The organism is Mycolicibacterium xanthum (assembly GCF_019710635.1).
GTDB lineage: Bacteria > Actinomycetota > Actinomycetes > Mycobacteriales > Mycobacteriaceae > Mycobacterium > Mycobacterium xanthum.
In genome coordinates this window covers 55,366-144,724 of record NZ_JAIFZS010000038.1, presented here as the reverse complement: position 1 = coordinate 144,724, position 89,359 = coordinate 55,366, and the positions used below count along the sequence as shown (strand labels likewise).

96 protein-coding genes and 2 pseudogenes are annotated in these 89,359 nt (G+C 68.2%); 46 read left to right on the top strand and 52 right to left on the bottom strand.

The window, feature by feature from the left end; all coding sequences use genetic code 11:
• Nucleotides 1-248: 248 nt before the first annotated feature.
• Both JDV09_RS15720 and JDV09_RS15715 read right to left on the bottom strand, forming a co-directional pair.
• Complete coding sequence (locus tag JDV09_RS15720; protein WP_221370063.1) at nucleotides 249-956, bottom strand: response regulator; 708 nt, start codon at nucleotides 954-956, stop codon at nucleotides 249-251.
• Entirely contained in the window at nucleotides 953-2,545 is a 1,593-nt protein-coding gene (locus tag JDV09_RS15715; RefSeq protein ID WP_221370062.1) for a sensor histidine kinase, read from the bottom strand. Before JDV09_RS15715 ends, JDV09_RS15720 begins: the two co-directional genes overlap by 4 nt.
• Before the next feature lie 121 nt (nucleotides 2,546-2,666).
• Between JDV09_RS15715 and JDV09_RS15710 the strand changes: the two genes are divergently transcribed.
• Nucleotides 2,667-4,055, top strand: coding sequence for a cation:dicarboxylate symporter family transporter (locus JDV09_RS15710; protein ID WP_221370061.1), 1,389 nt, complete (start codon nucleotides 2,667-2,669; stop codon nucleotides 4,053-4,055).
• A 63-nt stretch (nucleotides 4,056-4,118) separates the two neighbouring features.
• On the opposite strand, the gene JDV09_RS15705 is transcribed toward JDV09_RS15710, so the two are convergent.
• The 3 genes from JDV09_RS15705 to JDV09_RS15695 form a co-directional block, all read right to left on the bottom strand.
• Nucleotides 4,119-4,475: a hypothetical protein gene (locus JDV09_RS15705; protein ID WP_221370060.1), complete on the bottom strand. Its 357-nt coding sequence runs from the start codon at nucleotides 4,473-4,475 to the stop codon at nucleotides 4,119-4,121.
• A gap of 90 nt (nucleotides 4,476-4,565) precedes the next feature.
• Nucleotides 4,566-5,852: a lipid-transfer protein gene (locus JDV09_RS15700; protein WP_221370059.1), complete on the bottom strand. Its 1,287-nt coding sequence runs from the start codon at nucleotides 5,850-5,852 to the stop codon at nucleotides 4,566-4,568.
• A 49-nt stretch (nucleotides 5,853-5,901) separates the two neighbouring features.
• Nucleotides 5,902-7,752: a serine/threonine-protein kinase gene (locus tag JDV09_RS15695; protein ID WP_221370058.1), complete on the bottom strand. Its 1,851-nt coding sequence runs from the start codon at nucleotides 7,750-7,752 to the stop codon at nucleotides 5,902-5,904.
• Nucleotides 7,753-7,911: 159 nt separating this feature from the next.
• Between JDV09_RS15695 and JDV09_RS15690 the strand changes: the two genes are divergently transcribed.
• The 5 genes from JDV09_RS15690 to JDV09_RS15670 are packed head-to-tail and all read left to right on the top strand — an operon-like array spanning nucleotide 7,912 to nucleotide 11,935.
• Nucleotides 7,912-8,973 carry an NAD(P)H-dependent amine dehydrogenase family protein gene (locus JDV09_RS15690; protein ID WP_221370057.1) on the top strand — a complete coding sequence of 354 codons (1,062 nt, stop codon included), beginning with the start codon at nucleotides 7,912-7,914 and terminating at the stop codon, nucleotides 8,971-8,973.
• A gap of 18 nt (nucleotides 8,974-8,991) precedes the next feature.
• Nucleotides 8,992-9,465 carry an SRPBCC family protein gene (locus JDV09_RS15685; protein WP_221370056.1) on the top strand — a complete coding sequence of 158 codons (474 nt, stop codon included), beginning with the start codon at nucleotides 8,992-8,994 and terminating at the stop codon, nucleotides 9,463-9,465.
• Entirely contained in the window at nucleotides 9,465-10,325 is an 861-nt protein-coding gene (locus tag JDV09_RS15680; RefSeq protein WP_221370055.1) for a class II glutamine amidotransferase, read from the top strand. The genes JDV09_RS15685 and JDV09_RS15680 overlap by 1 nt, the downstream gene beginning before the upstream one ends.
• A gap of 33 nt (nucleotides 10,326-10,358) precedes the next feature.
• Entirely contained in the window at nucleotides 10,359-11,072 is a 714-nt protein-coding gene (locus JDV09_RS15675) for a dienelactone hydrolase family protein (protein ID WP_308124141.1), read from the top strand.
• An 8-nt stretch (nucleotides 11,073-11,080) separates the two neighbouring features.
• Entirely contained in the window at nucleotides 11,081-11,935 is an 855-nt protein-coding gene (locus tag JDV09_RS15670; protein ID WP_221370078.1) for a patatin-like phospholipase family protein, read from the top strand.
• An 11-nt stretch (nucleotides 11,936-11,946) separates the two neighbouring features.
• Here the strand turns inward: JDV09_RS15670 and JDV09_RS15665 are convergent, their stop codons facing one another.
• The 5 genes from JDV09_RS15665 to JDV09_RS15645 form a co-directional block, all read right to left on the bottom strand.
• Complete coding sequence (locus JDV09_RS15665; protein ID WP_221370054.1) at nucleotides 11,947-12,909, bottom strand: patatin-like phospholipase family protein; 963 nt, start codon at nucleotides 12,907-12,909, stop codon at nucleotides 11,947-11,949.
• A gap of 52 nt (nucleotides 12,910-12,961) precedes the next feature.
• Nucleotides 12,962-13,396 carry a lipoprotein LpqV gene (lpqV, locus tag JDV09_RS15660; RefSeq protein WP_221370053.1) on the bottom strand — a complete coding sequence of 145 codons (435 nt, stop codon included), beginning with the start codon at nucleotides 13,394-13,396 and terminating at the stop codon, nucleotides 12,962-12,964.
• Nucleotides 13,397-13,463: 67 nt separating this feature from the next.
• Nucleotides 13,464-15,197, bottom strand: a complete 1,734-nt coding sequence (locus JDV09_RS15655; protein WP_221370052.1) for an alpha/beta hydrolase — start codon at nucleotides 15,195-15,197, stop codon at nucleotides 13,464-13,466.
• 9 nt (nucleotides 15,198-15,206) lie between these two features.
• Nucleotides 15,207-15,983 (bottom strand): enoyl-CoA hydratase, encoded by a 777-nt coding sequence (locus tag JDV09_RS15650; RefSeq protein WP_221370051.1) that lies wholly within the window; start codon nucleotides 15,981-15,983, stop codon nucleotides 15,207-15,209.
• 110 nt (nucleotides 15,984-16,093) lie between these two features.
• Nucleotides 16,094-17,131, bottom strand: coding sequence for an enoyl-CoA hydratase/isomerase family protein (locus JDV09_RS15645; RefSeq protein ID WP_221370050.1), 1,038 nt, complete (start codon nucleotides 17,129-17,131; stop codon nucleotides 16,094-16,096).
• A 158-nt stretch (nucleotides 17,132-17,289) separates the two neighbouring features.
• On the opposite strand from JDV09_RS15645, the gene JDV09_RS15640 reads away from it, so the two are divergent.
• Nucleotides 17,290-18,147 carry a Bax inhibitor-1/YccA family protein gene (locus JDV09_RS15640; protein WP_221370049.1) on the top strand — a complete coding sequence of 286 codons (858 nt, stop codon included), beginning with the start codon at nucleotides 17,290-17,292 and terminating at the stop codon, nucleotides 18,145-18,147.
• Between the two features lie 137 nt (nucleotides 18,148-18,284).
• On the opposite strand, the gene JDV09_RS15635 is transcribed toward JDV09_RS15640, so the two are convergent.
• Together JDV09_RS15635 and JDV09_RS15630 are read right to left on the bottom strand one after the other, a co-directional pair.
• Nucleotides 18,285-19,502: an acetyl-CoA C-acetyltransferase gene (locus JDV09_RS15635; protein ID WP_221370048.1), complete on the bottom strand. Its 1,218-nt coding sequence runs from the start codon at nucleotides 19,500-19,502 to the stop codon at nucleotides 18,285-18,287.
• A gap of 40 nt (nucleotides 19,503-19,542) precedes the next feature.
• On the bottom strand, nucleotides 19,543-20,556 hold the full coding sequence (locus JDV09_RS15630; protein ID WP_221370077.1) for an SGNH/GDSL hydrolase family protein: 1,014 nt from the start codon (nucleotides 20,554-20,556) through the stop codon (nucleotides 19,543-19,545).
• Nucleotides 20,557-20,759: 203 nt separating this feature from the next.
• On the opposite strand from JDV09_RS15630, the gene JDV09_RS15625 reads away from it, so the two are divergent.
• From JDV09_RS15625 to JDV09_RS15605, 5 genes are all read left to right on the top strand, one after another.
• On the top strand, nucleotides 20,760-21,830 hold the full coding sequence (locus JDV09_RS15625) for an alpha/beta hydrolase fold domain-containing protein (protein ID WP_221370047.1): 1,071 nt from the start codon (nucleotides 20,760-20,762) through the stop codon (nucleotides 21,828-21,830).
• 29 nt (nucleotides 21,831-21,859) lie between these two features.
• Nucleotides 21,860-23,254, top strand: a complete 1,395-nt coding sequence (locus tag JDV09_RS15620; RefSeq protein WP_221370046.1) for a cystathionine beta-synthase — start codon at nucleotides 21,860-21,862, stop codon at nucleotides 23,252-23,254.
• 131 nt (nucleotides 23,255-23,385) lie between these two features.
• Nucleotides 23,386-23,985 carry an Rv1078 family RDD domain-containing protein gene (locus tag JDV09_RS15615; protein WP_221370045.1) on the top strand — a complete coding sequence of 200 codons (600 nt, stop codon included), beginning with the start codon at nucleotides 23,386-23,388 and terminating at the stop codon, nucleotides 23,983-23,985.
• 27 nt (nucleotides 23,986-24,012) lie between these two features.
• The gene (locus JDV09_RS15610; RefSeq protein WP_221370044.1) at nucleotides 24,013-24,738 is read left to right on the top strand and encodes an Rv1078 family RDD domain-containing protein; all 726 of its coding nucleotides are present in this window, start codon (nucleotides 24,013-24,015) and stop codon (nucleotides 24,736-24,738) included.
• A 76-nt stretch (nucleotides 24,739-24,814) separates the two neighbouring features.
• A complete protein-coding gene (locus tag JDV09_RS15605) occupies nucleotides 24,815-26,005 on the top strand; it encodes a cystathionine gamma-synthase (RefSeq protein ID WP_221370043.1) in 1,191 nt (396 codons plus the stop codon).
• Here the strand turns inward: JDV09_RS15605 and JDV09_RS15600 are convergent.
• From JDV09_RS15600 to JDV09_RS15590, 3 genes are all read right to left on the bottom strand, one after another.
• The gene (locus JDV09_RS15600) at nucleotides 25,993-26,664 is read right to left on the bottom strand and encodes a GOLPH3/VPS74 family protein (RefSeq protein WP_221370042.1); all 672 of its coding nucleotides are present in this window, start codon (nucleotides 26,662-26,664) and stop codon (nucleotides 25,993-25,995) included. The two genes, JDV09_RS15605 and JDV09_RS15600, sit on opposite strands and share 13 nt — an antisense overlap.
• Before the next feature lie 53 nt (nucleotides 26,665-26,717).
• On the bottom strand, nucleotides 26,718-27,212 hold the full coding sequence (greA, locus tag JDV09_RS15595) for a transcription elongation factor GreA (RefSeq protein WP_221370041.1): 495 nt from the start codon (nucleotides 27,210-27,212) through the stop codon (nucleotides 26,718-26,720).
• A gap of 230 nt (nucleotides 27,213-27,442) precedes the next feature.
• Entirely contained in the window at nucleotides 27,443-27,865 is a 423-nt protein-coding gene (locus tag JDV09_RS15590; RefSeq protein ID WP_221370040.1) for a DUF4307 domain-containing protein, read from the bottom strand.
• A 119-nt stretch (nucleotides 27,866-27,984) separates the two neighbouring features.
• Between JDV09_RS15590 and mca the strand changes: the two genes are divergently transcribed.
• The 3 genes from mca to JDV09_RS15575 all read left to right on the top strand — a co-directional run bounded on the left by mca (nucleotide 27,985) and on the right by JDV09_RS15575 (nucleotide 29,558).
• Complete coding sequence (mca, locus tag JDV09_RS15585) at nucleotides 27,985-28,857, top strand: mycothiol conjugate amidase Mca (RefSeq protein WP_221370039.1); 873 nt, start codon at nucleotides 27,985-27,987, stop codon at nucleotides 28,855-28,857.
• Complete coding sequence (locus JDV09_RS15580; protein ID WP_221370038.1) at nucleotides 28,854-29,126, top strand: hypothetical protein; 273 nt, start codon at nucleotides 28,854-28,856, stop codon at nucleotides 29,124-29,126. Before mca ends, JDV09_RS15580 begins: the two co-directional genes overlap by 4 nt.
• A gap of 63 nt (nucleotides 29,127-29,189) precedes the next feature.
• Complete coding sequence (locus JDV09_RS15575; protein ID WP_221370037.1) at nucleotides 29,190-29,558, top strand: nuclear transport factor 2 family protein; 369 nt, start codon at nucleotides 29,190-29,192, stop codon at nucleotides 29,556-29,558.
• 51 nt (nucleotides 29,559-29,609) lie between these two features.
• Here the strand turns inward: JDV09_RS15575 and trhA are convergent, their stop codons facing one another.
• On the bottom strand, nucleotides 29,610-30,335 hold the full coding sequence (gene trhA / locus JDV09_RS15570) for a PAQR family membrane homeostasis protein TrhA (protein ID WP_221370036.1): 726 nt from the start codon (nucleotides 30,333-30,335) through the stop codon (nucleotides 29,610-29,612).
• A 55-nt stretch (nucleotides 30,336-30,390) separates the two neighbouring features.
• Between trhA and JDV09_RS15565 the strand changes: the two genes are divergently transcribed.
• Entirely contained in the window at nucleotides 30,391-31,182 is a 792-nt protein-coding gene (locus JDV09_RS15565; protein ID WP_221370035.1) for a (2Z,6E)-farnesyl diphosphate synthase, read from the top strand.
• A gap of 74 nt (nucleotides 31,183-31,256) precedes the next feature.
• On the top strand, nucleotides 31,257-32,714 hold the full coding sequence (locus JDV09_RS15560) for an FAD-dependent oxidoreductase (RefSeq protein WP_221370034.1): 1,458 nt from the start codon (nucleotides 31,257-31,259) through the stop codon (nucleotides 32,712-32,714).
• On the opposite strand, the gene coaA is transcribed toward JDV09_RS15560, so the two are convergent.
• Nucleotides 32,686-33,624, bottom strand: a complete 939-nt coding sequence (coaA, locus tag JDV09_RS15555) for a type I pantothenate kinase (RefSeq protein WP_221370033.1) — start codon at nucleotides 33,622-33,624, stop codon at nucleotides 32,686-32,688. The genes JDV09_RS15560 and coaA overlap by 29 nt on opposite strands.
• A gap of 31 nt (nucleotides 33,625-33,655) precedes the next feature.
• Here coaA and JDV09_RS15550 point away from each other — a divergent pair, with 31 nt between their 5' ends.
• The 5 genes from JDV09_RS15550 to JDV09_RS15530 all read left to right on the top strand — a co-directional run bounded on the left by JDV09_RS15550 (nucleotide 33,656) and on the right by JDV09_RS15530 (nucleotide 39,780).
• Nucleotides 33,656-34,855 carry a DUF885 domain-containing protein gene (locus tag JDV09_RS15550; RefSeq protein WP_221370032.1) on the top strand — a complete coding sequence of 400 codons (1,200 nt, stop codon included), beginning with the start codon at nucleotides 33,656-33,658 and terminating at the stop codon, nucleotides 34,853-34,855.
• Between the two features lie 220 nt (nucleotides 34,856-35,075).
• Complete coding sequence (locus JDV09_RS15545; RefSeq protein ID WP_221370031.1) at nucleotides 35,076-36,542, top strand: glycine hydroxymethyltransferase; 1,467 nt, start codon at nucleotides 35,076-35,078, stop codon at nucleotides 36,540-36,542.
• Between the two features lie 138 nt (nucleotides 36,543-36,680).
• A complete protein-coding gene (locus JDV09_RS15540; RefSeq protein ID WP_221370030.1) occupies nucleotides 36,681-37,508 on the top strand; it encodes an acyl-ACP desaturase in 828 nt (275 codons plus the stop codon).
• A 212-nt stretch (nucleotides 37,509-37,720) separates the two neighbouring features.
• Entirely contained in the window at nucleotides 37,721-39,061 is a 1,341-nt protein-coding gene (gene phoH2, locus JDV09_RS15535) for an RNA 5'-3' helicase PhoH2 (RefSeq protein ID WP_221370029.1), read from the top strand.
• Nucleotides 39,058-39,780, top strand: a complete 723-nt coding sequence (locus JDV09_RS15530) for a polysaccharide deacetylase family protein (protein ID WP_372452935.1) — start codon at nucleotides 39,058-39,060, stop codon at nucleotides 39,778-39,780. Before phoH2 ends, JDV09_RS15530 begins: the two co-directional genes overlap by 4 nt.
• Nucleotides 39,781-39,810: 30 nt before the next feature.
• Here the strand turns inward: JDV09_RS15530 and JDV09_RS15525 are convergent, their stop codons facing one another.
• The 3 genes from JDV09_RS15525 to glpX form a co-directional block, all read right to left on the bottom strand.
• Nucleotides 39,811-40,026 (bottom strand): hypothetical protein, encoded by a 216-nt coding sequence (locus tag JDV09_RS15525; protein ID WP_221370028.1) that lies wholly within the window; start codon nucleotides 40,024-40,026, stop codon nucleotides 39,811-39,813.
• A gap of 147 nt (nucleotides 40,027-40,173) precedes the next feature.
• A complete protein-coding gene (locus JDV09_RS15520; protein WP_221370027.1) occupies nucleotides 40,174-41,595 on the bottom strand; it encodes a class II fumarate hydratase in 1,422 nt (473 codons plus the stop codon).
• A 22-nt stretch (nucleotides 41,596-41,617) separates the two neighbouring features.
• Nucleotides 41,618-42,646 (bottom strand): class II fructose-bisphosphatase, encoded by a 1,029-nt coding sequence (gene glpX, locus JDV09_RS15515; protein WP_221370026.1) that lies wholly within the window; start codon nucleotides 42,644-42,646, stop codon nucleotides 41,618-41,620.
• Nucleotides 42,647-42,700: 54 nt separating this feature from the next.
• Here glpX and JDV09_RS15510 point away from each other — a divergent pair, with 54 nt between their 5' ends.
• Together JDV09_RS15510 and JDV09_RS15505 are read left to right on the top strand one after the other, a co-directional pair.
• Nucleotides 42,701-43,447, top strand: a complete 747-nt coding sequence (locus JDV09_RS15510; RefSeq protein WP_221370025.1) for a DUF4245 domain-containing protein — start codon at nucleotides 42,701-42,703, stop codon at nucleotides 43,445-43,447.
• 26 nt (nucleotides 43,448-43,473) lie between these two features.
• Entirely contained in the window at nucleotides 43,474-44,301 is an 828-nt protein-coding gene (locus JDV09_RS15505; RefSeq protein ID WP_221370024.1) for a dienelactone hydrolase family protein, read from the top strand.
• Here JDV09_RS15505 and JDV09_RS15500 read toward each other — a convergent pair.
• From JDV09_RS15500 to JDV09_RS15490, 3 genes are all read right to left on the bottom strand, one after another.
• Nucleotides 44,282-45,505: an AI-2E family transporter gene (locus tag JDV09_RS15500; protein ID WP_221370023.1), complete on the bottom strand. Its 1,224-nt coding sequence runs from the start codon at nucleotides 45,503-45,505 to the stop codon at nucleotides 44,282-44,284. The two genes, JDV09_RS15505 and JDV09_RS15500, sit on opposite strands and share 20 nt — an antisense overlap.
• Nucleotides 45,506-45,572: 67 nt before the next feature.
• A complete protein-coding gene (locus tag JDV09_RS15495) occupies nucleotides 45,573-46,361 on the bottom strand; it encodes an SDR family NAD(P)-dependent oxidoreductase (protein WP_221370075.1) in 789 nt (262 codons plus the stop codon).
• Nucleotides 46,362-46,633: 272 nt separating this feature from the next.
• Entirely contained in the window at nucleotides 46,634-47,407 is a 774-nt protein-coding gene (locus tag JDV09_RS15490; protein WP_221370022.1) for an SDR family NAD(P)-dependent oxidoreductase, read from the bottom strand.
• Between the two features lie 117 nt (nucleotides 47,408-47,524).
• On the opposite strand from JDV09_RS15490, the gene JDV09_RS15485 reads away from it, so the two are divergent.
• From JDV09_RS15485 to JDV09_RS15475, 3 genes are all read left to right on the top strand, one after another.
• Complete coding sequence (locus JDV09_RS15485; RefSeq protein WP_221370074.1) at nucleotides 47,525-47,974, top strand: SRPBCC family protein; 450 nt, start codon at nucleotides 47,525-47,527, stop codon at nucleotides 47,972-47,974.
• 95 nt (nucleotides 47,975-48,069) lie between these two features.
• Entirely contained in the window at nucleotides 48,070-50,430 is a 2,361-nt protein-coding gene (locus JDV09_RS15480) for an arylsulfatase (RefSeq protein ID WP_221370021.1), read from the top strand.
• 32 nt (nucleotides 50,431-50,462) lie between these two features.
• On the top strand, nucleotides 50,463-52,133 hold the full coding sequence (locus JDV09_RS15475) for a SulP family inorganic anion transporter (RefSeq protein ID WP_221370020.1): 1,671 nt from the start codon (nucleotides 50,463-50,465) through the stop codon (nucleotides 52,131-52,133).
• Here the strand turns inward: JDV09_RS15475 and JDV09_RS15470 are convergent.
• From JDV09_RS15470 to JDV09_RS15460, 3 genes are read right to left on the bottom strand one after another with little or no spacing between them, the layout of a single operon-like run.
• A complete protein-coding gene (locus tag JDV09_RS15470; RefSeq protein ID WP_221370019.1) occupies nucleotides 52,123-53,013 on the bottom strand; it encodes a formylglycine-generating enzyme family protein in 891 nt (296 codons plus the stop codon). The genes JDV09_RS15475 and JDV09_RS15470 overlap by 11 nt on opposite strands.
• On the bottom strand, nucleotides 53,010-53,942 hold the full coding sequence (locus JDV09_RS15465) for an HAD family hydrolase (RefSeq protein WP_221370018.1): 933 nt from the start codon (nucleotides 53,940-53,942) through the stop codon (nucleotides 53,010-53,012). The genes JDV09_RS15470 and JDV09_RS15465 overlap by 4 nt, the downstream gene beginning before the upstream one ends.
• Before the next feature lie 26 nt (nucleotides 53,943-53,968).
• Nucleotides 53,969-55,513 carry an arylsulfatase gene (locus tag JDV09_RS15460; RefSeq protein ID WP_221370017.1) on the bottom strand — a complete coding sequence of 515 codons (1,545 nt, stop codon included), beginning with the start codon at nucleotides 55,511-55,513 and terminating at the stop codon, nucleotides 53,969-53,971.
• A 258-nt stretch (nucleotides 55,514-55,771) separates the two neighbouring features.
• Between JDV09_RS15460 and JDV09_RS15455 the strand changes: the two genes are divergently transcribed.
• Both JDV09_RS15455 and JDV09_RS15450 read left to right on the top strand, forming a co-directional pair.
• The gene (locus tag JDV09_RS15455) at nucleotides 55,772-56,050 is read left to right on the top strand and encodes a DUF1876 domain-containing protein (protein WP_221370016.1); all 279 of its coding nucleotides are present in this window, start codon (nucleotides 55,772-55,774) and stop codon (nucleotides 56,048-56,050) included.
• A gap of 7 nt (nucleotides 56,051-56,057) precedes the next feature.
• Entirely contained in the window at nucleotides 56,058-56,582 is a 525-nt protein-coding gene (locus JDV09_RS15450; RefSeq protein ID WP_221370015.1) for a 2'-5' RNA ligase family protein, read from the top strand.
• A gap of 31 nt (nucleotides 56,583-56,613) precedes the next feature.
• Here the strand turns inward: JDV09_RS15450 and JDV09_RS15445 are convergent, their stop codons facing one another.
• The 5 genes from JDV09_RS15445 to JDV09_RS15425 form a co-directional block, all read right to left on the bottom strand.
• A complete protein-coding gene (locus JDV09_RS15445) occupies nucleotides 56,614-58,941 on the bottom strand; it encodes a sulfatase-like hydrolase/transferase (RefSeq protein WP_221370014.1) in 2,328 nt (775 codons plus the stop codon).
• 305 nt (nucleotides 58,942-59,246) lie between these two features.
• Nucleotides 59,247-60,359, bottom strand: coding sequence for a 3-beta-hydroxysteroid dehydrogenase (locus JDV09_RS15440; RefSeq protein WP_221370013.1), 1,113 nt, complete (start codon nucleotides 60,357-60,359; stop codon nucleotides 59,247-59,249).
• Nucleotides 60,360-60,420: 61 nt separating this feature from the next.
• Nucleotides 60,421-60,633, bottom strand: coding sequence for an exodeoxyribonuclease VII small subunit (locus JDV09_RS15435; RefSeq protein ID WP_221370012.1), 213 nt, complete (start codon nucleotides 60,631-60,633; stop codon nucleotides 60,421-60,423).
• Nucleotides 60,630-61,865 carry an exodeoxyribonuclease VII large subunit gene (gene xseA / locus JDV09_RS15430; RefSeq protein WP_221370011.1) on the bottom strand — a complete coding sequence of 412 codons (1,236 nt, stop codon included), beginning with the start codon at nucleotides 61,863-61,865 and terminating at the stop codon, nucleotides 60,630-60,632. The genes JDV09_RS15435 and xseA overlap by 4 nt, the downstream gene beginning before the upstream one ends.
• On the bottom strand, nucleotides 61,862-62,437 hold the full coding sequence (locus tag JDV09_RS15425) for a lipid droplet-associated protein (RefSeq protein WP_221370010.1): 576 nt from the start codon (nucleotides 62,435-62,437) through the stop codon (nucleotides 61,862-61,864). Before JDV09_RS15425 ends, xseA begins: the two co-directional genes overlap by 4 nt.
• A 53-nt stretch (nucleotides 62,438-62,490) precedes the next feature.
• Here JDV09_RS15425 and JDV09_RS15420 point away from each other — a divergent pair, with 53 nt between their 5' ends.
• Together JDV09_RS15420 and JDV09_RS15415 are read left to right on the top strand one after the other, a co-directional pair.
• Complete coding sequence (locus JDV09_RS15420; RefSeq protein WP_221370009.1) at nucleotides 62,491-63,504, top strand: 4-hydroxy-3-methylbut-2-enyl diphosphate reductase; 1,014 nt, start codon at nucleotides 62,491-62,493, stop codon at nucleotides 63,502-63,504.
• Nucleotides 63,505-63,533: 29 nt separating this feature from the next.
• Complete coding sequence (locus JDV09_RS15415; protein WP_308124140.1) at nucleotides 63,534-65,309, top strand: penicillin-binding transpeptidase domain-containing protein; 1,776 nt, start codon at nucleotides 63,534-63,536, stop codon at nucleotides 65,307-65,309.
• Here the strand turns inward: JDV09_RS15415 and JDV09_RS15410 are convergent.
• Nucleotides 65,306-66,415 (bottom strand): DUF6542 domain-containing protein, encoded by a 1,110-nt coding sequence (locus JDV09_RS15410; protein WP_221370008.1) that lies wholly within the window; start codon nucleotides 66,413-66,415, stop codon nucleotides 65,306-65,308. The two genes, JDV09_RS15415 and JDV09_RS15410, sit on opposite strands and share 4 nt — an antisense overlap.
• An 82-nt stretch (nucleotides 66,416-66,497) precedes the next feature.
• On the opposite strand from JDV09_RS15410, the gene ychF reads away from it, so the two are divergent.
• The 3 genes from ychF (at nucleotide 66,498) to JDV09_RS15395 (ending at nucleotide 68,302) form a co-directional block, all read left to right on the top strand.
• A complete protein-coding gene (ychF, locus tag JDV09_RS15405; protein WP_221370007.1) occupies nucleotides 66,498-67,589 on the top strand; it encodes a redox-regulated ATPase YchF in 1,092 nt (363 codons plus the stop codon).
• Nucleotides 67,590-67,652: 63 nt separating this feature from the next.
• Nucleotides 67,653-68,033: a hypothetical protein gene (locus JDV09_RS15400; RefSeq protein ID WP_221370006.1), complete on the top strand. Its 381-nt coding sequence runs from the start codon at nucleotides 67,653-67,655 to the stop codon at nucleotides 68,031-68,033.
• Nucleotides 68,030-68,302, top strand: coding sequence for a hypothetical protein (locus tag JDV09_RS15395; RefSeq protein WP_221370005.1), 273 nt, complete (start codon nucleotides 68,030-68,032; stop codon nucleotides 68,300-68,302). The genes JDV09_RS15400 and JDV09_RS15395 overlap by 4 nt, the downstream gene beginning before the upstream one ends.
• Nucleotides 68,303-69,581: 1,279 nt before the next feature.
• On the opposite strand, the gene JDV09_RS15385 is transcribed toward JDV09_RS15395, so the two are convergent.
• The 13 genes from JDV09_RS15385 to JDV09_RS15325 all read right to left on the bottom strand — a co-directional run bounded on the left by JDV09_RS15385 (nucleotide 69,582) and on the right by JDV09_RS15325 (nucleotide 78,565).
• A complete protein-coding gene (locus JDV09_RS15385) occupies nucleotides 69,582-70,190 on the bottom strand; it encodes a DUF7341 domain-containing protein (RefSeq protein WP_221370003.1) in 609 nt (202 codons plus the stop codon).
• 169 nt (nucleotides 70,191-70,359) lie between these two features.
• On the bottom strand, nucleotides 70,360-71,802 hold the full coding sequence (locus JDV09_RS15380; protein WP_221370002.1) for a terminase large subunit domain-containing protein: 1,443 nt from the start codon (nucleotides 71,800-71,802) through the stop codon (nucleotides 70,360-70,362).
• The gene (locus tag JDV09_RS15375) at nucleotides 71,726-71,989 is read right to left on the bottom strand and encodes a DUF4349 domain-containing protein (RefSeq protein WP_255605415.1); all 264 of its coding nucleotides are present in this window, start codon (nucleotides 71,987-71,989) and stop codon (nucleotides 71,726-71,728) included. Before JDV09_RS15375 ends, JDV09_RS15380 begins: the two co-directional genes overlap by 77 nt.
• A gap of 103 nt (nucleotides 71,990-72,092) precedes the next feature.
• Nucleotides 72,093-72,836 (bottom strand): hypothetical protein, encoded by a 744-nt coding sequence (locus JDV09_RS15370; RefSeq protein WP_221370001.1) that lies wholly within the window; start codon nucleotides 72,834-72,836, stop codon nucleotides 72,093-72,095.
• On the bottom strand, nucleotides 72,836-73,090 hold the full coding sequence (locus JDV09_RS15365) for a hypothetical protein (RefSeq protein WP_221370000.1): 255 nt from the start codon (nucleotides 73,088-73,090) through the stop codon (nucleotides 72,836-72,838). The genes JDV09_RS15370 and JDV09_RS15365 overlap by 1 nt, the downstream gene beginning before the upstream one ends.
• Before the next feature lie 2 nt (nucleotides 73,091-73,092).
• Entirely contained in the window at nucleotides 73,093-73,398 is a 306-nt protein-coding gene (locus JDV09_RS15360; protein ID WP_221369999.1) for a helix-turn-helix domain-containing protein, read from the bottom strand.
• The gene (locus JDV09_RS15355) at nucleotides 73,399-73,557 is read right to left on the bottom strand and encodes a DUF4326 domain-containing protein (protein WP_308124139.1); all 159 of its coding nucleotides are present in this window, start codon (nucleotides 73,555-73,557) and stop codon (nucleotides 73,399-73,401) included. It lies immediately after the preceding gene.
• Nucleotides 73,554-74,933 carry a P-loop NTPase family protein gene (locus JDV09_RS15350; RefSeq protein ID WP_221369998.1) on the bottom strand — a complete coding sequence of 460 codons (1,380 nt, stop codon included), beginning with the start codon at nucleotides 74,931-74,933 and terminating at the stop codon, nucleotides 73,554-73,556. Before JDV09_RS15350 ends, JDV09_RS15355 begins: the two co-directional genes overlap by 4 nt.
• Before the next feature lie 451 nt (nucleotides 74,934-75,384).
• Nucleotides 75,385-76,143: a hypothetical protein gene (locus JDV09_RS15345; RefSeq protein ID WP_221369997.1), complete on the bottom strand. Its 759-nt coding sequence runs from the start codon at nucleotides 76,141-76,143 to the stop codon at nucleotides 75,385-75,387.
• Nucleotides 76,140-76,538: a hypothetical protein gene (locus tag JDV09_RS26850; protein ID WP_255605414.1), complete on the bottom strand. Its 399-nt coding sequence runs from the start codon at nucleotides 76,536-76,538 to the stop codon at nucleotides 76,140-76,142. The genes JDV09_RS15345 and JDV09_RS26850 overlap by 4 nt, the downstream gene beginning before the upstream one ends.
• Entirely contained in the window at nucleotides 76,539-76,772 is a 234-nt protein-coding gene (locus JDV09_RS15335; RefSeq protein WP_221369996.1) for a hypothetical protein, read from the bottom strand.
• A gap of 99 nt (nucleotides 76,773-76,871) precedes the next feature.
• Nucleotides 76,872-77,207 (bottom strand): hypothetical protein, encoded by a 336-nt coding sequence (locus JDV09_RS15330; RefSeq protein WP_221369995.1) that lies wholly within the window; start codon nucleotides 77,205-77,207, stop codon nucleotides 76,872-76,874.
• Nucleotides 77,204-78,565, bottom strand: coding sequence for a recombinase family protein (locus JDV09_RS15325; RefSeq protein WP_221369994.1), 1,362 nt, complete (start codon nucleotides 78,563-78,565; stop codon nucleotides 77,204-77,206). Before JDV09_RS15325 ends, JDV09_RS15330 begins: the two co-directional genes overlap by 4 nt.
• 112 nt (nucleotides 78,566-78,677) lie before the next feature.
• On the opposite strand from JDV09_RS15325, the gene JDV09_RS15320 reads away from it, so the two are divergent.
• From JDV09_RS15320 to JDV09_RS15305, 5 genes and pseudogenes are all read left to right on the top strand, one after another.
• Nucleotides 78,678-78,962: a type II toxin-antitoxin system Phd/YefM family antitoxin gene (locus JDV09_RS15320; RefSeq protein ID WP_221369993.1), complete on the top strand. Its 285-nt coding sequence runs from the start codon at nucleotides 78,678-78,680 to the stop codon at nucleotides 78,960-78,962.
• Complete coding sequence (locus tag JDV09_RS15315; RefSeq protein WP_221369992.1) at nucleotides 78,959-79,222, top strand: type II toxin-antitoxin system RelE family toxin; 264 nt, start codon at nucleotides 78,959-78,961, stop codon at nucleotides 79,220-79,222. Before JDV09_RS15320 ends, JDV09_RS15315 begins: the two co-directional genes overlap by 4 nt.
• A 113-nt stretch (nucleotides 79,223-79,335) precedes the next feature.
• A complete protein-coding gene (locus tag JDV09_RS15310) occupies nucleotides 79,336-79,569 on the top strand; it encodes a DUF433 domain-containing protein (RefSeq protein WP_221369991.1) in 234 nt (77 codons plus the stop codon).
• 5 nt (nucleotides 79,570-79,574) lie between these two features.
• A pseudogene (locus JDV09_RS27500) lies at nucleotides 79,575-79,703 on the top strand (DUF5615 family PIN-like protein); the annotation flags it as partial.
• 135 nt (nucleotides 79,704-79,838) lie between these two features.
• Nucleotides 79,839-80,077 (top strand): annotated as a pseudogene (locus tag JDV09_RS15305) (SDR family oxidoreductase); the annotation flags it as partial.
• Nucleotides 80,078-80,134: 57 nt separating this feature from the next.
• On the opposite strand, the gene JDV09_RS15300 reads toward JDV09_RS15305, so the two are convergent.
• Nucleotides 80,135-80,635, bottom strand: coding sequence for a nitroreductase/quinone reductase family protein (locus tag JDV09_RS15300; RefSeq protein ID WP_221369989.1), 501 nt, complete (start codon nucleotides 80,633-80,635; stop codon nucleotides 80,135-80,137).
• Between the two features lie 172 nt (nucleotides 80,636-80,807).
• Between JDV09_RS15300 and JDV09_RS15295 the strand changes: the two genes are divergently transcribed.
• The 4 genes from JDV09_RS15295 (at nucleotide 80,808) to JDV09_RS15280 (ending at nucleotide 84,031) form a co-directional block, all read left to right on the top strand.
• Nucleotides 80,808-81,554 carry a class I SAM-dependent methyltransferase gene (locus JDV09_RS15295; protein ID WP_221369988.1) on the top strand — a complete coding sequence of 249 codons (747 nt, stop codon included), beginning with the start codon at nucleotides 80,808-80,810 and terminating at the stop codon, nucleotides 81,552-81,554.
• Nucleotides 81,555-81,635: 81 nt separating this feature from the next.
• A complete protein-coding gene (locus JDV09_RS15290; protein WP_221369987.1) occupies nucleotides 81,636-81,926 on the top strand; it encodes a hypothetical protein in 291 nt (96 codons plus the stop codon).
• Between the two features lie 99 nt (nucleotides 81,927-82,025).
• The gene (locus JDV09_RS15285) at nucleotides 82,026-83,273 is read left to right on the top strand and encodes a serine hydrolase domain-containing protein (protein WP_221369986.1); all 1,248 of its coding nucleotides are present in this window, start codon (nucleotides 82,026-82,028) and stop codon (nucleotides 83,271-83,273) included.
• Nucleotides 83,274-83,281: 8 nt separating this feature from the next.
• Nucleotides 83,282-84,031 (top strand): nitroreductase/quinone reductase family protein, encoded by a 750-nt coding sequence (locus JDV09_RS15280; RefSeq protein ID WP_221369985.1) that lies wholly within the window; start codon nucleotides 83,282-83,284, stop codon nucleotides 84,029-84,031.
• Here the strand turns inward: JDV09_RS15280 and JDV09_RS15275 are convergent.
• Together JDV09_RS15275 and JDV09_RS15270 are read right to left on the bottom strand one after the other, a co-directional pair.
• Entirely contained in the window at nucleotides 83,993-84,253 is a 261-nt protein-coding gene (locus tag JDV09_RS15275; RefSeq protein ID WP_221369984.1) for a hypothetical protein, read from the bottom strand. The two genes, JDV09_RS15280 and JDV09_RS15275, sit on opposite strands and share 39 nt — an antisense overlap.
• Nucleotides 84,254-84,319: 66 nt before the next feature.
• Entirely contained in the window at nucleotides 84,320-85,261 is a 942-nt protein-coding gene (locus JDV09_RS15270) for a Vgb family protein (protein WP_221369983.1), read from the bottom strand.
• A 97-nt stretch (nucleotides 85,262-85,358) separates the two neighbouring features.
• Here JDV09_RS15270 and JDV09_RS15265 point away from each other — a divergent pair, with 97 nt between their 5' ends.
• Nucleotides 85,359-85,589 carry a hypothetical protein gene (locus JDV09_RS15265; protein ID WP_221369982.1) on the top strand — a complete coding sequence of 77 codons (231 nt, stop codon included), beginning with the start codon at nucleotides 85,359-85,361 and terminating at the stop codon, nucleotides 85,587-85,589.
• Nucleotides 85,590-85,594: 5 nt separating this feature from the next.
• On the opposite strand, the gene JDV09_RS15260 is transcribed toward JDV09_RS15265, so the two are convergent.
• Nucleotides 85,595-86,164: a hypothetical protein gene (locus tag JDV09_RS15260; RefSeq protein ID WP_221369981.1), complete on the bottom strand. Its 570-nt coding sequence runs from the start codon at nucleotides 86,162-86,164 to the stop codon at nucleotides 85,595-85,597.
• 92 nt (nucleotides 86,165-86,256) lie between these two features.
• Nucleotides 86,257-86,934 (bottom strand): guanylate cyclase, encoded by a 678-nt coding sequence (locus JDV09_RS15255; RefSeq protein WP_221370069.1) that lies wholly within the window; start codon nucleotides 86,932-86,934, stop codon nucleotides 86,257-86,259.
• Between the two features lie 42 nt (nucleotides 86,935-86,976).
• Between JDV09_RS15255 and JDV09_RS15250 the strand changes: the two genes are divergently transcribed.
• The gene (locus JDV09_RS15250; protein WP_221369980.1) at nucleotides 86,977-87,144 is read left to right on the top strand and encodes a hypothetical protein; all 168 of its coding nucleotides are present in this window, start codon (nucleotides 86,977-86,979) and stop codon (nucleotides 87,142-87,144) included.
• 1 nt (nucleotide 87,145) lies between these two features.
• Here the strand turns inward: JDV09_RS15250 and JDV09_RS15245 are convergent, their stop codons facing one another.
• Nucleotides 87,146-87,937: an adenylate/guanylate cyclase domain-containing protein gene (locus JDV09_RS15245; protein WP_221369979.1), complete on the bottom strand. Its 792-nt coding sequence runs from the start codon at nucleotides 87,935-87,937 to the stop codon at nucleotides 87,146-87,148.
• Nucleotides 87,938-87,965: 28 nt separating this feature from the next.
• Between JDV09_RS15245 and JDV09_RS15240 the strand changes: the two genes are divergently transcribed.
• Nucleotides 87,966-88,901: a hypothetical protein gene (locus tag JDV09_RS15240; protein WP_221369978.1), complete on the top strand. Its 936-nt coding sequence runs from the start codon at nucleotides 87,966-87,968 to the stop codon at nucleotides 88,899-88,901.
• A gap of 18 nt (nucleotides 88,902-88,919) precedes the next feature.
• On the opposite strand, the gene JDV09_RS15235 is transcribed toward JDV09_RS15240, so the two are convergent.
• Nucleotides 88,920-89,294 carry a limonene-1,2-epoxide hydrolase family protein gene (locus JDV09_RS15235; RefSeq protein WP_221369977.1) on the bottom strand — a complete coding sequence of 125 codons (375 nt, stop codon included), beginning with the start codon at nucleotides 89,292-89,294 and terminating at the stop codon, nucleotides 88,920-88,922.
• Nucleotides 89,295-89,359 lie beyond the last annotated feature (65 nt).

Genomic DNA, 89,359 nt, shown 5'->3' with positions numbered 1-89,359 from the left:
CTCCGGCACGACATCCCTTCAGCACTTACGGTGAACCCACAACCGGCCGGGGCACGATCTCGCCATAGGACTCGAGGTCCAGCGCGCGCAAGTACTCACCGGCCAGCCGCTCACAATCAGCGTCGCGCGACAAGGCCTCCAAACCCGGCAACGAAACACCGATCAAGACCCATTAGCGCGCGTGTCGGCACACCCGCGCACGGCGCGTCGTGTGCATTCCCGCGCGCTCGCGGCCGGTGACGTCGACTTCACCTCCACACGTAGCGGGTTTTCGGTCTGCCGGCCCTGCCGTAATCGGTGGCCCGACGGACCGTTCCCTCGTCGGCGAGCCGTTCCAGATAGCGCCACGCGGTTACCCGCGACACCCCGACCTGCCGGGCCGCCTCGTCGGCCGTGATGCCGTCCGGGTGATCGGTGCCCGCCGTGGCATCGCGAACCACCCTGGCGATCTCGTCGTTGGTCTGCGCGGCGGCACCCTTGGGGGCCGTCGTGCGGTCCGCGCCCACCCGTAGTTCGGCCAGCGCCCGGTCGACCTCCACCTGGCTGGCCGCGTCGGTGCCCGCGGGCAGTGCCGCACGGAACCGCCGGTAGCGCTCGAGGCGGTCCCGGAACGCGGCGAAGGTGAAGGGTTTCAACAAGTACGCCAGCGCGCCGTGGCCCACCGCCGCACGCACCATCTCCAGGTCGCGTTCGGACGTGATGGCGATGATGTCCGGGGTCGGACGCAGGCCGGACAATGCCGAGGCCAGCGCGATGCCGTTGGCGTCGGGCAGCCCGATATCGAGCAACACCAGGTCGATCGGCGTCTCGGTGGCGGCGGCCTCCGAGGCGGCGCGCATCGCATCGCGGGCGGTGTGGACCACCGCTGCCACCGAAAAGCCTTGCAGACGAGCAAGATAAGCCTGGTGGGCCTCGGCGATCAGCGGTTCGTCCTCGACGACGAGAACGGTGATCATGGTCCGGCCACCGTGACCGTCACCACCGAGCCGTAGGTCAGGTCGGTGCTCAGCGAACCATGGTGGCGCTTGACGACCTGGGCCACCAGTGCCAGGCCGAGCCCGTGCTGTGCGGCGTCGGCGCCGGTCTTGGTCGAGTAGCCCCGCCGCATCGCCTTCTCGAAGGTGCCGGTGTCCATGCCCGCCCCGCTGTCGGCGACTTGGATCAGCAGCCGTTGGTCGTCCTGGTTCACGGTCACCTCCACCCATGGGTCGGCCCGGTCGCAGGCGTCCATCGCGTTGTCGATCAGGTTGCCCAGCACCGTGACCATCTCCTGACCGGTCAGCAGCAGTTCGTCGGAGTCGGCGGGCAGGCTGGTGTCCTCGGTCACCGTCAGCTCGATGCCACGCTCGTCGGCCTGGGCGGTCTTGCCCAGCAACAGCGCCACCAGCGCGGGCTCGACGACCGCGCCCGAAAGCCGGTCCACCAGCCGTTGGGACAGCTCGAGTTCGTGGGTGGCGAAGCCGACCGCCTCGTCGGCGCGTCCCATCTCCACCATCGTCACGATGGTGTGCAGCTTGTTGGCGGCCTCGTGGGCCTGCGCCCGCAGCGAGTCGGTGAGCACCTTCAGCGAGTTGAGTTCGCCCAGCGCGCCCTGCAATTCGGTGCGGTCGCGGATGGTGACCACCTCGGTGGCGTGGGTGCGTGCGTCGTGGGGGTCGTGCACCGGGGAACGGTTGACGACGAGGACCCGGTCGTCGGTCAGGTGGATCTCGTCGCGGGCGCCCGGGTTGAACGTGCGGAGGAACTCCGGGAGGTCCGCGCGCGTCACCTCGCCCGCCGGCAACGCCAGCAGCCGACGGGCCTCGTCGTTTACCAGGGCCACCCCGTCGGTGTCGAGCACGATCAACCCCTCGGACACCGAATGCAGGATCGCATCGTGGTGCTCGTACATCACCCGCAGCTCGTCGGGCCGCAGGCCGCGCGTCTGGCGCAGCAGCCGGCGCCGGATTGCCCACACCCCGACGGACGAAACGGCAAGGGCGGCAAGGCTCACCGCGGCGATGGCCGGCCACTGGGCGCGCCACTGCTCGGCCAGGCTCTGCTGCAGGATGCCCGCCGACACCAGGCCGACGATGTCGCCCGACGAGTTGCGCACCGGGGCGACCGCGCGGATCGACGGGCCCAGCGTCCCGGTGTAGACCTCGGTGAACGTCTCGCCGCGCAGCGCAGGCTCGATGGTGCCGATGTAGGGGGCACCGATCTGCGCCGGGTCGGTGTGGGTGAACCGGGTCCGGTCGGGCGCCATGATCGTGATGAACGCGATGTCGGTGTGCGTGCGCACCGCCTCGGTCACCGGCTGCAGGACCTCGGTGGCCCGGCCCGATTCGATCGCCTGGGCGGTCGACGGTGCATCGGCCAGGGCCGTGGCGATGCCCAGCACCTGCTGGCGCGCCGCGGCATCGCCGTCGCGGCGCGCGTCCAGGACCGCCAGGGCACTGCCCGCGACGACGATCAGCGTGATCACCAGGATCTGCAGCGCGATCGCCTGGCCGGCCAGCGAGCGCGGCCACGCGCCGAGGCCGCCCTGGGGTCGCGCGCGTCGCATCTGTCGTGCACCTCCGCCTGACCGGTCCTGAACGAAATGAACTAAAGCGTGACCTGGCTCACGCCCTGGTCGACCATCCTTTCAGACCACTTCGCCACCCCGAGTCGGAAGGACAGTCACCATGACGATCAAGATGGACAGGCCGGCGCCGCAGCCGCCCGAAGCGCCCAAGCGGCGCGACCGCACCCACTGGCTCTACATCGCCGTCATCGTGGCGGTCGTCGCCGGCGTCGGCGTCGGGATCCTCGCCCCCGAGGTGGGCAAGAGCATCGGTGTGCTGGGCACCATGTTCGTCGCGCTGATCAAGATGATGATCGCGCCGGTCATCTTCTGCACGATCGTGTTGGGCATCGGGTCGGTCCGCAAGGCCGCCACCGTCGGCAAGGTCGGCGGGCTGGCATTCGTGTACTTCCTGGCGATGTCGACGTTCGCGCTGGCGATCGGTCTGCTGGTCGGCAATCTGCTGCACCCCGGCACCGGCATACATCTGTCGGAGAGCGCGGCGGGTAAGGGTGCCGAACTGGCCGATACGGCGCACGAGGCCGGCGGTCTGCTCGACTTCGTGCAGGGCATCATCCCGACGTCGCTGTTCTCGGCGCTCACCGCGGGCAGCGTGCTGCAGGCCCTGTTCGTCGCGCTGCTGGTCGGCTTCGCGCTGCAGGGGCTGGGATCGGCCGGTCAGCCGATCCTGCGTGGTGTCGAGCATCTGCAGAAGCTGGTGTTCAAGGTGCTGGTGATGATCCTGTGGCTGGCGCCGATCGGCGCGTTCGGCGCGATCGCCAACGTGGTCGGCCAGACCGGCTGGGCGGCGGTCGGCCAGCTGCTGACCCTGATGCTGGGCTTCTATCTGACCTGCACGATCTTCGTGTTCGGTGTGCTGGGGTCGCTGCTCCGGGTGGTGTCGGGCGTGTCGATCTTCAAGTTGGTCCGCTACCTGGCCCGCGAGTACCTGCTGATCGTGTCGACGTCGTCGTCGGAGTCCGCGCTGCCGAGGCTGATCGCCAAGATGGAACATCTCGGCGTGGACCGCTCGACGGTCGGCGTCGTGGTTCCCACCGGCTACTCGTTCAACCTGGACGGGACCGCCATCTATCTGACGATGGCGTCGCTGTTCATCGCCGGGGCGCTCGGCGATCCGCTGTCCCTCGGCGAGCAGATCGGCCTGCTGGTGTTCATGATCGTGGCCTCCAAGGGCGCTGCGGGTGTGACCGGCGCGGGCCTGGCCACGCTGGCCGGCGGGCTGCAGGCGCATCGGCCCGACCTGCTCGACGGGGTCGGCCTGATCGTGGGGATCGACCGGTTCATGTCGGAGGCTCGCGCGCTGACCAACTTCTCCGGGAATGCGGTGGCCACCCTGCTGGTCGGGTCGTGGACCAAGACCGTCGACCGGGAGAAGGTCAATTCGGTTCTGGCGGGCAAGGATCCGTTCGACGAGCTGACGATGCTCGATGACGGGCACGGCTCCCGCGTCGAAGAGCCGGTGCAGGAGAAAGTCCCTGCGGCGGTGTAGGGCGCGGACAGGAAGACCCGGCCGGATGATCCCCGGCCGGGTCTTTCCGTGTGCCGGGGAAAGTCAGCGCGTGCAGTCCAGCGAGACCGAGATCGACTGGTGCACCACCACCTCCACGACATCCAGATCGCCGCGCCGGTCGAAGGGGCCGTCGTGATGGCCGCCGCCGTGATGGCCGCCGCGGTGGCCGGGGCCGTCGACGATGAGCACGGGGGCGGTCACCTGCTGCGGGTTCCGCACCCCGGTCACCACGCACTCCTGGATGGGCGCGCTACCGATCCGGTCGATGTTGACGGTGTAGCCCGCCAGCTCGAGCTGCTCGATGACCTCCAGCGGGTTGGGTGGATCGGCGGCGGCGGGGACCGCCGTTCCGCACACCAGCGCTGACGCCGCCGCAGCGGCCATTCCGATCGTCCGCATCGCCGAACCTCCTGGATAGCCCGACCTGCCCTTGATATCGCCGCCGGGGGTCCTGACGTTTCCCGGCTCGGCAGGGGAGGCGGCCCGCGGTCAGCGCTCGGCGCGCCGGTAGGCGGTGACGACCGCGGCGCCGCCCAGCCCGATGTTGTGCTGCAGGGCGGCGGTGACACCGTCAACCTGCCGTTTGTCCGCGGTGCCGCGCAGCTGCCAGGTCAGCTCGCTGCACTGCGCCAGGCCGGTGGCGCCGAGCGGGTGCCCCTTCGAGATCAGGCCACCCGACGGGTTGACCACCCAGCGTCCGCCGTAGGTGGTCTCGTCGTCGTCGATCAGCTTGGGAGCTTCGCCGGGCCCGCACAGGCCGAGGGCTTCGTAGAGGAGTAGCTCGTTGGCCGAGAAGCAGTCGTGCAGCTCGATCACCTGGAAGTCCTCCGGGCCGAGCCCGGACTGGTGGTAAACCTTCTGCGCCGCCTGCACGTTCATGTCATGGCCGATGATGTTGGCGGCGCTGCCGTCGAAGGTCGACGCGAAGTCGGTGGTCATCGCCTGCCCGACGATCTCGACGGCCTGCCCGGCCAGATCATGGCGCGCGACGAAGTCCTCGCTGGCGAGCACCACCGCCGCCGACCCGTCGGAGGTCGGTGAGCACTGCAGCTTGGTCAGCGGCTCGGAGATCATCTTGGCGGCCAGGATGTCGTCGAGGGTGTACTCGTCCTGGAACTGGGCATAGGGATTGTTCACCGAATGCCTGTGGTTCTTGTAGCCGATCTTTGCGAAATGCTCGGCAGTCGTGCCGTACTTGCGCATGTGCTCGCGGCCCGCGGCGCCGAACATCCACGGTGCGACCGGAAACTGCATCTCGTCGATCTCGTTGAGCGCCAGGATGTGCCGCTTCATCGGCGACTCCCGGTCGTCGGCGCCGCCGGCGAGTGAGCCGGGCTGCATCTTCTCGAAGCCCAGGGCCAGCACGCAGTCGGCCAGCCCGCCGCGGATGGCCTGCGCGCCCAGATACAGCGCGGTCGATCCGGTCGAGCAGTTGTTGTTGACGTTGACGATCGGGATGCCGGTCATGCCCAGCTCGTAGAGGGCGCGCTGACCGCAGGTGGAGTCGCCGGCCACGTACCCGACGTAGCCCTGCTCGATCTGGCGGTAGTCGATGCCCGCGTCGGCCAGCGCCTTGGTGCCGGACTCGTTGGCCATCTCGGGGTAGTCCCAGGTTTCCCGTCCTGCCCCATGGTCCGCTCCGCGAGCTGCGCGTCCCGCCCCATGGTCCGCTCCGCGAGCTGCGCGTCCCGCCCCATGGTCCGCTCCGCGAGCTGCGCGTCCGCCCGGCTTCTCGAACTTCGTCATGCCTACGCCGATCACGAACACCCGGCCCATGGATCCATCCCTTCGCTGCGGTGCGGTCACCAGCAACGTACCGCGCCGGTCAGCCGAACTGCAGCCACCAATCGTGTATCGATGCGAGGTCGGGTCCCTGCGCGTCGGCGAGTATCAGCGCGTCGTTGTTGGTCCACACCAGATCGGCTCGGCCCTCGTAGGTGCCACAGGCGATCTGGCCGGCCACCTGATCGGGTGTCTCGGTGTAGTGCCAGGTTGTCGGTGACTCGATGCCGCTGCCGGGGCATTCCAGCAGTTCGTCGTTCACTTCGATTGCGCCGTCGAAGTTCTCGTCCAGCGTCTGCTGGTCGCCGAACAACGAGTAGCGGGTGTTCGCCGGCCCACCGGGCATCGTGGTCTGGTCGCAGTCCACCGTCGCCAGAGCGGCTCCGGCAGGCGGGTTGACCGGCGCGCAGTTGGAGCTGTCGTGGCCGATCGACAACGAGCCCATCAGTTGGTCGTTGAAGGATTCGTCCGGCGGCGGGGTCGTGGTGGTGGTCCGGGTCCGGCGGGTGGGCTCCGGCTCGCGCGACGTGGTCGTCGTCGTGCTGGTGGCACTGCTGGTCACCGGTCCGGACGCGGTGTTGTCGGGCTTGACCAGCCACCACACGCCCAGGCCGCCCAGCACCACCACGAACACCGCCGCGGCGGCCAACAGGGCGATCAGCAGGCCCCGGTTGCCGCCTCCGCCGCCGGGGGGTTGGCCCTGCGGCGGCCATCCGGGTGGCGGGCCACCCGGTGGCGGCTGGACGGGGTAGCCCGGCTGGGTGGCGGGCGGTGGCGGGGGATAGTTCCCGCCGGGTGGCGGTGGTGGCGGGGGATAGTTCCCGCCGGGTGGCGGTGGTGGCGGGTTGGTCCCGAACGGAGGCGGGGTCGGCCCTGACGGGGGCGGCGGGTTGGCCCCGAACGGTGGCGGGCCCGAGCCCGACGGTGGCGGGGTCGCCGCCCCGAACGGCGGCGGGGTCGCCGCGAAGGCATGTGCCGCAAGCGGCGCCATCGCCATGGCCGGCACCGTGGCGGACTCGCTGCGTGCCAGGATCGTCGCGGCCTGGTCCTGTTCCGGGCGAGACAGCGCCTGTGTCGCGGCGTCGGCCAACTCGCCTGCGGTCGCGTAGCGATCCTCCGGGCGCTTGGCCATGCCACGCGCCACGACCTCGTCGAGCGCGCCGGGCACGCTCGCGCGCATCTGGCTGGGCCGCGGCGGGGGCTTGGTGAGGTGCGAGGTGATGACGACGCTGACGCTGTCCCCGGGGAACGGCTGGGACCCGGTCAGGCACTCGTGCAGCACACAGGTCAGCGCGTAGACGTCGGCCCGTTGATCGACCTCGTCGGAGCCGAACCGCTCGGGGGCCATGTAGGCGTAGGTCCCCACCGCGGTGCCCAATTGGGTGAGCTTCTCGTCGGTGACCGCGTTGGCGATGCCGAAATCCACCAGGTAGGCGAAGTCGTCGCCGGTGATGAGGATGTTCTCCGGCTTGACGTCGCGGTGCATGATGCCGTCGGCATGGGCGGCGTCGAGTGCCGAAGCGACCTGCCGGACGATGGCCACCGCGCGGGCCGGGCCCAGCGGGCCCTGTTCCCGCAGCATTTTGCGCAGATCGGTGCCGTCGATCATCCGCATGTCGACGAACAGCAGCCCGTCCATCTCGCCGTAGTCGTGGATCGGCACCACGTGCGGCTCCTGAAGCCGGCCCGCCGAATGCGCCTCGCGCTGCAGCCGCTTGCGGAACACGGGATCGTGGGAGACGGCCTCGGGCAACAATTTCAGTGCCACGATGCGGTCCTTGGCGGTGTCTTCGGCCTCGTAGACCTCACCCATGCCTCCTTTGCCCAGTAGTCGGCGCAACCGGTAGGGGCCGATCTGAGAGCCGACGCGGGACTCCCGGTTGGGGTTGCTCATCGGTGCTCCTCAGGTGTGTTTTCTACCGCGAACACACCCTAATGGGGCGCGCGCCTTCGTACACCACCAACCGGTTGACGGTTTTGACGTCGCACCGGCCCGACGCTGGTGTACATGTGGGTAGAACATGTTCCAGTTCGGCCCCGGGAGGATGAGGACATGACGTTGCGGGTCGTGCAGTGGGCGACCGGAGGCGTGGGCGTGGCCGCCGTCAAAGGGCTGCTGGAGCATCCGGACCTCGAACTGGTCGGCTGCTGGGTGCACTCCCCGGCCAAGGCCGGCCGCGACGTGGGAGAACTCGTCGGCACCGAACCGCTGGGTGTGGCCGCCACCGGCAGCGTGGACGAGATTCTGGCGCTGGAGGCGGACGCGGTGATCTACACGCCGCTGATGGGTGTTCAAGACGAGGTGGTGGCGCTGCTGCGGTCGGGCAAGAACGTCGTGACCCCGGTGGGGTGGCTCTACCCCAGCGAGCGCAGTGGCGCCCCGTTGCGGGAGGCGGCGCTGGCGGGCAACGCCACACTGCACGGCACCGGTATCGCGCCCGGCGGGATCAGTGAGAAGTTCCCGCTGATGCTCTCGGCGATGTCGACCGGGGTCACGTTCGTGCGCGCCGAGGAGTTCTCCGATCTGCGCACCTACCACGCGCCCGACGTGCTGCGCCATGTGATGGGGTTCGGTGAGACGCCGGACAGGGCGTTGACCGGGCCGATGCAGAAGATGCTCGACGCCGGGTTCATCCAGGCCGTGCGGATGTGCGTCGACCAGTTGGGGTTCGCCGCCGACCCTAAGGTGCGTGCGACGCAGGAGGTGGCCGTCGCCACCGCGGTCATCGATTCGCCGATGGGCCCCATCGAGCCCGGGCAGGTGGCCGGTCGCAAGTTCCACTGGGAGGCGCTGGTCGACGGCGAGCCGGTGGTGCGGGTGACGGTGAACTGGTTGATGGGCGAGGACGGTCTCGACCCCGCGTGGTCGTTCGGTCCGGCGGGGCAGCGCTACGAGATGGAGGTCCGCGGCAACCCGGATTTCACCGTGTCGGTCAAGGGATTCCAGTCCGAGGTGGGTGGGGAGGGGCCGGAGTCCGGCGTGGTCGGCACCGCCGCGCACTGCGTCAACTCGGTGCCCGCGGTGTGTGCGGCGGCGCCCGGCATCGCCACCTATCTGGACCTGCCGCTGATCAGCGGGAAGGCAGCGCCGGGCAAGGGACGGGCCGGCGGCTGACGAAGCTACCATCGCCTTATGCCCCGACCCCGTGTCATGGAGCAGTCCCGCGCGATCCCGGTCGACGTCGACACCGCCTTCGCGCGCACCCTGCCGATACCGCTGCCGACGATCTTCTGCCGCTGGTATGGGCCCATCGCCCCGGTGAGGGCGGTGCGTGATCAGACCGGCGACTGGGCGGCGGTGGGGCAGACCCGCACCGTCGAGCAGGTCGGCGCCGGCAGCATGCGGGAGGAGCTGACCGTGGTGGATCCGCCGAACTCCTTCGGCTACACCCTCACCGACATCGCCGGCCCGCTAGCCCCGTTGGTCGATCACATCGACGGCCGCTGGCTGTTCGAGCCGGTCGGAACCGGCACGTCGGTGACCTGGCGCTGGACCGTCCATCCGAGGTCGGGTCTCGCGTCGGCCGCGCTGCCGGTGTTCGAGGCGTTGTGGCGCGGTTATGCCCGGCAGGGCCTCGAGCAACTGTCCGTCGAGCTGCTGCGCTGATGTGCCGGCTGTTCGGCCTGCATGCCGGTACCGCGGTTTCGGCGACCTTCTGGTTGCTCGACGCGCCGGACAGCCTTGCCGAGCAGAGTCGCCGCAATCCCGACGGCACCGGCGTCGGGGTTTTCGACCCGCAGGGTCGTCCGGTGGTGGACAAGCAGCCGATCGCGGCGTGGGAAGATGCCGCGTTCGCCCGGGAGGCCAGGGAGCTGACGGGCACGACGTTCCTCGCCCACGTCCGCTACGCGTCGACCGGCGCGCCGAGCGCCACCAACACCCATCCGTTCCTGCAGGACGGCCGGTTGTTCGCGCACAACGGAGTGGTGACGGGCCTCGACCTCCTCGACGCCCGACTGTCCGACCTCGGCGCACGGGGTCTGGTTGCCGGACAGACGGATTCGGAGCGGGTCTTCGCGCTGATCACCACATCGGTGCGCACCAGGGGCGGCGACGTCGACGCCGGACTACGCGACGCGATCGGCTGGATCGCCGAGAACATCCCGGTGTTCGCGCTGAACATCCTGTTGTGCACCGCGACCGATATGTGGGCGCTCCGCTATCCCGACACGCACGATCTGTTCGTCCTCGATCGTCGCCGACCATCCCGGCATGCCCGATTCGAACTGCACAGCAACAGGATCGGTGCCCGATCCACGAATCTGACCGGCGCTCCGTCGGTGGTGCTGGCGACCGAACGGATGGACGACGATCCGGCGTGGCGGGCGCTCGGCGACGGCGAACTGGTACACATCGGGCCGGACCTGGCCATCGATTCGTCCACCGACGAATTGCCGCCGCCGCGGCATCGCCTGACGATGGCCGACCTGGGTGAAACGGCGGCGGCCAGTCAGAGGGTGGGGTAGCCGGTGCGGGATGTCCGACGAAGGGAGGCGGCTGTGCCGCAGAGCAGGGTGACGACGATCGAGGTCCCGACACCGACCGGGACGATCTCCGCGGCGCTGGCCGTGCCCGACGACTCGGGTCCGTGGCCGGGTGTCGTGGTGGTCCATGACGGCTTCGGCCTCAGTGACGACATCCGGCGCAACACCGCCCGCTTCGCCGACAACGGCTATCTGGCACTGGCCCCCGACCTGTTCTCGCGCGGTTCCTACGTGCGGTGTGTGCGCGCGGTATTGCGATCGATGGCCCGCCGCTCGGGCCAGGCCGTCGACGATCTCGATGCTGCGCGTCGCGTGCTGGCCGGCCGGGCCGACTGCACCGGCCGGGTGGGCATCGCCGGGTTCTGCATGGGTGGAGGGTTCGCTCTCGTCATGGGCGCCAAGGGATTCGATGTCTCAGCTCCGTTCTACCCGTCGATAATGCGGGATTACACGTTCCTCGAGGGCGAGTCCTGCCCGGTGGTCGCCAGCTATGGCCGCCGGGATCCGCTGAACATCGGCAACGCCCCGCGGCTGCAGCGCACGTTGGATCGGGCGGGGATCGCCAATGATGTCAAGGTCTATCCGAAGGCCGGCCATTCCTTCGCCAACGACCCTCCTGCGCAACCGATTCTGCGTATCGCCGGATTCGGGCAGGACGCGGACGCCACCGATGACGCATACCGGCGAGTGTTCGCATTCTTCGGAACCCACCTGGGTGACGGCCGGTGAAGCCCACCATGCGGGCCCTGGTCCTCGGGGGTGGGGGGTTGGCCGGGATCGCCTGGGAGACCGGTGTCCTGACGGGAATCGGTGACGAGGCGCCCGAAGCCCTGCGCGTGTTGGTCGATTCGGAGGTATTGCTCGGGACGTCGGCGGGATCGACGGTCGCTGCCCAGATCAGCAGCGGGCTGCCGATCGACGAGCTGTTCGCCCGGCAGCTCTCTGCGGCAGAGGGTGCTCATGAGATGAACCCCGGGGTGTCCATCGATGAGATCGCCGGGAAGTTCCTCGAAGCGATGTTGCCCCCGGAGGCGACCAGGGAACAGAAGCTGCAGAAGATCGGGGTGGTAGCCGTCGCAGCGGCCACCGTGTCCGAACCGGCGCGTCGCGCGGTGATCGAGCACCGGTTGCCGTCGCATGAGTGGCCGCGCCGCGAGCTGCGGGTCACCGGGGTCGACATCGCCACCGGCGAGCTGGTGGTGTTCCACAACGCGTCGGGTGTCGCGCTGGTCGACGCGGTGGCCGCCAGCTGCGCCGTGCCGGGGGTGTGGCCGCCGGTGACGATCGGCGAGCACCGGTTCATCGACGGTGGGGTGATCAGCACGGTGAACATGGCGGCGGTCACCGACTGCGGTGCGGCCGTCGTGTTGGTGCCCGCCGGGGTGCACACCGCGTCGCCGTGGGGGACCGGTGTGGCGGCCGAGATCGACGCCTTCCCGGGCAGCACGCTGGCGGTGTTCGCCGACGCCGAATCGCTGGCGGCGTTCGGCCCCGATCTGCTGGACCCGGCCTGCCGCGGGCCCGCGGCGCGCGCGGGCCGAGATCAGGGCCGCCGCGAGTCCGCCCGGGTGGCCGACTTCCTCGGGCTCTGATCGAAGCCCGCTCAGGCTTCGGCCTCGGCGCGTTCCAGCGTGTCCAGTGCGGCGCTGGCGAGTTCCTGGCCGATCTCGATGACCTCCTCGGCCCGGTGGAAGTCCAGGCTGCGGCACACCGTGCGCGGAACGTGGATCAGCAGGTCCGGCGGGTAGGCGGCCAGGGTGTGACGCGCCAGCGCGCTCTGGGCGATGTCGATGACACGGTTCATCACCTCGAACCCGCCCAGCTTCGGCACCGCGGGTGTACTCGGTTCTTCGGCGGGTTCGTCGTCGGCGGCGACGAAGCGGCCCAGCACCGAACGGCCGGTCGGGTTGTCGAGCAGGGACTTCGCGGTCTTGGTGTCGAGCAGCGCCGACGTGCTGCGCCACATCCGGTTCAGCCATTCGGCGGTGGGCCTGGCCTCGCGCTCGCCGCGGTGGGCCTCGGGGTCGTCACCGGACAGACTCACCGCGATGGTCGCGTCGGCGTTGACCGCGGCGATGGGCGCCATCGGGACCGGATCGAGGATGCCGCCGTCGGCCAGTAGGCGGCCGTCGAGCACGTGCGGGGTGATCACGCCGGGGATGGCGATGGATGCCCGGATCGCGTCATCGACCGGACCGCACTGCATCCACACCGACTTCCCGGTGATCAGATCGGTGGCCACCGATGTGTACGGCATCGGCAGTTCCTCGATGGTCACCTCGCCGAGGATCTCGCGCACCGCCTCGAGGATCTTCTCCGCGCGCAGCACGCCGGCCGCCGCGATGGACGGGTCGAGCAGTCGCAGTACCGCCCGCTGGGTCAAAGAGCTTGCCCACAGCGTGTATTCATCGAGCTTGCCGGCCGCCTCCAGGCCGCCCACCAAGGCGCCCATCGACGATCCGGCGATACCGACGATCTCGTGGCCGCGCTCGTGCAACTCGTTGATCACGCCGATGTGCGCGTAGCCACGCGCTCCGCCACTGCCCAGTGCCAGTGCGACCCGCATGGCTCTCATTCTGCGCCCTGGCCGGTGTCGCGGCGCCCGCAAGACCGGGACGCTAACCGCAGAGCGCGTCGGCGGCCGCCCGGACCGCGACGATGACCGCGGACTGCTCACCGGCCGACAGGCCCGACCACGGTCTGCCGAACGTGCCGAGGCCGGCGTTCTGACTGTCCTGCAGCATCTTCAGATACGGCTCGACCTGGCGGGCCAGGTCACCACCCTGCTGCTCCATCCAGGTTCTCGCAGCCAGGCAGGCTTGGAAGTAGTCATCCTCGGTGGATTCCGCCGGCGCGCCGACCGCGGTCGTGACCCCTCCGGGGGAGACACCGACGCCGTCCGGGGGGAGCGACGTCGACGTCGCCATCGTCGGGGCGGGTGCCGACGCGGAGCGTTGGGGTGCCGGTTCCGGCGCGGTGCCCGATCCGCACCCGGACAGGATCACCGATCCTGCGGCCAGCGCGCTCACGGCGCCAAGCGGGTACCTGCGCATGCGGCCAATCTATGCAACACCGGTCCGCCGTGAACGACGTGACCCGGTCGTGGAGTACGGGCCCGGATCACCCGTCGGCGTGCATCAGCGGACGCAGGCGCTCCGTCTTCTCCGGCGTCCAGCCCGGCGGCTGCAGCACCGCGGCCCAACCGTTCACGACGTCCTGGACGTAGCGGTGGCCGTGCCCGTCGGGCACGCCCACCGCGACGGCCATGTCGGCCGACACCTGCAGGAACGTCACCACCGGCATCCAGCCCATCCGCGGCGAGACGTCGTAGCCGCGCGGCTCCCTGAGCCAATCCGGTTCGCGGAACAGCAGATCGGGAGCCCACCAGGCGATCGGATCGGAGGCGTGCTGCAGGTAGACCACCCGCGGTGTGCCCCACGACTCGTCGGGCCGGTTCAGGTCTTCGGGGCGTGCGACGAAGCGCACGTTCTCGCCCTTGTCGTAGATCGGCAGCCACATCGGCGAACCCGGATCGCGGCTGGCGGTCAGGTCGGTCCAGATGGTGTTGTTGAACGTGGGCCCGGAGAACAGCGCGCCGTCGGTCCTGGCCACCAGGTTGTTCAGGCTCAGGAACGGCGCCTCACCGCCGAACGAGCCGAGGCTCTCCCCGAACACCACCAGCTTCGGCCGCTGCGCCTCCGGCATCTCCTTGACCAGCGCGTCGACCGCCTCGAAAAGCGCCTGGCCCGCCTGGCGTGCGTTCTCCTTGTCGACGATGAACGAGATCCAGCTCGGCAGGAACGAGTACTGCATCGACACGATCGCGGTGTCGCCGTTGTACATGTACTCCAGCGCCGACGCCTCGGCCTCGTTGATCCAGCCGGTGCCGGTGGTGGTGGCGACGGCCACCACCTCACGGTCCAGCCCGCCGGTGCGCAACAACTCCTGGGCGGCGATCTCCGCGGTCTCCCGGATGTCGTTGCCGGTGTCCTTGCCCGCGTACACCCGGATCGGCTCGACCGCGGGTTTGCCGTTGAACTCGGTCAGGTCGTCCACGGTGGGCCCGCCGGCGACGAAGATCCTGCCCTGGTGGCCCAGCGACGCCCACGACACCAGGGACTCGGGCCCTCCGGAGCGCAGCTTCGTCGTCGGCATCGGCGAGTCCGGGGAATCCTCGTTGTTGACCGCGGCGAACGTGCTGTTGAGCCAGTCCATCGTGACCCGGGCCACCACGCCGTTGAGCAGCGCGACCGACAGTGCCAGCACCACGCCGACCGCGACCACACCGGAGACCCGTCGCGGTGCCACCCGCTCCAGCTGGCGGACCAGGAACAGCACCAGCCTGCGGACCAGCTGCCCGATCTCGACGAGGATGAATCCCACGATCAGCGCCAGCACCGCGGCCTGCGGGTAGTTGAACCACCGCAGGTGCGGGACCCCCATCAGATCCCGGACGTCGTTCTGCCAGTCCTGAAAGAAGAACTGCATGCCGACCAGGCTCACGAGGCCGGCCGCCAGCAATACCAGCCATGCCCATCTCGGTGCCCGGGGGCTGGAGTCCTTGCCACGCATGTAGCGCACCAGCCACACCCCGAGCACGCCGAGCATGTAACCCGCTGCGCCTGCGCCGCCGCTGACCAGGCCCTGGAACAGCGGACCACGCGGCAGCAGGGACGGTGTCAGCGACAACCAGACGAACACCAGACCGACGACGCTGCCGAAGAAGGTGTAGTGGCGTTCCCACCACGGCGGCCGTGCCGGTGGGGCCTTGGTGTCTTCGGTCGTTGCCGGGGGAGCCGGTGTGTCCTCGGTCGCGGCGGGGGCTTCGTCGGTCTTGGCGTCCGTCTCGGTCACCCAAGTACCCTATCGGTGCGTGAAGTTCGGGGCCCGCTTCTCGGTGAACGCCGCCATGCCCTCGGTCTGGTCGTCGGTCGCGAACGCCGAATGGAACAGCCGGCGCTCGTAGAGCAGGCCCTCGGCCAGCGTGGTCTCGAACGCCCGGTCGACGGCCTCCTTGGCCATCCGTGACGCCGACAGCGACATGCCCGCGATGGTGGTCGCGACCGCGTTGGCCTCGTCGAGCAGCGTCTCGGCGGGAACCACCCGCGACACCAGCCCGGCGCGCTCGGCCTCCTCGGCGCCCATGTTGCGCCCGGTCAGGATCAGGTCCATCGCCTTGGCCTTGCCGATCGCGCGGGTCAGTCGCTGCGAACCGCCCATGCCGGGCAGCACCCCCAGCTTGATCTCGGGCTGGCCGAACTTCGCGGTGTCCGCGGCGATCAGGATGTCGCACATCATCGCCAGCTCGCAGCCGCCGCCCAGCGCGTAGCCGGCGACCGCCGCGATCGTCGGCGTGCGGGTCGCGGCGAACCTGCCCCAGGCGGCGAAGAAGTCGGCGGCGAACACGTCGGCGAACGACAGGCCGGCCATCTCCTTGATGTCGGCGCCCGCCGCGAACGCCTTCTCGTTGCCGGTGACGATGATCGCGCCGATGCCCGGGTCGCTGTCGAGTTCGGCTGCCGCGGTGGTCATTTCGGTCATCACCTGGCTGTTGAGCGCGTTGAGTGCCTTGGGCCGGTTCAACGTGATGGTCGCGACCCGTCCGTCGCGGGTCACCAGGATCGTCTCGAAGGTCGTCATGACTTCTCCTTTTTGGTCCTATTGGTCCTATTGGTCCTATTGGTCCTATTGGTCCTATTGGTCCTATTGGTCCTATTGGTCCTATTGGTCCTTTTGGTCCTTGTCGATCGTCATCCGAACGTCAGATCGGGATCGGCCGGGGCGAAGTACGCTTCGACGTCGGCCTCGGTGACCGCCGCAAGTGACGCCGGCGACCATTGCGGGTTGCGATCCTTGTCGACGAGCTGTGCCCGGATGCCCTCGACGAAGTCGTGGGAGCGCACCGACGCACACGACGTGCGGTACTCCTGGCGCAGCACGTCTTCCAGCGTGGCGAGCCGGCCGGCCCTGCGGACCGCCTCCAGCGCCACTGCCAGCGCCACCGGTGAGCGCGAACCGATGAGGTCGGCCGCATCCTGGGCCGGCCCGGCACCGTGGCCGCGCAGCGCCACGAGGATGTCGGCGACGGTCTCGTGTGCATAGCAGTCGTCGATCCATTCCCGCTCGGCCATCAGCGCACTCGGCGGGGGTTCCTGCGCGTGGGCGGCCAGTGCCGCATCGACCCCGTCGGCGATGACCGCCGCGGTGAATGCGCCCAGGCGGTCGTGCGGTACGTAGTGGTCGGCGAAACCCATCGCGATGGCGTCGGCGCCGGTGAAGGAGGCACCGCTCAGCGCTGCGTGCACGCCGATCAGGCCTGGGGCGCGGGACAGGATGAAGGTGCCGCCGACGTCGGGGATGAAGCCGATACCGACCTCGGGCATCGCCATCTTGGTGGTGTCGGTGGCCACGCGGACGCTGCCGTGCGCGCTTATTCCGACGCCGCCGCCCATCGTGATGCCGTCCATCAGCGCGACATACGGCTTCCCATAGCGCCCGATGTGGGCATTGAGGAGGTATTCGTCGTACCAGAACCGCCGTGCTTCGGCACCGCCGGCCTTGGCGCTGTGGTACAGCGCCACCACGTCACCGCCCGCGCACAGCCCGCGCTCGCCGGCGCCGCGCACCAACACGGTCGAGATCGCCTCGTCGTTCTCCCACGCCGTCAGGGCCGCGGCGAGGCGCCCGACCATGGGATGGGTCAGCGAGTTGATGGCCTTGGGGCGGTTGAGTGTGAGCAGGCCGACCGAACCGTCGACGGTTACTAGGACATCCTCGTTTTCGTCCACGAGTGCAATGTAGATCGTCCGCCCGGCTGCGGGCCCGCCGGGTAAGGTTTCCTGTGAAGTGCCTGGGACATCGAACATCGAGACGGGGAACTGACCGGGCAACCCATTCGTTGAGTGGGTGTTCGTCATCGGACCAACAGCACAGGAAGGAACCGACGGTGCGCGAAAGCAGCAACCCGGTATTTCGTTCGCTGCCCAAGGGGCAGCAGGGCGGATACGCGCAGTTCGGTACCGGAGCCGCCGCCGGCTACGGTGCACAAGCGGTACACGCCGACCCCTACGCCGGGGCGCAGTACCCGGATCAGCGTCAGGTGGGCGTCTCGCGGCCCATGACCATCGATGACGTGGTCACCAAGACCGGCATCACGCTGGTCGTGCTGACCGCCGTCGCCGTCGTCTCCTACTTCCTGGTCGATCAGAACCTCGCCCTGGCCACCCCGTTCACGTTCGTGGGCGCCTTCGGTGGTCTGGCGCTCGTGCTCGTCGCGACCTTCGGCCGCAAGCAGGACAACCCGGCCATCGTCTTGAGCTACGCGGCGCTCGAGGGTCTGTTCCTCGGCGCGGCGTCTTTCATCTTCGCCAACCTGATCTCCAACGGTGGTCCGGGAATGATCGCCCAGGCGATCGTCGGCACCATCGGTGTCTTCTTCGGAATGCTGGTGGTCTACAAGACCGGCGCCATCCGGGTGACCCCGAAGTTCACCCGGTTCATCATCGCCGCCATGTTCGGCGCACTCGCGCTGATGTTGCTGAACCTGGTGCTGGCGCTGTTCGGAGTCGGCGGCGGCGAGGGCTTCGGCCTGCGTAGCGGTGGCCCGCTGGCCATCGTGTTCTCGCTGGTGGTCATCGGCATCGCGGCGTTCTCGTTCCTGATCGACTTCGACGCCGCCGATCAGATGGTCCGTGCCGGGGCTCCGGAGAAGGCGGCCTGGGGCATCGCGCTGGGCCTGACCGTGACCCTGGTCTGGCTCTACATCGAGATCCTGCGCCTGCTGAGCTACTTCAACAGCGACTAGCAGCGACACGAGGAAGGGGCGTCCACACGGCGTGGACGCCCTTTTTTCGTGTTTTTCGTGCCTCCGTACGCGTTGAGACTGCGCCAGCGGCGGCGGCTCCTCGCACTTCCTCGCCGCTGGCGCAGTCTCAACGAGGATCAGGAGAGCCGCTCCAGCACCATCGCCATGCCCTGGCCGCCGCCGACGCACATGGTCTCGATGCCGAACGTCTTGTCGTGGGTGGTGAGGTTGTTGAGCAGCGTGGCGGTGATCCGCGCGCCGGTCATGCCGAACGGGTGGCCCAGCGCGATGGCCCCGCCGGAGACGTTGAGCTTGTCCTCGTCCATCCCCAGCTCGCGGGCCGAGCCAATCACCTGCACCGCGAACGCCTCGTTGATCTCGTACAGATCGATGTCGCCGATCGACATGTTGGCGTTCGCCAGCGCCTTCTTGACGGCCTCGATCGGGCCCAGTCCCATGATCTCCGGCGACAGGCCGCTGACCCCGGTCGACACGATGCGCGCCAGCGGTGTCAGGCCCAGCTCCGCGGCCTTCGTGTCGCTCATGATGACCACCGCCGCGGCGCCGTCGTTGAGCGGGCACGCGTTGCCGGCCGTGATCGTGCCGTTCGGCCGGAACACCGGCTTGAGCTGGCTGATCTTCTCGTAGGTGGTTCCGGCGCGCGGTCCGTCGTCGGTCGAGACGACCGTGCCGTCCGGCAGCGTCACCGGGACGATCTCGCGCTCGAAGAAACCGCTCTTGATGGCCTCCTCGGCGCGGTTCTGCGAGCGCACACCCCAGTGGTCCTGGTCCTCTCGGCTGATGCCGGTGAACGCCGCCACGTTCTCGGCGGTCTGTCCCATCGCCATGTAGACGTCGGGAATCAGCCCGTCCTCGCGCGGGTCGTGCCACTCGGTCGCCCCGGCGGCGGCCTGCTCGGTGCGCGCCTGCGCGTCGGCGAAGACCGGGTTCTTCGAATCCGGTGCCCCGTCGGCAGCACCCTTGCCGAATCGCGACACCGTCTCCACGCCCGCGGAGATGAACGCGCTGCCCTCGCCGGCCTTGATCGCGTGAAACGCCATCCGGGTGGTCTGCAGCGACGACGAGCAGTACCGGTTCACCGTGGTTCCGGGCAGGAAGTCGTAGCCCAACTCCACTGCGACCGCGCGGGCGATGTTGTAGCCGGCCTCGCCGGCAGGCTGCGCGCAGCCCATCATCAGGTCGTCGATCTCGCGGGGAGCCAGGGCGGGCACCTTGTCCAGTGCGGCCTTGACCATCTGCGTGGCGAGGTCGTCGGGGCGCATCGACACCAGTGATCCCTTGCCGGCGCGGCCGATCGGGGAGCGGGCGGTGGCGACGATGACGGCTTCGGGCATGACGGCTCCTTGAATCGGCGGGACGAATCCAAGATCGAACCTAGCCCGCGGGCACCACGTCCGGGTCGGGGACCCCACCGTGCACCAGTCCGGGGACCCCACCGAGCACAGGTGCGGGCACCCCGGTCGAGCGGCGCCACAGCCGGCTGACCCCACCGATCCAGGACAGCAGCGATGCGCTGTCGGCCGTCCGGGACTTCAGGGCCGCCTCCGGCGGTGTGCCGGCGACCGAGTCGCCCAGCGCGGTGTACAGCGCGGGCAGCAACTGCTTGGCGGCCAACTCGTAGCCCGCCGCGGACGGGTGGAACATGTCCGGGGAGAACAGTAGCTCGGGGGCCTGGTAGAAGTGCGGTGCCAGCAGGTCGGAGAACGGCACCGGGACACCGCCGGCGGCCCGCACGGCGGACGCCTGAGCCCGTGCCAGCCGCAAACCACGACTACGCGCCACCCACCGCAGCGGCTGCGGGATGGCGGTGATCACGCCGAAATCCGGGCAGGTGCCGACGACCACGGCGGCGCCGCTGGCGCGCAGCCGGTCCACGGCACGGCCCACCCGGCGCGCCGACGGGCCGATGCCGTTGGGTTTGGTGATGTCGTTGGCGCCGATCATGATGACCGCGGCGTCCGGGGGCGGCCCGGCGACGAACATCGCGTCGATCTGCCCGGACAGCCCCTTGGACGTCGCGCCCACGATCGCCTTGGTGCTCAGCCGGATCCGCTTGCCGGATTCCTCGGCCAATCCCCTGGCCACCAGAACGCCGGGTACCTCGTCGGCGCTGGTGCACCCGTAGCCCGTTGCGGTGGAATCCCCGAAGATCATCAGGTGGACGTCGAACGGCACACCACGTGACCAGCGTTCGACCGGACCGCCGCCGGGTGAGTAGACGCCGTCGGCGCGGGGCGGGACGTCCCAGGACTTCGGGATGACCTGACGTGCCTGGTCAGCCTGCCCGCTGAGCAGGTTGCGCGCCCCGAGGTAGGCCGATCCCGTGGATGCGAGCGTGGCGGCCGCCGCAAACGCGAGAGTCGACCGACGCGGTGCACGCATACCGATGATGCCCACGGGTCGAGTTTAGAGCGCGACGGAGGCATTGGTCTGAACGCGATGCAGATCGGCGATCACGTTGCGGTATCAACTCCGGTATCAAAAGCGTTTTATCGATTGTGATAATGGTTACAGGTGACAAGCTAAGTCACGAGCTCGTCTGTGTAACCCGGCTTATCCATGGCGCTACAACGGTGTAGGAAGTGGTGGCGATGACGGCACCGAGTAAGGTTCCCAGCTCTGCACGGGCGGGCATCGGGGCAGCTAGGGCGCATAAGTCGCGCCGGTTCCCGGTCAGCGACGGGGCACCCGTAGAAGTCGTCGAGGACGGGCCGAGCGTCGCGGGCCGGCTGATGGGTCTGGCCGCCATGCTGACGATCAAGCCGACTCTGACCATCGGCAGCTACGCTCCCCGGCTCCCGTGGCCCTGGGGTCTTGTCGATTTCGCCGCGCGGATCATGCGACCGCCACCCGGCACCGTGCGCGCCACCATCGGGTTGCCGCACTGCACCGCCCAGCTGGTCCGCGCCGCCGGGGTGCTGCCCGCCGACGGCAACCGCAGTGTGGTCCTCTACCTGCACGGCGGAGCCTTCCTGACCTGCGGGGTGAATACCCACGGTCGGCTGGTGGCCGCCCTGAGCAAGAGCGCCGACAGTCCGGTTCTGGTGGTGAACTACCGGATGGTTCCGGGGCATTCGGTCGGCACCGCGCTCGACGACTGTTTCGACGCCTACAGGTGGCTGCGGGAGACCGGTTACGAGCCCGACCAGATCGTGCTGGCCGGCGACTCGGCCGGCGGATATCTTGCGCTGGCGCTGGCCGAACGCCTGGTCGCCGAGGGCATCGACGGGTACGAGGGGGAAACTCCGGCGGCCATCGTCACGATGTCTCCGCTGTTCGAGATCGACAACGAGGCGCGTGCGGATCACCCCAACGCCCGCACCGACGCGATGTTCCCGCCCAGGGCCTTCCACGCACTGGTCGAGCTGATCCGGGAGGCGGCCGAGCGGCACATCGTCGACGGTGAGCCCGAAGAGATCTACGAGCCGATCGACCACATCGAGCCCGGTCTGCCGCGCACGCTGATCCACGTTTCGGGATCGGAGGTGCTGCTCAGCGACGCACGCAAGGCCGCCCGCCGGCTGGCCGCGGCCGGGGTGCCCGTCGAGGTGCGGATCTGGCCTGGTCAGATGCATGTCTTCCAGCTGGGGGCGCCGGCGGTCTCGGAAGCGAATCGGTCGATCAAGCAGATCGGCGAGTACATCCGCGAGGCCACCTGGTAGCCGCCGGCCGGGCCTGAGACGATGGACCCATGCGGATTGCCCGGCACGTCAGTGAGCTCATCGGCAACACCCCACTGGTGCAGCTGAACTCGGTCGTCCCCCCGGGCGCCGGGGTGGTCGCGGCCAAGATCGAATACCTCAACCCGGGCGCCAGCGCCAAGGACCGTATCGCGGTCAAGATGATCGACGCCGCCGAGGCCGGCGGGCAACTGCGTCCGGGCGGCACCATCGTCGAACCGACCTCGGGCAACACCGGGGTGGGGCTGGCGCTGGTCGCCCAGCAGCGTGGCTACAAGTGCATCTTCGTGTGCCCGGACAAGGTCAGCGAGGACAAACAGAACGTGCTGCGGGCGTACGGCGCCGACGTGGTGGTCTGCCCGACCGCGGTGCCGCCGGATCATCCGGACAGCTATTACAGCGTGTCCAACCGGCTCGTCGAGGAGATCGACGGCGCCTGGAAACCCGACCAGTACTCCAACCCGATGGGCCCGGCCAGCCACTACGAGACGACCGGACCGGAGATCTGGGCCGACACCGACGGCAAGATCACCCACTTCGTCGCCGGCGTGGGCACCGGAGGAACCATCACCGGAACCGGCCGCTACCTCAAGGAGGTCTCCGGCGGACGGGTTCAGGTCGTCGGCGTGGACCCCGAGGGCTCGGTGTACTCGGGTGGGACCGGCCGGCCCTACCTGGTGGAGGGGGTCGGTGAGGACTTCTGGCCGTCGGCCTACGACCCGTCGGTGCCCGACGAGATCATCGCGGTCTCGGATGCGGACTCGTTCGACATGACCCGGCGACTGGCCCGCGAAGAGGCGCTGCTGGTCGGCGGTTCCTGCGGGATGGCCACCGTCGCGGCGATCCAGGTGGCCGAGCGGGCCGGCCCCGACGCGCTGGTCGTCGTGCTGCTGCCCGACGGCGGGCGGGGCTACCTCTCGAAGATCTTCAACGATTCGTGGATGTCGTCGTACGGCTTCCTGCGCAGCCGGCTGGATGGCAGCGTGGAGGAGTCGACCGTCGGCGACGTACTGCGCGGCAAGTCCGGTGAGTTGCCCGACCTGGTGCACACCCATCCGTCCGAGACGGTGCGCGATGCGATCGGCATCCTGCGGGAATACGGGGTGTCGCAGATGCCGGTCGTCGGCGCCGAGCCACCGGTGATGGCGGGCGAGGTGGCGGGCAGCGTGTCCGAACGCGACCTGCTCTCGGCGGTGTTCGAGGGCCGGGCCAAGCTCGCCGACGCCGTGGCCGACCATATGGGCCCGCCGCTGCCGCTGATCGGCGCGGGTGAACTGGTCAGCGCCGCCGCCAAGACACTGCGCGACAGCGACGCGGTGATGGTGGTCGAGGAGGGCAAGCCGGTGGGTGTCATCACCCGCCACGACCTGCTGGGATTCCTGTCCGAGGGCAGCGGCAGGCGGTGACGTCGGGCGGGTTTCCCGGGCCGCCGCCCGGACACCCTGCCGTCATGATCGACTCGACCGCGGAAACCGCTGTTCTCAGCCTCATCTCAGGTAGGGTTTAGCACGCTCGTCCATGTCACCGGAAGGCGTAGATGACCGATCAGCCGCCACCGTCGGGGTACTTCCCCCCGCCGCCGGGTGGTTATCCGCCTCCGCCGTCGTTGGGCGGCTATCCGGCCCCGCCGCCGGGACCGCCGGCGCTTCCGTCCGAGGCCTACACGCCGTGGCTGAGCCGGGTGTTCGCCTGGCTGATCGACTACGTCCCGTTCTATCTGATCGTCGGGATCGGGTTGGCGGTGCTGTGGGCCACCCGCGAGACAGCTTGTGTCACCGACATCTCCGAGTACGACCTCGGTGAGTTCTGCGCCACCGGCTCGTCGACGATCGGGCAGGTCTCGGCGCTGTTCATCTTCCCGGTGCTGGCGCTGGTATACCTGGTGTGGAACCTCGGGTATCGCCAGGGCGTGACCGGATGCAGCGTCGGAAAGTCGATCATGAAGTTCCGGCTCATCAGCGAAAAGACCGGTAAGCCAATCGGTTTCGGCATGTCGCTGGTACGCGAGCTGATCTATCTGGTGTTCAACGGCGCCTGCGGGTTGCCGTGGCTCATCGCTGTGCTGTTCCCACTGTGGGACGCCAAGCGTCAGACCCTCGTCGACAAGATCCTGTCGACGGTTTGTGTTCCGCTCTGAAACGCCTACCGATTCCAAGGAGATTCGATGACCGAGAACCCGCCGCCTCCCGAGGGATACCCGCCTCCCGGGGGATACCCGCCGCCGGGCGGATACCCGCCGCCGCAGGGCGGCTACCCGCCGCCCCCGCCGGGGGGCTACCCTCCGCCCCCGCCGCCCGGTGGCTATCCGCCCCCGCCTTCGCAGTCGGGCGGCTTCCCACCCCAGCAGTCGGGCGGCTTCCCGCCTTCGGGGCCGGGGCCCGCACTGCCCAAGGAGGCCTACACGTCGTGGTTCACTCGCGTCCTGGCCTGGATCATCGATTCCATCCCGGTGATGGTGATCGTCGGCATCGCGCAGGGCATCGGGGTGGCCACCGGTGACAACGACTGCGTCACCTACGGCGGCGGGGTGTCGTGCACGTCGAGCTACTCGGCGATCGGCGCGATCATCTCGTTCCTGGGTTCGGTGCTGGCCTTGGCCTTCGTCATCTGGAACTACGGCTACCGGCAGGGCACCACGGGCTCGAGCATCGGCAAGTCGGTGATGAAGTTCAAGGTCGTCAGCGAGAAGACCTGGCAGCCGATCGGTTTCGGGATGTCGGTGGTGCGACAGATCGCGCACTTCGTGGACGCGATCATCTGCTACATCGGCTACCTGTTCCCGCTGTGGGACGCCAAGCGTCAGACCCTGGCCGACAAGATCATGACCACGGTGTGCGTGCCGCTGAACCCGCAGCCGCTGCCGCCGGTCCCGCCCCCGACGCAGTACTGACAGCAGGTCTACGGACGAGAGGCGCCGGCACCCCGTCGGCGCCTCTCTTCTCGTCGCAGGGCTACCCTGATCGACCATGAGTGAGAAGCGCAGCGCGGCCGACCACTACCGGACGTATGGTCCAGCCACCAGGGCCATCCACGCCGGCTTTCGGCCCGATCCCGCCACCGGCGTGGTCAACGCCCCGATCTATGCCAGCTCGACATTCGCCCAGGACGGGGTGGGCGGGCTGCGTGGCGGGTTCGAGTACGCGCGCACCGGCAACCCGACCCGCTCGGCGCTGGAATCCTCGCTGGCCGCGGTGGAGTTCGCGTCCTTCGCCCGGGCGTTCAGCTCCGGGATGGCCGCGACCGACTGTGCGCTGCGGGCCGTGCTGCGCCCGGGTGATCACCTGGTGATCCCCGACGACGCCTACGGTGGCACTTTCCGGCTGATCGACAAGGTGTTCACCCAGTGGGGGATCGGCTACACCGCGGTGGCGCTGTCGGACCTCGACGCGGTGCGCGCCGCGGTCACCGACCGCACCAAGCTGATCTGGGTGGAGACGCCGACCAACCCGATGCTGTCGATCGCCGACATCCCGGCCATCTGCGAGCTCGCCGCCGAGACGAAGGTGAAGGTGTTGGTGGACAACACGTTCGCCTCGCCGGCGCTGCAACAGCCGCTGCTGCTGGGCGCCGACATCGTGCTGCATTCGACCACCAAGTACATCGGCGGGCACTCCGATGTGGTCGGCGGTGCCCTGCTGACCAACCACGAGGAACTCGACGACGCGTTCGCGTTCCTGCAGAACGGCGCGGGTGCGGTGCCGGGGCCGTTCGACGCCTACCTGACCATGCGCGGGCTCAAGACGCTGCCGCTGCGGATGCAGCGGCACAGCGACAACGCCGCGGTGATCGCGGAGTTCCTCGAGGGGCATCCCGCGATCGCGTCGGTGCGGTATCCGGGCCTGCCCGGCCACCCGAACCACGAGGTGGCCGCGCGGCAGATGAGTGGGTTCGGCGGGATGGTGTCGGCCCGGCTGCGCGGCGGGCCCAAGGCGGCCTACGACTTCTGCGCTCGCACAGAAGTTTTCATCTTGGCCGAGTCGCTGGGCGGGGTGGAGTCGCTGATCGAGTACCCGGGTGCGATGACGCACGCGTCCACCGCGGGATCACAACTGGAGGTACCCGACGACCTGGTCCGGCTGTCGGTCGGTATCGAGGATGTCGGGGACCTGCTCGGAGACGTCGAGCAGGCGCTGGCCGCGGTGGATCACGCCAGCTGAGCCAGTGCCCGACGGATGGCCGAGGCGGTGACGGCCAGGTTCACCTCGGCCAGGCCGGTGGGCGATTCGTCCACCCAGCTTCCCGCGGCGATCTCACCGGCCCGGCCGTGTACCCACCGCCAGCCGCGATCGTTGAGGCTGAGCAGCGCGCCCAGGCCGTCCACCGCGTGCAGCAGGGTGATGGCCGCCGCCGTCGCGGGCGCGGGCGGAGTGCGGTCGAACAACGCGGACAGCAGCATGGCCCGGGCCGGCCCCACTCGGTCGCGGGTGGTCAACGGGTAGCGGTACGTCTTCCGAAATCCCTTGGGCCGCAATGAGATCCGTTGAATCTGCCCGGTCAGCGCGAGCTGCTCGACGAGGCGGTCCTCGGCGTGCCGACTGAGCCGCTTGATCGCGGACCGCGGACGCAGTGCGCTGTGCTGCACCAGCTCGAAGGCGGGACCGGTGACGGGATCCAGCGGTGCCGGCGCGGCCAGCGCGATCAGCCGGCCCGCGGGCACCGGCTCGCCGTCGACCGCCGGGCGGATCCGCTGGGCGTGTGCCAGATCGAGCAGCGTGGCCGCCGCGAGAACGTGACCGCGCCGGGGGTTGTCCAGCCCCGGTTGCCCGGAGGCGTTGTCCAGCAGCAGTAGAAACAAGTCCTCGGCGATCTGCGCCATGCGCTGGAGGGTAACCGGGGGGCTGCCGGTGAGCTCGACCGGTTCGGCCCAGCTCAGCTGTGGTAAGGCTCCGCGCTGACCAGGGTCACCGTGACGGTGCCGCCGCTGGGCACGGTGTAGGACCGCGACTCGCCGACCTTGGCGTCGATCAGGGCGCCGCCCAGCGGAGAGTTCGGCGAATACACCTCGAGCTTGCCGTCGCTGACCCCCTCCTGGCGGGTGGCGATCAGGAACGTCTCGGTGTCGTCCTTGTCGTCGTCGTAGTAGACCTTGACGACCGAGCCGGGCAGTGCCACACCGGACTGCTTGGGGGCCTCGCCGACCTTGGCGTTGTTGAGCAGCTCCTGCAGCTGACGGATACGGGCCTCCTGCTGGCCCTGCTCCTCGCGGGCGGCGTGATAGCCGCCGTTCTCGCGCAGGTCGCCTTCTTCGCGGCGGTCGTTGATCTCGGCGGCGATGACCGGCCGGTTGGAGATCAGGTGGTCAAGTTCGGCCTTGAGCCGGTCATAGGCCTCTTCCGTCAGCCAGGTCACCTGGGTGTCGGTCATGTCGTCGCGCTCCTGTCGTCGTTACTTCCGCGCTTGTCGCTTTAGCAGGTCACTGGACACGGAGCCGGGAGCTGTCGTTCGTGTATTGCCGCTCTCGCACACGCTCGATCCGAGCACCAAATGCAGCAATACACGGCTCCAGCAGGAACCGTGTATCGATCCATGATAGCACCGGGGGGATACCGGATTTTCACGGTTTGGCTCTTTGGTGTTTGTTGCGGATCCTGCTGTTATGCGGGTACCAGGTAGCCGGGCACGTCGTTTCCGCAACCGTACACGTCTCCCATGACGGCTGGCCGGCTGGTCTTGACGATGGCTGTGACCTGCACGGTCGTCGCCGCCGACGGCGGTACCAACACCTCGCGGCGCCCGGTCTCGCTACCGTCGTAGGACCGGGCCCGGACGATGCAGACCGCGGGCTGCGACGGGTCGTCGCGGGTGACGCTGACGGTCACCTCGACGGTGTGGTCGTCGATCAGCCGGTATCCGCCCAGTTCCCCGGACACCCCGGCCGAGTTCAACCGGGTGAAGGCCACGGCGGCGATCGCCACCCCCGCCGTCAGCACGAGCGCCGCCAACCCGACGACGATCCAGCGGCGATTGCGCCGGTTGAGCCGCTGCCGGCCGTAACGGTCGGCGGGACGCTGGATCATCTCGTTTTGCATGCCCGTCGGTCGGATGGGTGTACTAGGACTGGAACTATAAGGCCAGTCGCCCTGGTTGAACTCAGGTGAGACTGTTCGTGCAGGTGATCAGCTGAAGAGGGAACACGTTGACCGAACTGCGGTTGATGGCAGTGCACGCGCACCCGGACGACGAGTCCAGCAAGGGCGCGGCCACCATGGCGCGCTACGTCGACCAGGGTGTGCGTGTGCTGGTCGTGACGCTGACCGGCGGCGAGCGCGGGGACATCCTGAATCCGGCCATGGACCTGCCCGACGTACACGGCCGGATGGCCGAGGTCCGGCGGGACGAGATGGCCAGGGCCGCGGAGATCCTCGGCGTCGAGCATCACTGGCTCGGGTTCGTCGACTCGGGGTTGCCGGAGGGCGACCCGCTGCCGCCGCTGCCGGACGGCTGCCTCGGTGTGGTTCCACTCGAGCAGCCCGTCGAGGCCCTGGTGCGCGTGGTGCGCGACTTCAGGCCGCACGTGATGACCACCTACGACGAGAACGGCGGCTACCCCCATCCCGACCACATCCGGTGCCACCAGGTGTCCGTCGCGGCCTACGAGGCGGCCGCCGATCACCGGCTCTACCCGGATGCCGGCAACCCCTGGGACGTAGCCAAGCTCTACTACAACCACGGCTTCCTGCGGCAGCGGATGCAGGTGTTGCAGGACGAGTTCGCCAAGCACGGTCAGGAGGGCCCGTTCGCCAAGTGGCTGGAGCAGTGGGATCCCGACGAGGATCTGCTGGCCCGACGGGTGACGACCAGGGTCGAGTGCGCGAACTACTTCTCCCGGCGTGACAAGGCGCTGCTCGCGCACGCCACCCAGATCGATCCGAACAGCTTTTTCTTCAGCACCCCCATCGAGTGGCAACATCGGCTGTGGCCGACCGAGGAGTTCGAGCTGGCCCGGTCCCGGGTGCCGGTGGAGTTGCCCGAGACGGATCTGTTCACGGGAATAGGGGACGCCAGATGAGTGACGCGGTGACACTGGGCCTCGAGCTGGCGACCGCCGTGCTGGCCCAGGACGGCCCGCAGCAGACGGGGCCGGACTTCGGCAAGGCCAGCCCGTTCGGGCTGATCATCGTCGTGCTGCTGCTGATCGCGGTGTTCGGGCTGGTGTGGTCGATGAACGGGCACCTCAAGCGCCTGCCCAAGTCGTTCGACGCGGACGACGACCAGTCCGGCGGCGCCTCGGGCACCGACGCGCAGCCGGACAGCGAGTCGCCGCGCGAGTCAGGCTGAGCGCCGTCGCGGTGGTCGATGATCTCGCCACCCCGCCTCGGGCGCCCGTGTAGCGTGCCGCACATGAGCTTTGAGCCGGATGTCATGCAAGGCTTCGTCCAGCGCTACCTCGATACCGTCGCCAACGGCACCGCTGAGGACATCGCCGCGCTGTACGCCGAGGACGCCACGCTGGAGGACCCGGTCGGCGGTGGCGAGGTGCACATCGGACGACAGGCCATCGCCGGTTTCTACAAGTTGGCGGACGGCGCCGACATCAAGACCGAGCTGTTGACGTTCCGCGCGGGTGGTCATGAGGCGGCCTTCGTGTTCGCCATCACCGTCGGCGGCACGATGCGCATCGAGCCCATCGAGGTGATGTCGTTCAACGGTGACGGGCAGATCGCCTCGATGAAGGCCTACTGGGGCCCGCAGAACATCACCCAGCTCTAGCGGATTCGGTGTAGTTCGTCACGCCTGCGCTGACGAACTACACCCGATTCGCTAGAAAACGGCGAACCACATCGCGATGTAGTGGCAGATCGCCGCCACCGCGGTGCACGCATGGAAGAACTCATGGTGGCCGAACGTGCTCGGCCACGGATTCGGCCATTTCAGCGCATAGAGCACGCCGCCGATGCTGTAGAGCGCTCCGCCGACGATCAGCAACACGACGGCCGCCACCCCGGCGCCGTGCATGATCGGGCCGATGAACCACACCGCCACCCAGCCGAGCAGGATGTAGAGCGGCACCCCGAGCCAGCGCGGCGACGACGGCCACAGCATCTTGAGCGCCACGCCCGCCATCGCACCGCCCCAGACGATCCAGAACAACACCATGCCGTCGCGCTCGGGCAGTGCCAGCAGGGCGAACGGGGTGTAGCTGCCCGCGATGAACACGAAGATCATCGAGTGGTCGGCGCGCTTCATCCACTTACGCGCCGTGGCGGACTTCCAGTCCACCCGGTGGTAGGTGCCGCTGACGGTGAACATCGCCACGATTGTCAGTGTGTAGATCAGCGTGGCGATCCCGGCGCGGGTGGACTGGACCGACCACGACACGGCGACCAGCGTGGCGCCGCAGATGACGGCGATGACCGCCGCGTACACGTGGATCCAGCCCCGCAACCGCGGCTTGCCCAGAAACTGGGCGACTCCCTCGGCGACCGCCTCGGGCAGATCTTCCGGCCCGACTTCGGCGGTATCCCGGGGATCGACAGATGTCGGCACGTCACCTCCGCTGACTGGCATGGAGCACTCTCGCGCCACAGTAGTCTGGAACATCGTGGACCTCATACCGCGGCGACTCAAAGAGCCGGTGTACCGGCTTTACGAAATGCGCCTGCGTCAGGGTCTGTCGTCGTCTCGATCGGACCTGCCCCGCCACATCGCCGTGCTGTGCGACGGCAACCGGCGCTGGGCCCGCGAACTCGGGCACAACGACGTCAGCTACGGGTACCGGATGGGTGCCCGCAAGATCGCCGAGATGCTGCGCTGGTGCCACGAGGCCGGTGTCGAGATGGCCACGGTGTACCTGCTGTCCACCGAGAACCTGCAGCGCGACCCCGAGGAGCTGTCGTCGCTGATCGAGATCATCACCGACGTGGTCGAGGAGATCTGTGCGCCCGAGAACCACTGGAGCGTGCGCACCGTCGGCGATCTGGAGCTCATCGGCGAGGAGCCGGCCCGCAGGTTGCGCGACGCGGTGTCGTCGACCAACGGCAACGGCGGGGATTTCCACGTCAACGTCGCGGTCGGTTACGGCGGCCGCCAGGAGATCGTCGACGCGGTCCGTGCCCTGCTGGGCAAGGAGCTGGCCAACGGCGCCACCGGGGACCAGCTGATCGAGGCCGTGACGGCGGACGCGATCTCGGAGAACCTCTACACCTCGGGTCAGCCCGATCCCGATCTGGTGATCCGTACCTCTGGGGAGCAGCGACTGTCCGGATTCCTGCTGTGGCAGAGCGCCTACTCGGAGATGTGGTTCACCGAGGCGTACTGGCCGGAGTTCCGCCGGGTCGACTTCCTGCGTGCGCTGCGCGACTACAGCGCCAGACACCGGCGCTACGGGCTCTGAGCGCACCGGCTTCGCGCGAAATTAGGTAGTCCACTACTGGTGCCGCCGGAGCCGCCCGGGCCCACGCTCAGGCGATGGATGACAAGTGTGATGTCTGCATCGTGGGCGCCGGCCTGGCCGGCCTCAACGCGTTGTTCGTCGCGAGCAGGTACCTGGGTCGCGACCAGAAGGTGGTGCTGATCGACCGCAGGCCGGCCCCCGGCGGCATGTGGGTCGACACCTACCCGTATGTGCGACTGCACCAACCCCACCCGATGTTCACCGCGGGCGATATCGAGTGGACGCTGAACAAGGAACCGTCCCATCTCGCCACCAGGGACGAGGTGCTCGGCCACTTCGCACACTGCCTCGACGAGATCGGGAATCGGATCAGCGTCGACGAGCGGTACGGGTGGACCCTGGAAGCCGACGAGGAAACCACCGACGGGGTGCGGATCACGTGCCGCACCCCGTCCGGCGAGGTCCGCGTCATCGAGGCGGCCAAGCTGATCAAGGCCTACGGCTTCCGCGTGACACCCAACGATCCGCTGCCGCTCACCAGCACCCGGGTGAATTCGGTGTCGCCCGACTCCTGCGATGTGCGCGGTGGCGAGATCGGCCGCAGCGACACCCCGGTGTGGGTGGTCGGGGGCGGCAAGACCGCGATGGACACCGCCCACGCGCTCATCACCCGGTATCCGGGCCGTGAAGTGAACCTGGTGGCCGGGTCCGGCACCATGTTTTCCAGCCGGGAGCACTTCTTCCCCGATGGCGCACATCGCTGGTGGGGCGGCACGACGGTGAGTCGGCTCGCGCGTGAGATCAGTCAGCGGTTCGACGGGACCAACGAGGACGACGTCGCCGCCTGGTTCCGCGTCAACCACGGGATATCGCTGACTCCCGACTGCCGGAACTTCCTGCTCGGTGTCCTGTCGGAGTCCGAACGGCGGACCATCGCCGCCGGTCTCAACCACGTGATCATGGACCACGTCGTCGACGCGGTCGACCGCAACGGGTCGACCGACCTCGTGCTCCGCAGCGGTGCCACCAGATCGGTCCAGCCGGGTAGCTGGATCGTCAACTGCACCGGCTACATCACGCAGGGCGAGCATCCCGACGAGCCCTACATGTCGGCCTCGGGCAGCACGGTGTCGATCAACCTGCGTTCGGCCACTCTGCACTTCTCGTCCTACGGTGGCTACTTCCTGACCCATCTGCTGTTTCTCGGCAGGCTGCGCGACGTCCCGCTGTACGCGCTCGACCTGCAGGACCTGTGGAGCAAATCCAAGCCGGTGCTGCCGTATGCGATGTTCATGCTGGCGCAGCACAACCTCGGCCTGATCGCCGACGCGGTGCCCGCCCGGGTGTTCGGGGAGTGCGGCCTCGACTTCGACCGGTGGTATCCGTGGCATCGCCGGATGGCCGGGACCGCGCGGTTCATGGTGACACACCGCCGCGAACGGGCTCGTCAGCGCAGGGCGCTGGACACCATCCGGGACCGTTTCGAGGTGCGGTGCGGCCCTCTCACAGCTTGCGCAGGCGTAGCCGGTTGATCGAGTGGTCGGCGTCCTTGCGCAGCACCAGCGTGGCACGTGGCCGGGTCGGCAGGATGTTCTCGATCAGGTTGGGGCGGTTGATCGAATGCCAGATGTCGCGTGCGGCGAACACCGCCTGATCGTCGGTCAGCGTGGAGTAGTGGTGGAAGTGTGACGCGGGGTTGGCGAATGCCCCGGCCCGCATCGACAGGAACCGTGAGATGTACCACTGTTCGATGTCCTCGATGCGCGCATCGACGTAGACGGAGAAGTCGAACAGATCCGAGACCATCAGAGCCGGCCCGGTCTGCAGCACGTTGAGGCCCTCGAGGATCAGGATGTCCGGATGCTCGATGATCTGCTTCTCGTTGGGCACGATGTCGTAGAGCAGGTGCGAGTACACCGGCGCGCACACCGCGTCGGCGCCCGACTTGACCGCCGTGACGAACCGCATCAGCGCCCTGCGGTCGTAGCTCTCCGGGAAACCCTTGCGGTGCATCAGGTTCAGTCGTTCGAGCTCGGCGTTGGGGTAGAGGAAACCGTCGGTGGTGACCAGGTCGACGCGGGGGTGATGCTCCCACCTGGCCAGCAGCGCCTGCAGCACACGCGCGGTGGTGGACTTGCCGACCGCGACGCTGCCGGCCACCCCGATCACGAACGGCACCGGGCGATCCGGATTCTGCTGCGGCTCGCCGAGGAACTCCGCGGTGGCCGAGAACAGCGCCTGGCGCGCAGCTACCTGCAGGTGGATCAACCGGGCCAGCGGGAGATAGACCTCCTGGACCTCGAGCAGGTCGATCTTCTCGCCCAGACCGCGCAGCCGGACCAGCTCGTCCTCGGTCAGTTTGAGCGGCGTCGACATGCGCAGCGCGCGCCATTCAGTCCGGTCGAACTCCACGTAAGGGCTGGGTTCGCTCAGCCGCGCCATGGCCACAGTCTTGCAGTTAGCGTAGGGCGGCATGGACCCCGGTATCGATTTCGTCGACGAATACCTCAAGCTCGGTCTGCGATTCGACAGAATCGAGGAGGGCTACGTCGACGCGTTCACCGGCGACCCCGCCCTGCGCGCCGCGGTGGCCGCCGAACCGCCGCCCGAGCCTGCGGACCTCGCCCGGCAGGCGCGGCGCCTGGCCGCCGAGCTGCCGGCCCGGCTCGACGACGACCGCGCGGCCTTCGTCGGCGCCCATCTGCGGGCCCTGGAGTGCGCCGGCCGCAAGTTCGCCGGTGAGCAGGTCGGTTTCGTCGACGAGGTGCAGGACTACTTCGACGTCCAGATCGGCAAGGGCGACCCGGACCGTTACCGGGAGGCACACGCCAAGCTCGACGACGCGATCGGCGGCGCCGGGCCGCTCGACGAACGGGTGCAGGCCTACCGCGCGTCGGAGGAGATCCCGCCGGCTCGGCTCGAAGAGGCCATCCACGCGTTCTCCAGCGCGCTGCGCGACCGGGTGCGCGCGACGTTCCCGCTGCCGGCCGGCGAGACCATCACCTACGAGGTGGTCACCGACAAACCCTGGTCGGGGTTCAACTACTACCTCGGCGACTACCGCTCGACCGTGGCGGTTAACGCCGATCTCAAGCAACAGATGTCGAACCTGCCGCGGCTGGTGGCCCACGAGTCCTACCCCGGTCACCACACCGAGCACTGCCGCAAAGAGTTTGGGCTCGTGGCCGGGCGAAATCAGGCCGAGCAGACGATCTTCCTGGTCAACACGCCGCAGTGCCTGATGGCCGAGGGGCTCGCCGACCTGGCGCTCTACGCGGCGGTCGGACCGGGGTGGGGGCCGTGGGCCGCCGACATCTATGCCGACCTGGGATTGCGCTTCGACGGCGAGCGGGCCGAGCTGGTGTCGGAGGCCACCGCCGCGCTGGCCGAGGTGCGCCAGGACGCGGCGCTGATGTTGCACGACGAGCACCGCGACGTCGACGACGTCGTGGCGTTCCTGCGGCGCTGGCTGCTGGTCAACGACGAACGGGCCCGCCAGATGCTGCGGTTCCTGTCCTCGCCGTTGTGGCGCGCCTACACCAGCACCTATGTCGAGGGCTACCGGCTGTTGCGGGCGTGGCTCGATGCCCGGCCGGCAGGGGTCACGCTGACCGAGCGGTTCGGCAGGCTGCTCGACGAGCCGCTGATCCCGTCGTCGTTGCGCGCGGCCTAGGTCGGCGGCGCCAGCGCCGAGATTGTGTGCAGGGTCGTTCGCCCACGGATCGGCAACCACCAGTGCAATCTCGGCGGGCCTGGCGGACTGCGCCCGTGGCCGGACTCCTCAACGCGGCTCCTCCGTCACCGCTTGATCGTCGTCCGACTAGGCTCGTGGCCGGACTCCTCAACGCGGCTCCTCCGTCACCGCTTGATCGTCGTCCGACTAGGCTCGACCCATGACTGCAGAGTCCGTCACCGCCGGTCAGGGTGCCGAGTACGCCGACACCGCCAGCGAGGCCTACCGGGCCGCACTGCGGGTGATCGAGTCCGTCGAGCCGCGCATCGCCGCAGCCACCCGCAAAGAGCTTGCCGATCAACGGGATTCGCTGAAGTTGATCGCCAGCGAGAACTACGCGTCGCCCGCGGTGTTGCTGACCATGGGCACCTGGTTCTCCGACAAGTACGCCGAGGGCACGGTCGGGCACCGGTTCTACGCCGCATGCCAGAACGTCGACACCGTCGAGGCGCTGGCCGCCGAACACGCTCGCGAGCTGTTCGGGGCGCCCTACGCCTACGCCCAGCCGCACTCGGGGATCGACGCCAACCTGGTCGCCTACTGGGCCATCCTGGCCACCCGGGTGGAGGCACCCGGGCTGGCGGCGCTGGGCGCCAAGCACGTCAACGACCTGTCCGAGGCGGACTGGGAGACGCTGCGCAACAAGCTGGGCAACCAGCGGCTGATGGGTATGTCGCTGGACACCGGCGGGCACCTCACGCACGGCTTCCGGCCCAACATCTCCGGCAAGATGTTCCACCAGCGCCAGTACGGCACGGACCCCACCACCGGATTCATCGACTATGACGCGGTTGCCGCGGCGGTGCGGGAGTTCCAGCCGCTGGTGCTGGTGGCCGGCTACTCGGCGTACCCGCGCCGGGTCAACTTCGCCAAGATGCGCGAGATCGCCGACGAGGTCGGCGCGACGCTGATGGTCGACATGGCGCACTTCGCCGGACTGGTCGCCGGGAAGGTGTTCACCGGCGACGAGGACCCGGTGCCGCATGCGCACGTCACCACCACGACCACCCACAAGTCGCTGCGTGGCCCGCGCGGGGGCCTGGTGCTGGCCACCGAGGAGTACGCGCCGGCCGTCGACAAGGGCTGCCCGATGGTGCTGGGCGGTCCGCTGTCGCACGTGATGGCCGCCAAGGCCGTCGCGCTGGCGGAGGCCCGGCAGCCGGCGTTCCGGCAGTACGCCCAGGCCGTCGCCGACAACGCCCAGGCGCTCGCGGACGGGTTCGTCAAACGGGATGCCGGTCTGGTCACCGGCGGCACCGACAACCACCTGGTGCTGCTCGACGTGACGTCGTTCGGGCTGACCGGCCGCCAGGCGGAGTCGGCGCTGCTGGACTCGGGCATCGTTACCAACCGCAACGCGATCCCGGCCGACCCCAACGGTGCGTGGTACACCAGCGGCATCCGGTTCGGATCGCCCGCGTTGACGACCCGCGGATTCGGCGCCGACGAGTTCGACCGGGTGGCCGAGCTGGTTGTCGAGGTGCTCGGCAACACCACGCCCGCCGCGGGGCCCAGCGGGCCGTCCAAGGCGAAGTATTCGCTGGCCGAGGGCACCGCCGAGCGGGTCCGTGCAGCCGCAGCCGAGCTGCTCGAGGCCAACCCGCTCTATCCCGGCCTCACGCTGTAGAGCCGCCGAACTGGCATTCCGGCAGGCCCGCTCTCGTGATTTGTCTGCCGGAATGCCATTTCGGCGGGTCGACTGCCGTTTCGGCGGGACACGGCGTGGGGTTTTACGATTTCCACAGAATTGGGTTACTGTAACCGCATGGCACAGAAACCTGTCGCTAATGCGTTGACACTCGAGCTCGAGCCGGTCGTGCTGCAGGAACTGCGGCGCCACCTGGACACCGAGGACATCTGGTACGCGCACGACTACGTGCCGTTCGACCAGGGGCAGAACTTCGCGTTCCTGGGCGGGCAGGACTGGGATCCCACCCTGGTGACGCTGCCCAAGCACGTCACCGACGCGCTGGAGATCCTGCTGATCACCAAGGACAACCTGGCCGGTTACCACCGCGAGTTGGTCGAGCACTTCATCCTGGAGGACAAGTGGGGCCGCTGGCTCGGGCGTTGGACCGCCGAGGAGCACCTGCACGCCATCGCGGTGCGCAACTACCTCGTCGTCACCCGTGAGGTCGATCCGACCGCCAACGAGGACGTCCGCGTCGAGCACGTGATGAAGGGCTATCGCGCCGACTCGTACAGCCAGATCGAGACGCTGGCCTTCATGGCGTTCTACGAGCGCGCGCACGCGGTGTTCTGCCGCAACCTGGCGGCCCAGATCACCGAACCGGTGCTGGCGGCCCTGGTGGGGCGGATCGCCAAGGACGAGGAGCGCCACGAGGAGTTCTTCGCCAACCTGATCTCGCACTGCCTGACCTACAGCCGCGACGAGACCGTCGAGGCGATCGCGCGCCGTGCGGCCGAGCTCAACGTGGTCGGCGGGGACATCGACGCCTACGCCGACAAGCTGGCCACCGTCGCCGAAGCGGGCATCTTCGACGAGGACGCGCTGCGCGTGGTGATCGCCGATCGCATCGCCGCCTGGGGGCTCTCCGACGAGCCCCAGCTGCGGCAGTTCACGAGCTCGTAACCCGCGCGCCGTCCAGTCCCGGCGCGCCTGTCAGGCGCAAACGTCGCACCCGGAGTAGCGTCGGCTGCGATGGCTAGCGACATGCTCTGCTGTCCGGGCGGTCCAGATCGATTCGATCGGAGGGGACCGGCCCCGGTCCTGAGGCCGCCGTGTGTCCACCGAGATCGATTCGTGTGGGGCCGCATGAACGTGAACGCCTCGAGGAGCGCTCTGTGACTGATTCGCAGGATCGGCCGGGCCGTCAATCGGACGAGTGTCGGACCTACGTGCTCGACACCTCAGTGTTGTTGTCCGACCCGTGGGCCATCATGAGGTTCGCCGAACACGACGTCGTGGTCCCGTTGGTGGTGATCAGTGAGCTGGAAGCCAAGCGGCACCACCACGAGTTGGGCTGGTTCGCTCGGCAGGCACTGCGGTTGTTCGACGACCTGCGGCTCAAACACGGGCGGCTCGATCAACCGATCCCGGTCGGCGAGCAGGGCGGGTCCCTGCACGTCGAGCTCAACCACAGCGATCCTGCGGTGTTGCCCGCCGGGTTCCGGACCGACACCAACGATGCGCGCATTCTGACCTGCGCGGCCAATCTCGCCGCCGAAGGCAAGCGAGTCACGTTGGTGAGCAAGGACATTCCGCTTCGGGTCAAGGCCGGCGCGGTCGGCCTGGCCGCCGACGAATACCACGCCCAGGACGTCGTCACCTCGGGCTGGACCGGCATGGCCGAACTCGAGGTGCCCAGCGAGGACATCGACGCGATGTTCGCCGACGGCGACATCGACCTGGAAGCCGCTCGGGATCTGCCGTGCCACACCGGAATCCGGTTGCTCGGCAGCAGTTCTCACGCCCTGGGCCGGGTCAACGCCGACAAGCGCGTGCAGCTGGTGCGCGGTGACCGCGAGGCGTTCGGGCTGCGTGGCCGCTCCGCCGAGCAGCGGGTCGCGCTGGACCTGCTGCTGGACGAGTCGGTCGGCATCGTGTCGCTGGGCGGCAAGGCCGGTACCGGCAAGTCGGCACTCGCGCTGTGCGCCGGCCTGGAGGCCGTGCTGGAGCGGCGCACGCAGCGCAAGGTCGTGGTGTTCCGCCCGCTGTATGCGGTCGGCGGGCAGGACCTGGGCTACCTGCCCGGCAGCGAGAGCGACAAGATGGGCCCCTGGGCGCAGGCGGTGTTCGACACCCTCGAGGGGTTGGCCAGCCCGGCGGTGCTCGAGGAGGTCCTGTCCCGCGGCATGCTCGAGGTGCTGCCGCTCACGCACATCCGCGGCCGGTCGCTGCACGACTCGTTCGTGATCGTCGATGAGGCGCAATCGCTGGAGCGCAACGTGCTGCTGACCGTGTTGTCCCGGCTGGGGGCCGGGTCGCGGGTGGTGCTCACCCATGACGTGGCCCAGCGCGACAACCTGCGCGTCGGCCGGCACGACGGCGTCGCGGCGGTGATCGAGAAGCTGAAGGGGCACCCGCTGTTCGCGCACATCACGCTGCTGCGCAGCGAGCGCTCGCCGATTGCCGCGCTGGTCACCGAGATGCTCGAGGAGATCAGCCCCGGCGCCCTGCCCTGAGTGGCGATTTCGGCGTGAATATCGCCGGTGACGGGCGGCGATATTCACGCCGAAATCACTGGGCGGCGGCCGTTGTGTCGGCGCTCGCCGTGACACTGCCTGGTGCGCCCGCCGCCGGTGCCGACACCGTGGACTGCATGCGGGTCAAGTGCGTGGCGTTGACGTTCGACGACGGTCCGGGTCCACACACCGACCGACTGCTGCGGATCCTGAGCGCCCACGGCGCCCGCGCGACGTTCTTCCTCATCGGTGACAAGGTGGCGGGCGACCCCGCCGCCGCTGCGCGGATCAGCGGCGCCGGCATGGAGATCGGCAACCACTCGTGGAGCCACCCGGACCTGACTGCGATCCCCGCGGGGGATATCGCGGCCCAGCTCAGCATGGCGGGAGATGCGATCGAGGCCGCGACGGGCCGGCGGCCGACGCTGATGCGTGCGCCGTTCGGGAAGGCCGACGACGCGGTCCTCGCCGAGGCCGCCCGGCAGGGCCTGGCCGGAATCGACTGGGACGTGGTGCCGTTCGACTGGCTCAACGGCGCCGACATCGCCGCGACCCGGGCCGCGCTGATGGAGCAGATCAGGCCGAACTCGGTGGTGCTGCTGCACGACACCTTCGGCTCGACGGTCGACGTGGTCGAGCAGGTCCTGCCGGTGCTGCAGGCCGACGGCTACCATCCGGTGACCGTCAGCGAGATGTTGAGACCGAATCCGCCCGGCTAGCGAATTCGGCGATATTCACGCCGAAATCGCTCAATGGCGGCGGTGTGTCTCCACCAGGTACCACCCCGCCATCGCGGCGCCCGACATGCTCAGGACGCGGTCGGCGCCCCCACCACGCCGGCCCGTCGACAGGTCGAGCAGAGCCGCCAGCCCGAGCATGACGAAACCGGTCCGAAGGGCGGGTTGACTGGTCCCCGTGGTGACCAGCGCAGCAGGGACGGCCGTCGGGGCAAGATCCTGGTACACGAGCGCCGGGCCTCCTGATCTCGAGTCGGGCCATCGACTCGACAGCAGGCCGCGCTCAGCCCGCAGACGAATCGGGGTGATTCCCCAATTGTGTTGCGGTCTCAGCGATTCGTCAGGCGTTTCGCAGAACTTTCCGGGCCGGACGGCTCAGCTTCGCGCGTCCTTCACCTTCGCCATGGCCAGCACGTCGAGCCGCTTGTCCAGCTCCTCCTCGGAGAGCTTGTCACCGATCAGGCCGCGGTCGACGACCGTCTGCCGGATCGTCTTGCGCTCCTTGAGGGCCTCCTTGGCGACCTTGGCGGCCTCTTCGTAGCCGATCGCCGAGTTCAGCGGCGTGACGATCGACGGCGAGGACTCCGCGAGCTCGCGCAGGTGCGCATCGTTGGCGACCAGGCCGTCGATGCACTTGGTGGCGAACAGCTTCGACACGTTGGACAGCAGCGTGAACGACTCCAGCACATTGCGGGCCATCATCGGGATGTAGACGTTGAGCTCAAAGGCGCCCGACAGGCCGCCGACCGTGACGGCGGCGTCGTTGCCGATGACCTGCGCGGCCACCTGGGTGACCGCCTCCGGGATGACCGGGTTGACCTTGCCGGGCATGATCGAGCTGCCCGGCTGCAGGTCGGGCAGCTGCAACTCGCCCAGGCCGGTCAGCGGGCCCGACCCCATCCAGCGGATGTCGTTGGCGATCTTCGTCAGCGAGGCGGCGATGGTCTTCAGCGCGCCCGAGGCCTCGACCAGGCCGTCGCGGGCCGCCTGGGCTTCGAAGGAATCGACCGCGGTGCGCAGTTCGGCGATGCCGGTCTGGTCGACGAGCACCTCGACGACCTTGGCGCCGAAACCGTCGGGCGCGTTGAGGCCGGTGCCGACGGCGGTGCCGCCGATGGCGAGCTCACCGAGGCGGGGAAGCGTTGCCTTGACCCGCTCGATGCCGGCCTGGACCTGACGGGCGTACCCGCCGAACTCCTGGCCCAGCGTGACCGGGACGGCGTCCATCAGGTGCGTGCGCCCCGACTTGACCGTCGTGCGCCACTGCCGCGCCTTGGTCTCGAGCGACTCGTGCAGTACTTCCAGCGCCGGGATGAGGTGGCGCACCGCGGCTTCGGTGGCCGCGATGTGCGTGGCGGTCGGGAACGTGTCGTTGGAGCTCTGCGACATGTTCACGTCGTCGTTGGGGTGTACGACGACAGGCGGGGTCGCTGAGGCGCAGATCGAGGCGATGACCTCGTTGGTGTTCATGTTCGAGCTGGTGCCCGAGCCGGTCTGGAACACGTCGATCGGGAACTGGTCGTCGTGCAGTCCGTCGGCGATCTCCCCGGCCGCCGCGACGATCGCGTCGGCCTTCTCCGGCGCCAACAGCCCCAGATCCTTGTTGACCTGTGCACAGGCGCCCTTGAGCAGGCCCAGCGCGCGGATCTGGGTGCGTTCGAGGCCGCGACCCGAGATCGGGAAGTTCTCCACCGCACGCTGGGTCTGTGCGCGCCAGAGAGCCTTCGCCGGCACCCGGACTTCGCCCATGGTGTCGTGCTCGATACGGAATTCGCCGTCGACAACACTGTCGGTCATCTGTTCCCTTTGCGTCTCGGTGTTACGGAAGTGGGTAGGCCGCGGTCATGTCGCCGGTGAAATCCACCGCGGAGTATTCGTTGAGCTTGGACAGCCGGTGGTAGGCCTCGATCATCCGGACCGTCCCGGACTTGGAGCGCATCACCATCGAATGGGTGGTGCAGCCGCCGCCGAAGAAACGCACACCCTTGAGCAGATCACCGTCGGTGACACCGGTGGCGCAGAAGAAGACGTTCTCCCCGGACACCAGGTCCTTGGTGGTCAGCACCCGGCTCAGGTCGTGGCCGCGGTCGATGGCGCGCTGCCGTTCGTCGTCATCGGTCGGGGCCAGGGTGGCCTGGATCTCGCCGCCCATGCAGCGGATGGCCGCGGCGGTGATGATGCCCTCCGGCGTGCCGCCGATGCCGACCAGCAGATCGGTGCCCGAGTCCGGCCGGCAGGCGCTGATCGCACCGGCGACATCGCCGTCGGAGATCAGCCGGATGCGGGCGCCAGAGGCCCGCACGTCGTCGATCAGCTGGGCGTGGCGCGGACGGTCCAGGATGCACACGGTGATGTCGGAGACCGAGGCCTTGCGCACCTTGGCGATCCGCTGGATGTTGGCGGCGATCGGCGAGGTGATGTCGATGAAGTCGGCGACGTCGGGTCCGCCGGCGATCTTGTTCATGTAGAACACCGCCGACGGGTCGAACATCGCACCGCGTTCGGCGACGGCGAGCACCGAGATCGCGTTGGGCATGCCCTTGCTCATCAGGGTGGTGCCGTCGATCGGGTCGACGGCGAAGTCGCATTCCGGCCCGTCGCCGTTGCCGACCTCTTCGCCGTTGTACAGCATCGGCGCGTTGTCCTTCTCGCCTTCGCCGATCACGACGACCCCGCGCATCGACACCGAGTTCACCAGCTCGCGCATCGCGTCGACGGCGGCTCCGTCGCCGCCCTCCTTGTCGCCCCGGCCGACCCAGCGGCCGGCGGCCATCGATCCCGCCTCGGTCACCCGCACGAGTTCGAGGGCGAGGTTGCGGTCCGGGGCTTCACGACGCGAGGGGCTCATGCGCAGATTGTCCCATTGGCGGGTCGCGGTCCGGGAACTGGGATACTGGCGGGCATGACGACGCCGCCCGAGCCGGGCCAGCAGGTCGCCGGGCAGCCCGGTGTGGATCCCGAGACCGCAGGCCATGAGGCCGCCACCGGCACGGATGCCGAACTCGAGAGCTATGCAGTTCCGGGCCCCCGGGCGCAGAAGTCCCGGCTGCTGCAGGACGGCCGCGACATGTTCTGGTCGATGGCGCCGCTGGTGGCGGCATGCGTGGTGCTCGCCGGGGTGCTGGGCATGTGTTCGTTCGCGCCCACCGGTCCCGGGCCGGGTCCCGCCCCCGACCACGACGCGCGCTCGGCGCTGCAGGCCGACGCCGACACCCTGGGTATCCCGATCCGGGTGCCGCAGCTGCCGGAGGGCTGGCGGTCCAACTCCAACAGCCGACGGGGAATCGAGGACGGTCGCACCGACCCGGCAACGGGCCAACGGGTCCGGGCCGTGGTCTCCACGATCGGCTACCTCGCACCCAGCGGCATGTATCTGAGCCTGACGCAGAGCGATGCCGACGAACAGCAACTCGTGGCGTCGTTCGGATCCGACCTGGTCCCGACCGGCACCCAGGACGTCGACGGTGTCACCTGGGTCGTCTATGAGGGCGGTGAACGCGACGGCCGGCCGGCCGAGCCGGTGTGGACCGCCCAGATCCGGGGTCCGACCGGCCCGGTTCAACTCGCGCTGACCGGTGCCGGGGGTACGGATGAGTACCGTACGCTGGCGGCGGCGACGCAGAGTCAGTCGCCACTGACCCCGAGGTAACGCACCGCCGACGGACGGAGACGCCAGTGACAGACCCGAAATCGACCGGCGCCGGCCAGTCGGCCCCGGTGTCCGATCTGACCGGATGGGTCGCCGCGCCGTTCACGGCGGCCGGTCTCACCTACGACGTCTACCGCAAGGGCGAGGGCCCGGGCGTGGTGCTCATCCCGGAGATGCCGGGCCTGCACCCGGGGGTGCTCGCGCTGGGCAACCACCTGGTGGACAACGGCTTCACGGTGGCGGCGCCGTCGCTGTTCGGCACCCCGGGCGCACCCGCGCTCGGTCCCGGCGCGATGGTCGCGCTGACCCGCGGATGCGTCGCCAAGGAGTTCGCGGCGTTTGCGACCAACGCCGACCGCCCGGTCGCCCACTACCTGCGTGCACTGGCCCGTGACCTCGACGAGAAGACGCCCGGGAAGGGTGTGGGCGTGATCGGGCAGTGCTTCACCGGCGGGTTCGCGCTGGCCGCCGCGGTCGACGACAGCGTGCTGGCCCCGGTGATGAGCCAGCCGTCGTTGCCGTTGCCGCTGACGCCCAAGCAGCGCCGCGACCCCGGGCTCTCCGACGCGGAGTTGCGGGTGATCGAGAAGCGCGCCGCCGACGAGGGATTGTGCGTGATGGGCCTGCGGTTCAGCGAGGACGCGATGGTCCCGCGGGACCGGTTCGTCACGCTGAAGAACCGGCTGGGCGATGCGTTCGAGGTCATCGAGATCAACTCGAAGAAGGGCAACGAGGACGGTATCGGGCGCATGGCGCACTCGGTGCTGACCGACCAGATCCGCGAGGTCGACGGGCACCCGGCCTACGAGGCGCGCAAACGCGTCGTCGAGTTCCTCAAGTCCCGGCTGGCGTAGCGTCAGACTCGGATTCGGGCGCGGGCTCGGGCTCGGGTGGGGAAGCGGGCTTCTTGGGGCCGGGCAGTATCCGGCGCCACCACGGCACCGCCCGCTCCGCCGCGTCGTCGGCCCGCTCCTCCTTGGTCCCGGTGACGGCCTCCAGCGGCGTTCCCTTGTAGACGGCCAGGTACACGCTGATGGTCGTCACGATGATGATCATCAGAACGGGGCCGAGCACGATGCCGACGAACCCGAACATCTGCAGCCCGGCGAACACCGACACCAGCATCAGCGCGGGGTGCAGGTGGGCGTTCTTGGGCACCAGGAACGGCCGCAGGGCGTTGTCGATGTTGGTGACCACCAAAAGGTGGAACACCACCACGAACACGCCACCGGCCACGTTGCCGAAGATCGCCATCCCGATGCCCAGCGGGATCGTCAGGATGCCGCCGCCCAGTGGGATGAACGACAGCGCGGTCAGGAAGATGACGAACATGAAGAAGCCGTCGTGCAGGCCCGCGATGTAGAGCGAGAGGGCGCTGGCGGTGCCCTGGCACACCGCGATGATCAACTGACCCTTCACGGTCGCGGACACCATCGCGCCGACCTTGGCGAGGTAGATGTCGGCCACCTCGTCACCCAGCGGGTTCAGCTCTCGGAACAGGCCGGTTACCTTGTCGCCGTTCGTCAGCAGCGCGACGAACACGTACAGAAAGATGATCGCCCCCGTCACCGTGGCGACGATGCCGCCGACCGAGTCGCGGGCGAAACCGAGCGCCAACTCGCCGGCGTTCTGGCCGATCTTGATGGCCGCGGTGCGCACCGAGTCGGGGGTCAGGGTGATGTCGATGAACGGGACCCGCGACAGCGCCTCGTTGGACGAGTCCAGCAGGCGCTGGGCCAGCGCGGTGAAGTCGGTCTCCTCCACCCACTGGCTGATGCTGGCCACCATCTGGCTGATCTGCAGGACCGCCAGGAAGATGACCAGTCCGACCGGCAGCGCGACCGTCGCGATCGCGGCCAGCAACGTCACGGTGGCCGACAGGCCCGCGTTCATCCTGGTGCGCAGCCGCCGGTACATCGGCGAGAACAGATAAGCCAGCACGGCAGCCATCGCCATCAGCACCACGTACTGCCGCAGGAAGTAGGCGCCGAACGCCAGCGCGACGATGGTCAGTACGGCCAGCACGCGCTTCTGGGTGAGGGTGAAGCCGTCCGTCATGTGCGCCTCCCGGCCCTCCCTTTAGCTGCCGAGCGTCACCCTATCCCGTGTCGGGGGCGCCGGACGGTTATCGCACGGCCTGTCGATCGCGTTGCCCGGTGACGAACCGCATCGCCATCCGGTTCATCAGCCCGGGGGCCAGCCGGGCGAACCACCACTGGGCTTGGGCCACAGCCGGTTTGACCACAATGGCCTTGTTGCGCTCGACCGCGCGCAGCGTGTCGCGGGCCAGCCGGTCCGCGTCGTAGGCCTTGCCCCCCTGGTTCTGCAGGAAGTAGTCGCGGCCGACGAACCCGCCGACCGCCCCCTTGTCCAGGATCGGGGTCTCCACCGCGGCCGGGCACACCACCGTCACACCGACCCCGCGGGGTACCGCCTCCGACCGCAACGCCATCGACAGGCCCACCACGGCGTGCTTGGTCGCCACGTAGCTGGTCACCTGGCCGGCGGCGGTGAGACCGGCCATCGACGCGGTGTTGACGATGTGGCCGTGGCCCTGGCGCAGCATCTGCGGGTAGGCCGCAGCCACCCCGTGAACGACGCCACGCAGGTTGACGTCGATGATCGCGTTCCACTGGTCGAGGGTCAGCAACTCGGTGTCGCCGCCCCAGACGATCCCGGCGTTGTTGAACATCAGGTCCAGTCGGCCGGCCCGTTCGACCACGCCGTCCACGGCGGCCTGCACCGCGCCGGCGTCGGTGACGTCCAGGCGTGCCGCCGTGGCCCGGGAACTCAGCGATGACGCCGTCTGGTTCGCCGCGTCACCGTCGATGTCGGTGCACAGCACCTGCGCGCCGGCCAGGTCGAGGGCGCGGCACAGCGCCGCGCCGATGCCCGACCCCGCGCCGGTGACGATTGCGGTTTTCGCTCCTCGCGTGCGCGCCTCCGTTTTTGCTCCTCGCGTGCGCGCCTCCGTTTATGCTCCTCGCGTGCGCGCCTCCGTTTATGCTCCTCGCGTGCGCGCCTCCGTTTATGCTCCTCGCGTGCGCGCCTCCGTTTATGCTCCTCGCGTGCGCGCCTCCGTTTATGCTCCTCGCGTGCGCGCCTCCGTTTTTGCTCCTCGCGTGCGCACCGCCGTTTCTGCTCCTCGCGTGCGCGCCGCAGACTTGCCGGCGAAGCCGCCCGGACTCACGCCTGCTCCACCAGCCTCATCACGTGACCCATCACGTCGGGGTAGCGCTTCAGATGCGCGCCGCCGTTGATGTCGAGCACCTCGCCGGTCAACCACGACGAACCCGGAGCGCACAGGTAGACAACCGCATTCGCGATGTCCTCCGGGGTGCCTGCGCGGCCAAGCGCGGTGTTGTCGACGTAGTCCTCGACCACCCCCGGCACCGACGCGGCCGCCGCGGTCAGCGGGGTGTGCACGAACCCCGGCGCCACCGCGTTGACCCGGATGCCGCGCGGCCCCATCTCCAGCGCGGCGACCTGGGTGAGCATCGACAGGCCGGCCTTGGCCGCGCAGTAGGCGCTCATTCCCGCCGCGGGCTGCCGCCCGTTCAGCGAACTGATCTGCACCAGCGAGCCGCCGTCGCGCAGGTGCCGGCCCGCGTGTTTGGCGACGATGAACGCGCCGTTGAGGCAGACGTCGATGACGGCGCGGAAATCCTCTGCGGGCATCTCGGTGATCAGTCCGACGTTGCTGAAACCGGCACAGTTCACCGCGATGTCGAGCGGTCCCAGCCGGTCGAACAGGCTTGCCACCGAGTCCTCGTCGGTGACGTCCACCGTCGCCGCACTGTGCGGCGTGCCCAGCTCGGCGGCGCGGATCTGCGCCGCGTCGCCGTTGAGGTCGGCGATGACGATCCGGCATCCCTCGGCGGCCAGGGCCTGCGCGGTGGCCCACCCGATGCCGGATGCGCCGCCGATGACGACCGCGGTCCGCTCGATACCGTTGCTCATCCCGTAGGCCCTTCGACTGTGAAGTGGAACGTGTTCCAACCTCACATCCAGGCGGCGAAAGCGCAATAGCCGGGGCCGAACACCCGGTGGCAGACTCGATCCGTGACCGAGCCGAAGATGTCCGGGTCGATCTTCGTCGCCGTGCCGCCCGATGAGCTCTACGTATTGGTGTCCGACGTGACCCGGATGGGCCAGTGGAGCCCGATCTGCCGGGCGTGCTGGTGGGACGACGGGGCCGGCCCGACGGTCGGCGCATGGTTCACCGGTCGCAACGAGATCCCGGGGCGCACGTGGGAGACCCGCAGCCAGGTCGTCGCCGCCGACCCCGGCCGTGCGTTCGCCTGGGAGGTCAACGACGGCTGGGTGTTCTGGGGCTACGAGTTCGAGGCTCAGCAGGGCGGCACCCGCCTCACCGAGAACTGGGAGTTCCTGCCCAAGGGGCTGGCCGGGTTCCGCGAGGTGTTCGGTGCCGCTGCCGACGCAGAGATCGAGAAGCGCCGCGCCGCCGCCGAAACCGGCATCCCCGCCACCTTGGCGGCGATCAAGAAGACGGCCGAATCCGGCTGACCGGTCGCGCGGGCACAGGAAATTCGTCGCGACTTCGCAGTGTCGACTTGGCCAAGCTCTGGCGACAGCCGGTGTCGGGGGTGAAGACTCGGGGCATGACCAACGACGCGAATTCCGGGTTCCCCTTGCACCTCGACCGCTACCACCTGCCGGCGCCGGAGTGGAACTTCCCGAACGCGACCGTCAACACGTACGCGCAGGAATCCACGCCGGACTTCCCGCCGGTGCGGCAGGCGCCTACGGGTTCGCCGAACATCCTGCTGGTGCTGCTCGACGACGTCGGGTTCGGCTGGCCCAGTGTCAACGGCGGCCTGGTGCGGATGCCGACGGCCGAGCGGCTGCACCAGAAAGGCCTGTTCTACAACCAGTTCCACACCACCGCGCTGTGCTCGCCGACCCGTGCGGCGCTGTTGACCGGCCGCAACCACCATTCGGTGGCCACCGGCGTCATCCAGGAGATGGCCACCGGCTTCCCCGGTTACTGCGGCATCATCCCGAAGAGCTGCGCCACCATGGGCGAGCTGCTCAAGCAGGCGGGCTACACGTGCGCATGGTGGGGCAAGAACCACAACGTGCCGGACAACCAGACCAGCCCGGCGGGGCCGTTCGACAACTGGCCGACCAACCAGGGATTCGACTACTTCTACGGGTTCATCGGCGGCGAGACCGACCAGTTCTATCCGTCGCTGGTGCGAAACACCACGCCGGTCGAACCGCCGGCCCGGCCCGAGGACGGCTACCAGCTGACCCGCGACCTGGCCGACGAGGCGATCGCATGGATCCGCTCCCAGAAGACCATCGCCCCGGACCGCCCGTTCTTCGGGTACTTCTCCACCGGCGCTGCGCACGCGCCGCACCAGCCGCCGCTGGACTGGCGCGGCCGCAACGCGGGCCGGTTCGACATGGGCTGGGACGAGTACCGCCGCATCGTGCACCAGAACCAGCTGGACATGGGCATCATCCCGCCCGGGACACAGCTGACCGAGCGTCCCGAGCAGATCCCGTCCTGGGACAGCCAGTCGGCGGAACTCCAGGCGCTGTGCGCCCGGCAGGCCGAGAACTACGCTGATTTCCTGGAGCACACCGACTACGAGATCGGCCGCGTCGTCGACGCGATCGAGCAGATCGGCGAGCTGGACAACACGATCGTCATCTACATCCTCGGCGACAACGGCTCGTCGGCCGAGGGCTCCCTGGTCGGCACCCCCAACGAGCTAATGAACCTCAACGGAATGCTGCCCACGCTCGAGGACTCGATGCGGTTCATGGACCGCTGGGGTCTGCCGGGCACCTCGCCGCACTACGCGGTGGGCTGGGCCCACGCCGGCGACACCCCGTTCCAGTGGACCAAGCAGATCGCCTCGCACTTCGGCGGCACCCGCAACTCGATGGTGGTGTCCTGGCCACAGCGGATCACCGACCACGGCGCGGTGCGCTCGCAGTTCCATCACGTCATCGACGTGCTGCCGACGCTGCTCGAGGTGATCGGGATCCGCGAACCCGCCGAGGTCAACGGCTACGCCCAGCGTCCGATCGAGGGGGTCAGCCTGGCGTACTCGTTCGCCGACGGCGCCGCGAAGAGCCGCCACGACAAACAGTACTTCGAGATGCTGGGCAACCGGGCGATGTACCACGACGGCTGGATGGCCAGCTGCCGGCACGGCCGGCTGCCGTGGGAGACGTCGGGCACCTTCGCCTTCGACACCGACACCTGGGAGCTTTACAACATCGCCGAAGACTTCAGCCAGTCCGTCGACCTCGCCGACTCCGAACCGGCGAAACTGCGTGAGCTGCAGGACATGTTCATGGCCGAGGCGGCCAAGTACAACGTGCTGCCGCTCGACGACCGGTTCGCCGAGCGGATGGACATCACGCTACGGCCCAACTTCTTCACCGGACGCAAGCAGATCACCTTCTATCCCGGCATGGTGCGGCTGCCCGAGGGCTCGGCGCCCAAGATGATCGGTGTCCCGCACACCATCACCATCCCGGTGCAGATCCCCGAGGGCGGGGCCGAAGGCGTGCTGGCCGCCCTCGGCGGCGACGCGGCCGGCTTCGCGGTCTTCCTGTGGGAGGGCAAGGTGCGCTACCACTACAACTTCTTCGGGCTGGAACGCTACGACGCCACCGCAGAATCGCCGTTGACACCGGGTGCGCACACGATCGTCGTCGACTTCGCCCCCGACGCCCCGCAGCCGGGCAGTCCGGCGAGCGTGACCGTGTCCGTCGACGGGCAACAGGTGGCGCAGACCAGGATCGCCCGGCAGGTGCCGCAACGCTGCGGAACCGAGTCCTTCGACGTCGGCATGGACTGCGTGTCACCGGTGTGTGATGACTACGCCGGGCAGGCGCCGTTCCCGTTCACCGGGACCATCGACTCGGTCGCCTTCACCTTCGGCGACTTCGACGAACCCACCGGGATGCAGCGGCTGGAAATGGCGACCAAGCTCGACTGACCCGACGGGTTGAGGAGGTAAAGGAGGTAGGCGTGGGGGTCGCGCAAGCGGCGAAGTCGCTGGGCCGGCCCCGGTTCCGTGACGTCGTCTCCGGCCTGGTGACCGGCCTGTTCTCGATCCCCGAGGGCATGGCCTATGCCAGCATCGGCGGATTCAACCCGGTGGCCGGGCTCTACTCGGGCATCGTGTCCACCATCGTCGGCTCCGTACTGGCCCGCACCGTGTTGATGGTCACGACGCTGACCAGTGCGCTGGCGCTGTCGTCGCGCAGCGTGCTCAACGACGCCGGACTGGACCCCGCCGATCCGGCCAACGTCGCCGCGCTGGCCGTCATGGTCGGTGCGGTGATGTTGATTTTCGGCCTGCTCAAGTTCGGTTCGATCATGAACTTCGTGTCCAACGCGGTGATGACGGGGTTCACCACGGGCATCGCGTTGCAGATCATCGCCGGGGTGATCAAGGACGCCACGGGCTACAGTCCCACCAGCCACAACACCATCGGCAAGTTCATCGATGCGTTCACCCACATCGGATCCTGGCAACTCACAGCGTGTCTGGTCGCACTGGCCACGGTGGCGGTGTGGGCGGTGTTCCACTTCATCAAGCCGCTGGAGGCGTTCGCCACGCTGATCGCCCTTCTCGTCGTCACGATCGGGGTCGTGCTGCTGAACATCGACGTCGAGACGGTCGGAGACATCGCGTCGATCCCGAACGCGTTGCCCCCGTTCGTGGTTCCGAACCTCAACGCGATGCCGAACCTGATCGTCGGCGCATTTGCGGTGGCGCTGGTCGGGCTCGCGCAGGCGGCGGGCATCTCGGCGGCCGTGCCCAACCCGGACAAGAGCCGGCCGAGCACGTCGGGTGATTTCGTGGCCCAGGGTGCGGCGAATCTGGCCGGTGGAGTCTTCGGCGCGCTGCCCACCGGTGGATCGCTGTCGCGCACCGGTGTCGCGGTGTCGGCGGGAGCGCAGACCCGGTGGGCGGGGATATTCGCCGGGATCTGGCTGGCGGGACTGGTTCTGGTCGTCGGGTCGCTGGCCGAGGTGATCCCGATGCCGGTGATCGGCGGCTTGATCCTGGTGATCGGCGCCGAGCTGGTCGCGGGGCGATGGGCCGACATCACGCTGGTGCTGCGGACCGCCCCGATGTCGACGGTTGCGATGCTGGTGACCTTGCTGGCCACCACCCAGCTCCCGCTGCACACCGCCATCCTGATCGGTGCGATCACATCCCTGGTGCTCTTCTGCGTGACGGCCTCCAAGGCGGCACGACTGGTCCGGCTGACCCCGACCGGCGACGGTGGCTGGATGACCGGGCCGGTCCCCCAGCAGGTCGACAGCAAGGCGGTGACCGTCCTGAACTACTCCGGTGTCGGTCTGTTCGCCGAGGTGCCCCGCATCGACGAGGACTGGCCCAGGGTCACCGATTCGACGAACGCGGTCGTGGTGCTGGGGTTGCGAACGCTGCCCGACGTGCCGTCGTCCAAGGTGATCAAGGCACTGCGGCGGTGGGCCGACGACCTGCACGACCACGGCGGACGGTTGATCCTGGCCGGTGCCAGCCCGGCCACCGTCAAGGTGTTCGAGGCCGGCGGCCTGACCGACGTGGTCGGGATCGACGGCATCATCCCGGCGACCGACCGGGTGTTCGGGGCCGTCGAAGAGGCGGTGCGGCGGGGCGAGGAATGGATCGCTAACGCCTGACACAGCGAAAGCCGATGTGGCTCATGCCCGTATCGACGGCCTGCGGTCGTCGGGCCGCGGGCCGGTAGCGCATGCAGTAGCTGTCCGCGCACAGGAACGATCCGCCCTTGACCACCCTGCGGGGAACCTTGAACTGCGGCTGCGCCGGGTCGTAGCTGTGCTCGGCGCAGCCGGATCCGGACGTGTGATCGCCGACGTACCAGTCGACGGTCCACTCCCAGGCGTTGCCGGCCATGTCGTAGAGGCCATAGCCGTTGGCCGGAAAACTGCCGACGGGCGCGGTCTGCCCGTAGCCGGTGTCCGGCAGGTAGGGGAACTCGCCGTGCCAGTAGTTCGCCAGCCGCTGACCGGTTCGTTCCGGCTCGTCACCCCAGGTGTAGACGGCGTGCGGCAGGCCGCCGCGCGCCGCCACCTCCCACTCGTTCTCGGTGGGCAGCGCCAGCCCCGCCCAGTCGGCGTAGGCCTGCGCGTCCTCGAACGCGACGTGCACCACCGGGTGGTTCTCCCGGTTGCGCAGCGACGAGCGCGGCCCGCGCGGATGGTTCCAGCAGGCGCCCGGCGTCCACGTCCACCACTGGCTGAGGTGGCGCAGATCCACCGGGCCCGGGGTTCGGTGGAACACCATCGAGCCCGGCTGCAGGTTCTCCACCGGCGCACCGGGGTAGTCGTCCGGGTTCAGCGGTCGTTCGGCGACGGTGACATAGCCGGTGGCGGAGACGAACTCGGCGAACCGGGCGTTGGTCACCTGATAGCGCTGAATCCAGAACCCGTCGACGTCGATCGCGCGGGCCGGGGCTTCCTCCGGGTAGTGATCGTCGGAACCCAGCACCGCGGTCTGCGCCGGGATCCAGACCAGGTCCTGCTCGGTGTCAGCGCTCACGCGAAAACGGTGGTCCAGTCGGACTTCATGCTGACAACCGTCCAGCCGTACTTCTGCGCGTACTCCAGCGACTGCTCGGCACCCGCCGTGTAGTCGAACTCGCGCTCGGCGTCGTCGTGCAACACCAACAGGCGCAGCGCCGGACCGCCGTGCGCTCCGGTGTAGCACAGCATCGGTACGTCGCCATTACTGTTCCCGGCGGCCAGGATGGGCCGCCGGCCGATCCGGTTCCAGATCCGGATCGGCTTCTCCGGGCCGTCGTCGAGGACGTCCAGCGTGTCACCGATGATCACGTGGCCGCTGCCATCGGACTCGCTGTAGGACATGCCGTTCGAGCTTCCGATGACACGTTCGGGCGGAACGCCGTAGCTGGGCCCGGTGATGGATCGCATGAAGTCCCGCCCGCCTCCGGACGCGATGTAGTTGGTGAAGCCGTTGTCCGTCAGGAAGTGCAACAGCTCGACCATCGGCACGTAGGTGCACTCCAGGTAGGACCGCTTGAGGGTCGGATGGGTTGCCTCGGCGAAAAAGGCGTTCACCCGATCGGCGAACTGCTCGGTGCTCATGTTCGCGTGCGCGGCACCGATGCCCGCCGTGAGCTCCTTCAGTCGCGAGTCGTCGCCCTGGTAGTGCATCGTGACGGCCTCGCCGATCCAGCCCAGCTGGCCGGAAACCGCTGCCTTGTAGGGCTGCTTGTCCGCCAGCGACGGGTCTGTCGCGGCCTGCTCGGCGAACCGGCGCACCAGGAAGTCCAGCTGGATGTAGGCGGGTTTCTCCACCCACAGCGTGCCGTCGTTGTCGAAAACGGCGATGCGATCGTCCGGCGCCACGTAGTTCGGCCCGCCCTCGGTGGTGACCCGCCCCACGAAGTCGACGATCGCCGCCCTCGTCGGTCCGTCGGTCCAGGAATCCAAGACCGCCAAATTCATCTCCCATCGCTTCGCTCGCCCACAGGTCAGCCGCCCATCTTCTCGAGGAACTCGTGCAGCTTCTCCACCGCGTTGGTGATGGTGAAGGACGCCGGCTCACGCCGCGGCGGGAACTCCTTGAAGGTGTCCAGGAATTGCGTCACCAGGGCGTTGGCCATGAACGCGATGTAGTCGTGCTCGAAGAACCAATCCCAGTAGGTGTTCGACGTGACGTCGGCCCGTTCGAAGGGGTCGGTGCGCAGGTTGAACAGCTTGGGAGCCCGCAGCGGGGTGAACGGTTCGAACCAGATCTGCAGCGTGCCCTCGCAGCGCTGCTCCATGAACACGACCTTCCAGTTCTCGATCCGGACGCCGAGCACGTCGCAGTCGTCGGAGAAGTAAATCATCCCGCGCCGCGGGCTCTTGTCCACTTCGCCGGTCAGGTACGGCAGGAGGTCGTAGCCGTCGATGTGAACCTTGTAGGTCTTGTCGCCGGCCCCATACCCGCCCTTGAGCTTCTCGACGACATCGGGCTGGCCCGCTGCGGCCAGGAAGGTGGGCAGCCAATCATGATGCTGCACAATCTCGTTGGACACCACCCCGGCCTCGATCCGGCCGGGCCAGCGGATCATCTCCGGCACCCGGAAGGCGCCCTCCCAGTTGGTGTTCTTCTCGCTGCGGAACGGCGTGGTGGCGCCGTCGGGCCAGGTGTTGGCGTGCGGGCCGTTGTCGGTCGAATAGACGACGATGGTGTCGTCGGCGATGCCGAGTTCGTCCAGCGCGTCGAGCAACTGGCCCACGTTCTTGTCGTGGTCGACCATGGTGTCGTGGTAGCCCGACTGCCAGCGGCCGGCCTGGCCGACGCTCTCGGGCTTGGTGTGCGTCCGGAAGTGCATGTGGGTGGTGTTCATCCACACGAAGAACGGGGTCTCTGCTTCCGCCTGGCGCTTGATGAAATCAACTGCCGCCCCGGTGGTCTCGTCGTCGACGGTTTCCATCCGCTTCTTGGTCAACGGGCCGGTGTCCTCGATGCGCTGCTTGCCGACCGGACCGAAACGCTCGTCGACCTCGTCGGACTCCTCGTCGGTGGCCCACGAATGCACGACACCGCGGGGGAGCAGCGCCCGGCGTAGCTTCGGTGCCTCCTCCTCGGTCGGGTAGTCCGGGTGCTCGGGCTCCTCCTCGGCGTTGAGGTGGTAGAGGTTGCCGAAGAACTCGTCGAACCCGTGCGCGGTGGGCAGGTATTTGTTCAGGTCGCCGAGGTGGTTCTTGCCGAACTGGCCGGTGGCGTAACCCAGTGGCTTGAGCAGCGAGGCGATCGTCGGATCGTCCGGGGACATTCCGACGTCGACACCGGGCATGCCGACCTTCGACAGCCCGGTGCGGTACACGCTCTGGCCGGTGATGAACGAGGAACGGCCCGCGGTGCAGCTCTGCTCGCCGTAGGAGTCGGTGAAGCGCATGCCCTCGGCGGCGATGCGGTCGATGTTGGGGGTGCGGTAGCCCATCAGGCCGTCGCTGTAGCAGCTCAGATTGGTGATTCCGATGTCGTCGCCCCAGATCACCAGGATGTTGGGCTTTCCGTTCGGCATGGACCCTCACTTTCGACTCTTCCGACCCCTTAGGACCCTATGCGCCCCGCCGGTCACAGTCGATGAACCCGGTGGGGTTTCTCAGGCAACATTCACGCGGACGTCGACCAGCGCTGACCTCCGGTGCTTCGGTGGAAATCCGGGTTGGCCCGGTTGCCAGGTTCTCGGCAGATACCGCCGACGCATTCCCTTTCGCCGCGGAGGGGAGCACCCTGTTAGGTAGACGCTGGTGGCGGGACAGCGGGAAAGGTGGCAACGATGTCTGACCGCAATCTGGACAACATCTGGAACGTCGAGGTCAGGTTCGACGAGGACGACGTCCACACCCGCGCGACGGCGCGGGTGCAGTTCGGCGACGGCGAGAGCCTGACCGCTGTGGGCGACGCCTACCGCAATCCACGCGACGACAGTCAGCCGATGGTGGGCGAGGAGATCGCAGCCGCCCGGGCCGTCATCGCGCTGGGCAGCGAGCTGCTGCAGGTCGCGGCGAAGCGGATCGAACAGGCGACGCATCAGCCGGTTCACCTCGGTCGCTGAGCGCACCGTGGCGCTTGCCGTGTGCCTGCTCTTCGACCGGGAATCCGAGCGGGCGGTGCGGGCGCTGTGGGACCGTCTCGAGGAACGGGGAGTGGCCAGCCTGCGTTCGCATACCCATGGCCGGCACGTCCCGCATGTCTCGTATGCGGTGCTGCGTAGCTGGGACCTCAGCCAGGTGACGGCAGCGCTCGACGGGCTCGGTGACGGCGGCGCGGTCGAGCTCAGCTTCGACGGCATCGGGCTGTTCCGGCGCGGCCGCGCCTGGCTGGCCCCCGGTGTGGGTGTCGCCTTTGCGGCCCGCCAACGGCGCGTCGTCGAGGCTGTGACCGCGGTGGGCGCCGAGCTGCACAAGCACTACCGGCCTGGCGTTTGGCTGCCGCACTGTTCGCTGGCGCCGCGCGCGACGCTTGCTCAGCTACCGGCGGTGGCCGCCACGGCGTTCGACGTGTTGCCGCTGCGGACGCGTCTGGACCATGCGGCGCTGGTCGACAGCGCCACCGGCGAAATCCAGACGCTCTCGAGTGTGCCGTGAGAGGCCCGCCGCGCCGGCCTCGGCCGGGCCGCTACTCGCGGACCAGCATGGCGTGCGCTTCCCTCTCCTCGTCGATGTAGTGCTCGCCCGCCACCGTCACGGTGACGTGGTCGACGGCGACACCGGACAACTCGAACCCGGCCGCGTACTCCCGGCTGACCGGGTCGCCGGAATCCCTGCCGACGGCGAGCCCTTCACCGGCGAGGGCGAACTTGCCCGGCTGGGTCTTCAGCGTTCCGGATCCGACGGCGGTACCGTCCACCGACAGCTGCAGCGTGCCGTGCGCGACGCCGGGCGGATCCTCGCCGTCCTTGGTGAACTCCGCCACCACCGAATGCTGTCCCGGCGACAGCGGTGCCGACGAGGACACCAGCGTCTCGTCGATGCCGAGGAAGTTGTAGCAGTAGTGCAGCGTGCCGTCCTTGAGGAACAGCGAATGCCCGCCGAAGCGGCTGCCCTGGGCCATCAGCACACCGGAGGCCGCGGCGTCGGTGATCTCCACCTCGGCGCGGATCGTGTAGTCGCGGTTGCGGATGTTGGGGGCCACGCCCTCGGGGACGTCGGCGGTGTCCGGGTAGTAGGTGAATTCGGTGCGTCCCGTGATCGCGGAGGGTCGCTCGTCGGTGAGCCGTTCGACCGGGCTGCGGTCGTCGAGCGGAAAGACGCTGTTGCGGCCGGCGATGGCGAACCACATCCCGACCATCTCGGCGACCTTCTGCGGGTTCTGCGCTGCCACGTCATGCATTTCGGCGCGGTCGGTGGCCGTGTGGTAGAGCTCCCACACGTCGCTGCCGAAGTTGCCCACCCCGGACAGCGCGCCGTGCCGGGCCACGATCTTCCAGCCGTCGTGATAGAGCGCCCGGGTGCCCAGCATCTCGTAGTACTGGGTCCGGCGGTTGCTCTCCGCGCCGGCGTCGGTGACGCTGTAACCCATCGGCACGCCCTGAATCGGGTACTGGGTGATGCCGTCGATCGCGTCCGGCGGGGTGACGCCGAGCCACTCGTAGATCGTCGGCACGATGTCGACGGCGTGGTGGTACTGGTCGCGGAACTGGCCGGCCACCGATCTCATGTGGCTGGGCCAGGTCAGGATCAGCGGATCGGCGATCCCGCCCTCCAGGGTGAACCGCTTGAACATCTTGTACGGCGTGTTGAACGCCACCGCCCAGCCGGTCGGGTAGTGGCTGTAGGTGTCCTGGCCGCCGAGCTGGTCGAGCTTGGCCAGGTTCTCGGCCAGATCGTCGGGCCAGCCGTTGAAGAACTTGTTCTCGTTGACCGAGCCGTTGGGGCTGCCCTCGCCGCTGGCGCCGTTGTCGGAGACCACGACGATGATCGTGTTGTCCAGCTGGCCGGACTGCTCGAGGTAGTCGACGAGCCGACCCAGTTCGTAGTCGGTGTAGCTGGAGAACCCGGCGTACACCTCGGCCATCCGGGCGAACAGCTTCTTCTCGTCGTCGTTCAGTTCGTCCCACGGGCGCACCAGGTCACCCTCGACGACGACCTCCGGGGCGGGCCACGGGTTGATCGGCGCCATCTCGGTATTCGAAGGAACCACGCCGAGCTGCTTCATCCGCTCCAGCGTCTTCTCCCGGTAGACCTCGTAGCCCTCGTCGAAGACGCCCTTGTACTTCTCGATCCACTCGTCGGGGGCGTGGTGTGGTGCGTGGTTGGCGCCGAAGGCCAGGTACATCAGCCACGGCTTGTCCGGGTTGACCTGCTTGCCGTCCTGGATGAACTCGATCGACTTGTCGATCAGGTCCTTGGACAGGTGGTAGCCGTACTCGGGCAGATAGGGCTGCTCGGTGGCGTGGTTGTCGTGCACCAGGTCGGGGTACCACTGGTTGCACTCGCCGCCGAGGAAGCCGTAATAGCGCTCGAACCCGCGGCCCAGCGGCCAGGTCCGCCGCGATCCGCCCATGTTGGATTCGTTTTCCGGGGTCAGGTGCCACTTGCCGACGCAGTAGGTGCCGTAACCCTGCTCGAGCAGCACCTCGGCGATGGTGCCCGATTCGCGGGGGATGACGGCGGACTGGCCGGGATAGCCCGAGGCGCCCTCGACGATGCAGGCCATGCCGTTGGTGTGGGCGTTGCGTCCGGTCAACAGGCTCGACCTGGTCGGTGAGCACAGCGCGGTGGTGTGCCAATTGCTGTACCGCAGGCCGAGTTCGGCGATCCGGTTCAGCGTCGGCATCTCGATCAGGCCGCCGAAGGTGTCCCAGGCCGCGATGCCGGTGTCGTCCCAGACGACGTAGAGCACGTTGGGCGCGCCCTTCTCGGCTCGCGGTGGTTGGAACGGCGTCCAGTCCGGGACCGAGTCCCGCACGTCCATGTTGATGATCCCGTTGAATTGCTTGGCCATTCTCAACTCCCTCATCGCGTATCTGTCGGCCCCGTCAAGACCCTACCCAGGTAGGGCGCGCGGTACATCGGTTGTCGATGCGCCATGGCAGACGTCGGGGATTCAGGCCGACCGGCGCCGAGTGTGTGCTCATTGCGAAATTGCGGCGAACTTTTCGCAGTGAGTTCACGCTCGGCGGGGGCCGATCTCGGGCGGGGTCGTGGCGTGTGAGCATCTGTCACGGGATACCTGTCCGATGCCAAATGTGCTGCGTCGACAATGAATTCGAGAGATCGACCGGGTGGCCGAGCTCGGCCGTGCGGACGTCAGCCCTTCTGCGGGACCGGAGCAGCGGCCTGCGCGACGGGCTCGGCCGACTCGGCCTTCATCCGGTCGAACAGATCGACGTAGTAGGGCAGGCAGTGCTCCAGCGCCTCTTCGGTGGTGAACCGCGGCCGGTAGCCGAGGTCACGCTGGGCCTTGGCGATGGAGAAGTGGTTGTCGAGGTAGAGCCGTTCCACGGCAAGCGGTTCCAGCAACGGCCGGGGCAGGCCGAACCGGAAATGCAGGAATTGCCAGACGGTCATCACGAGCCACGCCAGCCGGCCGGGCACGCGGAACGTCGGCCACGGCTGGCCGCAGGCCTCGACCACCGGGCGGGAGAACTCGAACATGTTGATCGGCTCGCCGTCGTTGATGAAGTACGCCTGGCCCGGCGCCGTTCCACCCGGCACCAGGTGCTGGGCGGCCAGGATGAAACCGTGCACCAGGTTGTGCACGTAGGAGTTGTCCAGCTTGACGTTCCTGCTTCCCACCAGCACCTTGACGTGGCCGGCCAGCACGCTCTCGAACACCTTGCGGAACATCGTCTGATCGCCCCGGCCCCAGATCCCGCTGGGCCGGATCGAGCACGTCAGCATGCCCGAGATCCCGTTCTGCGCGAGCACGAACCTCTCGGCGACCACCTTGGTCTCGGTGTAGAGATCGTTGAACCGCTGCGTGTAGGGCAGCGTCTCGTCGCCGCCCGAGATGCGCCGCCCGCCCATCACCACGCTGTTCGACGCGGTGTAGACGAACCGCCCCACGCCGGCGCGTTGGGCGGCGTGCACCAGGTTCTCGGTGCCGGTCACGTTCACCGCGAAGCTGCGCCGGCGGTACTCGTCGGTGACCGACGCGCCACCCATCAGATCGATGATCGCCGCGGTGTGGAAGACGGTGTCGATCCCGTCGACGGCTCGAGCGACATCGTCGACGTCGGTGACGTCGCCCTGGAGCACGTCGAGGCACGGGTGTGTGGGCAGGGGTGACGGAACGCGATCCAACGACCGGACCTGCAGGCCACGGTCGAGCAGTTCGGTCACCAGATTGGCCCCGACGAACCCGGAGCCGCCCGTCACCAGGATCCGGCCGAGTTCGGTCGTCAGTGCAACGTCGCCCATGGGGGCAGAGTAACTGAAACGTGTTCCAATTTCGATGCCGGGCCCGATGGAGCTTGCGTACTCAACTACTTTCCGGGTCGCCGGAGGCCAGTGTGTCGGCCACCCGCCGGCGTGCCCCGGCCAGGTGTTCCTCGCACCGTTTAGCCAGTTCCTCACCCCTTTCCCAGAGCTTGAGGGAGGTGTCGAGGTCGAGTCCGCCGTGTTCGAGGCGCTGCACCACCTCGATCAACTCATCACGGGCCTCTTCGTAGCCGAGTTGACTAATGGGCTTCATTTTTCACCCTCGCTGATCGCTGTGACGGCACCGTCGGACACCCGCACCCGTAGGCGTGTTCCAGCGGGTGCGTCCGCAACGGATTGCAGGACGTGCGGTGATCCCGACTCGGGCAGCGTCTGCACCACCGCGTACCCGCGCGCCAGCGTCGCCGCCGGCCCCAGCGTGGCCAACCGTGCCGACAGATGCCCGACCCGTTCGGATTCGGCACCCAGCAGGCGGGTGATGTCACGGCGGACGGTCCGGCGCGCCCGCTCGATCTCCTCGGCCCGTGCGTCGAGGGCGTCGAACGGCCGGGCCAGCACCGGGCGGCTGCGGAGCTGCGTGACGGTGTGCTGCTCCCGGTTGACCCAGTTGCGCAGCGCGCGGGCGCTGCGCCGGCGCAGGTCGGCCACCAGCGCCTGCTCGGCCGCGGCGTCCGGCACGATCCGTTTGGCGGCGTCGGTCGGGGTCGCCGCGCGCAGGTCGGCGACCAGGTCGCACAGCGGGTTGTCGGGTTCGTGGCCGATCGCGCTGACCACCGGTGTCGTGCAGCGGGCGATCTCGCGGCACAAGGTCTCATCGGAGAACGGCAACAGATCCTCGACGCTGCCGCCGCCGCGGGCCAGCACGATGACGTCCACGCCCGGGTCGCCGTCCAGCGCGCGCAGCGCCTCGACGATCTGGGGCACCGCGTTGGGGCCCTGGACGATCGTGTTGCGCACCGCGAATCGCACCGCGGGCCAGCGGCCGGTGGCCACCGCGATGATGTCGTGCTCGGCCGCCGAGGCGCGCCCGGTGATCAGGCCGATGGTGTCGGGCAGGAACGGCGGCGGGCGCTTCAGGCGGGGGTCGAACAGGCCCTCGGCGTCGAGCAGCCTGCGCAGTCGCTCGATGCGGGCCAGCAGCTCGCCGATGCCCACCGCCCTGATCTCGCTGACCCGCAGCGAGAAGGTGCCGCGCCCGGTGTAGAAGCTGGGCTTGCCGAAGACGATCACCTGGGTGCCGTCGGTCATCTTTACCGGGGCGTTGACCACCAGGTCGCGCGGGCAGGTCAGCGACAGCGACATGTCGGCCGCGGGGTCGCGCAGCGTGATGAACGCGGTGTTGGAGTTCGGCCGCAGGGTCAGCTGCGCGATCTGGCCCTCCACCCAGACCGCGCCGAGTTTGTCGATCCATCCGGCAACCCGGATCGCGACGCCGCGGACCGGAAACGGGTTCTCCGGTGACTGCCCCGGCGCGGGATCGGTCACTTCGCCGACGCGCGGGTGATCCTGTTGGCCAGCAGGGTCTGGAACGGTGCCCGCGCCCTGGTGCTCTCCTCGTAGGCGAGCAGGGCCTCCAGGTCGGCCACCCGCAGCGCGGTCAGCCGGGCACGCAACTGGGCGAGCGTCAACGTCTCGTAGTCCAGCTCGGCGACGATCTCCGGGGCCGCGGCGTCGGGGGTGGTCGGGGTCGCGCCCACCGGAGTGTTGTTGTTCGGCTCGGGGTCACCGCTGAACAGGGCGAAGCGACCCTCGGTCAGGCGCTCACCGTCGCGGATCGTCAACTCCAGCACGTCGGCGGCGTCGTCGGAGGGGAGGTCTTCGTCGAACGTGGCCCACTCGGGTTGCTCGTCCTTGGGCGGGAAGATCGATTCCAGTGTCTCGTCACCCTTGATCACCAGCACGGCGACGTCCTGCTGCACCTTCATCACCAGGTGCGCGAGCTGGCTGGCGATCGTCATCGGGTACATAAGGATGGTCTGGGGCAGCTTGCGGGTCTCCTCGACGGCGGTCACCGCCACACCCACGAGCAGCCGGATCCCATACGGTGCAGTTCCCATCGCCCTAGCCTACGGCTGGGCGGGGCGGGGGGTCGGTCAGTACCCTTGGAGCCATGCCGCCGACAGTCAACATGGGGATTCCGGGCGCCAGTCACACGGCCCTGGGCCCGGGGGCCGGCGATGTGACCGGCAAGCGGGTGCTGCTCGCCGAACCGCGCGGTTACTGCGCCGGGGTCGATCGCGCGGTGGAGACCGTCGAACGGGCGCTCGAGAAGCACGGCGCACCGGTGTACGTGCGCCACGAGATCGTGCACAACCGCCATGTGGTCGAGACGCTGGCCAAGGCCGGTGCGATCTTCGTCGACGAGACCGACGAGGTGCCCGAGGGGGCGATCGTGGTGTTCTCCGCGCACGGGGTGGCGCCCACGGTGCACACGTCCGCCGCCGAGCGGGACCTCAAGGTCATCGACGCGACGTGCCCGTTGGTGACCAAGGTGCACAACGAGGCCAAACGCTTCGCCCGCGACGACTACGACATCCTGCTGATCGGCCACGAGGGCCATGAGGAGGTGATCGGCACCGCCGGCGAGGCGCCCGATCACGTTCAACTGGTCGACGGACCGGATTCCGTCGACGACGTCGTCGTGCGCGACGAGGACAAGGTCATCTGGCTGTCCCAGACCACGCTGTCGGTCGACGAGACGATGGAGACCGTGCATCGGCTGCGGGAGCGCTTCCCGAAGCTGCAGGACCCGCCGAGCGACGACATCTGCTACGCCACCCAGAACCGTCAGGTCGCGGTCAAGGCGATGGCCCCGGAGTGCGAGCTGGTGATCGTGGTCGGGTCGCGGAACTCGTCGAACTCGGTGCGCCTCGTCGAGGTCGCGCTCGGCGCCGGCTCCGATGCGGCCCATCTGGTGGATTACGCCGAAGACATCGATCCGCGGTGGCTGGACGGGGTGACCACCGTCGGTGTCACTTCCGGGGCGTCGGTTCCGGAGGTGCTCGTCCGCGGCGTGCTCGAGCGTCTCGCCGAGTTCGGCTACGGCGTCGTGCAGTCGGTCACCACTGCAAACGAGACCCTCGTGTTCGCCCTGCCCCGGGAGATCCGTCCGGCGCGCAAGTGACCGACCGCTGGCGGGTACGGTGGCCGAACGTGACAGCACTGGCCCCCGCGACCCGCAGAGTCGCCCTGGCCGTTCTCGCCTGTGCTCTCGTCCTGTCCGGTTGCAGCGCCGCCGAGGACCGTCTGATCGACACGGTGCATGCGTTCGCCGATGCGCTCAGCCGCGGCGATACGGCCGCGGCCGCCGCACTCACCTCCGATCCACCCGCGGCGAAGGAGACCCTCGACGGTCTGTTCGCCGGCCTGGGCACCGACGTGCAGTTCGACGTGGACACCGTCGAGCCCAAGGGCGGCACCGCGGCGTTCACCCTCGATGCGCACTGGACGTTCGGGCCCCAGGGGCGCAACGAGTGGACCTACGAGACCTACGGGGTGGCCACCGACGGTGGCGAGTGGTCGATCATCTGGAGTCCGGTGACCGTCGCGCCCGGGCTCGACGAGGGACCGCTGTCCTACAGCACCCTGCTGCCACGGCCCGCGGCCCGGGTGCTCGATCGCACCGGCGCGGAGTTGCTCACCCAGCACGTTGTGACACTCGTCGACATCGGGCCCGGAGTGGATGTGAATGCCGTTGCGGCACTGGTCAACCCGGTTGAGCCGACGATCACGTCCGACTCGCTGACCGCGGCGCTGGCGGCCGTCGACGATGAGCCGGTGACGGCGGTGACCCTGCGCGAAGACGACATCACGCCGATCGAGGAGCGACTCGCCGCCCTGCCCGAGGTCACCCTGCGCCCCCAGTTGAGGTTGCTGGCCACCGATCGGGCACTGACCTCGCCGACGTTGTCGGGGCTGGCCGACCTGTGGCAGCAGCACACCGACGCGGCAGCCGGCTGGGCGGTGAGCGCGCAGACCGAGTTGGGCCCGAAACAGGTGGGGGGCCGCGACCCCGAGCCCGTGGACGACATCACCGCGACCCTCGACGTCGCGATGCTCGGCGCGGCCGAAGACGCGTTGGCTCCGCTGGCCACCCCCGCGGCTCTGGTGGTCATCCAGCCGTCCACCGGTGACCTGCTGGCCGTCGCCCAGAACGACCCCGCCGATGCGCAGGGGCCGATCGCGCTCACCGGGCTGTACCCGCCGGGCTCGACGTTCAAGACGGTCACCGTGTCCGCGGCGCTGCAGACCGGTGCGGTCACCGGGGACAGCATGGTGAACTGCCCGGGCACCGAGAACATCGACGGTAGGCAGATCCCCAACGACGACGGGTTCGATCTCGGCGAGGTGCCCCTGCACACCGCGTTCGCCAGGTCGTGCAACACCACGATGGGCCGGCTCGCGGTGGACCTACCCCCCGACGGCCTGACCGACGCGGCCGCGCAACTGGGGCTCGGTGTGGACTACGTGGCGCCCGGCATGACCACCGTCACCGGTTCGGTGCCGCTCGCCGACACGCCGGCGCTGCGGGTGGAGGAAGGCATCGGCCAGGGCCGGGTGACGGCCTCGCCGTTCGGTATGGCCCTGGTCGCCGCGGCCCTGGCGCACGGTTCGGCCCCCGCGCCGGCGATCGTGGCCGGCCGGCCGGGGGTGGCCGACCGCGCCCCGGAGCCGCCGCCGGCCGGGGTGGCCGAGGCGATCAGGTCGATGATGCGGGAGACGGTCACCGACGGCACCGCCGCCCAGCTGCGCGACATCCCGGATCTGCTCGGCAAGACGGGCACCGCCGAGTTCATCGACGACCAGCACGCGCACGGCTGGTTCGTCGGCATCGACGGCGACCGCGCGATCGCGGTGTTCGTCAGCGACGCGGGCAGCTCGGTTCCCGCGGTCGAGACCGCAGGCCGGTTCCTGCGTGCCGTGCGCTAGATGTCGTATTCCCACCGGTCGGCGTCGTAGTCGCGCGGAGCGTGCCGGCGGGTGCGGTATTCGACCCGGTCGTCGGCCTCGTTGGCGCCCCGGTAGCGGACCCGGGACACCGGGTGGTGCGTGCCGTTTCCGTTTCCGCCGTGCGGTTCCATGGGTTCGTAGCCGTCGTAGCCGTCGTAGCCCTGGTAGCGGCCGCGCCGCGGGGGCGGATCCTGGCGTTCGCGGCGTTGGGCCCGCTCGCGCTCGAGGTCGAGCCGGTCGTAGGGGTTGCGGCGTTGGCCCGGCGGTGTGCCGGTCCGCGGATCCCGCGCAGCGGCGGCGCGGCGGCGGCGGGGCTCGACGGGCGGCGGCGCGTCGGCTGCTCGCGGCCGGCGCTTGCGCGGACGGTCACCGACGGGCTCGATGATCTCGGTCTCGGCGGCGCGCGACTGGCGGGTCCGGGATGCGGCGCGCTTGTCGGGCCGGGGCCGCCGTGACGCCCGTTCGGCGGGCTGAGCCCGGCGGCGTTCGTCCGGTTTGCGTCGACGGGGCCGCTCGGCGGTGACCGCCGCAGCCGCGCCCACCCCGAACAGGGCGGCGACCCTGGCCGACAGGCGAGCGCCCGGACGGCTCTTGCGGACCTCGGGCGTCGCTTGCGCCTCGCGCGTCTCCGGAGACGCAACCGCACCCCGGGCCGATGCGCCGAAGTACCAGCGGGCGAGCCCGATCAGCAAAACCGTGGCCGACGTGAAGAACATCAGCGGGAACCGCTCGATGAGCGGATAGCCGCAGTTGATCAGGACGTCCTTGATGCCCTCGATGGTGGCGCTGTGCATCAGGAAGTACGCGCCGGGCACGGCCACGAACAGGATCAGCGGTGGCTGGATCACCGCGGTGAACACGCCCGACTGCCGCACCGCCAGCACGGCCGCGAGGCATCCCATCGCGTATGCCAGGGAGAAGACGAGGGTCAGTTCGCCACCGCCGGTCCCGGCGTCGATGGCGACACCGATCGCGGAGGCGACGACAGCGATCAGCACGGCACCCCACCACGGAACGCCCGGGATGTTGGGGTGCGCAGAGCGGTGATCGGCCGGTACCACCGGCCGGGTGCGCTGTCCTGACACACGTCGACCGTACCGGCTGATGCGGCCAGACGCCGCCAGCACCGGGTGGTGTGGCGATCACATCTGGCAGACTGTGGACTCCGTGGGCCTGAATCTTGGAATCGTCGGACTACCCAACGTCGGCAAGTCGACGTTGTTCAACGCGCTGACCCGTAACGAGGTGCTGGCCGCCAACTATCCGTTCGCCACCATCGAACCCAACGAAGGTGTGGTCGCGCTGCCCGATCCCCGCCTCGACGAACTGGCGAAGATATTCGGCTCGGAGAAGGTGGTGCCAGCGCCGGTGACGTTCGTCGACATCGCCGGGATCGTCAAGGGCGCTTCGGAGGGGGCCGGGCTGGGCAACAAGTTCCTGGCCAACATCCGCGAGAGCGACGCGATCTGTCAGGTGGTGCGGGTGTTCGCCGACGACGACGTCGTGCACGTCGACGGCCGGGTCGACCCGAAGTCCGACATCGAGATCATCGAGACCGAGCTGATCCTGGCCGACATGCAGACCCTCGAGCGGGCGGTGCCGCGACTGGAGAAGGAAGCCCGAACCCACAAGGACCGCAGGCCCGTCTACGACGCCGCGGTGGCGGCCCAGCAGGTGCTCGACAGCGGCAGCACCTTGTTCTCGGCGGGCGCCGACGTGTCGCTGCTGCGCGAGCTGAACCTGTTGACGTCCAAGCCTTTCCTCTACGTGTTCAACGCCGACGAGTCCGTGCTCACCGACGCCGACCGCGTCGCCGAGTTGCGTGCACTGGTGGCGCCGGCCGATGCGGTGTTCCTGGACGCCAAGATCGAGGCCGAACTCCAGGAACTCGATGACGAGTCGGCCGCCGAACTGCTGGAGTCCATCGGCCAGACCGAGCGTGGCCTGGATGCCTTGGCGCGCGCCGGGTTTCACACGCTGAAGCTGCAGACCTATCTGACCGCCGGCCCGAAGGAGGCCCGCGCGTGGACCATCCACCAAGGCGACACCGCGCCGAAGGCGGCCGGGGTCATCCACTCCGATTTCGAGAAGGGCTTCATCAAAGCCGAGATCGTCTCCTTTGCCGACCTTCTGGCAGCCGGCTCGATGGCTGCTGCCAAGGCCGCGGGCAAGGTCCGGATGGAGGGCAAGGACTACGTGATGGCCGACGGCGACGTGGTGGAGTTCCGACACGGAGCAACAACTAAGCCGAGCAAGTAGGCGCCCCACCTGTCGGTGGTCAGTCATACGGTTCGGCTCGCCACCCAGTGAAAGGCCCGTCCTATGACCACCAAGTACCCCGTCGACAGCACCTACCATCAGTGCTGCAACACCATCGGCCGCCACACCGACCGCTGCCCCGGTCTACGCCCGGACTTCCCCGTCCCGGCCGGCGCGACCGCTGATCCGTGGGACGCCGTCTGCCTGGTCGACGGCACCGCCATGCGGTCCCTGACATGGTCGCGGCATGACACCGGCACCGTGGGTGTGGCGATTGACGGGTTCCAGCACTCCGACGATGGCCGCATCGAACGCGGGATCTCGCTGTACGACATCAAGGACCGGTCGCTGACCGCCGCGCAGGCCGTCGACCTTGCCCGCGCGCTGCTGAAAGCGGCAACCGTCCTCGACAAGCTCGACGGGAACGATACGGTGCAGCGATGACCATCGTCACCCGCGACGACATCACCCGCTACATCCACGACACCCTGCCGTGGGACGAACTGTCCGACTGGGACATCGACGCCATCGCCGACGACATGACCGCCGCGTGGCCGCTGATCGGGCAGCACCGGCCACCCGCCATCGACCCGTCTGTGACCGACGACGAGTTGTGGCTGATCGACTGCTCGATGCAGCCCGACAAGATCATCGACCGACTCATCGACGGCGACCGGTACTGGCAGATGGTGCAGGATCACCAAACCGGCTAACCCGTTCCCCGAACGTCGGCCCGTCACCCTTCCCCCTGGGTGGCGGGCCGGCTTCGTTGTGTGCAGGTCGGGAAGTGTGCCGCCCACCCGGTGATCTCAAATCGCCACCATAGTGGCGATTTGCCTGCGTCGTGGCGGACGCCCACCCGGTGATCTCAAATCGCCAGTTTACTGGCGATTTGCCTGCGTCGTGGGTGCCGCCCACGCGCGCAGGGACCGGACCGAAATACCCATACTCACGGATTCGTGAGTATGGTGCCGCCCACGCGCGCAGGGACCGGACTGGGCGCGCACGGAGTTGATCTCCGTACATGTGTGCCGCCCACACGCGCAGGGACAGGGCGCAGATCTCCATCGCCGAAAGCGCTCGGCGTCAGCCAGTCCGCAATCCGCAACGACATTGCGGCGCTGCGAGATTGTGGGGACTTAGTACCTAGTACTAAGTCGCCATCGAAGCGGCCCGACCGGTCCAAGACCAGCAAGCGCGGGCGACCATCGGCGGCTTGTCCGGGTTCGCCGTGTAGCTGCTCTCTCGGTTGGCGTTCTGGTTAGAGCCGCCCCGCTCCGTGACACTAAATCTTTTAGTGTCGACGAGCGACTTGACGATCTGGCGCACCCACGCCCTGCGACTTGCGCTTTGGTCGCGACACTAAATCTTTTAGTCTCACGACCAAACTTGATGATCGGCCCCAACCGCACCCTTCGCCGGAACCGGCTTCGCGTTCACACTAAATCTTTTAGTGTGAACGAGCGACTTGACGATCTGGCGCACCCACCAGACCATCGCATCGTTCTCGGCAACCAAACACTCAGGCGATGGGGTCAACGTTGATAATATACACGTTGACCTACGGTCATCACGACCGTCGTGGTGACTGCGGAGTTGATCTCCGTACATGACGTGCCGCCCACCGCGCGCAGGGACCGGACATACCCATAGTGGAAGTTCTTCCAGCATGGACGGTGCCGGCCACGCAAGGACGACCAGAAAACTCCTGCAGATCTGCAGGAGATTCCGCGATACCAACCCGGTAGGCAGGCCACGCAAGGACGACCAGAAAACTGTGGCAGATCTGCCACAGTTATCGGAGCGTGAACGCAAGTCTCGGGAGCAGGCCGCGAAGGCGACCGGCGCGTCCGGGCGGGCTGTTTCCCAAGCGAAAACGGAATTGCTCCGACGGGTGAGCGTGTCCTACGCCCCCTCGCGAAACTCCGCGCCCAAGGCGTTGGCGAGGTTTTTACTGAGGTCAGTAAAAACTATGGTCAAGGCAGGCCAGGATCAGGCAGGCAACGCGGGCACACCTAACAGCCTCGCCAGCCAGTGAAACTCGGCCGGCGGCCATTTCGCCCGGCACGCCGCGCACCCCGCACCGAACTCGCCCACCGACAACGCATCGACACGCAAATGCCCACCATCGTCAGCGCGCCGATACGCGAACCGGCAGCCGCAACTCGGGCACGGCATCCGCAGCGGCACGATGATCGGCGCATCACCGAGCAGCTCGACCGCCGTCAACACCCACCGCTCGATCCGGTCGCTGTAACCGTCGATCTGTTCGACATCCATCGGCCGCCAGCCGTAATCAACCAGGGCGCGCAGCCGCGCCGCCGTCGTGCCCTTGCCGTCGCGTGTCCACCCCGCCACCACGCCGTCAACCTCGGCAAGCCAATCCAGCGCGGCGACGTTGCACGGTGGCCGCGACTTCGACGCCGACCCTGACCGCGACAACGCTCCACCAGCCAACCGGGCCCGCAACCGGTCGTAAACCGGATCAGACCACCGCAGCGTGCCGTGCGACCACTCGGGCACCGGGTCGGCCAGGGCGCGCACACCGTCGGACAGCCGGCGCAGAGCCGGTGCCAGCGCACCGTCGGGGTTCGCGATCACCGTGAGTCAGAATGACACGAAACGGTACGCAAGTACCAGATTTGCGGGGTGGGTCAGGGTGTTCGTGTACGGGGGCGGGTGCAGCAGCCAAGCTCAACCTCTTGGCGCGCACACCGCCCCCGCCCTTCGCCTGCCAACAACCCCATAGTTGAAAGAGCAGGCGAAGCCTTCACACGAACGTCGCCTTCCCGCTGCGCCGTTTCGGTTTGGCCGCGACCTCCGAGCTCGTCAACGCCCACAACGCCAACGTCGCCGCCGTCACCGGGGTGATGTCCGCTTCGGAGTCCTTACGCGACCAGCCGAACCCGCTGTCCCCGATCCGGCGCTTCCGGGCCACCGACAACGCCGTGTTCAGCAGCGGCTGATCGAGGTGCCGCATCTTGGCGTCCATCACGGCGTCATAGAAGCCGCCGCACGCGGCGGCCATCTGCCGGGCCGTCGTGACCGTCACCGTCACCCCGGCCTGCTGCAGCGGGTCGATCAGGGTGTTGGCCGCGGACATGCCGTCGACCACCACGGCGCGAACCTCGTGGCGGCCGCAGATGTCCACGAACCGCTGCACACCCCAATCCGGCTGCCCGCGGCGTGACTCCACCACATCCACATACGGCAGACCGTCGGCAGTCCAGGCCGCCGACGCGATCGTCGCCACCGAACGATCCGGGCTGACGTCCAGGGCGACGGCGACATCCTTGCCCGCGTCCCGAAGATTCGCGTCGGCCACCGCCCGCCACGAATCCGCCGAAATCACCCGCTGCGTACCAACATCGGACCACATGCCCAGACGTTCCCGCCCGAAACCCTCATCGGTGGCCACGCCGCGCTCAGCCAGCACGTTGTCGTAGGTGACGCGATGACCCAGCGACGGATTCGCCGCCGCCCACGCCTCCGGATCGTCCAGATCGCAGCCGTCCGGCGCCGACCACTCAAACCACGCCGACCGGCGATCCTTGCCGTCCAAACCGCGAGCACGGAACCGGGCGAACACCGCGCCCTCCGCAGTCGACAACGGTGGGGTTCCCAACAGCCAGATCTGATGATTCGGCCGCGCACTCACCGTGTACAGAATCGCCTCCCACGCCTCATCCTGCAGAATCTGCGCCTCGTCCAGCAGCAGACAATCAGCCGAAAATCCACGAATCGCGGACTTGGATCGGGTGACGAACTTGACCTCCTGCCCAGAACGCAGCCGCAGATACTCACGCCCGTACGCGCCGGACTGCGCGACCACCTTGCGGCCCAAATCGTCGTAATTGTCGAAATACGATTTCAGCCGGCGAAACCCCAAACCCGACGTCGCCAGCTCGTGCGCGGAGTGGATGATCAACGCCTCGTTGAACAGCAGCAGACCGGCCAGAGCACGGGCCTCCGCGATCGCCCCCTTGCCGTTCTGGCGGCTACAGGACACCCCGATCTGGCGGGCGGCGAACGTGCCATCAGCGCGTTCGCCCATCGCCCCCTCGAAAACATCCTCCTGCCAAGGGTCCAACACCAAGCCGTACGCAGCGCACAACTCGGTGATGTCCTCCCAGGCGTTAGCCCGAACGCGGGGCGCGTGCCGGATTCGCGGAACCTGCACCCCGGCGGGCAGCGCGGCGCTCTGCGATTTCATCAGCCTTGCTCACCTGCTCGGTCGTCGGAATCTTCTCGATCTGCTCGAGCACATCGGCCAGCCGCGCCGACAGCGCAGCCACATCCCGGCTCGAGGAACACTCATCGAGTTCGTCTGCGAGCCGGTCCCGCAGCGCCCGCAGGCTCTCCAGACGCTCACCGGCGCGGACCACGTCGCCTAGGCCCATGTGGAACCGCCCGGGTCTATAGAGATCACAGCAAACCTGTGCCTGCTTCGTTGATGCTGGTCAAGGGGTTGCACCCCACCCGGTAGCAAACATTTGGTGTGTGTCATACGAACGTGCCCTTGCGCGGGTTGAACGGTTGGGTCATCAGGTCGGGGCCGCTAGGTTCATGCTTCGCGGATGCGGCGGTGGCTTCCTCGATGGGCACGAACCAGAGGTTCCCGCCGGCGCGGATGACGGCCCGCCATGCACCCCATTGGCTGCTGTCGTGGTCGGCGACGTGGCCGTGGTCCCACGGTGTGCGCCAGTGCTGGCAGGACCACCAGCCGGTGGACCAGCGGGCGCCGTCGGCGGTGAGGTAGCGGTCGCGCAAAACGTAGAGGTCTTTGAGTTCGGCGGCGTCGGATTCGATCACGGCGAGCAGGTGGGCGTCGTCGGGGCGTTTCGCGCGGGCCAGGTCGACGACGGATTCGGTGATGAGGGCGGCGCGGTGCAGCCGGTCGATGAGTTCGTCGGCGGTGACAGCCAGTTCGGTGTGGAGTCGTGCGCGGTCGGCCATGATCGCGGCCAGCACGCGGCGGCCGGTGAGGGTTTCGGCGACCCGGTGCTGCTGCTGGCGGTGGTTGGCGCCGACATGCGCGGCGATCGCGGCGTCGATGACGTTGGGCTTGGCGGAGTCGGCGATCAGGTGCGCGACCGTGTCGCGGGGCGGATCTTCCGGCTGAGACTGCCGCAGTTCCATCAGCTTGTGCAGTGCGGTGACTGCATCGTCGGGCAGCTCGACGGCGAACCGGTCGAAGGATTGCGCCGCCTGGATCGCGTCGAAGCCGCTGTTGTCGAACTTGAGCATTACCAGACCCTTCCGTGGCGTTCGTGCAGGGTGTCGGCGACCTGGCCGAAGGTCAGGTTGTCGGCGTTGAGGTTGCCGTGCTTGACGAGCCGGGCGAGGGCTTCTGCGGCTTTCTGTTTCGGTGGGAGTTCGGCGTGCCCGGTGCGCTGTTTGAGCTGTTCGAATTGTTCGGTGGTCATGGAGCCGACGACGGCGTCGAGCACATCACCCAACGTCGCCGCGGGCGGCTGTTCCTGATCGTCTTGGTTTGTCACTTCTAGTCCTCGGGGAGTGAAGATCTCGGGATGATCCAGCGGCCGGCGTGCTTGATACCGCCGATATGCGGGGCGAGGTTGCGGACATGGCGGTCACTCACGTCGAGCAGTCGGGCAGCTTCCGTGACATCCACGAATCCAGTGTGGCTGGGCGGCTGTTCCGGACTTCCGTTCCCGGAAGTGAGGGCGGTGTCGATCGCGGTGATCGTGGCGTCCAGCGCGGCCGTGGGTTCGTGGCGTGCGGCGACCTGGCGGCGCACCCACAGCAGCGCGGAGCGGGCCACCGCCAGATCAGCCGCCGACAACATCTAGCCGTCTTTCTCGATGCCGGCGCTGTAGGTGACGACGGTGTCGCCGACGATGACGGGAAACGGGTTGCCCCAACGGGTGGGGCGCGCGACCACGATGGTGCTGTCGGGTTTGCGCCAGCCTTTGGTGCGGCGCAGCCGGATACGTTGCGGTATCACTGTTCGTCCTCCGCTTCCTCATCGGTTCCCATCGGTTCCCACCGGTTCCGGGAACCGGGAACCGGTATCGGTTCCCGGTTCCCTCCCTTAGGGGAACCGGAACCGGAACCGTTTTCGGGAACCGGTTTGGAACCGGATTTCTGGGAACCGTTTTCGACGGCTTCGATCGCCTTCTTCGTCCCGTCTCGGACATCACGCAGCCGTTCAAGGTCGAACAGTCGGTTGATCGCGTCGAACGCGTCGGCGCGCCGGAACTTGTGCCTGTCGTTTTGGGCGGCGGCGATGATCTGTGACCGTGACGACACCGAGCCGCGATTGAACACGCTGGTCCACAGCGCCTCCATGAGCGGGGTGGTGGCCGCGTCGCCGGAACTGCTGTCGTCGTCCTGGTCGTCTTTGGGAGCGAAGAACCGCACGGTGAAGTCGGGGCCGACCGTTTCGGAGTCGTCCACGACGAATGTGCCGACGAAGGTCTTGCCGGGCAGTTTCGTCGGCTTGCCGTGTGCGCGGAGCTGCCCGGGCCGGTCCTTGGTGACGAACACGTTGGACCGGCCACGCATCCGCCGGCCGAACGGTGCGACGTTCTCCATCACGAACCGGGCGCCGTCGATCGCGTTGCCCTTGTGCACCGAGCCGTAGGCGTCGCGGCCGCGGCCCTCCACGTTCTTGGGCAGATGGTCGCACGCCAGCGTGCACGCCCTGTTCTTGAGGAACGGGGTCACCAGCAGCCGCCGGAAGTTCGCGGCGCCGTCTGCGGCCATGATGTCCGCGCCGATCAGCGACATGGCTTCGTTCACGCCGTCGAGGACGACCAGCGTGGGCCGTGATTCGATCAGCGGTCGTATCCATTCGGCGCGGGCGGGGCGGCCGGGCGCCACGAACAGCAGTCGGGAGGCGATCAGCGCCGTGTCCACGCCGAGCAGGCGTAGCCGTTCGATGGTGGAGCCGGGGTCGGATTCCTCGAAGTGGATGTAGACCACGGTGTTGCCGGCGGCCAGTTCGGCTGCGACGCATGCCAGCGCGAACCACGTTTTGCCTGATTCGGTTTCGCCGAGGATTGCGTGTTCGCGGCCGGGGTAGATCATCCGCAGGCCGTCGCTGCGGACGGCGCCGATCGACGGTTGCGGTTGGGTGATTTCGCCGAGAAGGTGCGGGCCGAGATCGAGCGGTTCCCAGGTGGTCGGCTCGGGCAGATCATCTTCCGGTCTGGAAGAGGATCTGTCGTCGTCGCCGCGGTAGTGGTCGCCGTCGTCGGGTGGCGGTTCATCGGGTCCGTGATCGTCGGGGTGGTGCCCGTTGCGGACTGCCTGATCGCGGCGGGCATCGTCGGCGATGAGTTGGAGCAGTTCGTCGGAGCGGTCAAGATCGTCAGTCACGCGATCACCGCCCCGGCACCCGTAACGGCTACCTGTTTAGAAACTAACAATTTCCGCGTTGCACGGTGCGCCGCCACCCGGCATTTGGCCGAGCAGTACCGCGCGTCGGAGCGCCGCGGCGCGAAAGCCCCTTCACACCAACCACACTCGCGCGGAACGGGTGAACTCGGATGTTCTTCTGACCGGCAGCCGTTACAGATGGTTCCCGCGGTTGGGTACGACGTGCGGCGACTGTAGAAGTCGCTGGACTTGTCGTGTCCGGCTCGGCGTGGCTGACAGCAGCGCCGGCACAGCCGGAACTCATAGCGTGAACAGAACCCACACGTCAGGTTCCCCTCGGTATCGCACCATGCTCGGCGCCATGTGAAGACGCATTCCTGGCCGCACTTGGTGCAGTAGAAGACCTGGACCGTGCGGGTCACCTGACGGCGGTGGAGTTGCCACTCAAGCCTCACTTGCTCACCGCCTTGGCAATGCGGTCGGCTGCCGCCACCAGTCCGTCAGCCAAAGCAGCGGCGCTGTCGTGCTGTTCAGTAGGGGTGTAGACCAGTCCGCACCAATTCACGTCAGCGTTGAAGTTCAGAGCCTCGGCGATGTCCGAGCACTCGCTAGCGATGCGGTTGAGCTTCGCTAGTCTGCACATCAGACGAGCGAATGTCGCAGGGGACGGGTCCGGTTTCGGGTTGCGTGGTTTCTGCGGGTACTGCTTCCCGTCGACCCCGGTCGTCTTCTGATCCCCGTCGAATGCGTCGGCGACGATCCTGGCGATGTTCTCGTCGCTGGTATCCCCTTGCTGGCGTGCCTCATCAACGACAGCATCGACAAGCTCGGACACCGGGTTACCCGCATCAGGTTCAGGTGTTCGGTTCTGAACACCTAGATCAGCGTTCACGGTGGCAACGCTCGATCCGACGACATCAGCGACGGCGCGCTGCGACATGCCCTCACCGGACAGCCAGCCGACGATCTCGCGGCGCTGATCCCGGTCGATCCGCACATGGATCTTGCAAGCGTCCGCGACATAGGCCGTCCACGACGCATACCCGAGCGCCACATGTATCTGGCCGGCCTTCGCTTCCTCGACCAAGGCGTACAGCTTCGACAGGCTCTCGCCGATGCTGTTGGTCAACAACCTGATCCGACGATCCAGGCGTTCCGCGTCAGCAGTGGACAACACCGCGTCAGCGGTGGACAGGGCTACCTCACTCATGCGACCACCCCGTCCGCCAGCCGGTGCAGTTCTTCGGCGAGCACACGGTGGTCGCCGCCGCGCCGCCACAGTCCGCGCAGCGTCTCGGCGTCGAACAACGGTGCCAATCCGGCCTCGGCTAGGCACTTCGCCGCAGCCGCAGCACCATCGAGCTGCTTATCCGACAGCGTCTCGGGTCGCCACGGCCGCCACGGATCGGACATCCGGACGTGCTCGAGAGCTTCCAGGCGCCTGGATGCGGCGCGCCGACGACGCAACCCGGTCGCGTAGTCCGCGCACTGACGGCGCCGGGCGGTATCATGCGTGTAGCCGCCTTGGTGGTGCTCGGCGGTGGTGGTGAATTCAGTGATGGTGTCGCCCAGGCCGAGCGCCTGGGCTTCATCTTTCTCAGGCATCTATGCTGCACCGCCGTTGCGGAGGATGTCGGCGACGGTCGCGATCTGCTCATCGCTCAGCGGGGGCCATTTCGCGACGAGGCCGCGGGCGTATTCGTTGAGCCCTTCGGCGGCGAGTTTCTGCCGCGCTTCGGTGAGTTCGGGGTCGTCTGGTTGGCGTTCGCCGGCGCGGATGGCGCGGGTGATCGCGCCGATCTTGCCGCGATAGTGGGCTTTGGCTTGTGTGAGAGCCATTGGCGGTGCTCCTGGGCAGGGTCGTATGACCCTCCCGTCGGAGCCGCAATTGGCAGGGAGGCGATTCCGGCTGGTAATGCGCCGCCGGTCGCTACGGTGTCAACACCGTGGTGTCGATGCTAGCAGCACAAGTGCTCGTAGCGTGACTTGCTGGTAGCCGTGTTGAGCGAACCCGTCGAGCATCCCGTTCAACCGTTTCGGACTGCACGACAGCCGTGTTCCGCACAGCCTGCACTCATACGCATGTCGGAAACCGCCCCATGGCTGATTGGCGGCCCGCCAACCGTGCTGCCGGGGGCGCCCCTTCGCGATGAGTTGTTCGTTGGTGATCCACTCGCCGTCCTCGATCCGTGTCAGGGTGTCGATCTCGGCGATCTTCCCGCGGGCGTGTTTGGGGTCGTCGCAGAAGATCCGCATCGTGGTCGGGTCGCTCATTTTGGGGTGATCTCCACGCTGGTCGGGTCGAAAGTTCTGGAGCCGCGGGCCGCTTTATGCAGTTCGACGGTCACCAGCGCGCCGATGATCGCGCGCTGACCCATCAGGGACGCATCGAGGAACGCCTGTGGTGGATCGTTGGCGGCCAGCACATCGGCCAGGGCGGCGTTGTCGGTGTCGGCGGCCATCTTCTGCTGCACCTGCCCGATCTCGATCCCCACCCGCTCCATCGCCGCGGCGTAACGGCGGCCGTCGATCAGGTCGGCGTCGTAGTCCGATTCGATCCGCTTCTTGCGGTCCCGCAGTTTGTCCAGTTCGGTGACGAGCGGAGCCGACGGGCTCTTGTCAGCTTTCATGCGGGCGGCGATCTTCTTCCCGGCGGTCCGGATACGTTCGGCGACAACAAGCGTCACGAACCCGTCGACCTGGGCGCGGGAACGGTTGACGTGACCGGCCTTGCAGCGGTATCGACCGCCGCTCCAACTGGAACACGGCTGCTTGCATACCGCGCACAGGAACAAACCCGAGCCGAGGTGTTTCCGGTCGGTGCCTTCCCGGTTGGAAGTGCGGCGGGGATCGTTGAGTCGCGCCTGGATCACGTCGAACATCTCCGCGGTCACCAGCGGCTCCCAATTGCCGGTTTCTCCGGTGGTTTGGCCTTGGTAGACGGCTCGGCCGGCGTAGCGCGGGTTGGTCAGGATGGTGCGGATTGTCGACGGGTTCCACGGTGTGCCGCGACGGGTGGCCTGGCCTTCCTCGGTGAGCAGTCGTGCGATGGATCGCAGCGACTCCCCGCTGTAGAACATCTTGAAGATGCGGCGCACCAGTTCGGCCTCGTCGGGCACCGTCTCACCTTTGGCGGTATAGCCGGTCAACCGCACACCCAGCGGTGGGCGGCCCAGTTTGGAGCGTTGTCGGGCGGCGGCGGTCTGGCGTTCGGACTTCAACCCGATCTCCATCTGCGCGACTTCGCCGAGCACACCGATGACCATCCGCCCGGATGCGGTGGTGGGGTCCATGTCGGAGCCCTTCACCAGCGAGATGATCGTGCCGCGCTGCTGGCAGGCTTCAACCAGTGCGAGGCGATCACGGGCGTTGCGGGCCAACCGATCCAGCGACCAGGACACCACCGCGTCGATCTCGCCGCCGTCGATGGCTTCGAGTAGCGCGGTGAAGGCGGGGCGGTGCTTCTTACCGGTCGCGGTGATGGAGTTGTCGGTGAACGTCGCAACTACCGGCCAGCCACGCTGTTCGGCGAGGCGGTAGCAGTCCTCTTCGTTGCGGGTGACGGTGAGTTGTTCGCCGGTGTGGTCGGCGCTGACACGGGTGTAGATCGCGGTCCGGAGTTCCTTACCCATAGCCCTATTGTTGCATGACGGTGTATCTTGGTGGAGTTCCGCTTCAACGTGTAGTTGGTGAAGCGGCGAAGTGCTCGTGGCGCACCCGTGCATTCACGCTAGAATTCTGTACATGTCGACGCTTCCGCTGGCCGAGGTGCGGGCCAATCTTTCCAAGCTCGTGGACGATGCGGTGCGCACCCACCAGCGCATTGAGGTCACCCGCCAAGGTCGTCGGGCAGCGGTGATCCTCAGCGCCGACGATTATGACTCGATAATGGAAACCCTCGCGATCCTCAGCGATCAAGAGTTGATGCGTGACGTTCGCGAAGCCGAAGCCGACGCCGAAGGTGGCGAGGTCTACACGCTCGACGAGGTGACAGAGGAGATGCGCGCCGCCGGGCGGCTGCCCCGGTGACCTATCGAATTGAGTTGACCAGAGCCGCGAAGAAGGCACTGACCGAATCCCTGCCTGAAGCGGTCGCCGTCGCTTGTTGGGAATTCATTCGAGGTCCGCTATCCGAGGATCCGTACCGCGTCGGCAAGCCTTTGCGCCACCGATTGGAGGGCAAGTACTCCGCGCGCCGCGGCGAATTCCGGTTGATCTATCAGATTTTCGATGACCGGGTGGTCGTGCGCTTCATCCACATCGCCCACCGCCGTGATGTCTATCGGTGACGTGGTCCGGTGGGGTTCGGCTTCGATGTGTGGTCGACGGTGATGTCGGCCGCTCTGCGTAGCGTTCGTGCTGTAGGCGCTATGAGTTGGGCGAGGGGTGCACAATGGTTGCCATGTCGAGCGCAGATAGTCGTCTGGATCGGATCACGGTCGATCCGGCGATCCTGCACGGCAAGCCGACGATTCGGGGAATGCGGGTATCGGTGCAGTCGGTGCTCGAACTGCTCGCCGCGGGTATGACCTTTGACGAAGTGTTGGCGGACTACCCCTACCTCGAGCGCGAAGACCTCCTGGCTGCATTGGTGTACGGTGCGGCGGCCACTGGCGGCCGGCGCAACCTCCCCTAGCAGCCATGCGTTTTGTCGTCGATGCACAGCTTCCACCGCGGCTGGTCGCGTTCTCTGTTGATCGCGGGCACGAGGCTGTGCACGTGAAAGACCTCCCCGGCGGACTAATGGTTTCCGACTCCGACATCGCGGTCCTCGCCGACACCCGACGGAGCTGTCGTCGTCACCAAGGACGTGGACTCCAGGTATGCGCACACGGCGGTAGGAAGCCCGCGGGCCGTTCTGCTCATTGCGACCGGCAACATCTCGAACGCCGGATTGCTTACCCTGCCCGGGGCAAGGACGGCATTCGGTGCAATGCCGTGGCGCCGGGCTTCACTGCTAACGAAGCCATTCGGTGGCGCCGCACTGGCCGGAATTGGGGTCCGCGGCATCGCGACGGATTCGAAGTCCGCGGGTTGGCGAGCCCGAGGACGTCGCTGCATTGGTGGCGCTCCTGATGTCGGACGAAGGGTCATGGATCAACGGCCAGGTGATCAACATCGACGGCGGAACCATTCTTCGGTGATCGACATCGATGAGCACGGGTCGATCGGAACGGTTCCGGCGGTGGGGCGGCAGCTCGTTAGCGCACCTTGAGCCTGACGATGGGGATCTGACGGCCGATGGCGGCGGTCTGGTCGCGATAGTCGGCATAGCCTGCGTAGACCCTGTCGGCGAGAGCGAACAATCTGGCCCGCTTGCCGGGATCGGTCACTTCGACCGCAAGGAACTTCTCATCGCCGAGTTCACACTGCGGCTGTGCCCTGAGGTTGTAATACCAATGCGGGTGGTTGGCGCGACCGCCGTTGGACGCAACCAGAATTGGGTCTGGACCGTCATGGAAGTAGCTGACCTGCACCTCACGCGGACGGCCCGATCTCGCGCCGGTGGTCCTCAGTGGGGCAGTGGCGTTCGCGCCCAGAATCCACGGGTACCGTCCTCTGGTTGCACGGAATAGCCAGGGGTCGATCCGGGAGCCCGGACCCAGCGCGTAAGCCTGTCCGAAACGAGTACGCGAAAACCACTCGTTGGCCCGGTAGATCACACCGCGTTTCTTGTTCGGATCGACATAATGCAGCGGCATGAGTGCGAACGTACTGTGACTCGTTGGGTGGCGAAACACTACCGCTACATGTCCGGCGGCGACGCGGTGAACCCCGCTTCCACGTCGAGTCGGTTATGGCGTGGTCGTTTCGGCGGCTTCGGCGTTGCCGATCTGCTCACCGCAACCCCATGGTGTGCGCCATCATTGACCCGTGAGTTTCGTGGTCCCGGCAGACGATTACGACCGCTTCATGGGCCGGTACGCGCGACCCCTCGCGGCGGTGTTTGCGGCGTTCGCCGGGGTCGGCGTGGGTGATCGCGTGCTCGATGTCGGCTGTGGACCGGGCGCCCTGACAGCGCATCTGCGTTCGGCCGGAGCCGAGGTCGCGGCGATCGATCCGTCACCGCCGTTCGTCGAGGCGCTCCACGAGCGCTTCCCCGATATCGACACCCGCCTGGGTACGGCGGAGGAATTGCCCTACGACGCAGCGGTATTCGACGCGGCTCTCGCGCAACTGGTGGTGCACTTCATGGCGGATCCGGTGGCCGGCCTGAGCCAGATGGCGCGAGTGACGCGGCGCGACGGTGTGGTCGCCGCATGTGTGTGGGACGGGCCGACCGGTGCCCTGGCGCCGTTCTGGGATGCGGTCCACGAGATCGATCCGGATGCCGAGGACGAAGGGTTGCTTTCCGGAGCGCACCGGGGGCACCTGTCCCGGCTGTTCGACGAGGCCGGCCTGCACTCCGTGGAAGAGACCCCGCTTGCCGTCGATGTCGTGCACCCGACCCTCGAGGAGTGGTGGGAGCCCTACACCTACGGTGTCGGTCCGGCCGGTGACTATGTCCGGCGACTCGGTGATGACGCCCGCGCCCGACTCGAAGCGGTGGCCCGGAAACGCCTGGGCAACGGACCGTTCACCGTCACCGCCACCGCGTGGGCCGCCCGGGGCACGGTGTGAGCGGTAGTCGCGGTTTGACGCGATTCCGCAGATAGAATGCGGGTCTCGGCGGTCCTATCGGGGGTAGGGATGGCACACCGGATGGTCAGATACGTCTACGCCGCGGCCGTCCCCGCCGCGATCGCCGCCGCGGGTCTGGGGCCGCTGCGCTGCGGCGTCCACGGTTGCGCGGGCGGGTCCGGTTCGACATTGCAGCTGGTGCTGGTGGGGGCCGGCGTGGGGGCGGCGATCGGCGTGATCGCGATGGCGCTGGTCGAACTCGTCGTCAACGGCCGTTACCTGCTGGCGAACAGAGCCGAGGCCAAGGCACGGCGCCTACGTGAGCAGGCCCGCCGCCCATCGCCCGAGCCGCCCGCGAGTTCGCGGCCGTGACGCCGCGAGAAATGTGCGCCGATTCCGGCCAAATCGATATCGCCTGCCGTGACCGGTCCTACCGTTCGATACAACACGTGATCGGGGGTGGTGGCGACGATGAAGGGCCGCGGTACCCAGCGCTTGGTTTCCCGTTTGTTGGCCGCTGAGCTGGTGCTTGGCCTCACCGCGATTGTCCCGGCAACCAACGCCGCGCCCGATCCCGTGCTGAACTCCATCGATCCGTTGGTGCTCCAGTCCGTCGTCGAGGCGGCCACCGAGGATCTGGCGGTTCCCGGTGCCCTGGTGCTGGTGCGCACGCCCCAGGGTGAGGTCACCGCCGCGGTCGGCACCACCGAACTCGGCGCCGCGAGCCCGCCGGCCGCTGGCACCCACTTCCGGATCGCTTCGAACACCAAGCCGATGACCGCTGCGCTGATCGTGCTGCTCGCCCAGGACGGCAGGCTGAGATTCAGTGACCCGGTGTCGGACTATGTGCCAGGTGTGCCCAACGGCGAGAACATCACCATCGCCGAGTTGTTGACGATGCGCAGCGGTCTCTACGGCTACACCGAGGACCCCGCGTTCGCCGCCGTGCTGGACGCCGACCCGGGAAAGGTGTGGACGCCACAGGAGGTGCTCGACATCGCGTTCGCGCACCCGCCGCAATTCCCGCCCGGCACCTCCTACGAGTACAACAACACCAACTACGTCCTGCTCGGTCTGATCGCCGAGCAGGTCGGCGGCCGCCCGCTGGCCGAACAGTTGCAGGCGCGGCTGTTCGGCCCCGTGGGTCTGAACCGGACCTCGTTGCCCGCCGCCGCCGACGCGTCGCTGCCCGCCCCCTATTCGCACGGCTACATGTACGGCGGAAGCTCCTACGCCCTCGTCGACGATCCGTACCCGCCCGACCTGCAGGCCGCCGCCGAAGCGGGGACATTGGCACCCCGCGACTACACCCACCAGAACCCCTCCTACGCCACCGCCGCCGGGGGAGCCATCTCGACCGCCGGCGACCTCGCGACCTGGATCAAGGCGTTGGTGTCGGGTGCGGTGTTCGACGCGGACCATCAGCAGCAGTGGCTCGACAGCCTGCGCGACGAGGATCCCGATGCGGTCGGCGGCCAGCAGTACGGCTACGGCATCTCCTATCAGCGCTTCGGTCCGAACGCCGCGATGTACTACCACGGTGGGGAGCTTCCGGGGTTCAACTCGTTCATGGGGTATGACCCGGACAACGATGTGGCACTGGTCATCTGGACGAATCTGACGCTCTCACCCGATCACCGCACGACCGCGAACGCCATGCTGCCCGCGGTACTCGACGAGATCTACACCGGACTGCACCTGACGAGCCAGACGAGGTGAAATCCACCATGCCCATCCCCGAAGTCGATCCCAGCACCGACAGCGCCGGCCTTCTGAAACGGTCGATCGGCAAGGTCGCGATGGCGCCGGCCGGCCAGTGGTATCTCCGGCACATCTCCCCGCGCATCGATCCGGTGTTGATGCGCGCCACCCGGGGCCGCGTCAGCTCGATCGGCACCTGGCCCCGGTTCCTGCTGCTGACGCACACCGGCGCCAAGTCGGGCATCGTGCGCACCACGCCGCTGATCTACTTCACCGACGCTGACCGGGTGATCCTGATCGCCTCCAACTACGGCGGAACCCGGCACCCCGCCTGGTATCACAACGTTCGGGCCAACCCCACGGTCACGCTCAGCGCGGGCGGCTTCGAGGGCCGGTTCGTCGGCGAGGAGGTCGGTGGCGCGGACTACGACCGGCTGTGGGCGCTGGCCAAACACTGGAACCCCGGCTACCCACGGTACGAGGCGTCGGCCGGGGAGCGTGCGATACCACTGCTGGCATTCACCCCGACCGACGCGGGCCGATCCGACCCGGAGGGGGACGCACTCGCCGTCACATCCCCGGTCAGAATCGCCCAGTGTGTGCAGCCGAGCCGCCCGGTCGGCAGGTCTTTGCCTGGGCGAACCACAGATTCGCGGAGATCGTCGGCGCACCGCCGGGTGACGGCAAGGACTTCCGACGGCACGCCACCACGCCGCCGGTGCCCGCGACAGCTGGACTCAGCGATAGACAGACAGCCGGCGGCGGGCGCTGCGTAGCCGGTCGAGGGGCGTCGCCGGCCGGTGCCGGCCGGGCATCGGCAGTCTGCGCTGCAGCGTGTTCGCCGCGACCAGCACCATGAGCACGACGGCCTGCCGGCCCAGGGCGCTGCGCGTGGTGCGTTGTCGCCAGGTCTGCGTGCCGGGCCGGGTGTGGCGCCCGAGCAGGAATCCGATCCAGAGCGCGGACACCAGCCCGACCATCACCGCGACCGACGTCATGACGATGAGCCTGCCGCTCCACGGTCGCGGACAGGTCACGATTGCGGCACACCTCGGTGCCCGCGGTCAGTTCAGCCGCGCGGCAACCGCAATCCGGCCGATCGAGTTTCCGCCCTTGTTGGTGAACCACAGGTACCCGTCCGCCGGGTCCGGTCCGGCCTTGATGTCGAACGGGCCGTCCACCTCGGGTGGGCCGCCGATGAGCCGAAACCCGGCGGATCCCTGCACTCCCGGTTGGTAGCGCACGATCACGTTGGCGGCGGTGTCGGCGAACCACACCGCGCCGTCCACACCGGCCCACACGCCGTCGGGTTCTCGCAATCGTCCGTCGGTGGCGTGCCGCATGCTCGCGGCCGGATCGGCCGGATCGAAGCACATGATCCCTGCTGGATCCCGGATGGTCAGCCACAGCATCCCGTCGGGGGTCTGCGTCCAGGCCCGCGGGCTGCCGGGCAGATCGCCGATCGCGACGACCGTCGAGGTGGTGGGGTTCAGTGAGCCCACGGTGTCGGTCGTGGAGTTGACCCACCACACCAGGCCGTCGGTGGTGACGAACAGTGCTGCGGGGCCTGCGATGTCGGGTGACTGGAACACCCGCAGGGTGTCGATCGGGCCGGGGGCCCGCGGATCGATCGATCCGATCGAATCGGTGCCGCGCAGCGAGAACCAGAGCCGATGGTCGGGACCGGATTTCAGCGCCACCGGTCGGCTGCCGGGCGGCAGGGGATAGGTGGTGATCGTCGATGCCGGATCCGCGGCGGCGGGGTCGATGGCGCCGAGGGCGTCCGAGCCCAGGCTGGTGAACCACACCCGCCCGTCGGAGCCGGGAAAGATGTTGGCGGGCAACTTCACTGCCCCGGACGGGTCGGCGAAGAACTCGACCGAACCGTTGCGGATGCGTCCGACGCGATGGTCGGCGATGTTGGTGAACCAGATGTCGCCGGCCGCAGCGATGATTCCCGAGGGCGCATTGAACCCGGCGTCGTTGTACACGGCGATCGCTGCCACGCCGAGATCGTAGTCGGTCGGGCCCCGGTGGGTGAGGATTCAGGAGTGACGGAAAGGGCGCCGCAGGTCTACGCTTTTTCATCGGGGAGGGGCGGGGATGAGCGACGAGGTGGCGGAGCCGGTCGGCTCGGGTCGGTTGTGGTGGCTGTGGCCGCCGAAGAACTGGTGGCTCGCGTTGTCCGCGGGCTCGATGCCGGGCACCGGTCGATGGTCGGCCGGCACGCCGAACTACGGAGCGGGCGGCAATCTGGGCGGCGCCACCCACGATGGCGGCCTCGGTAACCCCGGCGGCGGTGGATGTGGTGGTGGATGCGGCGGAGGGGGCTGAGCGCCTCAGCCCACCCGGAACTCCAGGATGGCGTCACGGCTCTGCAGCGACTCGCCGTTGAGCACGACCAGCTCGGTCGGAGACAGCCGGTAGGTGGTGCCCCCGTTATGGGCTTCGAATCCGGCCCCGAAGGGCCGTACATCGTCGAGCTCCAGGAAGGCTCCGTCGCGCAGCCGGATCCCCCGGTACCGGTACGAGCCGGAATCGTCGCACACCACCATCACCGAGCGGGCCGTACGCGCGATCGCGGCCGCCCGCTCGCCCGGATCGCAGCGGGCCTCCGAGTCGACGAAACCACGGACGTCGGTGGCGGGGCCGACGGGCGCGGGCGGTGGCTCTGCAACGGTCGGTAGGGCCGGTTTGGCGGGCGCGGCCACCCATTGCGAGACGGTATCCGGTTGTGCGGGAACCGATTGCACCTGCGTGGACGGACCACTGGAGGAGTTGACGATCAGGAAGACGATGGCCAGCGTGGCTACGGAAGCGAGCACGATCGAGAGGGCGGACGCCTTGGACGTGAGCAGGTTCCGCTGCGGGATGTCCTGCGCGGGTGGGTTGTCGGTCAAAGTCGGCATGGCTGCACTCCCTCACGCTTCCGAACGGCTGCGCTGTCCCACAGCAAACCACTTGAGCTGGGGCAATCGCGTGATATCGGTCGGCGTTTCGCTCAGTCGACGACGGCGATCTCGTCGCCGAGCCGGTACCCGTCGGTCAGTGGCAGCGAGTCACCGCTCCAGAAGGACCCCGGATCGAACCAGTTGAAGTTCTTCTCCGTGTCGAGCAGGCCCATCTCCTGGTAGGTGATGGCCACCGTCTCCGCACAGTAGGCGGTCTCCAGCCCGACCTTGGAGCGTTCGACTTTGCGCCGCTCGGCCGACTCGCGAACCTTTCTGTGCACGAAGGGAATTCCACGGGTGAAGTCGCTGACGGTGGGGAGCCGGCCGCGCATCCAGCGGCCGGTGAGGCGTGCCGCCGTGGGAAACGGCGTGCCGTCCATCCGGGCGATGACCCGCAGCATGCGATCCTCCTGCTCGCGATTGGCGGGTGGGGTCAGCTGGCGCAGCCAGCAGCGCTGGTCATAGCTGTGCACCCACCGATCGACCGCCTGGCGCAGGTCGTTGAGCTGGACCCCGCGGTGGTTGGTACCGGTCCACAGATCGATCAGCTTGTCGCCCAACTCGGCGTGCCAGATCAGCGGCGGAAGGTCGTCGATCGCGACGGTCATCCCGACGTGGTTGACCGGGCTGTTGGTCAACGACTGGATGGCGCGGTCCGGGCCCGATCGGCCGCGGAACAGCCAGACATCGCCGGTACGGGTCTCTTCCAGTGCGCGTTCCAACGACACCGTGGTTGGCTTCACCCCCGCAGCTTAGGCAGACTGGCGGGCATGCGTGGTGTCTGGAAGTGGATCGGGCTGGCGGGGGCGGCCGGCGTGGTGGCCGGTGGCGTGCTCGTCGCGCGTGACCAGCGCAGGCGCAACGCCTACACTCCGGACGACATCCGGGCCCGCCTGCACCAGCGGCTGGCCGAGGCCGACGCGGCCGGGCAGCGCTGAGTCAGCGCGCGGTGCGCACCGGGTAGAGCTCGAACGAGCCGGTGAACCCCTTCAGCTGCGCCTGACGGCCCGGCCCGACGACGATGTCGTCGCAGTCGGCCACGGCGTCGCGGACGGCGTCACTGACCAGGATCTCGCCACCGGCGGCCTGAGCGGCCACCCGCGCGGCCATCGCGACATTGCGTCCGAAGAGATCGTCGCCGCGCAGCACCGACTTGCCCACGTGGATGCCGATCCGTACGCGAATCCCGTTGGGCTGGTTGCGCAGTGAGCGCTGGATCGCCGCGCCGCAGCGCACCGCCTGCTCGGGTCTGGCGAAGGCGATCATGAATCCGTCGCCCTGGCTCTTGACCACGTAGCCCTGGTGGGCGTCGGCGAGGCGGCGCACCGCCTTGTCGTGCTTTCCGATCAGCCGCACCCACGCCCGGTCGCCGATGCGTTCGTTGAGGGCGGTGGATTCCTCGATGTCGGAGAACATGATCGCCACCCGGCCGCCGGGGGCCAGTCGTGCCAGGTCGGGCCGTTCCACCTCGGCCCAGTCCGCGAGTTCTTCGATCGAGGACCGGACGGCCGCGCCCAGCCCGTCGCGCCGCAGGATGCTGGCGGTCTGCCACACCGTCTTGACCGCCTTGGTGCTGCCGGAGACCAGCAGCTGGCGGGTGTCCAGGCGGCGCCGCAGCTCGTCGGCGTCGTTGCGGGCCGCCGTCAGCCGACGGGCGAGCACCCAGAGGGCGATCGCCTGGGCGACGACGATCGCCGCCAGCACACTTGCTCCGATCTGCGCTCCGGTCATCGGTCCAGTATTGGATGCTGAAGGCGTGATGACGGCGAAGGCCCCCTATTACGAGAGTCGTTTCCTGCGCGCCAACGACCCCGACGGCGATCGTGCGATCTGGCTGCGCGAGACATTGCTGGTCCCGACTACCGGTACACCCTGTGCCGACGTGTGGGTGATGGTGTTCGACCCGTCGGGAAACCGCGCGGTCAAACGGTCGTATCCGATCGCCGACGCCGATTTCGCCGACGACGAGTGGACCGCCCGGATAGCCGGCACCAGCCTCGACGACCGGTGCGCCAGCGGTGAGCTGGCGGGGGCCGCGCGGTGGGACCTGTCGATCACCCCGGGCGGGCAGGCGCCGGTCCGGGTACTGCCCGACCGGGCGTACCGGTCGAGGTTCCCGCCCGCCAAGACCGAGGTGCGCCATCCGCTGGCCCGGTTCGACGGCCGGCTGGAGGTCCCGGGGTTGGGTCTGGCCGTCGAGGGCTGGCTGGGCAGCGTCAACCACAACTGGGGCACCCGGCACACCGCGGCGTACGCGTACGGGCAGGTGTGCGGGTTCGACGATGCGCCCGATTCGACGCTGGAGATCGTCACGGCGCGCACCGCGATCGGTCCGCTGCTGGCACCCGGCGTGACGCTGTTCGTGCTGCGGCACCAGGAGCAGGAGTTCGCGGTGCGCGGCGTGGCCGGCAGCCTGCAGACCCACGGGCGCTACGCGCCGTTCCGGTGGACCTTCGGCGCGCGGGTGGGCGAGCAGATGATCGAGGGCGAGATCACCGCCGAGCCTGCCGAGGTGATCGGCCTGACCTACACCGACACCCACGGCGGCCTGAAGTACTGCTACAACTCCGCGCTCGCGCGCTGCCGGATGCAGGTGGCCGGAAAGGCCTTCGACCGCTCGGAGCTGGTCAGCGGGCGGGCGATGTTCGAGATCCTCACCGACCACCGGCTGGACGACGTGGCGCTGCTGGCGTGATGCCGGGTCCCAACGGGGTCAGCCGAACGCGGCGGTGACCGTCGCCATGTCGAAGTAGTCGCGCCACGCGACGATCGCGCCGTCGTGGACCTCGAAGACGCCGGCCACCGGCAGCGCCAGCTCGCGGCCGTCCTTGAACCGCATCACATCGGTGCGCTCGTTGAAGACCACCGAGTCGGTGGCGATCTGGCGGTGCACCCGGAAGTCGATCCCGTCGACCATGCTGGTGAACTCGGTGATGAACGCGCTGATCGCGGCGCGGCCGACCACCGGGTCCATCGGCATGTTGTGGTAGACGCCGTCTTCGGTGAAATAGGCGGCGAGTTCGTCGGGGTCCGGGGTGGTCCACCTGGCGCAGAATTCGGTCACCACGTCGTCGGGGGAGCGGGTCATCGTTCGATGAAACCCACCGTGGCCGGGTAAATCAAGCCCGGGCGGCCGGGCCACGCGAGCGCCTG

What these genes read in the sequence shown, in the direction of transcription:
- JDV09_RS15720 (WP_221370063.1), bottom strand. Translation starts at nt 956, where the DNA reads ATGATCACCGTTCTCGTCGTCGAGGACGAACCGCTGATCGCCGAGGCC.
- JDV09_RS15715 (WP_221370062.1), bottom strand. Translation starts at nt 2,545, where the DNA reads ATGCGACGCGCGCGACCCCAGGGCGGCCTCGGCGCGTGGCCGCGCTCG.
- JDV09_RS15710 (WP_221370061.1), top strand. Translation starts at nt 2,667, where the DNA reads ATGACGATCAAGATGGACAGGCCGGCGCCGCAGCCGCCCGAAGCGCCC.
- JDV09_RS15705 (WP_221370060.1), bottom strand. Translation starts at nt 4,475, where the DNA reads ATGCGGACGATCGGAATGGCCGCTGCGGCGGCGTCAGCGCTGGTGTGC.
- JDV09_RS15700 (WP_221370059.1), bottom strand. Translation starts at nt 5,852, where the DNA reads ATGGGCCGGGTGTTCGTGATCGGCGTAGGCATGACGAAGTTCGAGAAG.
- JDV09_RS15695 (WP_221370058.1), bottom strand. Translation starts at nt 7,752, where the DNA reads ATGAGCAACCCCAACCGGGAGTCCCGCGTCGGCTCTCAGATCGGCCCC.
- JDV09_RS15690 (WP_221370057.1), top strand. Translation starts at nt 7,912, where the DNA reads ATGACGTTGCGGGTCGTGCAGTGGGCGACCGGAGGCGTGGGCGTGGCC.
- JDV09_RS15685 (WP_221370056.1), top strand. Translation starts at nt 8,992, where the DNA reads ATGCCCCGACCCCGTGTCATGGAGCAGTCCCGCGCGATCCCGGTCGAC.
- JDV09_RS15680 (WP_221370055.1), top strand. Translation starts at nt 9,465, where the DNA reads ATGTGCCGGCTGTTCGGCCTGCATGCCGGTACCGCGGTTTCGGCGACC.
- JDV09_RS15670 (WP_221370078.1), top strand. Translation starts at nt 11,081, where the DNA reads ATGCGGGCCCTGGTCCTCGGGGGTGGGGGGTTGGCCGGGATCGCCTGG.
- JDV09_RS15665 (WP_221370054.1), bottom strand. Translation starts at nt 12,909, where the DNA reads ATGCGGGTCGCACTGGCACTGGGCAGTGGCGGAGCGCGTGGCTACGCG.
- lpqV (WP_221370053.1), bottom strand. Translation starts at nt 13,396, where the DNA reads ATGCGCAGGTACCCGCTTGGCGCCGTGAGCGCGCTGGCCGCAGGATCG.
- JDV09_RS15650 (WP_221370051.1), bottom strand. Translation starts at nt 15,983, where the DNA reads ATGACGACCTTCGAGACGATCCTGGTGACCCGCGACGGACGGGTCGCG.
- JDV09_RS15635 (WP_221370048.1), bottom strand. Translation starts at nt 19,502, where the DNA reads ATGCCCGAAGCCGTCATCGTCGCCACCGCCCGCTCCCCGATCGGCCGC.
- JDV09_RS15625 (WP_221370047.1), top strand. Translation starts at nt 20,760, where the DNA reads ATGACGGCACCGAGTAAGGTTCCCAGCTCTGCACGGGCGGGCATCGGG.
- JDV09_RS15620 (WP_221370046.1), top strand. Translation starts at nt 21,860, where the DNA reads ATGCGGATTGCCCGGCACGTCAGTGAGCTCATCGGCAACACCCCACTG.
- JDV09_RS15615 (WP_221370045.1), top strand. Translation starts at nt 23,386, where the DNA reads ATGACCGATCAGCCGCCACCGTCGGGGTACTTCCCCCCGCCGCCGGGT.
- JDV09_RS15610 (WP_221370044.1), top strand. Translation starts at nt 24,013, where the DNA reads ATGACCGAGAACCCGCCGCCTCCCGAGGGATACCCGCCTCCCGGGGGA.
- JDV09_RS15605 (WP_221370043.1), top strand. Translation starts at nt 24,815, where the DNA reads ATGAGTGAGAAGCGCAGCGCGGCCGACCACTACCGGACGTATGGTCCA.
- JDV09_RS15600 (WP_221370042.1), bottom strand. Translation starts at nt 26,664, where the DNA reads ATGGCGCAGATCGCCGAGGACTTGTTTCTACTGCTGCTGGACAACGCC.
- greA (WP_221370041.1), bottom strand. Translation starts at nt 27,212, where the DNA reads ATGACCGACACCCAGGTGACCTGGCTGACGGAAGAGGCCTATGACCGG.
- JDV09_RS15590 (WP_221370040.1), bottom strand. Translation starts at nt 27,865, where the DNA reads ATGATCCAGCGTCCCGCCGACCGTTACGGCCGGCAGCGGCTCAACCGG.
- JDV09_RS15580 (WP_221370038.1), top strand. Translation starts at nt 28,854, where the DNA reads ATGAGTGACGCGGTGACACTGGGCCTCGAGCTGGCGACCGCCGTGCTG.
- JDV09_RS15575 (WP_221370037.1), top strand. Translation starts at nt 29,190, where the DNA reads ATGAGCTTTGAGCCGGATGTCATGCAAGGCTTCGTCCAGCGCTACCTC.
- JDV09_RS15560 (WP_221370034.1), top strand. Translation starts at nt 31,257, where the DNA reads ATGGATGACAAGTGTGATGTCTGCATCGTGGGCGCCGGCCTGGCCGGC.
- coaA (WP_221370033.1), bottom strand. Translation starts at nt 33,624, where the DNA reads ATGGCGCGGCTGAGCGAACCCAGCCCTTACGTGGAGTTCGACCGGACT.
- JDV09_RS15550 (WP_221370032.1), top strand. Translation starts at nt 33,656, where the DNA reads ATGGACCCCGGTATCGATTTCGTCGACGAATACCTCAAGCTCGGTCTG.
- JDV09_RS15545 (WP_221370031.1), top strand. Translation starts at nt 35,076, where the DNA reads ATGACTGCAGAGTCCGTCACCGCCGGTCAGGGTGCCGAGTACGCCGAC.
- JDV09_RS15540 (WP_221370030.1), top strand. Translation starts at nt 36,681, where the DNA reads ATGGCACAGAAACCTGTCGCTAATGCGTTGACACTCGAGCTCGAGCCG.
- JDV09_RS15520 (WP_221370027.1), bottom strand. Translation starts at nt 41,595, where the DNA reads ATGACCGACAGTGTTGTCGACGGCGAATTCCGTATCGAGCACGACACC.
- glpX (WP_221370026.1), bottom strand. Translation starts at nt 42,646, where the DNA reads ATGAGCCCCTCGCGTCGTGAAGCCCCGGACCGCAACCTCGCCCTCGAA.
- JDV09_RS15510 (WP_221370025.1), top strand. Translation starts at nt 42,701, where the DNA reads ATGACGACGCCGCCCGAGCCGGGCCAGCAGGTCGCCGGGCAGCCCGGT.
- JDV09_RS15500 (WP_221370023.1), bottom strand. Translation starts at nt 45,505, where the DNA reads ATGACGGACGGCTTCACCCTCACCCAGAAGCGCGTGCTGGCCGTACTG.
- JDV09_RS15490 (WP_221370022.1), bottom strand. Translation starts at nt 47,407, where the DNA reads ATGAGCAACGGTATCGAGCGGACCGCGGTCGTCATCGGCGGCGCATCC.
- JDV09_RS15485 (WP_221370074.1), top strand. Translation starts at nt 47,525, where the DNA reads ATGTCCGGGTCGATCTTCGTCGCCGTGCCGCCCGATGAGCTCTACGTA.
- JDV09_RS15480 (WP_221370021.1), top strand. Translation starts at nt 48,070, where the DNA reads ATGACCAACGACGCGAATTCCGGGTTCCCCTTGCACCTCGACCGCTAC.
- JDV09_RS15465 (WP_221370018.1), bottom strand. Translation starts at nt 53,942, where the DNA reads ATGAATTTGGCGGTCTTGGATTCCTGGACCGACGGACCGACGAGGGCG.
- JDV09_RS15460 (WP_221370017.1), bottom strand. Translation starts at nt 55,513, where the DNA reads ATGCCGAACGGAAAGCCCAACATCCTGGTGATCTGGGGCGACGACATC.
- JDV09_RS15455 (WP_221370016.1), top strand. Translation starts at nt 55,772, where the DNA reads ATGTCTGACCGCAATCTGGACAACATCTGGAACGTCGAGGTCAGGTTC.
- JDV09_RS15445 (WP_221370014.1), bottom strand. Translation starts at nt 58,941, where the DNA reads ATGGCCAAGCAATTCAACGGGATCATCAACATGGACGTGCGGGACTCG.
- JDV09_RS15440 (WP_221370013.1), bottom strand. Translation starts at nt 60,359, where the DNA reads ATGGGCGACGTTGCACTGACGACCGAACTCGGCCGGATCCTGGTGACG.
- JDV09_RS15435 (WP_221370012.1), bottom strand. Translation starts at nt 60,633, where the DNA reads ATGAAGCCCATTAGTCAACTCGGCTACGAAGAGGCCCGTGATGAGTTG.
- JDV09_RS15425 (WP_221370010.1), bottom strand. Translation starts at nt 62,437, where the DNA reads ATGGGAACTGCACCGTATGGGATCCGGCTGCTCGTGGGTGTGGCGGTG.
- JDV09_RS15420 (WP_221370009.1), top strand. Translation starts at nt 62,491, where the DNA reads ATGCCGCCGACAGTCAACATGGGGATTCCGGGCGCCAGTCACACGGCC.
- JDV09_RS15400 (WP_221370006.1), top strand. Translation starts at nt 67,653, where the DNA reads ATGACCACCAAGTACCCCGTCGACAGCACCTACCATCAGTGCTGCAAC.
- JDV09_RS15395 (WP_221370005.1), top strand. Translation starts at nt 68,030, where the DNA reads ATGACCATCGTCACCCGCGACGACATCACCCGCTACATCCACGACACC.
- JDV09_RS15380 (WP_221370002.1), bottom strand. Translation starts at nt 71,802, where the DNA reads ATGAAATCGCAGAGCGCCGCGCTGCCCGCCGGGGTGCAGGTTCCGCGA.
- JDV09_RS15375 (WP_255605415.1), bottom strand. Translation starts at nt 71,989, where the DNA reads ATGGGCCTAGGCGACGTGGTCCGCGCCGGTGAGCGTCTGGAGAGCCTG.
- JDV09_RS15370 (WP_221370001.1), bottom strand. Translation starts at nt 72,836, where the DNA reads ATGCTCAAGTTCGACAACAGCGGCTTCGACGCGATCCAGGCGGCGCAA.
- JDV09_RS15360 (WP_221369999.1), bottom strand. Translation starts at nt 73,398, where the DNA reads ATGTTGTCGGCGGCTGATCTGGCGGTGGCCCGCTCCGCGCTGCTGTGG.
- JDV09_RS15345 (WP_221369997.1), bottom strand. Translation starts at nt 76,143, where the DNA reads ATGAGTGAGGTAGCCCTGTCCACCGCTGACGCGGTGTTGTCCACTGCT.
- JDV09_RS26850 (WP_255605414.1), bottom strand. Translation starts at nt 76,538, where the DNA reads ATGCCTGAGAAAGATGAAGCCCAGGCGCTCGGCCTGGGCGACACCATC.
- JDV09_RS15335 (WP_221369996.1), bottom strand. Translation starts at nt 76,772, where the DNA reads ATGGCTCTCACACAAGCCAAAGCCCACTATCGCGGCAAGATCGGCGCG.
- JDV09_RS15330 (WP_221369995.1), bottom strand. Translation starts at nt 77,207, where the DNA reads ATGAGCGACCCGACCACGATGCGGATCTTCTGCGACGACCCCAAACAC.
- JDV09_RS15325 (WP_221369994.1), bottom strand. Translation starts at nt 78,565, where the DNA reads ATGGGTAAGGAACTCCGGACCGCGATCTACACCCGTGTCAGCGCCGAC.
- JDV09_RS15320 (WP_221369993.1), top strand. Translation starts at nt 78,678, where the DNA reads ATGTCGACGCTTCCGCTGGCCGAGGTGCGGGCCAATCTTTCCAAGCTC.
- JDV09_RS15310 (WP_221369991.1), top strand. Translation starts at nt 79,336, where the DNA reads ATGTCGAGCGCAGATAGTCGTCTGGATCGGATCACGGTCGATCCGGCG.
- JDV09_RS15300 (WP_221369989.1), bottom strand. Translation starts at nt 80,635, where the DNA reads ATGCCGCTGCATTATGTCGATCCGAACAAGAAACGCGGTGTGATCTAC.
- JDV09_RS15290 (WP_221369987.1), top strand. Translation starts at nt 81,636, where the DNA reads ATGGTCAGATACGTCTACGCCGCGGCCGTCCCCGCCGCGATCGCCGCC.
- JDV09_RS15285 (WP_221369986.1), top strand. Translation starts at nt 82,026, where the DNA reads ATGAAGGGCCGCGGTACCCAGCGCTTGGTTTCCCGTTTGTTGGCCGCT.
- JDV09_RS15280 (WP_221369985.1), top strand. Translation starts at nt 83,282, where the DNA reads ATGCCCATCCCCGAAGTCGATCCCAGCACCGACAGCGCCGGCCTTCTG.
- JDV09_RS15275 (WP_221369984.1), bottom strand. Translation starts at nt 84,253, where the DNA reads ATGACGTCGGTCGCGGTGATGGTCGGGCTGGTGTCCGCGCTCTGGATC.
- JDV09_RS15265 (WP_221369982.1), top strand. Translation starts at nt 85,359, where the DNA reads ATGAGCGACGAGGTGGCGGAGCCGGTCGGCTCGGGTCGGTTGTGGTGG.
- JDV09_RS15260 (WP_221369981.1), bottom strand. Translation starts at nt 86,164, where the DNA reads ATGCCGACTTTGACCGACAACCCACCCGCGCAGGACATCCCGCAGCGG.
- JDV09_RS15250 (WP_221369980.1), top strand. Translation starts at nt 86,977, where the DNA reads ATGCGTGGTGTCTGGAAGTGGATCGGGCTGGCGGGGGCGGCCGGCGTG.
- JDV09_RS15245 (WP_221369979.1), bottom strand. Translation starts at nt 87,937, where the DNA reads ATGACCGGAGCGCAGATCGGAGCAAGTGTGCTGGCGGCGATCGTCGTC.
- JDV09_RS15240 (WP_221369978.1), top strand. Translation starts at nt 87,966, where the DNA reads ATGACGGCGAAGGCCCCCTATTACGAGAGTCGTTTCCTGCGCGCCAAC.
- JDV09_RS15235 (WP_221369977.1), bottom strand. Translation starts at nt 89,294, where the DNA reads ATGACCCGCTCCCCCGACGACGTGGTGACCGAATTCTGCGCCAGGTGG.